The sequence below is a fragment of the Massilia sp. IC2-477 genome (assembly GCF_020707265.1).
Taxonomy (GTDB): Bacteria; Pseudomonadota; Gammaproteobacteria; order Burkholderiales; family Burkholderiaceae_D; genus Telluria.
This window is the reverse complement of the sequence record NZ_JAJFEQ010000003.1, coordinates 55241-170583: the sequence shown is the minus strand read 5'-3', so window position 1 is coordinate 170583 and position 115343 is coordinate 55241. Positions and strand designations below refer to the sequence as shown.

Sequence of the window (115343 nt, the reverse complement as noted above, 5' to 3'; positions counted from 1 at the left end):
GGGCGTGGTGTCGGTGCTGCTGCTCGGCGCCGGCCTGTTGGTGCAACTGGAACTCGGCCTGGGCGCGCGCGACAGCGCCTGGCTGCGCCATGTCGAAACCAGCTGCGTGCTGCTGGCGGTCGGGCTCCCGCTCGGCCTGCTGCTGCTTGGCGGCCTGGCCCGTGGCGCCCTGTCGCGCCCGGTCACCGAATGGCTGCTGGTCTTGCTTGCCATTGCCGCGCTGGGTGGCCTGCTGCTGCAGGTGGCCTTCGGCGACGAGACTGGCGTGTTCGAGATCCAGCCGGTGGAATTCGCCAAGCTGGCCCTGGCCGCCCTCAGCGCCCACTGCCTGGCGCTGGCGACCAGTGGCGTGGCCGGCAAGGACGCGCGCCGTCACTGGCGCGACTGGCTGCGTCCTCTCGTGCCGGTGCTGCTGTTCGTACTGCTGCTGGCGGTGGCGCTGGTGCAGGTGGACGATTATTCGCCGCTGATCCTGCTGCTGGTGTGGGGCGCCGTGACCCTGCTGGCCTGGTGCCTCGCTACCGGACGCCGGCTGGGGGCGGGCCTGGTCGGCGGTGCCTGCTGTGCGCTGCTGGCCGGCGCGCTCGCGCTGCAGTCGGCCGGCCCTGGCCTGGCGGGCAGCTTCTACGCGGAGCGCTTCCAGGTCTGGGCCGATCCGACCGTGCATCCGCACACCGGCCAGCAGATGCTGCTGGGCGCGCGCGCGGTGCAGGAGGGTGGTTGGCACGGGGCCGACGGGCTGCTCGGTATCGCCTCGCTCGGTGGCCCCGCCGGGGACGCGCTGCGCATTCCGGCGGTGCAGGACGATTTCGCGCCCTCCTTCCTGATCAACCGCCACGGCCTGGCCGGCGCCCTGCTGCTGTGGTTCCTGCAGGCGGCGCTGCTGGCTGCCCTGCTCCATGCGGCCGCCGCGGCCTGGCGGGTAGCCGGCGGCGCCGGCGACTTCCGGCGCGCCTGGCTGGGACGCTTCCAGTGCTTCCTGCTGGCTGGCGGCGCCGCCTTCCTGGGCGGGCACTTCCTGCTGTCTTGGGGCACTAACCTGGCGCTGTTCCCCATCATGGGCCAGCCGATGAGCTTCCTGTCCGCCGGCGGCTCGCATCTGCTGTTTTTCATCTGCCCCCTGCTAGCGTTCGGCATGGCGAGCGTTCAATCTTTCGAGGAGAATCAATCATGCCGGTCTACGTCCAACACGAAATCCTGGCCAAGGTAGGCGATGTGTTCAATGCCGAGGCCTTGTGGCAGGCCCCTGGCCTGTCGCTGTTCTCGCGCCGTCCGCTGCTGCGCGACCTGCTGGAACGCTCGCCGCGCGAACAGCGCGGGCGCGCCGCCACCCGCTGCTTTTCGCACGTGACCCTGATGCTGCCGCAGGACGAGGTCGACGACGATCGCCACCTGACGCGCGGCGCGCGCGTGCGCGACCTGGCGACTTCGCTGGCTGCCCTGCACCAGAAGGATTTCGGCGACCTGCTCAAGGGCGACGAGGTGCGCTACCACGTGGTTGGCACCGATGCGGTCGCGCCGGGCGAAGTCAAGGTCAAGTTCGGCCACGCCGTCTACCTGCCGGCGCCGGGCGAACAGGTGCTGTACGCGGTCACGGCATCAACCGACAGCGCCATCTGGCAACCGGTGTGCGCGGTGTATCCGAACCAGCGTCTTACTTTGGTCGGCGAAGACGAAGCCAGCGCCACCTTCGCCGTGCCCGGCTGGTCCTTCGGCAGCGAAGGTGGGATCCTGTTGATCAACGACGGCCCCGATGCGCCGATCGAAGTGCAGGTGCGCCCCAAGGACCTGCTCGACTGCCAGTACGACGCCGCCAACGGCTACTATGTCCTGCGCGCCAGGGAGGCCGGCGGCCAGCGCCTGCTCCTGAAGGTCAGCCGCATGGGTGCGCCCGCCCGGCCTGGACCTGCGCCTGCCAGGGCGCCGAGCGCGCCGCCATCCCGCACGCCGGCGGTATGGAAACCGCGTGCCGCGGTTGACGACAGCGAGATGACCGCCATGCCGCTGGCCGCCGTCCCCGCCGCTCCCCCGGTCACCGAGAACGACGCCACCTACGCCCCGGTCGCACGCCACCGCATCACCCTGGCCGCACTCGCGCTGCCGCGCCTGAGCCGCTACCGCGACACCGGCGCCCAGGCACTCGAAATCGGTCTGGGAGCAAGCCTGGCGCCGGCCGCGCCGAACAAAGAGAGCCTGATCCGCTTCGCCGTCGACGATGCCGACGAGGTCCACGCGATCACCGCGGCCGGCCGCCAGCGCGTGAGCGTACCCTCGCGTTTCGCCCCGGTCGACGGCGCCAGCATCCAGCTGCATGCGGTGCCGCCGCAGATGGCGGACCGTTACGCGGCCCTGCTGGCGGTGCCGCATGGGCCGGTGCAGCCGGCGGCGGCCGGCACCCGGCTCGTGTTCGGCCGCGGCATGCCGGCGCTCGCCGCGCTGCGCGTGCTCGACGCGCCGGCCTTCCTGCGCCACCTAGATGGCAGCCTGGCTGCCAGCGCCGACCGCCTCGGCCTGTCGCGCAATGCCTTCAGCTGGGAAGCGACGGGAGAAGGCCTGCGCATCGTGCGCCTGGCCGAGACCCAGGCCCTGTTCCACCTGGACGCCGAGCTGGGCCTGGTGGCCCAGGTCGAGACCGCGACCCAGGAGCAGCCTTACCTGATCCCGCCCGGCCACCACCTGGTGGCAGGCCACTACGTGCTGCGCTTCGACGCCTGAGGCCGGGGATGCCGTCCGCGATCACGCTCTTCGCCTATGCCGCCGGGCTGGTGCTGACCCTGTGCCTGGCGGCCTGGCTGACACCGCGCGCCTGGTGGCGCCGCGCCAATGCGCGCGCTGCCGCCGTACTGGCGTGCGGCACGGTGCTACTGGGGGGACTGCTGCATGCGCTGCTCGGCCCCGGGCCTGCGCCGCAGGCGGCCGCGCTCCCGCTCGCGCAGGCCGCGATGCCGGTGGCCGGCGCCAGCTACCGGGTGCGCGACCACTTGAACCTGCGGGACGACGTGGGGGTGAATGCGCGCCGCCTGGCAGTGGTGCCCGCCGGGACGCTGGTGACGGTCACGGGCGCGCACCAGGGCGACTGGTGGCAGGTCAGCGCCGTGGTGGACGGACGCAGGCGTGAAGGCTGGGCCAGCAGCCTGTGGCTGCGGCGGGCCGACGAGCGCGGCTCAAGCCTCTTCTGACACCGCCAGCCGCATCGGGTTGAAGTACAGGCCCTTGGCGCACTGGGTCGGGCCGACCCGCACGAAGCCGAAGTTCTCGTAGACCGGCACTGCAAAATTCGAGGAGTTCACCGTGAAGGCGCCGTCGCCGCCGGCGGCGATGGCAGCAATGCGCGCCGCTTCCCACAGCGCGCGCGCCACGCCGCGCCGGTGCCAGCGTTTGCCAACAAACAGGTGGAACAGATGGCTGCGGTCACGCACCGCCACAAAACCCGCCACCACGCCGTCGATCACCGCCACGTGGTAGACATGACCGCGCGCTAGAAAGCCGCGCACGCCCATCTCATCGTTCTCGGCGAGGAAGGTCGACGCGCCTTCCGGCGGCGACTCGTGCACGATGTATTCGCGCGCCAGCTCGCGCAGCAACGCTGCCACGGCTGGAATGTCCGTGGCCACCAGCGGTCGGATCAACATGTCTTTCACGCCAAACGTGTTTTGGGAACGCCACAATATCACAGAAAATATTTTCCATAGGGCAATTTTATTGACCCTGGGCAGCAAAGCCGCCTACACTGTCCAGACCATGTCCGAATCCAGCAACAGCGCGTCTTTCAGCACCAGCGCCAGCATCCCGCTCAAGCCCGCTCCTGCCCGCCGCAAGGTGCCGCTGACGCGGCCGCTGCGGCACGCGCGTTACCGCAACATCTGGCTCGCGAACATGGTGTCGAACATGGGCACCTGGATCCAGACCTTCGCCTCGGCCTGGCTGGTGGCCTCGCTGTCCAAATCGGCCTCGATCACCTCGCTGGTGCAGACCGCGACCTACGTCCCGATCTTCCTGTTCGCGCTGCTGGCCGGCGTGGTCGCCGATGCCGTGCACCGTCCCAAGTTCCTCTTTTACTGCAACCTGTACATGGCCTTGTGCGCGGCCACGATGGCCTTGCTGGTCACTACCGGCATGGTGGCGGCCACGCCTGTCTTGATACTGACCTTCTGCATCGGCATTGGCACCGCCTTCATCTGGCCGGCCTGGCAGGCGGCGATGTCGGGCCTGGTCGATCCGGAAGAAGTGGAAGCGGCGGCGACCCTGAACAACCTGTCCTTCAACCTGTCCGCCATCATCGGCCCGGCGCTGGGCGGCGTGCTGTTCGGCTGGCTCGGGCCGAGCGTGCTGTTCCTGGCCAATGCCTTGTCGTTTGCCGGCCTGCTCGGGGTGTACTGGGCCTGGTGGCAGGAGCGCACGCCGCAGCCGGTCGTGCGGGAAGGCTTCCGCGAACGCTTCGTGCTGGGCCTGAAGACCGCCTTCGGCTGCGCGCGCTACCGCCGCATCCTGCGCAACGTCTTCTCCGTCTTCTTTGCAACCATCGCCTTCGCCAGCCTCCTGCCGGTGTTCGTGCGCGACGTGCTGCATCTGCAGTCGAGTACCTACGGCACCCTGATGGGCTGCCTGGGCGGCGGCGCCGTCATCGCCGCCTTCTTCCTGCCGCAGGTGCGCGCCCGGATCGACAAGAGCGGCGTGCTGGCCGGCGCGCTGGTCGTCTACGGCCTCATGCTGGTGACGATGTCCTTCAGCCGCTCGCTGCTGGTCCTGGCCCCGCTCATCCTGTGCGGCGGCATGGCCTGGTCGGCCACCGTGTCGACCCTGAACGCGGCGGCCCAGCTGTCCTTCCCGGCCGCGGTGCGGGCGCGCACCCTGTCGATCTACCTGTTCGTGATGTCCGGCGGTTATGTGGGCGGCAGCGTGTTCTGGGGCCAGGTGGCCGACCGCTGGGGCGTGCGCGCTGCGCTGGCCGCAGCCGGCGCCTGCGTGCTGCTCAACGCCCTCATGCTGGTGGGTGGAAACCGGAAAACACCGCTCTAATCGCGCCTTCGAACGGGCTTGTTCAGGTGTAAAGTAGCAGGATTGCATTGACGATCCCCTACATGCCCGACCCGTCCGACATCCTGTCCGCCTTCCAGTTCGCACCGCGCTACGACGTCGCCGTCGCCAGCCGCCGTGGCAGCGGCCTCCTGCAGCGCCCCGAAAACCAGGACAACTTCGTCGTCATCGACTTCGCGGGCCATGCCTGCCATCTGGTCGACGGCGTGCCGCGCCATACCAGCCTGCCCGGCTGGCCGGCGGGCCACGGCAGGCTGGCGGTGCTGGATGGGATGGGCGGCCATGGCCATGGACGGGAAGCGGCCGAGGCGGTGGCCGCCGGGCTGCTCACGATCCCGCCCTGCCATTCCGCGGCCGAACTGGGGCGCCACCTGGACCGGCTGCACGCCGACCTGCAGCGCCACTTCGCGTTCGAGGCCGGCGCCCGTCCCGGCACCACGCTCACCATGCTCGAATTGCCGGAAGGTCGCGCGCCCCTGCTCTACCACGTGGGCGATTCGCGCCTGTACGAGATCGGACCGGCCGGCGCCGTCCCGCTCACGGTCGATCATGTGCCCGCCACCGCGGCGGCACTGGGCGGGCGGATCGGCGAAAGCGCCTGGTGGCGCCAGGTCCACGGCGCCCATTCGCCGCAGATCGCCCAGGCTTTCATACTCGGCAACGCCTTCAGCAATCCGGCCCAGCTGTCGGATCCGCTGTTCGAGCTGACGCCCCTGAACCTGCCGTCCTGGCTGTGCACACTGCCGGACCGGCGCGCCCTGGAGTTACGCGACGACGCCAGCTACCTGCTGGCCAGCGACGGCTTCTGGTCCTGCGCCCACCCGGACCGTTTTGTCGGCCGCTGGCCGGAACTGCTGGCCGGGGCGCCGGAAGCGGCGTCCAAGGTCGCACGCCTGTTCGAGGAGATCGAAACGGCGCCGCCAGACGGCCTGCATGCTGACAACCTGACCGCACTGCTGCTGCGCCCGCTCAACGGCCATGCGGACGAGACCGCGCTGCCCGATAGTTGAAAAATTCCTAACAGAAAATAATGTTGCTAATCAACGAATGGAGCGCGCCGCTGTTCAGCAATTCAGCGTAAGCTTGCAATGTTGCCGAAACCAATAGAACGCACCCTCGCGCCATGAACCGCTGCCGCAATCCCGAGCATCCGCACTGCACCGTCTGGGTCATGCCCGGCGAGCAGCTGTGCGCGCACGGGCATGCCCAGCCGGAGAGCGATCCAGCGCCGGTAGCTGCACCCGCCGGGCTACCGCCCAGCTTCGAAGCTATCAGCGCCCTGCGCGCGCAACGGACGGCGCAGCCAGCAAACCCGGCGCCGGCACTGCAGCGTCCCCAATTGCACATCAGCGGCTTCGACCCGCGTGCGGCCGGCGGACGGCAAGCCATCAAGCTCGAGCTGCGCGGCATGCCAATGGACTGTGCCGCCGAGGTGCGCATGCTGGCGCGTTCCGGCCTGCGGCTGCGCGACGGCGACAGCTATGCCTTCCAGCGCACCTCGCGCGGCGACTGGCGTCCGGTATTCCTGGAATTCTCCTCGCGCGGTCTGGAGCACGGCCAGTACCGCATCGACATCGAACTGCACAGCCGCCACCCGCAGCAGACGACCGCGTCGCGCACCTGGACCTGCTCGCCGGTGATCCTGGTCCCCAGGCTGGACGCCAGCCTGGGCGAGATCCACCAGACTTTTCTCGCCACCTACAAGAACGTGCGCGTGACGGCCGACGACGCCGGCATCGCACGGGTGCAGGCGCCGGGCGGCGGCCGCGTCGACATCGACGTCACGGCGCGCAACGCCTCGATCGCCCAGCTCGACCTGCGTGACCCGAACGAACGGGGTGGCAAGCTTGATCTCGGCTATTCCACCATCGCCTGGGACGAAGACCTGATCGAGATCGACGTGCCGGTGGCGCCCAGCATCCATCCCTGCCCGGCCACCACGGCCTGCCTGGTGCACGCGGAGCCGGATTCGGCGAGCCAGCGCCACCTGCGCCTGTTCGCACTGGACGAGTGCGTGCTGGGCCGGTTCGAAGACATCGAACCGGAAGCCGACCTGCTGCTGACGCATTACGGTGAGCACGGGGAAGAGCGCGGCGGCCTGACGCGGCGCCTGTCCGGCCGCCACGCCATCATTCGTCCCGGCCGCCATGGCTTCGAGATCGAAGACGTGTCGCGCTACGGCCTGCTGCTCGACGGCGTCTGGCCCGGCAAGCACACGCCGGTGCCGCTGCGCCTGGGCATGCGCATTGCGCTCACGGCCAGCATCCGCGGCGTGGTCGAACTGGAAGTCAGCGCGCTGTGGCCGCACGGGGTCGTGCTGCACCGGCTTGATGCCGGCGCGCGGGCCGAGGCCTTCTGCATCCTGGCGCCGGAAACCCACCCGGGCCATGCCGACTGCGCCACCCAGCCACGCGCGGCGGGGCTGCCGCTGCTGTTCCACCGCGACGGCGGCTTCTTGCACCTGGACCCGGTCACTGGCGTCGAGACGCCGCTGGCGCCGGGCGCGAGCCTGGAGCGCCTGCGCGGCATGGAACGCCAACTGCGCTTTGCCCTTGAACCGTATCCGGAAACGCGGGTGGAAACGCGCGCGCACACCCTCCGCGCCGGCGAGCGCCGGCGTGCTCAAGCCGCGGCCTGGCTCAACGCTTGAAGCGTCAATAGCCGGGCGGGCGCAGGACCAGGAAGATCAGGGCCGTGCCGGCCAGCAGCGCCGCCTGCAGCGCGAACACGATGACCGGAATCCTGAGGTGCTCTGGAATTTTCATGACGCCTCCTTTCGTTTGCGTGCCATAAAAATCCGTGCGTATGACGAGTCTACGCCTGCCGGCGCCGGATGCATACCGCTCCCTTCCGCAAGCTCGCGCCGCCGCTCGCCGCTTCGCTTTAGGCTAAGCATATCCAATGCACATGCGAGCGACTCAATGAAGATCCAACGAATTTCCCCTATTCATGCCACCGCCCTTGCCCTGCTGGTCGCCGCCGGCGGCGCCTCTGCCCAGCAGCCCGCGAAACCGGCTCCCCAGGAACGCGTAGGGCCGAGCACGGTCCAGGAACGCACCAACCCGACCAGCGCCAAGGCCGGTGTCGCCCAGGAAGGCAGCGACGCCGCCGACGCCACTACCCACCTGAACCGCGCCATCCAGGTGATCCACCAGATGGAGCGCGATCAGAAACTCGCCGCCCTGCTCTACAAATCGAAGGGCGTCTTCGTGGTGCCGGACTCGGTGCGGGTCGCGGTCGGTGTCGGCGCGCGCGGCGGCGCCGGGGTGCTGCTGGTGCGCCGCGCCGACGGCTGGGGCACGCCCTCGTTCTACAACATGGCTGGCGTGACCCTGGGCGCACAGCTGGGCGCCGAAGGCGGCGCGATCGCCTTCATCCTCAACGACCAGAAGGCGCTGAACGGCTTCATGCAGGCTAACAAATTCTCGCTGAACGCCGATGCCGGGCTCACCGTAGTCGACTGGTCGAAGAAAGGCGAAGGCTCGCTCGGCTGGGGCGACATCACGGCCTGGTCCGACACCGAAGGCCTGTTCGGCGGAGCGACAATCGCTGTCACCGACATCCGCTTCGACGGCGCCGAGACCGCCGCCTACTACCGCAAGCCGGTGAACGCGCGCGACGTCGTCGCAGGCCGGGTCAACAATCCGCGCGCCGTCGAGCTGCGCGCAGCCTTGGCCGATACCGGCACCGCCGCCGGGTCCGCCGGCTTCGGCGGCAGCAGCGACAGCAAGACCCGCAGCGGTGACAGCGACATGCGCCCGACCCGGCGCGCCGAAGGGAATAAATAAACAAACTCGTTTACTTATCTGCTGAGCTGACCTACACTCCTGGCATTGCTTCATTGCCAAGCCAGGAGTCGTATGCAACATCGTCTGCTTATCGGTAGCGCCTGCCTGCTCGCCCTGCTTTCGACCATCGGGGCCTCGCTCGCCTATCCCCTGCTGCCTCCGCTGTTCGCCGACGCTCAGCCAAGTGCCCTGAATGGCTTCCTCGGGCTGCCGCCCAAACTGCTGTTCGGGATGGCGCTGATGGCCAATCCGATCGGCATGCTGCTCGGCAGCGCGGTGCTCGGTTCGCTATCGGATGCCCTCGGACGGCGCCGCATCCTGCTGCTCACGACGATCGGCGCGGCTTGCGGCCACCTGCTGACGGCTTACGCGCTCTTGACCCAGTCCTATCCACTGCTGGTCGCCGCCCGCTTCGTCACCGGCGTATTGGAGGGGAATGGCGCGATCCTGCGCGCCCTGCTCGCCGAGCGCCTCGAGGGTCCGCTGCGCAACCACGCTCTCTCCTGGCTGAACGGCGCCTTCCACCTCGGCTGGCTGGCCGGGCCGCTGCTGTCGGGCCTGAGCGCGGCTTTTAGCATCACGCTGCCCTTCTATATCGCCGCCGGCGGCCTGTTGCTGGGCGCCGTGCTCTCGCTGCTGGTGCTGCAAGCGGAATCGGCGCCGGGCATCCAGGGCGGCTGGTGGTCGCTGGCGCGCGAGCGCCACGCCTTTACGCTGCTGCGCCACAGCCCCTTGAAGACACTGTTCCTGATTCACCTCGCCTACACCTGCGGCGTAGCCGGCTTCTACGAATTCTTCCCACTCTGGCTGGTTGAAGTGGGCGGCTACGACGCGGCCGGCATCGCCTTCGTCAACATGGCCATGTGTGGCGTCATGACCCTGACCGCCCTCATCGCCGGCCGTGCCCACGCCCGCGACCCGCGCGCCCGCGTCAGCAGCCAGGCAGCCGCGGTGGCGCTCGCGATCCTGTGCGTCGGCATCGGCAACCTGTGGGTGGGCATGGCCGCCATCATCCTGTTCGGCCTGCCGCATGCCTTCTATAATGCGACGCTGCAGGCCTGGGCGGCCGACCGCTTCGCGCAGCACGGCCAGGGCGCCGTCATGGGCCTGCTGTCGACCACCTTCTGCGTCGCGCACATCATCATGGCCTTTGGCGGCGGCCTGCTGGCGATGTTCGATACCCGGCTGGTGCTGATCGTCGGCGGCCTGCTGGCCGCATGGGCGGCCCTATCGATGCGGCGCTGGAGCCGCACGCCCACGCCAACCCAACAGGAATTCGCATGAACACCGCTGAACAGACTTTACTGCTGCTGAAAACCCGCGGACCGCAGACGGCCCAGACGCTGAGCGAGGTCCTGCACCTGACCTCGATGGCGGTGCGCCGCCAGCTCGAAGCGGCCGAAGAAAAAGGCCTGGTGACCCACGTCGACAAGCCGGGCAAGGTCGGCCGCCCGGTGCGCCTGTGGCAGCTGACGGAACTGGGTCACGCGCGCTACCCCGACCGCCATGCGGCGCTGACCGTCGATCTGCTGCAGCAGGTGCGCACCCTGTTCGGGGAGTCCGCCATCGACCGCCTGATCGATGCGCGCGAAACGGCCAGCGAGGCAACTTACCGCGCCGCGATCGATCCGGCAGCGCCGCTCCCCCAGCGCGCCGCCGCGCTGGCCGTGCTGCGCGACGCAGAAGGCTACATGGCCGAGGCCACGGTCGGTGACGATGGCAGCGTCATGCTGGTCGAGAATCACTGCCCGATCTGCGCGGCGGCGCGCAGCTGCCAGAATTTCTGCCGGTCGGAGCTGGATGTGTTCCAGCGCGTGCTGGGGCCGGATGTGAAGGTCGAGCGGGTCGAACATCAGTTGGCGGGCGCGCGCCGGTGCGCTTATCGACTCACGGCGATAGCTTGAACGCGGACTGCTCGTCTAGGAATGATCGCTGACCGGCGGGTTGCTCAACGTTACTGCAGGCAAGGCGCTGGCAGAGCAGCTAAGCATGTGACTCACTACATTGGGATGAAGGATGGTATATACGCTGAAGAGCGTAATCGCTACTAGCTAGAGTTCGTCCATATCCGCAAAATATTTGGGTGTTATACCGGTATAGTTTCCGAACGCGCCATACTTAGCAATATGCGTTAGTCTTATAGCTCCAACTGGTCCACGTTTGTTTTTCGCAACAATTAGTTCGACAGTGCCGATGTCGGGCGAATCTGGGTTGTACCGGGAGTCCATGTAGAGAAAACCTACATGGTCCGCTTCGTCCGCTAAATCAGATGGTGATTGCAGGTCGCCGAGTAGAGGGCGCTTGTTGGGCCGTAGTTCAATCGCTCGTGGGACATTCACCGTCACCAATATCGTAGTTCCAAGCTCACGCGCTAGAGACTTCAGCGAACGGCCTCGACTAAGTAAGCCGCCATCAAATTCCACATAGTCGAGAGAATCGATAACTACTAGCGCCAGTCTCCCGAACGCAGTCTTTTCATTGATACACCTCGACCGTAATTCTTCAAAAGTAAGCGTTGGACTATCGTCAATCAGCAATGGCCGGTCGATTAAATCCCCGATCGCGGCAGTCAGGCGTGGCCAATCTTCCGCGCCGAGACGACCTGAATCAATCTGCCAAAACTCAATCTTTGCCCGTGCGGCTAACATTCGGCTAGAGATATCCGAAGCTTTTGCTTTCAAGCTGAAGACTACCGCGGGCAAGCCTTGGCATACTACTTCCGCAGCTATTTGCAGGGACAAATTCGTTTTCCCCATCGACGGGCGCGACGCTATAACCATAAGGTCTTCGGCCCCAAGGCCGTTTATTAATCGATCTAGATCGGCCAAGCCAGTGGGTATACCACCTACCAAAGGTAAGTCATCCTTCTCGTAGAGCGAATCAATTCTCTCTACCTCTTCAACCATTGCAGCTCTAATTGTCTTCATTCGCTCCGGATTCCGAGCGCGCTGTTTTTGCTCGCTAATTTCCTCTAAGACCTTCACCAGCCCGATAGCGACGTCTTGCCAACCGAGATCAACGTTGCTCCATTCGGAAATTGAAACACCGTCACTGGGCAAACCCTGCAGCCCTGAAAATGGCGCTCCACTATACACAGTCGGCCTTATAAAAATCGGGACAACCCGAGTTTTTCCGGACTCATGGAGAGACATTGCAGTGCTAAGCTCTCGTTCAATACAATAGTCAGAAGCAATGAAGCTGCTGCTAACAAGCAGCAAAATTAGATCAGCTGCAAGCAAGTTTTCGTTAATATCATTTTTCCAGTCACGTCCAGGGACAATCTTTCGATCGCTCCAATCATGTATCAGACCGGTACGTCGAAGAATTGCCAAATGCTCTTCTAGTTGCTCACGATAGACTTCATCCTTGTGAGAATAACTATAGAAAACGCGGATCTTGGGGGATGAGCTCATGATTTCTCAACTTTGGCTACACATACAGAAGAAGCAATCAATACTTAGGCTTAACGAATAAGCTCTATCGTCTGCACCCGACGGATCGCCGGCTTCAAGCCGACTCCGCGCACCCTCTTCTAACCCTGGAGACATAAATAGGCGTTGCGGGCACCCTTATAAAACTATACATTTTTCTCTATATAAGTCCTAAAATCGTCCTCTGTCATCTGATTGTGTCGCGCGTCATACGTGTCGGGAATTTGGTTATAAATCGATCGTGTACTAAAAAAAACGAAAGCCCCAGTGAGGTATCGGCTTACTGGTCTTGCCGACTCAGGCAACTTTCTACCTTTGAACTCGTCGTACTGCCAACAAGCATAAGATTCGTAGTGACCAGGTGAAATTTCTGTAAGTTCTTCACTGATTCCATGATACCCCACCGAGCCGGATAATCCGGTCGGCTGTATTGGTGCAGCCTCCAATCGAAAATAGCTCCAACTAGTATCGCGCCCGAATGACTCGTACGCTAGCTTTGCCGGTTTGAGTATCTCTGCAGTCTTCTCACCGACGTGGAGAGCGATTAATCCCGACTCTTTAGCACGTGACACACTAGTAATGGTGTTGCCGCCGCCTGTCGGGTAGAACATATGGTTTAAGCCTTTTACTTTCGAGATCTCATCGAGCACCGCACAAATGGAGTCGATGTCAGTCCAACAGGCTCTTGCTGGAGCACCCATCGGAAAAAGTTTGTGGGTTAGTTCAGACCACTCGGTTAAATTTCGCGTATGAAAATCTTCGCAGATTTCAAGCCATTCACGCAACCTTAATTTCACGCTCGTAATACTAGGCCGAAGGTTTGGTTCGGTTTCAGTGCACTCCACGAGTAATCGATCGATCGTGGTGGTGTAAATCTCAGGAAGATAGTTTGTTAAGGCAAGTGTCGACCCTGGATTATACTGTCCATCGAATCCTAATTGCTCTCCAGTGAGAGCAATCCATAAGGACTTTGCAAAAGAATACACATCGGCAGGTAGGCCATCAGCTTCGGACGCGTTCCTCCGCATCTCAGGCGCCATTGTGAATTTCGCGCCCACATCGCGCTTCATCGGGGTAATGTTTGTGCGGCTTGGATACTTTACTAATCCGAAGTCAGAAAGACAGAGTTGTCCATCATAGAACAGGAAATTTGCAGGCTTAATGTCTCTGTGTGCAATTTTTCTTGCGTGAAGATCTTCAATGACGCCGGCTAGTTTAATAAAATCGTCGACAATTTCCTTCCACACTTTTCCTTGAACATATTCCGCAAACGGTTGTGCGATCGGCATCGCGAACCACGGCGCAGGCCCAGACTTATCAGCGGGAATGAATTTTTGTAGAAGCGGTATGATTCCCCGGGTAGTTCCAAGCGATTCTAATATACTGGTCTCGACCTTGAACCTCTCATATGTTTCATCAGTAATCGACTTTAGTATTTTTATCGCGACCGATGTCTCCCCTACTCTGGCGGCCTTCCAGACAACACCATTCCCTCCTGAGCCCAACGGTACTTCCAATACCCAGCCATGGAACTGTTGTCCGGCAAGAAAGGAACTTGCCCCTTTTGGTCTATTCATCACGCGTTAGTTTTTAAATATTTAAACAAATGACGCTGCTCTTGAGATACCAACCGCTATTTAATATTACTTTCATGCAGTCGGCACTGCCTACGTGAAAAATAAAACGAGAAACCGGCTGAGACCATAAAGAATTAGAATTTCTTTACACAAGAAGCGATCAAAAAATTCATTTTTGACGCTTTTGAAAAGTAATCTAAGACGTAGTTGCGCTCCCCTGCCTTTAAGCTCCGCGTTCCGACTGCTGACGCCCAAGAGAGCCAATCAGACTGTCCGGTTTTCAAATATTCGTTACGAATTTCCTTAAAGCCGAAGCCCTGCTCAGGAATTTCAAGAACTTTAGCGCGCGCAATTTTGTAGTCCCCGGACAACTCGTAGATGCGGAGCAGAACTTCCCCATAACCTCGCTGTCCCAATAAGAAATCTTCAACAATAACTGCAAGCCAAAACAACTGATACTCAAGAAAATGAGCGTCACCTTTTACATATTCAAGAATAATTTGTGTAAGCTTCTCCTTATCAACAACTGTAGCGCATATGGAATGAATATGTTTAACGAGGTTGGGAAATCTATTGAGGAATAGCGGGAAAAACTCCAGTATTGAATCACTGTGAGATCTCAAGAATCCGAGAATAAGGTCAGCGTCCGATTCTTCGAGTCGCTCTTGCTTGAGTAGCAAAATTAATGAATTGATCTGCTCAACGTTTAATTCCCTTTCCACCTCCATCTCAATCGCAGCAACTTCCACACCGGAGGCACCGTACACTTCTATCTCTTCATGCACAATCTCTTTTAATGATTTTTTGATATCTGATAAAGCCTTCTGCACATCTCCAAAGTCGTGATTATAAAAAGTCTTACTTGGGTTTACGTTTAATCCATAATTTCCAAGGAGCTGTTGAATGCGAAGGAAATCGTGCTTTATTTTTCGCTCATCATCGTCGAATAGCACAAAATCATCCATGAAACGGATGATTTCTTGAGATTTCAAGACTCCCGTCAAGTCAATGAATTTAAGGTATTCATTGCCAATCATCTTGCACGGATATATACCGTGAGGCAGAAAATCTACACTGCGCCCTGCATTAATTTCACGAAAAAATTTTCCCATGGCTTCGCCATCAGTGCGCGAAACTGCATCTTTTGAAGAAAACCAATGACAAATATCGTGGTGATATACACTATTAAAATATGACGCGATATCGAACCGAATATTATATCTGAATTTTTTCGAGGCATTTGATAGCGCATCCTTATACTCTTTGTAAGCAGTATGGACCGGAATTTGGATGCCATCTTTGAATCTGTAACCAAAACTTTGGCGAGTGTTACTGACCGGGCCGCGAAATATGGCTCGATTGCGATAGACTAAGTCATATATAAAATATTCTGCAACGGGATCCAATTTAACAGTTCTTCTTAGATGCCCTTCTGGCTTCGTTGCGTAAACTCGCTGTTGGGATAGAAAACTCTCACCCGCCTTAGTTTCATCGAGAATCTCTTGATAAATGTAGTCGGAGATTTCTTTTGCATGCATTTCAATCATTAACTGATTAGTACGCAAAGGATAAAGCGTAGAATTAAAGTCCGTCTTGTAGAATTCAACGGTTGAAGTCATTTTTTTTAATTAAAATTGGCGTTAAACTGTTTGCGCGCACAGAGATCGCACACCATAGCTCGGGTTGCGACGCTATATATTTCGTGGCAAGTGAAAATCTTATATAACACAATGCTCTCTACTTTTTCTGACCAGAGATTGCGTCTGTGTGTGGCGTTCCTCTAAGTGCATCTTATACCTGACATGCGTGTGCAAAACTTTAACCTTGGGTTGACGCTTTTGGCCATTAGACGCATTGACTCAAGGTCAGTGTGCGCGCACGGTTTTACGAGCACACAGCGTTTCAAAGCCTCATCTCTAACACTAGTCATGCCGCCACGCCGCTGGCCAGGCCGGCAGCGGGATGCGTTCGCTATCGCCGGGCACCGGCACAAAGGCATCCGCTTCCCAGTCCCGCGCCGCCTGCTCGATGCGCTCGCGGCTCGAGGACACGAAGTTCCAGAAGATGTAGCGCCGACCGTCCAGTGGCTCACCACCAATCAGCACGAAGCGCGCGCCAGCAACGGACGACACCCGCACAGGCATGCCCGGCTCGACCATCGCCATGGTATTCGCAGGAATGGCCTCGCCGTCGACCTCGATGGCGCCGATCGGCGCATACACGGCGCTTTCCTCGGGCAGCCCGCCCAGGTCGATCGAGGCGCCCGGCGCCAGCTGCACGTCGAGGTAGAGCGTGGTGCTGAAGGTCGGCACCGGCGAGCTGCGGCCAAACGCCGTGCCCACCAGCACGCGGACGGTAGCGCCTTCGAATTCGACTTCGGGGATGTCCTGTGCCGGCGTGTGCGAAAAGGCGGCCGGTGCTTCCTCGTGCTCGCGTGGCAGCGCGGCCCACAACTGCAGCCCGTGGGTGCGGCGCACGCGGTCGAGCAGGTCGTCGGGCGTGCGCTCGGAATGGACGATGCCGCTGCCGGCCGTCATCCAGTTGATGGCGCCCGGCTCGATGCGCTGCTCGGTGCCGAGGCTGTCGCGGTGCATGATCGCGCCCTCGAACAGGTAAGTGACGGTTGCCAGCCCGATGTGTGGATGCGGGCGGACGTCGTGGCGGGCGCCGGGCTGGGCTTCCACCGGTCCCATGTGATCGAAGAACAGAAAGGGCCCGATCGACTGGCGCGCGGCCGCCGGCAGGATGCGCCTGACCGTGAAGCCGCCGCCGAGGTCCTTGTCATGCGATTTGAACAGGTGGGCGATGGCCATGGCGATTCCTCCGTGCTTGAGTGATTCGCTTACTGTACACCATCCGCCACCGGCTATGGCAGCGGCCCTAGATCAGCTCGCGCACGACGCGGAAGCCGACGATGTCGTTCGACAGCACGCTGGAAAAGCCGTTGCGCAGCGCCGAGCGCAGGTAGCGCGGGTTGTAGAGCCAGGAGCCACCGCGCAGGATGCGGCGCGCGCCGTCGCCGCCGGTCTCCCAGGCGCTGCCGTCCAGCGGCGCGCCTTCGTAGTTGTCGTGCACGACATCCTGCACCCACTCCCACACGTTGCCGTGCATGTCGTACAGGCCCCAGGGGTTGGGCGGGAACATGCCGCTCGGCGTGGTGCCGCCGCGGTAGGCGCCGCGCGGGCCGCCGTTATACGTGAAGCTGCCGTCGTAGTTGGCCTGTTCGGGGCTGATAGTGTCGCCAAAGCTGAACGCCGTGCGGGTGCCGGCGCGGCAGGCGTATTCCCACTCCGCTTCGCTCGGCAGGCGGTAGCGCTTGCCGGTGGCTTTGGTCAGCCACTCGACGTAGCGCTGGGCGTCGTGCCAGGTCACGCCCACCACCGGGTGCGCATCGGTCTGCGGGAAGCCCGGCTCCTGCCAGTTCACTTCGCCCTGCGGCTCCCAGCTTGTCGCCTGCACGAACACACGCCACTCGCCGACGGTGACGGGATAGCGCCCCATCGCGAAGGGACGCTCGATGCCGACCCAGCGCTGGGGGGTCTCGCGCTCCAGCCATTTTTTCTGGGCGCCGGCCGCCATCGCGATCTTGCGCTCGTGCTCGTGGGAGCCCATCTGGAAGCGCCCGGTCGGGATCAGGACCAGCGAGGGCCCGCTGCCGGCACCAATCAGGAAGGGGTCGCTCAGCATGCCGTCGCCGTCGGCCACCGGGCTGCCCGGCGTCGGCATCAGCTGCTGCAGCTCGCTCGCCGTGCGCGCCGCCTGCAATTCGCGTGCACGCTTCTGCTCAAGCAGATAGGCCGCGGCGGCCTTGGCCTGGGCCGCCTTGCGCAGCGCTTCTTCCTCGGCCAGCCGCGCCTTGGCAAGCTCCTCGTCGCGCTTGGCCAGCAGTTGCTGGCGCAGCGCTTCCTTGCGCGCTGCCCGCGCTTCTTCCTGGGCCGCGCGCTCGCGCCGCTGCTGTTCCCGGCGCTGCTGTGCCAGCAGCGCACGCGCCGCCGCCTTTGCCTGTTCCTCGGCCTCGCGCTGGGCGGCCAGTTCGCGCGCGCGGCGCTCCTGTGCCGCGCGCTCGGCGGCCTCGCATGCCGCGATTTCTTCCGGCGACGGGCCGACGGCGTTTTTCAAATTTTCCAATAGTGCCCGCACGGTCGGCGGACGCGCCGCCGGATCCTGCGCGCAGCCGGCGCGCAGGGCATCCCACTGGTGCGGCTTCAGGCTGGCCGGAGATGCCCTTAGCGCCGGCGGCAGCGCGCCGTCGAGCATCTGGTAGATCATCATCGAGACCGCGTACACGTCCAGCGTCGGCGCCGGCTGTCCGTCCGGGCTGCCGGCTTCCGGCGCGCGGTAGCCGGCGGTGCCCGACGTACTCGGTGCATCCAGCGGTGACGTGCTGCCGCTGCCACGGGCGCGCGCTGCGATGCCGAAGTCGAGCAGTTTGACTTCGCCACGTTTGGTCACGAACACGTTGCCCGGCTTGATATCGCGGTGGACCAGGCCGTGCTTGTCCCATGCGTAGTCGAGGGCCGCGGCCACCGGTTCGATCAGGGCCAGCACCCGCTCGAACGGGAGTCTGCCTTCGCGTCCCAGCAGGCTGTCGAGGTCCTCGCCTTCCAGGCATTCCATGATGATGAAATAGCTGGCGGTGGCCGGGTCCTGGGCCCATTCGTAGACCCGCACGATGTTTTCGTGGGCCAGGCGGCGTGCGCGCGTGGCCTCCTGGATCAGGAGCTTGGCTTGCGGCGCGGATTGGGTCAGCTGCGGCGGCAGGATCTTCAGGGCCACCTGGGCGCTGTGGCCCAGCTCCGCGTGGGTGGCCAGGTCGGTCGCCTGCCACACCTGACCCATGCCGCCATGCGCGATCAGGCGCTCCAGGCGGTAGCGACGGTTCTGCGGCCCCAGTTCCTGGCCCGCCATCAGGCCGATCTCGGTACCGGGGCGCGTGCGCGGCGCCGGCGCGTCATCCATTTCTGCCGCTTCCGGCGCCGGCACATAGGCCGCGTCCAGGATCGCGTTCTTGCGCAGGTCGAATTCGGTCCGGCTCAAAAGCCCGTCCTCGTGCAGCGCGCGCAGTTCGCGGATCTTGTCGATGGCAGTCTGCATTGCTTCGCTTACTTGTCCTTCAATGCACGGGCCTGGGCCGCCAGCAACACGACCTGGTGCTGGCGGTCCTTGTCGACCTCCAGCTCGCGCCGAGCCTGCTCGTCGCGCACCAGCTGCAGCGCCTCGGCGGAGCTCAGCTTGCCCTCGCCTGCCAGGCCGGCCAGTGCGGCCAGCTGGTCGGCATCCATGCCCGCGTGCACGCGCGTCTTCATGTAGTCGTTGAGCAGCGCCGCATTTGGCGCCGCACTCAGTGCCAGCTTGGCGGTGTCGTCCATCGTGGCAAAGGCTTCCAGGCGGCGCAGCTCGAGCGCATGGCGCCGCTCCTCGCCCTCAAGCCCGACGTCCTGCATGGCGCGCGCCTGGCGCGCATCGAGCTCAATGGTGCGGGCAAGCTTGTCCAGCTGGGCCGTGGTACGGGTGGATTCGATGCGCTGGCGCGCCTGCTCGTCTTCCCACTCCTGCAGGCGCTCGGCGTCGCGGCGCCGTGCGGTATTCGCCAGCACCAGGCTCTGGTGCTGCCCGACGTGTTCTTCCTCGTCGATTTCACGCGCGCGGCGCGCCGCATCGGCTTCGCTCTCGCGCAGCCGCGCCAGCTCGGCGCGCTGGCGGTCGGCATCCTCGATCAGGGCGGCCTGCTCGATCTTGTAGCGGATCTGCTGCTGCAACAGTTGCTGCGAGAAGCGCTGGCGTGCGATCACCTGGGCCTGGCGCGCATCCTGCTGCGCCACTTCGAGTTCGCTGCGCATGCGCAGCTGGGCCAGCGCCCGCAGGTGTTTCCATTCCTGGGCTTCGTCGGCGCGGCGGGCGCCCTTCTTCGCCAGTTCGTGTTCGAGTTCCGCCAGCACGTCGCCCGCCCCGCGCTCCAGCGCCTGCTTGCGCGAACTGGCGTCGAGGATGCGCGCATACAGCTCGATCTGGCGCGCACGCACGGCGTGGGCACGGTCGGCGCCCTGCAGCGACAGTTCTGCGCGGGCGATCGCGTCATCCTGGCGCAGCTCGCGTTCGCGCTGGCGCACGCGCGCCGCCTGCTCGGCACGACGAAGCCGCTGCCATTCCTCGGCATCGTAGAGGTCGTCCAGGTGTTTCGCATGCTCGACGCGCACATGGCGCTCGTCGGCCGCCAGCCACAGGCTGCCCACTTTGGCGCGGTTGGCGTCGTATTTGTCGTGGCGCAGTTCGACGGTATCGACCTTCACCACCGCCAGCCCATACTCGGCCAGAAGCAGTTTCAGGCCGCCCTGCAGGCGCTCGTCCAGCTGCTCGCGCAGTTCGCGGTGACCTGCCATTTCGCGGATCGAGCGTGCACCGACGAATTCCTCGGCCAGCTGGCGCACTGGCGCAGTTAACAGTTCGCGCAGCTCGTTCACGCCGATGGTGCCAGGGGTGGTCATGAAATGGCGGGCAAAGGCCGGCACGTTCTCGATGCGCACGCTGACCGTGAGGCGCGCGCTCACTGCCAGCTGCTCGCTGGTCGCCACGTCGTCGAAGCGGAAGTCGACCGGTAGCGCGCCGGTGCGGGTGACCAGGATTTCGGCGTGCTGGTCGCGCAGCAGGTGGTTCAGGCGCGTGAAGAAGCCTTCGATCTCGTACTCGCCCTGCGGCACCTCGGTCGCCTTGTCGCCCTGCAGGATGTAGGCGCGCGCGGTGGCCGGCACGCGCAACGTCTTGACGAACACGCCGGACAGCTCGCGTACACCGAAGAACACGGCCAGTTCGTCGGGACCGGCGACCCAGCGGTTTTCCTTGAGCAGCGGCGGATTGCGCGGCGCGCCCAGGATCAGGCCGCAGCCGGCGCAATAGCGCGCATCGCCGCCATTCTTGCGCTCGCAGCGCGGGCAGCTGGCGCCTTTCACTCCGAACATCTGGAACATATCCGACTCCGTTTCGTTACAACACATTGCTGATCGATTCTAGCGCAGCTGAGCGAGATTCAAATGATCCCGATCCTGTCCACGCACGCCACACTGGCGCCACGCGAGCGGATGGACTCGCGCCAGCCCTCGGGCAACTGGCTTTCCCAGGCGCGTGGCACCAGGATCCGATCGCCCGGCGCGGCTTCACGCGCAAGCAGCGCACATTTCGGCGCCACGCCCTCCACCGTCTCGACCTGTCCCGCGTGCCAGCTCGATGACTGCCCCGTCGCCAGCACCCGGCCGCGCGCCAGGAATTCGCGTCCGCGCGCCATGCGGTCGGCCATGACCAGCGCCAGCTCGAAGGAGCCGCCCTGGAAGTGTTCGACGCCAAAGCGCACCGTGGTGCGCCACTGCCCCAGGCCGCGGCCGTCGAAATGGCGCGCCCCTGCCAGCACCGCCCGTACCCGCGCCTGCAGCGCAACGTCGACGCCAGGCGCGGCGATGCTCGCCTCTTCCTCGCCCTCATGCGGCGCCGGGCGCACGCTCACTTCCACCCAGCACAGGCTGTCGCCGGCGCCGCCACTGTACAGGGGGAACCAGGCGCGCGCCGCGGACACGCCAGCGGCCGGATCGGGATGGCCGCTCAAGGCGCCCAGGTGCGGCAAGCCGTCCGCGCCGCCGAGCAGCACGCCTACCGGCGCCTGGTGCAGGCCGTGGCCGTCGATGCGCCCGAGCTGCCAGGCGTCGGACCAGCCATTGGCCACCACCGGAGCGCTAGGCTGCCAGAGTCCGCGCACCATACGGTCGGCCAGCACGCAGGCCAGTTCCCAGTCACGGCCGCCGGGCATCGGCGCGCGATCCAGGCTCAGCACCACCTGCTCACGGCTGTCGAAGCGCGCTTCGGTATGGCGCGCCAGGCGCACCACTTCCTGCATGCGCTGCGCGATGTGCGGGGCGTCCGGCACGCTGCATTTCACGTCCGCCCGGCCGCCGCGCGGACGCACGGTGGCGGTCACGGTCAGCAGCGCACCGTCTGGCGCCAGGCTGCGCACGGTAATCGCAGGCGCGTTCATGCCGCCACCTCGCGCCGCGCCGCGCAGTCGCATTCGAGGTTGGCGACGATGCGGTCGGCCTCTTCCAGCAGCAGCGGCACCATGGCCGCATCGCTCAGCTTCATGCGCGCCAGCAGCGCCCAGGCTTCGTCCAGCGCGGCCGCGGCGCGGCGGCTGTGGCGTGCACGGCGCAGCTGCTCGGCGCCTGGCAGCATCTGACCCGGTGCGGCCAGTTCCAGCGCCGGCATCGTGCCCACCGACAGGCTCACCAGGTCGAGTCGGCGCAGCAGCTCCTGGTGGTGGCGAAACGCGGCGCAGTCGCCGGGCAGGATGGCCAGGCGCCAGCCGCACATCAGGCCGGGCAGTTCCAGGAACAGGCGTCGCAGCGCTTTCGCATCTTCCTGGGCCGCATCGAACGCTTCCTGTTTGGGCGACAGTGCCGCAGCGGGGACCGGCTGCAGCGCCAGCCGGGCCGACAACAGCGCCGCCATGTCGCGCGATGCGCCCAGGTCGACCGGCACGCAATCGTCCACCATCACGCCGAAGCGGGTGTACAGCAACTGGTTGAAACCGGTGCGGAAGGCATTCCACTCCTCGAACGTGGTGCAGGGCGGCAGCTCCAGGTTGCCCTGGGCCAGCTCGCGCTGCAGGGCCGCCTCCAGCGACGCCACAAAGCCGCCAAGGGCCACCTGCGCTTCGCCTTCGCTGGCCAGGTACAGGTCGAAGCGCTGCTGGGTTTCGCGCGGGTCGGGCGTGTCGATCGCAAAGGCGACGCGCAGGCCGATCTCCGGCGCGGCCGCAAAGGGCAGCAGCTCGCACTGGTACGGTCCCGGATGCACGCACCAGGCGCTCTCCCCTTCGAGGATCGCGGCGCGCGCCCCTTCGCTCAGGCGCCGCGTGTGGCCTTCGCGATTGGCCAGCACGGCAAAGCACCCGGCCGGCACCGTGCAGCCCTTCGTCAAGGGCAGCGCGATGAAGCCCGCACCGAGCCCGGCAAGGTCGGGCTGCGGCTGGCGGAAGGGCCGGGTGAACAGGTTCAGCATGCCTTGGTTCCGGTCGGCTCCACGGTGAAACGGGCGCCGTGGCGCTGGAAGTGGACGGCGGGTGCATCGGCAAAGGGCCAGGGGCCTTCGCACTCGCCGTCCGTGTCGAGGGTCCCTTCGAGCACCGTGCTGCCCGCCCCATCGCGCACGCGCAGGGGCTGCCCCTCGCGCAGCAAGGTAGCCGCGAGCGGCGACTGCGGGTCGAGCTGCAGGATCACGCGCGCGCCGACGAAGTGCAGGCGCCAGGCGCCGTCGTCGGTAACCAGGGTCTCGAGCGCGGTGCCGCTGTCGGCGGCGCGCAGCATGCCGCCACTGCCCTGCCAGCGGTGTGGCGCCGTTTGCGCGCGGCGCCCATCGGCCAGCGTGCGCAGGCGGCGAGTCGTCAGCGGCGAGGCCTGCAGCGCCGTCCGTTCGCCCGCCGTCAGCGGACGGCTGCCGTCGAGCGCCCCCAGGAGCACCGCGTCGTCCAGCATCAGGCGGTCGCCCTCCACCCGGCGCCCTGAGAGCAGCTGCGCCTGCAACTTGCGGTCCAGTTCCGTCATGCCCATCATCTTGTCTCCTCATTGCCGGCGCTACTGAGCCGGGCGATCGCCGCGTCGCGCCGTTTGCGCAAGGTCGGCAGCGACACCCCGTCCAGCATCGCGAGCTGCTGCATGGTCGGCAGTTCGCCGGTGGCCGGGTCCAGCCATTCGGACGGATAACTGTCATCGAAAGGTCCGAGCAGCTTCAGGTAGACCGCCAGCCGCACCGGCAGCGTATCGTCCGCCATCATGCGCAGTGCCCAGCTGCCGCGCTCCTGCGCCGCCGCTGCCATCTGAAGGTAGCGGGGGGATAGTGAAACCTGCTGCGCCACCTGCTCGGCCAGCAGGGGCAGCGGCTCGGCAGCCTGCTCGTCGTACACCGGCTCGGCAAGATCGAGTTCTTCCTGCCGCGCTTCGAGAATGCGGTCGGGTCCCGGCGTGCTGGCCTGTTCAGATTCGCCGATCACGCGCCAGTAGTCGTCAATCCAGGCTGTCGCGTCGTTCGCGTCCTGCAGCCAGTCGCGGTCGCCGTTTGCGGACAGCGCCTCGTATTCGCCGATCTCGCGCAGCATGGCGCCGATCTTGTCCGGGCTGTCCTTCAGGGCGGCAAAGCGCTTGGAGCGGGTATGCAGCGGCCCTGGTGCGCCGGTGAAGCGCTCCAGCGATTCGCTCCAGCGCAGGATCCATTCAGGACGGCAGCTGGCCACGCCGGTCAGCAGCCGCGCCTCGATCGGTTCCGCCTCCACTGAACGCGCGAGGATGGCGCCGACCTGCTCGCGGTGCTCGCGCCAGGCCTTGAACAGGCGCGCGACCTCGCCGTAGGCCGTGTCCAGCATCCGATAGGCGTACATGCGGTTGGGGCTGCAAGGGCGGCCGCAGGCGGCCTGGTAATTGTCGCTATCGACCTTGTCGCGCAGGACGGCGTACAGGTCGTTGAACTTCTTGCGCAGCAGGGCTTCGCCGCCGGGCAGGTTCCAGAAAGCCCCCATGCGCGCATGTTCGCCGGCCACCGCCGTGCACAGGGCCGCCCAGTCATTCGGGCGCGCTCCCAGTTCGTAGACCAGGCCCAGGGCCAGTTCGCGCACGCTGTCGCCATAGCTGTTGCCTGGCGCCTCGCCACGGCCACCGTCCGCGCGCAGCAGGCGCGCCACGGCGTCGACGTACTCCGGCAGCAGCGCTTCGCCCTCCGGCCCGGCCAGCCGGACAGGATCAATGCGGGCGAGCGCCTGCAGCGAGCATTGCCCGAGCAACTTGCGGACCTGCTCCCAACCGTGCTCCTGGTACCGGGTTCCCGGCAAACGCATACCTTCCTCATCCTATGGCCATCCGCACAAGAGCGGATTGTCAACAGATGATGCCATACAAACACAAAATCGAGGCGCGCAGATGAGGGTCATTCCCCCTTCTGTTCAGGAGACTGCTGTTGCATGTATTTTAACAGCGCAGCCACCACCGGCGCGGCATGGGCGCCGCCGGTCAGGCTGGACTCGCTGACGAAGGCGGCAAAGGCGAGCCGGCGCGTCTGCCCAGGCAGGCTGCCGGGCTCCAGCCAGCCCATGAACCACACGGTCGCCATGCCGTCGTCGCCGGTCGGCGCAGTGCCGGTCTTGCCGAACAGGCCAGGGCGCAGGCGCTGGAACTCCTTGCCGCGGAAGGCCGAAGCGGCGGTGCCGTGGTCGACCACGCCCTTCATGCCGGCGCGGATGCGGTCCAGGCGCACGCCCAGTTCCCGGCCCGGCTGCGGCGCCGCTTCGCGGCCGTCGAGTTCGAGCAGCAGGCGCGGCGTTACGGTCCTGCCCTGCCCGACCGCGGCGGCGACCAGCGCCATCTGCAGCGGTGTCGCCTGCATGCGCAGGCCGATGGCCATCTGCCGCACTTCGTGGCGGGTGGCGATCGGATCCAGCATGGACGGGCTGGCCTGTAGCGCGTCCCAGGCCGACCAGCGGAAGTCCTGCGGCAGCAGGCCGCCGTCGAGCCGCAGCGGCGAGCCGAAACCGAGCCGACGCGCCATGCCGGCAACCGGGCGCAGCGGGTCGATCGCCCCTGCTTCGAGCTCGCGCACGCCTGCAAGTCCGCCTTGGGCACTGCCACCCAGGCTGCGGTCGCCCAGTTCAGCCGCCCAGGCAAACCAGGTGTTCACGCTATAGCTCATCGCCTGCGCCAGGCCGAAGCGGCCTTCGACGGCGCGCGCTTCGGCCAGCTGTTCGCGGAAGTTCGTGATGCGTGCAGCGCCGTCCACCGGATAGGCAGGTGCGCCGATACGGAATCGGTAGCCGGCATCATTTGCCATGGCGTCGATCTCGGCCAGGGGCAAGCCCTGCAGCAGGCGCTCGAAGCGGGCATCCTCGCGCGCCGCCGCTTCCAGGCCCAGGGCGGTGACGACCTTGAAGGTGGAGCCGGGCGCGCGGGCGGCGGCGCCGTCGTGCTGGAAGGCCGGCAGCCGCAGCGGGCTACGCGCCGGGTCGGCGCGGTCGAAGTCGCGCAGTTCCGGCCAGCGCGCCGCATCCGCCGTGCCGACGCCGCCCCCGGCTGCGGCCAGAATGTCGCCATTGCCGGCGTCGAGCAGCACCAGGCCCGCCTGCCGGCCCGCCGGCACCGGCTGCGCGCCGTGGCAAGCCTTGCCGTCCCATTGCCCCTGGCGCAGGCCGATGCAGTCGAGCGCCGCCTGGCTTGCCGCCTGCAGGCGCAGGTCCAGGCTCAGGCGCGCCGTATGGCTGGCCCCTGGGAGGCGCGCCAGCATGCCCGCGATGCTCGACGCATGGTCGCGGTGCACGCCCAGCAGTGGGCCGAGTCCGGCCGCCTGGGCCGCCGCGCTGGCCCTGCCGTCGGTCCACAGGACTTCGCCGCGGCTGCCGGCAAGCTGCACCTCGGCCGTTGCCGGCCGCGCCAGGGATTGCGTCACGGGGAGCGCCTGCCAGGCCAGGCGGCCATCCTGGAGCCGCAGGTGGCGATAGGCCGCATCCGCGCTGCCGGCCAGTTGCGCCAGGTCGAGCGGCTCGACCTCGAGCACGATGCGGCGCGCGCCCGGCAGCGGCGCCAGCTGCACGCGCTGGACCGCGTCGCGATCGCGGCAGGCGCGCCCGTCGCAGGCGCCGCTCACATTGACGGTCGCGCCCTCGACCCGGCGCAGGCGTCCGGCCAACAGCAGCTCGGCCGCTTCTACGGCGTCCAGCGTGAGCACGGCGCTAGCTCCCTGGCCGCCATGGTCCCAGGCGCCGACCCGCCGCCACGGCGCCCAGCCTTCCGGCAGGCGCGCGAACAGGCGCATCGCCGCCACCGGCAAACCTTCGTCCTGCGTCACCGGCACGCCGCCGACGCTGGCCTGCCACTGGCCTTGGCTGCCGGAACGCACGCGCCAGGCCAGCAGGCGGCGCTCGCTATTAAAGACGTGAAGCTGCTCGCGCACGAAGGCCCCGTCAGCACGGTAATACAGGCGCTCGAGCAGCCGGCGCCCAGCATCGTCCAGCGGCACGGACTCCCAGCCGGGCAGCGGCGCGCGATCCTCAGGTGCAGTCGCCTGCCAGGCAGCCAGGTCGCGCGGCGCCAGCTCGGCCAGGCCGTTGCGACCCAGACGAATGAGGCCGCGTGCCTGCAGTTGTTCGAACAACAAGGCGTCTTCCAGCCCGCGCGCGGGCGTTGCCGGCACCCGGTATTCGCCCGGCGCGAGCGCCAGCGGCGGTAGCACGGTGCCCTGGCCGAAGGCCTGGACCAGGCCCGTTCCGTCCGTGCCCGCTACCGCGCGCTGCACCAGAAGCTCGCCGGCCTGCGGACAGGCGCTGCTGGCGCGGCGCATGAAACGCAGTGCCCCGTCCTGCCACACCAGCCAGCCCGAGCTGCCCAGCAGGCCTTCGGCCCGGGTGCCGCGCACGGCCACGCCATTGCCGGCGTCGCCGATCCAGCTTGCCCTGCCGGCGCCGGCATCCCACAGCACGCGCAGCGGACGCCGCGCATCGCCGCGCAGTTCGACGCGCGGCATGTTCGAACCGGGCAAGGCCAGCAGCGCGGTGCGGGCCGGTGCAGCCACTTCTGCAAACGGGTAGCCGATCCGCAGCGGCAGCGTCCCGGCACACAGGTCGACGCGTAGCGGCGCTTCCAGGCGCATGTTGGATGCCACCACCAGCGCCGCAGCGCCGTGCTGGTGCACGGAGATGCCGGACTCACGCGGCACGCGCACGGTCACGCCGCCCAGCAGCGGCTGCAGCGTGGCCAGGGCGGCGCCGCCTTGCTCGGGCTCGCCGGCGGTTGGCAGCGAACGGGCCGCCAGTGCCAGCACCAGGGCGCCGAGCGCAGCGGCGCCAATCGCCAGCAGCGTCCACAGGTTGATGGACACGCGCGGCGCCACTGCCGTCTTGCTGCCGATGCGCAGGTTGCGCGCGCGCCGCCGCGCCGTCCGGCTGGCGGCAAGGCTGTCCATCAAGGAGGCAAGCGTGGCTGTCATCGTGGTCCGCTGGTTGGCGCGGCCGGATGCGGCCGCCTCGCAATCGCTTAGCGGAGGGCCGGTGAAACCCATCCGTGCGCGCTGCGGTACGCACGCATCGGCGCGGGATTTTTGCAGCTTATCCCGCGTTTTCCGCGTCTCGTCGCAATCCGTTCGCGGTCAAGGAAGCCTTGTCCTACAGTGCACACATCGACCACCCACCTGAAGGAGCAATACCATGAACATCATGAAGCATATGGAAGCCGTCTTCGTCGTCGCGATGAGCCTCGCGGTCTCGGGCAGCTACCTGCTGGACGCCATCCCCGAAGCCCAGGCCCGCAACTACACTGCCGACGCCGCCATGGTGGCCAGTGGCGACAAGGTCGCCGTCGTGACCGTCAGCGCAAAGCGCCTGTCGGCCGAGGAAAAGCAGATCGCCGGGGCGCGCGGATGAGTGCCGCAGGCCTGCCCGCTGTAGCGTCAACGCGACAGCGGGTGGCCCCTGGCGCCGCGATTTGTATCACGCTACTGCAGCGTTTGCCTGCCCTTCTGTATCAAGTGTAAGTATCTGTTTTAAAGCTCCATTCCGCCCTCCTGCGGCGATATAGTGGGTCATCCGCTTCTGGATCTGGAGACCCGACATGAAACCTGCCTACACCCTCGCTGCACTGATCGCCCTTGGCGCCGCATTCGCGCCGCTGCCGTCGATGGCGCAGACCGACTTCCAACTGTATATCGGCTCGGCCCCGCCGGCGCCCATCTATGAGGCCGTCCCCCGCGCGCGCCACGGCTATGTCTGGGCGCCCGGCTACTGGGAATGGCGCGGCCGCCGCCACGACTGGGTGCCGGGCCACTGGGTCGCCGCCCGCCCGGGCTACGTGTATGCACCGCCGCGCTGGCACCAGCGCCAGGGTGGCTGGTACATGGAACCGGGCCGCTGGGACCGTGACCGCGACGGCATCCCCGACCGCTACGAGCGCCGCGGCTACGCCCCGGTGTACGCGGGCGGCTACCGCGATGGCCGCGACTACTACCGCGACGGCCGCCGCTACGACCGCGACCGCGACGGCATCCCCGACCGCTACGAGCGTGGCGGCCGCCGCGACACCGACCGTGACGGCGTACCGAACCGCTACGACCGTGACCTCGACAACGACGGCGTGAGCAACCGCCGCGACCGCGACATGGACGGCGACGGCGTGCCGAACCGCTACGACCATCGTCCGGAAAATCCGTATCGCCGCTGATACCGGCATTCCAGGAACGGACCAGAAAGGCAGCTTCGGCTGCCTTTTTTGCTATAGTCTGCGCCCATGATCGACCACGCCGTCCTGCTCGCCGCCGCCTTCAAGGGTGAACTCGCCGCCAGCCGCAAGCTCGCCGCCCGCACCGGGATGCCGGAAGCCGAGGCGCTGCACGCCACGCTCACGCTGCAGGCCGGCGCTGCCGGACTGGCCCAGCTGCTGGCCGAGCGTGCGGCGCTGCGCCTGCGCAGCGAACAGGGCGCCAGCGCGCGCCGCGCCCAGGCCGCCGCCAGCCTGGCGCGCCGCAGTGCACCGTCTGGCGCGCCGGCCTGGCGTGCCTGGTTCGACGGCTCGGCGCGTCCCAATCCGGGCCGTTGCGGCATCGGCGCCGTCCTGATAGGCCCGGACGGCTTGCGGGTGGAAGTCTCGCGCACGGCAGGCTATGGAAACAGCAGCGAAGCTGAGTACCAGGCCCTGATCGCCGCACTGGAGGCAGCCGTCGCCCACGGCGCCGAGGCACCAAGCTTCCACGGCGATAGCCAGGTGGTGGTCGATGATGTGAACGCCCCTGACAGCGCGAGCGCCGCGGCGCTGCGCCCCTACCGCGAGCGGGCGCGTGCCCTGCTCGCCCAACTGCCCGGCGCCACGCTGCGCTGGATCCCGCGCCACAAGAACACGGCCGCCGACGCCCTGTCGCAGCGCGCCGTCCCGCCAATCACCGAAGACACGCATGAACGACCCGAAGAATCCCCCGAACCTTGACCTGGCTACCTGGCGTCCACGCCTGGCCGCGATGGCCGCAGGCGCCAGCGGCGGCGACGGCGCCCACGACAGCGCCCACCTGGAGCGCGTCTGGCGCAATGCCCAGGCCCTGCTAGAACAGCACCCGGAAGCCGACGCACTGGTCGTGATGGCGGCCTGCTACCTGCACGACCTGGTCAACCTGCCGAAGAACGACCCGGAACGCGACCAGGCATCGCGCCGATCCGCCAAGCTGGCGCTCCACCAGCTCGCATGGATGAACTTCCCGCCCGAGAAGCTGGACGCGGTGGCGCACGCGATCGAGGCGCACAGCTTTTCGGCCAACATCCCGGCCGAGTCGCTGGAAGCGAAGATCGTGCAGGACGCCGACCGCCTGGATGGCCTCGGCGCAGTCGGCCTGGCGCGCATGTTCTACATCGCCGGCCGCATGGGAAGCGGGCTGGCGCACCCGGAGGATCCGCTGGGTGTGCAGCGCGAATTCGACGACCGCAGCTACGCGCTCGACCACATCATGGTCAAGCTGGCTAAGCTGCCGGGGATGATGCAAACGGCCGGCGGCCGCGCACTGGCCGAGGAACGGCTGGCGCGGCTGCTGGCGTTTCGCGAAGAATTCGCCGCCGAGAGCGGCGCGCAGGATGTCTGAAATGACTTTCCCAGTGTTAAGATAAAGCCAGTCTTCCCGTCCGAGGCATTCATGACCAGCTCGACCGTGTTACCGAAATCCACACCTGGCAAGCTGAATTTCGTCCTGGTCTGCATCTTCATCGACATGCTCGGCATCGGCCTGATCGTCCCGGTGCTGCCCCTGCTGGTCGGGCAGTTCGTCCCCAGCCGCGACGACCAGGCCCTGTGGTTCGGCGTTCTGGGCTCGACCTTCGGCGTGCTGCAGTTCCTGTTCATGCCGGCGCTGGGCGCCTTGAGCGACCGCGTTGGGCGGCGCCCGGTGCTGCTGTATTCGATGGCAGGCATGTGCCTCAATTTCCTCGTCACGGCCTGGGCGCCGACCCTGTTCTGGCTGTTCGTCGGCCGCATCATCGGCGGCATGTCCTCGGCCAGCATGTCAGTGGCCGCGGCCTATGCCTCGGACATCTCGACCAAGGAAAACCGGGCGAAAAGCTTCGGCAAGATCGGCGCCGCCTTCGGCCTCGGTTTCATCTGCGGCCCGGTGCTGGGCGGCCTGCTGGGCAATACCGACCTGCACCTGCCTTTCTACGTGGCGGCGGCCCTGGGCGCGGCCAACCTGGTCTACGGTTACTTCCTGGTGCCGGAGTCGCTTGCTCCCGGCAAGCGTCCGCCCTTCGCCTGGTCGCGCCTGAACCCGCTCGCCGCCCTGCTGCGCCTGGCCCGGCGCCAGGACATCCGCGGCCTGCTCGTTGCCATTACCCTGGTCACCTTCGGCCAGATGATGCTGCAGTCGACCTGGGTGCTGTACACCACCTTCCGCTTCGACTGGACCCCGCGCGACAACGGCATCGCCCTGTTCTGCGTGGGCCTGGTGTCCGCCGTGGTGCAGGCCGGGCTGCTGGCGGTGCTGATCCGGCGCTTCGGCGAAGTGCGGCTGTCGCTGCTGGGTATTACCTCGGGCGCGTTTGCCTTTCTTGGCTACGGTTTGGCCACGCAAGGCTGGATGATGTATGCCCTGATCCTGTGTAATGTGCTGTCCTTCGCCGCCGGGCCGGCGCTGCAGGCCATCGTCTCCAAGTCCACCCCGGCCGACCAGCAGGGTGAGCTCATGGGTTCGCTGCAGTCGATCAGCAGCCTGGGCGTGATCGTCACCCCGCTGATCGGCACCGCGATCCTGGCCCGGGTCAGCCATCTGCCGTCCGGCGACTGGCGCCTCGGCAGCCATTTCTTCCTGTGCGCCGCCATGCAGGCGTGCGCCGTGCTGGTGGCCTGGCTCTACTTCCGCACCCACCGCGTCCATGACAGCCACGACGAGCACCACAGCGTGAACGCCTGATGCCGGGGCTGGTCCTGGCGGCCGTGCTGTGCGCGGCCCTGCTGCACGCCGCCTGGAACGCGGCCATCAAGGCCGAGCCGGACAAGCTGCGCGCGGCCGGCGCGGTCACGCTCGGCGCCGCCCTGCTGGGGGCGGCGAGCCTGCCATACCTAGCAGCGCCGCTGGGCGCCAGCTGGCCCTACATCGCCGGCTCGACCGCGCTGCACCTCATCTACTACCGGCTGCTGGCCGCCACCTACCGCGACGCCGACTTCAGCCACGCCTATCCCCTGATGCGCGGCGCGGCGCCGGTGCTGGCTGCGCTGGCCAACAGCGGCAGCGAAGCGCTGCACCCGGCGCAGGCGCTGGCGCTCGGCCTCGTGTTCGCCGGCGGCGCCGTGGTCTGCGTGGGCGGTGGCGGACTGCGCGCCTCGCGCCGCACCCTGGGACTAGCCCTCTTGACTGCCGTGATAGTTGCCGCCTGCACCCTGGTCGATGGGTTGGGCGTGCGCCGCTCGGGGGCGCCAGCGGCGTACACGGCCTGGCTGTTCCTGCTCACGGGCTTGGGCGTGAGCTTGACCGGCCCACGCCGGCTGCGCGGCGAACTGGGCGCCTATGTGCGCGCCCGGCCCCTGCTGGTGCTGGGCGGCGGCATCGCCACCGTCGGTTCCTACGGCATCGCGCTGTGGGCGATGACGATGGCGCCGATCGCCGTGGTGGCGGCGCTGCGCGAGACCTCGATCGTGTTCGCGGCGGCGATCGCCGCCTGGGTGCTGCGCGAACGGGTCGGGCCGGCGCGCATCGCCGGCGCCGTCCTGATCGCGGGCGGCGCAGCGGTACTGCGCCTGGCGTGACGCTTTAGAACTTCATCTCCAGCGTGGTGCGCAGCTTGACGCTGTCCGGATAGTCCCAGCGCCGCTTCTCCAGGCCGCGCACCGGGTCGAAGTAACTCGGCTCGAAGGAATTGTCTTCTCCCAGCAGGTTCGACAGGGCCACGCGCAGGGTGAGCTTCGGATTGAAAGTCCAGGCGGCGTAGGCATCGAGGTCGGTGCGGCCGACGCGGTAGAAGCCGCGCTCCCGGTCGACCTGAACGTAGCCGCCGCGCCGGTAGGCCACGCTGGCGCCCGCCGCCAGCGCCCCGGACTTGTAGTCGGCACCCAGGTTGGCGGTGAGCGGCGTCTGCTGCTCCATGCGGTTGTTCGGGCCCGGCACCGATGCGACTCGCGACCAGTAGCGGCTGACGCTGGCGCGCAGGTCGATGGCCGGTGCGCCGGCAAACAGCGACTTGAGCGGGAACTTCGTTTCGATCTCGAGGCTGCGCATCACGGCGCGGTCGTCGTTCACCGGGGTGAAGATCCAGCGCAGGCCATCGAAATAGATCTCGTTGCTGATGTAGTCGTCGATCCGCCGCAGCGCGCCGCTGACCGACAGCATGGCTCCCTCGGCCCAGTAGTGCTCCCAGGCCGCATCGAGGCCCCAGGCCAGCTCCGGCTTCAGGTCCGGGTTGCCCTGGAAGTCTGCTTCGGTGGCGCTGTTGTTTTCCCAGGCCGAACGGCGCGGCACGATGTCGTTCAGTTCGGGCGACTTGTAGGTACGGCTCACCGCGAAACGCAGCTGGTCGGCCGGTTTGTCGTCCTTGCCGAGGAATTTGTACAGGGTCTGCAGGATCGGGCTCAGGACGCTCGAGCGCACCTTGGTCGATTCGACGGCATTGCCCGCCACCCGTGTGCGCACGCCTTCCCAGCGCGCGCCCAGGTAGACCGACCAGGCCGGGGTGATGGTCCATTCGTCCTGGCCGTAGAAAGCGGCGCGCTTGAGGTTCGCGCGAAAATTCTCGTCCAGCAGCCAGCCGGCAGGGAACACACGGACGGTATCGCGTTCGGCGCGGATGTCGCTGCTTTCGTTGTAGCGCAGGTCCCATCCCAGCGCCAGCAGATGGCCGCCGTCGATCGTGCGGGTCGCCTTGCCGGTGGAATTCAGGCCCCGGGCGTGGGTGTCGGACAGCACGCTGCCTTCGGTCTCGGGCAAGCCGCGCGCATCCAGCCCGCTGCGCCGGTAGAAGCGCTTGCTCGAGGACCACTCGGCGCCGAGCTTGGCCTCGAGCTTGAGGCTGGAATCCAGGCTGCGAGTCCAGGACAGGTCGGACTTGAGCATGCGGTCGTCGAACTCGCCGAAGGTCTGCAGGTCCGGCGTCTGCGGCGGCCGGCCGATCCAGGTGGTGACGATGGGATGAGCGCCGTTGCGGAAACTGGCGCTGTTGAAGATGCTTTCCCAAGCCAGGGTATCGCCGTTGTCGAGCGTCCAGTTCAGGCGCGGGCTCAGGTTCAGGCGGTTCATGTGCCCCTTCTCCGGCGCATGGGTCGTGCGGTACAGGTCGACCCTGCCGTCGGGCCGCGTGTTTTCTTCGAAGCCACCCCACTCGCGATCCAGGCTGTCGTGGTTGCCGCTGGCCGAGAACGACCAGGACGATTTTTCGCCGGTGTCGCCGACCTCGGTGCTGAAGGTCGGCCCCGTGAAGTCGCTCGAGAGCAGGTAGCCCAGCTTGGCCTCGCGCTGGCGCTTGCTGGCTTTCTTTCGCAGCACGATGTTGATGGTGCCGGCCACCGACTCGCTTGAGAACTCGGCGGTGGCCACGCGCAGCACCTCGATGCGCTCGATTATGTCGGGAGACAGCGTGTCGAGGGCGAAGCCGGCCGGGGTGCGCTCGCCGTTGACCAGGATCTGGGTATAGCCGCCGCCCAGGCCGCGCATCCGGATCTCCGTACTGCGGCCGGCGCCGGTCGTCACCGTCACGCCCGGGATGCGTTTGAGCACGTCGGCGACATTGCTGTCCCCATAGCGCACCACCTCCTCGCGCTTGACGACGATGCGGGCGGCCGTGTCGTCGCGCCGGGCGTCGTAACCGGCGCCCTTCACTTCCACCTGCTGGACAAGGCCACTGCTTGCGGACTCCTGAGCGGCTGCCTGGGCACAGAGCCCGGCCATGAGGATTGCCAGATTACGGGGGCGCAGCATTGTCATTCTCCACTCTCCAGAAATAGTTGTTCAAATAATGTGAAGAACTATATTCCACGGAGTGGCAATGTGTAAACGTAGCACGGAACATATTATTGCTATGACATAGCAATGTTTAATGCCACGCCACAGAAAAAGCCCGGCACAGTGGCCGGGCTCGACGGATCAGGCTTCCGCTCAGAACTTGAGTTCGTAAGTTGCCCGGTAACGGACGCCCTGCGGGAACACCATGTTCCGGGTCTGCGATCCGATACGCGCATCCTCGTAGGTGCTTTCGTTGACGAAGTCCTGGTGGAAGATGTTACTGATCGCAAAGCGCAGCTGGCGCTGGGCGTCGAACTTCCACAGCGCGTACCAGTCCAGTTCGCGGCGCGGCGCGACATAGGCGCGCTGGTTGATCGAGACCCGCACCGGGCCGCCCTTGCGGAAGGCGAAGCTGCCGCCGGTGCTCAGGGCGCCGCGCTTGTAGTCGGCGCCCAGGCTGACGGTGAGCGGGGTTTGCTGGTCGAGTCGGTTGTTTGGGCCGGGTACCGATTCGACGCGCGACCAGTTGCGGTTGACGCTGGCGCGCAGGTCGAGCGCCGGCGCGTCCTGCATCACGGCCTTGAGCGGGAACTTGGTCTCGATCTCCAGCGAACGCGTAGTGGCGCTGTCCTGGTTGCTCGGAGTCGTGATCCAGCGCTCGCCGTCGAAGAAGGTCAGGTTGCGGGTGAAGTCGGTGATCTTGCGCGACGAGACGCTGATCGACAGCAGCGCGCCTTCGGCCCAGTAGTGCTCGTACGCGGCGTCAATGCCGAAGGCCAGTTCGGGCTTGAGGTTCGGGTTGCCGCGGTAGTCCGGTTCGGTCGAGCTGTTGTTCTCGCTGATCTGGCGGCGCGGCGTCAGGCTGCCCACGCTTGGCGCCTTGTAGGTGCGGGTCAGCGCCAGGCGCAGCTGGTCGCCCTTCTTGCCCGGGATCTTGTACAGCGTCTGCATGATCGGGCTCCAGACATTGGAGCTGGCTTTCCCGTCCGGGAAGGTATTGCCGGTGACGTCGGTGCGGATGCCTTCCCAGCGCGCGCCCAGGTACATCGACCAGGCCGGGGTGATGTTCCATTCGTCCTGCGCGAACACGGCCAGGCGCTTGACGCGCGCTTCCGAGGTTTCGTACTGGGGCACATTGCCGCTCACGCGCACCAGGTTGGTGTCGCGGCGTTCGTCGTCGCGGGTGTCGATGCCGCCGTCCCAGCCGAAGGCGAAGGTATGGCCTTTCTCGATCGTGCGGCTGTATTTGCCGGTGCTGTTCACGCCACGGTCGCGGCCCGTCAGATCGCTGGTGGCGTCGAGCAGCGGCACGCCGGACGTCGAGCTGGCGGTGCGGTGCGACACGCTGTCGTTCTTGCCGGCCTGGATGCCGACCTTCAGGTCGAGCTTGGCGCCAGATTCGAACTTGCGCGACCACATCAGGTCCGAACGCAGGAAGTCGTTGTCCCCCTTGAAGGCGTTGAACAGGTCCGGATAGGGCAGCGCATCGCCAATGTAGGTGATGGTCGGCTGATGGAAGCGGTTGCGGAAGCGGTGCGAGTTCAGGAAGGTCTGCGAAGTCAGGGTATGGTCCTGGCCCAGGGTCCAGTTCAGGCGCGGGCTGATGTTCAGGCCGGTGACCTGTCCTTTCTGCGGCAGCCGGCTGGTGCGGTACAGGTTGGTTTGCCCGTTCGGCGCCACGCCGAACTCGGTGCCCCAGGATTCGAACTCGAAGCGGTCGTGGAAGGCGTTGGCCGACAGCGAGTACGAGAACTTGCCGTCGCGGTCGGACAGCTGCAGGTTGGCGTTCGGCCCCCAGCTGTTGCTCGAGGCCTGGGCCGCCAGCTTCAGTTCGCGCATGCGGTTCTTCACCGAGCGCTTCAGGATGATGTTGATGGTACCGGCCACCGACTGGGTCGAGAACTCGGCGCTGGCGGCGCGCAGCACCTCGATACGCTCGATCGAGTCCGGCGCCAGCGAGTCCATGGTGAAGCCACTAGGCGCCCGCTCGCCGTTGATCAGGACCTGGGTATAACCGGCGCCCAGGCCGCGCATGCGGATCTCGCCGCCGCGGCCATTCGAGCTGTTGACCGTGATGCCGGGCACGCGCTTGAGCACGTCCAGCACATTGGTGTCGCCGTACTTGGTGATTTCCTCGCTGGTGACGACCACCTTGGCGGCGGTATCGTCGCGCCGCGGATCATACGTATCCGCCGTGCCCTTCACTTCCACCTGCTGGATCTTCTTGCCCTGCTCCGCCTTCGGCGCCTCGGCTTTGACGGTGGCCGGGGCCTGGGCCTCCTGCGCGGAGGCGCCGAGGATCGGGAGGCAGAAGCTGACCGCGGCAGCAAGCGCAGTCATGCGGAAAGGGCTGGATTGGAAGGACATGGCTACGTCAAAAGTGATAGGAGTAGCAATTGTCCCAGAAGCAACTCAGCCTGTCTGCAAGAATCGAATATGCATGCGGCAACTTTTTAATGCAGACGCCCGCGCGTACAACACTGGAGTACACTGCGGGCTGGAGCGGCACTCATGCTTTTCTGCACATTTCCGTGCTACAAGGCCGCTATAATGCGCGATCGTTTCCACACCGAGAGGCCTATTAAAGTGTCCCGTCTAAAAGTCCTGCCCCAGTATGTGATGCCGAAAACGGCGCTGACCAACTTCGCCGGCCGCGTCGCCGGCGCCAAGGGCGGCGCCATGACCACGCGCCTGATCCGCTGGTTCGTCGGCAAGTACGGCGTCAATATGGACGAGGCGGCAAACCCGGACATCGCCAGCTACAGCAGCTTCAACGAATTCTTCACGCGCCCGCTGCGTGTTGACGCGCGTCCGCTGGCGGCGGCCGATTTCGTGTGCCCGGTGGACGGCGCCATCAGCCAGTTCGGCGACATCGACGACCACCACATCTTCCAGGCCAAGGGCCATAAATTCACCTCGGCGGAGCTGGTGGGCGGCGACGCGACGCTGGCGGCGCACTTCCAGCACGGCCACTTCGCCAACCTCTACCTGAGCCCCAAGGACTACCACCGCATCCACATGCCCTGCGACGGACGCCTGACGCGGATGATCTACGTGCCGGGCAAGCTGTTCTCGGTGAACCCGACCACGGCGCGCGGCGTGCCGGGCCTGTTCGCCCGCAACGAGCGCGTCGTCTGCGTGTTCGAGTCGGAAGAACACGGCCCCTTCGTGATGACCCTGGTGGGCGCCACCATCGTCGGCAGCATGGCGACCGCCTGGCATGGCGTGGTGAACCCGCCGCGCATGCCACGCATCTGCGAATGGAGTTACGAGTCCCACCCGGTGGTGCTGAAAAAAGGCGAAGAAATGGGCCGCTTCCTGCTCGGCTCCACCGTCGTCATGCTGTTCAAGAAGGGCGCGATCGCCTTCAACCAGGAGTGGGCGCCGGAACGCCCGGTGCGCCTGGGCGAGACGATGGGGAACCGTCCGCGCTGAGCACGGCCTGCGGCCGGTGGCCCGCTTCCGTGCACTTTTCTTCCATCAGGTCCAGGAAGGCCCGGGTCTTGGCCGGCATCAGCCGGCGTCCCGGGAACACCGCCCATCCCTGGGTGGTCGGCGGTTCCCATTCCGGCAGTACCCGTACCAGTTCTCCCGTTTGCAGATAAGGGCTGGCAAAGGTCAGCGCGCTCGCGGCGATGCCGGCGCCGCGCGCCGCCAGCCGAGCCAGCAGCTCGGGCGAATTCGCCGTCAGGCGCGCCGGCATTTGCCGCTCCCAGCGCAGCTTGCCGCGGGTGAGCACCCAGGGCGCGGCGCTGCCGTAGCGGCTCAGCATGCACAGCAAGTCGTGTTCGAGCAGATCGTCGGGATGCTCGGGAATCCCGTGGCGCGCCAGGTAGGCGGGCGACGCGTACAGTCCCCAGTACTCGAGGTTGATCGGCCGCGCGTTGAGCGACGCATCGTCCGGCAGCTCGCCCATGCGGATCGCGATGTCGAAATTCTCGGCGATCAGGTCGACCCGGCGCGGCGACAGGTCCAGTTCCAGCGACACGCCGGGATAACGGTCGATGAAGCGTGCAATCACCTCGTGCAGGCCGAGGTTGGCGAAGTCGCCCGGCAGCGAAATGCGCAGCTTGCCGCTCGGCTCCCCCTGCCGGTGCTGGGCCAAGGCGCCGGCCGCCTCCACTTCTTCTGCCACCTTGCGCGCGTGTTCCAGCAAGCTGGCGCCGAATTCCGTCACCACCAGCTTGCGCGTGGTCCGCTGCAACAGGCGTTCGCCCAGCTTCTGCTCCAGCAGGGCGATACGGCGCGAGACCGTCGATTTGGGCAGCTGCACGCGCTCGGCGGCGCGGCTGAAACTGCCTGCCTCGACGATGCGGGCGAACAGCAGCAGGTCATTCGGTTCGACTTCCATGATTGTTCCACCAGTAGGATAATGTTATCCATTCTACTGGCTTCCGGATTGATTTTGGAACCATTACAGTGTGTCCATCAACACTCCCAACACAAAGGACACGACATGAACATCCTGCAGATCACTTCCAGCGTACGTGGCAACGATTCGGAATCGAGCCGCGTTGCCAACCTCATCGTGGGCAAACTGGTCTCGAGCAATCCGGACGCGAAAGTCGTGCGCCGCGACTTCGGCGCCCAGCCGCACCCGCTGCTGGACGGCGCCGCCGTCGGCGCCCTGTTCACCCCGGCCGAGCAGCGCAGCGCCGAGCAGGCGGCCCGCGTGGCCCTGGACGACGCCCTGATCGCGGAAGCGCAGGCGGCCGACGTGATCGTGATCGGCGCTCCAATGTACAACTTCGGCATGCCGGTGCAGCTGAAGAACTGGTTCGACGCGATCGCCCGTTCCGGCGTGACCTTCCGTTATACCGAGACCGGCCCGGAAGGTCTGCTGAAGAACAAGAAGGTGTACGTGGCCACCGCCCGCGGCGGCATCTATCCGGCGGACGCCGACCCGCAAGTGCCGCACATCCGCATGCTGCTGAACTTCCTGGGCCTGACCGACCACACCTTCATCTATTCGTCGGGCCTGAACATGGGTCCGGATGCAGCGACCAAGGGCAAGCAGGAAGCCGACGCAGCGGTGGAAGCCGCGCTGGCGTAAGATCTCGCCGTTCAGGGAGCGGCGGGCAAGCGACCAACACACAAAGGAGAACAGCATGACCGAGCAAAACGTGACCAACACGATCGCAGCTATTGCGAAGAGCCGCGGCGTCGAACGCCTGATCCAGGGCCAGTTCGTGATGGATGGCGCCGGCGTGAAGATCAACCGCGTGCTGACCGGTTCGCTGCAGCGCCGCCTCGATCCCTTCCTGATGCTCGATGCCTTCGGCAGCGACCAGGCGGGCGATTACATCGCCGGCTTCCCGGAGCACCCTCACCGCGGCTTCGAGACCGTCACCTATATGCTCAACGGCCGCATGCGCCACCGCGACAGCGCCGGCAACGAAGGCCTGGTGACCAATGGCGGCGTGCAGTGGATGACGGCCGGCCGCGGCGTGATCCACTCCGAGATGCCGGAGCAGGACGAGGGACTGATGGAAGGCTTCCAGCTGTGGCTCAACCTGCCGGCCAGGGACAAGATGGGGGCGCCCTGGTACCGCGACATCCCGACCGAGGAAGTGCCGCGCTTTACCAATGACGAGGGCGTGACGGTGCAGGTGATCGCGGGCGAAACGCAGGGCGTGAAGGGCGCGGTACAGCGCGCGCACACCGAGCCGCTGTACCTCGATATCGCGATCCCGGCCGGCGTCACCTACGAGCAGCCGATCCCGCAGGGTCACAACGCCTTCCTCTATGTGTACCGCGGTGACGCGGTGGTCGAGGGCAAGGGCGTGGGCAAGACGCGCATGGCGGTGCTGGATAACGCTGCGGGCGCCGACGGCGTGCGCATCAAGGCGGTCGAGGCGACCAGATTGATCCTGCTCGCCGGCCGTCCGCTCAACGAGCCGATCGCCCAGCACGGCCCCTTCGTGATGAACACCACCGAAGAGCTGTACCAGGCCTTCGACGACTTCCGGGCCGGCCGCTTCGCTTGAAGCACTGATGCGCTACACTGACGGGATGACGCAAGTTCATCCCGTTTTTTTATGCCTCTGATCGACACCGTTGCCGACCTTCTTTCGCGCGCCAGCCGCGCGCTCGGTTTCGAGACCGCGGACTCCTTCCCGCCCGGCCACGCCTACGCGCGCACGCGCTGGAACAAGGCCTACTTCGACATTCCCTCGGACCTGAAACCCGACGCGATCGAGCAGCGCATGTGCGAGGCGATCGCCAACACCCCTGGGCTGTTCGGCGAGATCCAGAACCCGACCCCGCGCATGCAGCGCACCCTGCTGGGCATCATCGAGGCACGCCTGCGCCGCGGCCAGGGCGCGCCGAACGACCTGGCGCAACTGCTCGTAGCAGCCTACCGCAGCCCGCACACCGTGGAGACGGTGCCTGGCCTGCGCCAGGCGATCCGCGATACCTCCGGCTATGAGCCCCACGTGCAGGCCAATGCGATCCTTGCCTACCTCGCGGACGCGCCCGCGGCCTTCGGTGTCATCGAGGCGCGGCCGTAAGCTGCGCGGGATGTGCCGCGTTGCTCGGCACGTAGCGCTCGCGCAGCAGCATGAACGGGGTCTCCACTAGCTTATACAGCAGCCAGCCGGTCAGCACCGACAAGGCTAGTAGCGCAGCAATGGTCATTGGATGTTCGGCCCCGTAGCCATGGGACGCCATCCACTGCGCGGCCATGACGCACAGCGGCTTGTGCAGCAGGTATATCGCGTAGGACCACAGCGCCAATGCGCCCGCACCAGGCACCTTGAGCCGGCGCAGCACGGAATCCTCCGCCACCGCCGCCACGATCAGGAGGGAAAAGCCCAGCGCCATCAGCGGGAAGCCGAATACGGTGATGCCGTAGCCGTAGCGGTCGTCGAGGAAGAACCAGAACGCCACCCCGCAGGCGAGCAGTCCCAAGCCGCCCATCAGGTTACCGTGGCGGGTCAGGCGGGTCCACGCGCCGGGATGGTGGTTGCGCAGCAGCGCCAGGGCGACGCCCGCCACCAGTTCGTCCACTCTGCAGAAGCTAGAGTAATAAATGTACTTGAAATAGAAGTAAAGCTTATGGTTCTCCCCTGCCATCTCCTGCCATAGCTCGGCCCGGACTAGCATGCCGGCCACGAAGACCAAGGCAATCGCCGTCCAGCCCAGCCGCAGCGAGCCGCCGAACAGCGCGCCGAGCAGCGCGACGACGGGCAGCAGCAGATAGAACTGCTCCTCGATCGCCAGCGACCAGCTATGGGAAAACGCGCTGCCCGGCTCCAGCGCGAAGTTCTGGATGAAGCTCGCATACTCCCACAGCGGCAGCAGCGGATCGTCGCCGCGGAAGGCCGGCCACAGGAAGTAGAGGGCCAGCACCACCCAGTAGTTCGGCAGCGTGCGCAGCAGGCGCCGCGCGTAGAAATGCTTCAGGGAGAAGCCGCCGGGACTCTTCATCGCCGTGAAGATCTGATTACCGATCAGGTAGCCCGACAACGCGAAGAACAGGTCGACGCCGACCCAGCCGACCTCTCCCACCCAGCCGAAGGTCGGCGCGTCGCTCACGAACAGCACGTAGTGATGCAGCACCACCAGCGTGACGGCGAGCGCGCGCAGCGTATCGAGGCCGTGGATGCGGGTGGTGGTGGAAGGCATGCCGTACATCGTCGTTGGGGAATGGCGGATCATGCCACGCTGCCGCACCGCACGCCAAGGTTTGCCGATAAAATGTCGGCACCTCATCTCTATCCCGGATCACCACCGCAATGACTTCCCCGAACAAGTACCAGTTCAAATCCGTCAACTACACCGGCCTCGCGAAGGGCCCGCGCGTCATCATCATGGGTGCGACCCACGGCAACGAGGTCTGCGGCACCATCGCCATCCGCCGCGTGATGGAGGACATCGACAGTGGCAAGCTGCAGATCGCGGCCGGCAGCGTGACCTTCGTGCCGGTGGTGAACCCGAAGGCCTTTGAACAGAACACCCGCAACGGCGACCGCAACCTGAATCGCAACCTGTTCCCGAAGGACGCCCCGCAGGACTTCGAGGACCACATCGCCAACTGGCTGTGCCCCCTGCTGGCCCAGCATGACGTGCTGCTCGACCTGCACTCCTTCAATGCGGTCGGCGGCCAGCCTTTCGTGATGGTCGGGCCGCTGAACAACGACGGTCCGCTGCAGCCCTTCAAGCACGCGGAGAAAGAGCGTGCATGGGCACGCCGCCTGGGCGTGAAGCGCTTCGTGGATGGCTGGCTGGCGGCCTACGGCGACGGCGTCAAGCGCCGCAGCCGCAATGCCGATGAACTGGAAACCGTGCTGCGCTACGGCGTCGGCACCACCGAATACATGCGCACCACCGGCGGCTATGCGCTGACGCTCGAATGCGGCCAGCACGTGGACCCGGAGGCACCGGAAGTCGCCTACCGCGCCATCATGAACACCCTGGCGCACCTGGGCCTGATCAAGGCGCCGGACCCGCAGCCGGTGCCTTTCGAGGAGATGGAAGCGCTGTCGATGGTCGTGGTGCACGACAAGCTGCATGCAGACGACGCCTTCTCGCGCCAGTGGGCCAGTTTCGATCCTGTGAACGAAGGCGACGAGATCGGCGTGCGCGCCGACGGCAGCAGGGTCACCGCCGAATTCAGCGGCCGCATCCTGTTCCCTGACGCGAAGGCCGGCGCCAATTCGGAATGGTACTACCTGACCCGCCCGAACCCCTCCTTCGGCCGCGAGTAAGCCGGCGTCGTCTCGGCCTCCTGCCCCTGCAAAGCGCAAATTCCAGCGGCCTCAGCAGGGATTCCGGACATATCGTAAAATTGCGATATTCGGATCGAAAGAACCCGATACAAGGAAGATTCTATGGACATCGACGCGATCCACAAGGCCCTGGCCAACCCGGTGCGGCGCCAGATCCTGCACTGGCTGAAGGATCCGCACCAGCACTTCGCCGAGCAGGAACACCCGCTCGACCTGGGCGTCTGCTGCAAGCTGATCGACCAGCGCACCGGCCTGTCGCAATCGACGGTCTCGGCCCACCTGGCGACCCTGCACAAGGCGGGGCTGGTGAGCACACGGCGCGTCGGACAGTTCATCTTCTTCCAGCGTAACGAGGAGGTTATTCAAGCCTTCCTCGATCAACTGAACGACGGACTTTAGGAGTAGAACGCATGACGACGATGTTTGACCCGCTCAAGGTAGGAGCGCTGGAACTGCCGAACCGTATCATCATGGCGCCGCTCACCCGCGCACGCGCCGTCGGCGCGGGCCGCGTGCCCAACGCGCTGATGGTGGATTACTACGTGCAGCGCGCGTCGGCAGGCCTGATCCTGTCGGAAGCCACCGCCGTCACGCCGCGCGGCGTGGGCTATGCCGACACCCCGGGCATCTGGTCGGATGAACAGGTCGAAGGCTGGAAGAAGGTCACCGAAGCGGTGCACAAGGCCGGCGGCCGCATCTTCCTGCAGCTGTGGCACGTGGGCCGCATCTCGGACCCGGTCTTCCTCGACGGCGAGCTGCCGGAAGCACCGTCGGCAATCGCCGCCAAGGGCCATGTGAGCCTGGTGCGTCCGATGCGCGACTACACCACCCCGCGCGCGCTGGAGCTGTCCGAGATCCCGCGCATCGTGGCCGAATATCGCAAGGGCGCCGAGAACGCCAAGAAGGCCGGCTTCGACGGCGTCGAAGTCCACGGCGCCAACGGCTACCTGCTCGACCAGTTCCTGCAGGACTCCACCAACCAGCGCAATGACCAGTACGGCGGCTCGATCGAAAACCGCGCCCGCCTGATGCTGGAAGTGACCGACGCCTGCATCGAGGTGTGGGGAGCCGACCGCGTTGGCATGCACCTGGCGCCACGCCGCGATTCGCATGACATGGGCGACTCGACCCCGGCGGAGACCTTTGGCTACGTCGCACGCGAACTGGGCAAACGCGGCATCGCCTTCATCTGCGCCCGCGAAGCGATCGGCGACGACAGCCTGCGCGCCCACCTCAAGAAGGAATTCGGCGGCGTCTACATCGCCAACGAAAAGCTGACCAAGGAAAGCGCACAGCAGCTGATCGCCTCGGGCGAAGCGGATGCGGTGGCCTTCGGCGTGTGGTTCATCGCCAACCCCGACCTGCCGCAGCGCCTCAAGCAGGACGCACCGCTGAACACGCCGCGTCCGGAACTGTTCTATGCGCCGGGGGCGGAGGGGTATATTGACTACCCTGCTCTCGCTTGAGCAGTCGCTAGGCAGCAAACTTGGGTCCCGGCCTTCGCCGGGACCCAAGTTCTTCAGCAAATCACCAAAATCTCCTTGCACCACAAGACCGTACATACGCTCTGCAAACCGATATGCACGTGGTGTAAATGACAGCCCTCCCATGCTATTCTTGCGCGATTAATTTTTAACGCGCCTCGATAGCGCTGTCCAGGAGACCCCGTGAAACACTTCGCACCCCGCGTGATGGCGATCGCCATCGCTTCCGCCCTTGCCTTCAACGCCGCGCACGCCGCCCCAGCTCCGGCACGCGCCGAGAACGCCTATCTGTCGCAGGCGGACGCCATGGCCCGTTCGGCGCGCGTGTCGAACGTGGACTACGTGCTCGACTTCACGCTCACCGGCAAGGAAAACTTCGCGGGCACGACCACCGTCACCTTCGACCTCAAGGACACCGATTCGGCCCTGACGATCGACCTCGACAAGGCGACCGTGAAATCGGTCACCGTCAACGGCAAGCAGGTCACCCCGGCCTACAACAACTGGTTCATCACGCTGGCCCCGCAAGACCTCGCCAAGGGCCGCAACACCGTCACCATCAGCTACGAGCGCGCCCACAGCACCAACGGCGAAGGCCTGCACCGCATGGTCGATCCGGTCGATGGCCGCGTCTATACCTACTCGCACTTCGAGCCGGCCGCCGCGCACCAGATGTTCGCCGTGTTCGACCAGCCCGACCTGAAGGCCACCTACACCGTCACCGTCAATGCCCCGGCCGACTGGCACGTGGTCACCACCACCCGCGAATCGAATATCGCGGATGCGAGCGGCGGCAAGCGCTGGACCTTCCCGAAGACCAAGAAGCTCAGCCCCTACAACTTCTCGCTGCACGCGGGTCCGTATAGGGTCTGGGAAGACAACAGCGGCAAGTACCCGATGCGCCTGTTCGCGCGCCAGTCCGTCGCCGCGCAGGTGACCCCGGCGGACTGGTTCCGCTACACCAAGGGCGGCATCACCTTCTTCGAGAACTACTTCGGCATCCCTTACCAGTTCGAGAAGTATGACCAGCTCCTGGTGCCGGACTTCCTGTACGGCGCCATGGAAAACGCGGCGGCGATCACCTTTGCCGAAGGCGGCTTCCTGTACAAGGCCGAGATGACCGCCGCCCAGAAGGCGCGCCTGGCGGAAGTCATCCTGCACGAGATGGCGCACCAGTGGTTCGGCGACCTGGTCACCATGAAGTGGTGGAACGGCCTGTGGCTGAACGAGAGCTTCGCGTCCTTCATGGCGACCCTGGCCACGGCCGAATCGACCGAGTTCAAGGACGCCTGGCAGGCCTTCTACCAGGAAGACAAGCAGGGTGCGTACAACATGGACCAGAAGGTGTCGACGCACCCGATCGAAGTGCCGGTGCCCTCCTCGGCCAACGCCTTCGACAACATCGACGCCATTACCTACTCGAAGGGCGCCTCGACCCTGAAGCAGCTGCGCCACATGCTGGGCGAAGAAGTGTTCCGCAAGGGCGTGCACAACTACCTGGTCAAGTACTCGTGGCAGAACGCGAAGCTGGAAGACTTCATCGGCAGCCTCGGCGAAGCGGCCGGCCGCGACCTGAGCAAATGGACCCAGGACTGGCTGTACCAGGCCGGCGTGAACACCATCACCGCCAGCTACAGCTGCTCCAACGGCAAGATCAAGGACTTCTCGCTGGCGCAGACCGCGCCGAGCAAGGCCCTGCCGACCCTGCGCGAGCAGCGCGTGCAGGTCGGCGCCTTCAAGCTCGAGAACGGCAAGCTGGTACTAGCCAAGAACGTACCGGTGACCTACTCGGGCGCCAAAACCGCCGTTCCAGGCATGGTCGGCGCAGCCTGCCCGGACTTGGTCTATCCGAACTACCAGGACTGGGGCTTCGTGAAGGTCAACCTCGACAAGCGCAGTTTCGACACCGCCCGTACCACCCTCGGCGGCGTGGACGACCCGCTGCTGCGCGCCATGCTGTGGCAGGCGCTGTGGGACGGCGTGCGCGACGCCAAGCTGCCGCTCAACGAATTCATCCAGGTCGCCCTCGCCAATGCGCCGCAGGAGAAGGATTACACCCTGCTGGGCGACGTGCTGGGCAAGGTGACGTTCTCCAAGTACTACCTCGATGCGATGGGCCTAAACAATGCCTACAGCCGCCAGACCACCAAGGCGCTGGAAGACATGACCTGGCAAGGCGTGGTCGCCTACAAGGGCAACGACAACTTCCAGCGCCGCTGGTTCGGCGCCTACATGAGCGTGGCGAGCAGCCCGGAAGCACTGGCGCGCCTGGCAGGCATGCTGGAGGGTAAAGGCGCCGAAGGCCTGAACATCAGCCAGGACCAGCGCTGGGCCATCATCAACCGCCTGAACCGCTTCAATTACCAGGGCGCGGCTGCGCTGGTGGAAGCCGAGCAGGCGCGCGACAAGTCGGACACCGGCCAGGGCGCTGCCATCGCGGCCACCGTGGTGCGTCCGGATCCGAAGGTCAAGGGCGAGTGGCTGGCCACCGTGGAGGACCTGAAGACCAAGCTGCCGTTCTCGCGCGTGCGCACGGCGATGGGCGCCATGTACCCGGTCGAGCAGCACAAGCTGGCCGAGCAGACTGCCAATGACCGCCTGGCGAAGCTGCCGGCGATCGACAAGGTGGCCGGTCCGGTGTTCATGCGCAGCTATGCCAACACCATGATCCCGGCCAGCTGCACGCCGCAGAGCGTCCAGCGCCTGCAGCGCGCCGCCGACAGCATGAAGGAGCTGTCGGCCGGCACCCGCCGCTCGCTGCTCGACACGCTGCAGGAAGACCAGCGCTGCGTGGCGATCAAGAAGGCATTGACCGCACCGAAGTCGTGATTTGACCTACGCGGCTTACCCACGCCGCACGCCCGGCTGGCCTTTGCTGGCCACGCTGGGCGTTCACCTGCTGCTGGCCTGGAGCTGGCGGCTTGCGCATCCGCCGGCCCGGGACCTGCAGGGGGAGCGCGTGTTCGAACTGCTTCCCGTGCTGCCTCCCGCGCCGCGGCAAGCGGAAGTACGTCCCAAGCCTCCCCCACTCCGCACCGCCACGCCCGTTGCACCCGGTACGCGCAACGCCCCGAGGGCTGCAATCAGCGAGCCCGAGCCGATCACGCCGGCAGTCGATGCACCGGCACCAAGCGCCGATCCCTTCGCCATCAGCGAGCCGGCGCCAGCGGCGGAACCGGCGCTCGATGCCATGGTTGGCCGCGCCAAACGCGACGCCCGTGCGATCGACCGCGAGCTCAGGAAAGGTAAATCAGGCGTACCCGAAGTCGCCGACACGCCCTGGGCACGCTTTCGCAGCGCGCTGGAAGCCGCCCACATCGACCGGGGCATGGGAGTGAGCAGCGAGACCTATACTGCGCCCGACGGACAGGTCATCTACCGCTTCCGCCGCAATGGAAGAACCATGTGCCGCACCGGCGGCAGCGTCGGGCCGAAGATCGGCGGCGCCGTCGGCGGCGGCGAGGTGCTGTTCGACGTGCAGGGCGGCGGCGGGCGAGCCGGTGAAATCCAGTGCCCGAGCCACGCCCAATGGAAGCGCGACTGATACTGTCGGCCTGCGCGCCCATTCCTTGTTTTCTGCCGGCGACCCCTCGTTTTCGTCATTCCATCGGCGCCCCCTTTTTCGCCAGGGGCGCGGCACGCTAAGATGCCGCCATCAACGAACAAGGAGATGGATGTGAAAACGATGATCGCCGCCGTGCTCGCGGTCTGCTGCCTGTCCGCCGCCCCGGCCCACGCCCAGGAGGGCCGGGTCATCACGGCCGCCCACGGCGCGGCGCAGGAGTGGCTGAAACTGGTGGACGCCGAAAACTATGCGGCCGCCTACGAGGCAAGCGCGAACGAGGTGCGGGCCAAAACCCCGAAGTTCGCCTGGAACATGCTGCTCAGCGCCGTCCACCTGCCGCTCGGCCAGCTGCGCGCACGAAAACTCGTGACCACGGCGCCCGAAGCGGGCGGCAAGCGGGTCAAGTTCGAGTTCGACTCGCAATTCGAGAAGGACAAGCAGGTGCGCGAGAACGTCACCACCGTGCTCGACCAGGATGGCAAGTGGCGCGTGACCGGCTACACCGTCGCCTCGGACTGAGCGCCTAGCGCGGCCCCGGGCCCTTGGCCGTCGGCGCGCACAGCTCCACCACCCGGCGCCAGGCGCCGGTGCCTTCGCACACGACCGGCGGGCGCCCCTGCAGCAGCTTGCCCAGGTCGACCGGCTTGCCCTCGTTGACGATCACGCCGCGGTTGACCGGGATGCAGAGCGCGTCGTGCCAAGCCGCGGCATAGCCCTGCGGCGTCGGCAAGGGCCCGCGCGCCCGCACCGCGGCCGCCTCGCAGGCTTTCTTCGTCTTGTATGTTCCGCGCAAGCTCGTACTCTCGAGCATCACATCGCCGTGCTGCTGCAGGTAGAGCAGCAGGATCATCGTAAACATTCAGCTTCCTCACTGGCGCCGCTTCCCCGCACGCCTGACCTTGTTCAAACGTCCTCCCGGGCCCGCAGGCTAGCCTGTGGGTCCACTGAAAGGACCCTTCATGTTCAAGCTCGTCACCTGGAACATCCAGTCCGGCCGCAGCCCGGACGGCAAGACCGACCTCGACCGTATCATCGCATGCCTCGACCGCTTTTGCAGTTTTGACATGCTTTGTGTTCAAGAAGTTTCAAGCGGCTATACCCCCGCTGGCGAAGACCAGTTCGCCATGCTGCGCGAACGCCTGCCCGGCTACACCGGCTTTACTGCCCTCGCCTGCGACACCGCCGAGCCAGGCGACCGGCCAGGCGCGCGTCGCCGTTTCGGCATGATGGTGTTCGCGCGCCACCCTGTGTTGCAGGTGTTCCGCCATTCCCTGCCCTGGCCGTCCGCGCCCGAGGTGATGAGCATGCCGCGCAGCACGCTCGAACTGACGGTGGCGGCGCCCGGCGGCCCCCTGCGCGTGCATGCCGTGCACCTCGAGTATTTCTCGCAGCGCCAGCGCATGGCCCAGGTCGAGCGCCTGCGCGAACTGCACCGCGAGGCGAGCCTGCACGCCGCCAACCCGCCCGCGCCCGGCCGCGGCCCGTTCGCCGTGCCGCCGCGCGCCATGCCGGCCCTGCTGGCGGGCGACTTCAACATGCTGCCCGGCTCGCCCGAACACCAGCGCTTGCTGGCCCCCTTCGGCGACGGCGTGCAGCCCTGGCGCGACTGCTGGCAGCTGGTGCAGCCGGGCCGGCGCCACGCGCCCACGGTGGGCCTGCACGATGCCAGCCCCGGCGCCGGTGCGCCCTTCACCTTCGACTACGTGTTCGCCAGCGCCGACCTGGCCGGGCGCGTGCGGCGCGTGCGGGTGGACGCGAGCGAACAGGGTTCCGACCACCAGGCCCTGCTGGTGGAACTCGACTGGGGCTGAAGGGGCGGCGCGCCCGGGCAGGCCGTACAATGGCGCTTTGGCGGCCGCGTGCCGCGCACTGTTTCAAGAGGCCACATTGGACTGGGATTACCCGCAACCCTTCATCCTGCCCGTCACGCCGGAAGCCGGCGACATCGACGGCCTGAACCATACGAACAATGCCGTCTACGTGCGCTGGTGCGAACAGGCCGGCTGGGCCCATTCGGAGCAGCTCGGCCTCACGCTGGACGATTACCGGCGCCTGGACCGCGCAATGGCGATCCGGCGCGGCGAATACGATTACCTGCTGCCGACCCTGCTGGGCGAGCGCCTGCGCCTGGCCACCTGGCTGGTGGCAGGCGACGGCAAGCTGGCGATGGAGCGGCGCTTCCAGCTGGTGCGCGACAGCGACGGCGCGACGGTGCTGCGCGGACGCTGGGACCTGGTCTGCATCGAGATCAGCAGCGGCCGGCCGCGCCGCATGCCGGCCGAGTTCATCGATACCTACATGCCGGCGGTGGCGCCGACGGTGTAGGCAGCTTGACGCGCACCACGCATTGAGTGTGCTCAAGGAAGACATTGAGGCAACCGGCCCCCTTTCCGCTTGTGACGGGCGACACTGGCCAGGTCACGTCCGCTGCCACGAGGGAAAGATGCGCCATTACCTGTCCACCGCCCAGTTCGCCAAGCCGTCCTCCCTCACCGCCCTGATCGCAGCGCTGGCCGCGCTCATCGCGCTCACCCTGCTGTCCGGCTGCCGCCTGCGCGAAACGGGTCAGGAAGACCTCGTGATTCCCGAACTGGTGCGCACCCACCTGTACGTGTCGCCGTCCGGCTCGGACAGCAATCCCGGCACCCGCGACGAGCCCTTCCGCACGCTCACGCGCGCCGCCCAGGCGGTCACGCCCGGCACCACGGTGCATGTCGCGCCCGGCACCTATTTCGGCGGTGTGCGCACCAACACCCACGGCACCGCGGAAGCGCGCATCGTGTTCGAGTCCACCGAACGCGGCGGCGCGCGGCTGGTGCCGCCACTCGATTCGCGCCAGCCGGCGGCCTGGGACAACCGCGCCAACTACCTCGACATCATCGGCTTCGAGATCGACGGCGGCCAGTACCAGAGCGGCATGAAGTGGCTGAGCGGCATCTACAACGGCGGCTCGCACAACGGCATCCACCACAACCACATCCACCACATCGGCAACGACGTGCCCTGCGAAGCCAAGGGCGGGGCCGGCATCGGCATCGACAGCTACTACAAGGGCAACGACGCCGAAGTGGTCGGCAACCACGTGCACGACATCGGCCCGCCCGAGTGCCGCTACATGCACGGCATCTACGTCAGCACCACGGCCACCGTGCGCGACAACATCATCTACCGCGCGTCCGGCGCCGGCATCCACTTGTGGCACGACGCCAGCAACGTCACGATCCGCGGCAACACGGTGGTCGGCTGCGGCACCGGCATCGTGGTCGGGGGCGGCGACTTCTATCACAGCAAGGGGCCGAACGACCACACCCACACCGCGAACAACATTGTCTACGACAACGGCCACGGCATCCTCGAACAGGGAGCGACCGGCGCCAACATCAGCTACCGCAACAACCTGGTGTTCCAGAATTCGGGCGGCGACTGGAGACTGTCGGCCGGCCGCCAGCACTCCGGCACCGTCACCGCGGCCCCGCTGTTCGCCGACTACAGCCGCTCGCTGCCCACGCCGGACTTCCGGCTCCAGCCGGGCTCGCCCGCCATCGGCAAGGGCCTGGCGCCGGACGCCGGCGACGCCGTGGCCCTGCGGCCGCGCCGCCAGATCGACATCGGCGCCGTGCCCTATACCGAGGCGGAACCGGCGGGCGTGCCCTCGCCGGCGGCCCAATAGAATTGGCCGCCCCAGTAGGCCGCTACTACTCAATGCGTCTGGCACCTCCCACGGCAAGAAGCAAGAACCGTGGGGAACTACCATGCGTTCTTAGAGGATCTCGCGCACCAGCTCGAACGGTCGGCACAGGCGTACGCCCTTCGGCGTGACCACAAACGGCCGGTTGATCAGGACCGGATGCGCGAGCATCGCGTCGAGCAGAGCCTCGTCGCCGACGCCGGGGCCATCCAGCCCGAGTTCCCCAAACAGGGCTTCTTTACTGCGCACGGCATCGCGCACCGTCAGGCCGGCGGCAGCGATCATCTCGCGCAGGCGTTCACGCGTCGGCGGCGTCGTCAGGTAGTCGATCACCTGCGGTTCATGGCCGGCCTCGCGGATGGCGACCAGGGTATTGCGCGAGGTCCCGCAGCGCGGGTTATGGTAAATCGTGATATCCATCTGTTAAATTCTCATCAATATTGCCGAAAAACTAGCGGCATCATAACCACAGCACATCACTGACACCAGCTTTTTTGCTTGTTCCTCGCTCGGGCTCGCTATAGAATTCGTCGCTTATTTTTCCGTTGGCAACAAATGCTGGCGGGAAAACACTTTGAAAGAGAACCGATGAGCGAGTACCTGCTGCGGCCCGCAGCACTTCCCACCCGGGGCCAGCGCACCGCGCTCCGCCTGCTCAACCTGGCCGGCTGGAACGTGCATTACAAACCCCTGCCGGGGCCGCACGGGATTGCCGTGGTTTACCCGCACACCTCGAACTGGGATTTCCTGGTCGGCCTGTTCGCCAAGTGGGCGGTCGGCCTGAAGTTCCGCTGGCTGGCCAAGGATTCGCTGTTCCGCGGCGTGATGGGCACGATCATGCGCTACTGGGGCGGTATCGCCGTCGACCGCCGGGCCTCGATGGGCGCGACGCGCAAGCTGGCCGAAGACATGCTGGCCGCCCCGTGGTGCTGGATCGCGATCACGCCGGAAGGTACGCGCAGCTACCGTCCGCACTGGAAAAGCGGTTTCTACCACCTTGCCACCACCGCGAACGTGCCGCTGCTGCTGGTCTACATCGACTACGGCACCAAGGTGCTCAGCGTGACCGACACCCTGACCCTGACGGGCGACACCGAGAAGGACATGGCGGCCATCGCCGCCGTCTACGCAGGCCGCCAGGGCCGCTACCCGGACCAGGCCGCGCCCATCAAACTGGCGCCGCCGCGCGACCCGTCGGAACCCCAGCGCCGCCGCGCCTGAGCGCCGATGCACCGGGTGGTCAAGCGCGGCCACCCGGCTCGGAACTCGCCTCACCGCCCTCCTTCCGGCCGCCGCACGATCCGGAAGCGCAGGTGATCAGGGTTAACGCCCTGGCGCCTGAACAGCGTCGCGCCTTTTGAACAGGCGCTTCCAGGCCAGGAGTTCCGCCACACCACCCGCCAGGAGCATCAGCCCCGCGTCCTCGCGCAGACCGAAGTAATACAGGATGGCGGCAGCGGCGAAGAACGCCAGGGTCGGCAGGTGGTAGCGCATCGTGTCTCCAGAGATCGTTGTTTTGGATCTTGCCAGTCTGGCAGCGGTTTATTAGGGCAAGGTTAAGCCTTGTCGGCGGCCAGTTCATCCCAGGCCATCGCCGCACTCAGGAACAGACGGCCATTCAGCGCTTGCAGCAGCGTGCTGTGGCGCAGCCGGTCCATCACCGGCCCCTTGACTTCGGCAAGGTGCAGCAAGACGCCGCGCTGGCGCAGCGAGGTGTTCAGTTCCTCCAGCCCGAACAGGGCCGAGGTGTCGATCGCATTCACCGCCGACAGCACCAGCACCAGGTGGCGCGTGTCCGGCTGCGCGGCCAGCTCGTCCTCGATGCGTTCGTTGACCGCCTCGACGTTCCCGAAGAACAGGCCGGCGTCCACGCGCAGCAGGAGCAGGCCCGGTGCGGTCTCTGTGGAATAGCGATCCACGTTGCGGAAGTGCTCGGTGCCGGCGATGCGTCCCAGCACCGCAATGTGCGGACGGCTGGCGCGCCAGATCAGCGCTCCCATCGACAGCGCCACGCCCACCACCACGCCCGCTTCCACACCCAGCACCAGCACCCCGCACGCGGTCGCCAGCAAGGCCGCGGCGTCGGCGCGGTCGTAATGCCAGGCGGTGCGCAGGGTCGACAGGTCGAGCATGCCCAGCACCGCGACGATGATGGTGGCCGCCAGCACCGGCAGCGGCAGCAGCGCCAGCCAGCCGGTGGGCGCGACCAGGGCCGCCGCAAGCAGCGCCGCCGTGATCAGGCTCGCCAGCTGCGAATTGGCGCCGGTCGCGAAATTCACGGCCGAACGCGAGATGCTGCCGGTCACCGGGAAGCCGCCGCTCAGGGCGCTGCCGATATTGGCCACGCCCAGTCCCACCAGTTCGCGGTTGCTGCCCAGCTTTTCGCCGCGCTTGAGGGCGAGGGTCTGGGCGCCGGACATGCTGATCAGGAAGACCATGAAGCCGACCAGGAGTGCCGGCTGCAGCAGCGCCTGCCAGTGCGTGGCGGAGGTGGCCAGGTTCAGTCCCGGCAAGCCGGCCGGGACCGCCCCGGTGGTGGCCACGCCCAGCCGGTCGAGCCCGAGCCCCGCCACCAGGGCGGTGGCGCCGACCACGACCAGCATGGGCGCCAGCTTCGCTCCGATGTCGGCCGCGACCGGCGCCATGCCGAGCCGCTGCAGGGCGCCCGCTAGAAACCTGCGCGCCCACACCAGCAGCGCCAGCGCGCCCAGGCCCAGGGCCGCGCTGGCAGCATGCAGCTGCGGCGGCGCCGCGCCCAGCAGGGCCGGCAGCTGGCCCCAGGCGATCAGGAGCGCCGAACCGATGGTGAAGCCGCTCATCACGGGACGCGAGAAAAAGTTGGCGAGAAAGCCGATGCGTAGCAGGCCGCAGGCAAGCAGCACCGCGCCCGAGAGCAGGGCCAGCTGCGCGGCCAGCACGCCATACAGGGCGCTGCCAGGGGCGGCCAGCGGCGTCAGGATGGATGCCGTCATGAGGGAGATGATCGCCATCGGCCCCACCGACTGGGTGCTGCTGGTGCCGAACAAGGCGTACAGGACCGGCGGCACGATGCTGGCGTAGATCCCGACCACCGGCGGCAGCCCGGCCACCAGGGCGTAGGCCATGCCCTGCGGGATCATCATCATCGCCACCACGATGCCGGCGCTGATGTCGCCCGGCAGCATGCTACGCCGGTAGTGCCGCATCCACTGGAGCATAAGAGTATTGCTTACAGAAAAGCCGCTAGCCTACCACAGCGATACGAGCTTATTGCATCGCGAGTTCGACGCAATTGCGCCCTGCCCGCTTGGCGCGCGCCAGGGCCGCGTTGACCCGCACTGCCAGCGAATCGCCGTTTTCCAGCTCGCCCAGCTGAGCCACGCCCAGGCTCACGGTCAGGTGGTCGCAACCCGGGATCTCGGCCTGCTCGATGGCGGCGCGCAGCTTCTCGGCCAGCTTGAGGCCATCGATCGCGCTGGTGTGCGGGGCGATCACCTGGAATTCCTCGCCGCCCGAGCGCACCAGCGCGTCGCTCGAACGCAGCAGCGCACGGACCGTGTCGGCCACGGTGCGCAGCGCCACGTCGCCGACCGGGTGGCCGTAGGCGTCGTTGATGTTGCGGAAGCGGTCGATGTCGAAGGCGATCAGTGCCAGCGGCAGGCGGTAGCGGCGCGCGCGCTTGATTTCCTGCTCCAGCAGGTATTCGCCGTGGCGCCGGTTGGCCACGCCGGTGAGCGCATCCAGCGTTGCCAGCTGGGTCACGCGGCCCAGCAGCTCTTCGCTTTCGCGCATCATCTCGGCCATGCGCAAACCAAACGCGGCCAGCTGGGCCAGGTCGGCAAAGGCGCCCAGCTCGGCGCGCGAGAACGGGCGCGCATGCCCGAACAGCAGGCACAGGGAGCCGCGCGGCGCGCCGGGGCCGGAAGCTGGAATCGGGACACCCAGCACCATTTGCACGCCGCGCGCGTGCAGGGCTTGCGCCAGCTCCGGCTCGCCCGCCTTGTCGAGGGCATCCAGCAGCGCCGGTTCGCCGCTGGCCGCGGCCAGCAGGCCGGGGAAGGCATGGCGCAGCGGCGACTGCAGCAGGCGCTCGGCCCGCCCCAGGATCGCAGCCAGGTCGAGGCCCGCCGCGCCGTGCTGCGCTTCCAGGCGCAGGTCGCCACCCTCGTGAAGCTGGAACATCGCCGCGTGCAGCACGCCGGGCCAGCCCTGCAAGGCCACGCACAGGCGTTCGCCGAAGCGGATGCTGTCGTCGGCTTCGGCCAGCGCCTGCTGGGCCTCGCTGCGCACCGCCAGCAGCGAAGCCAGCTCCACCTCGACCGGGCCTGGCGCCGGCGCTCCCGTAAAGCCCTGCGCCAGGCGCGCGGCGACCTGGGGCTGGGGCTCGCCCGGGCCGAAGGGACCGATCGCATAGTCCAGCGGGCCGTGGGCCATCAGCGCCGGCAGCCAGCGCGCATTGGTGAAGGGGCACAGCACCAGCACCGGCGCGCCGGCGCGCTGCGCAACCAGCTGGCCGAGGGCTGCCAGGTCGATGCCGATTTCGAAGCGTTCGAGGTCGAGCACCAAAAGGTCCGCCGGCTGCTGCGCCAGCAGCTCGCTCGCGCTTTCGGCGCCATCGGCCACGCGCAGCTGCGCGAACAGGGCGCCGCAGTCGCGCTGGAAGCCGGCGCGGCGCGGCGCGGCCGGATTGACGAACAGGCAGCTGGCCGGCGCAGGTGCGCCGTGGTGCGGGGACATCCCTTCTTCCATTTTCATTCCTGACAAGCGGTTCCAGACCAAAACGATGGAAAGTTTGCCATAAAGCACCTTGAACCGATAGCGAAGATTTGTCTCCGAGTGTGTGGAAGCGCACTGTCGCACATGGGCGCGCCATTGAATACTCTCCCGGTCGATCGAACGCAGCACCTATCAGGAGTATTGCAATGGCAAACCAGGATGACGTGGCAAACAAGCAGAAGGCGATCCAGAGCCGCCAGGACCAGCGCGACGGCAGCATGCAGAAGGCCGAGAACGAGGAGCCGGTGCAGACCGGGATCCAGCAGCCGGCCCCGCCGATGCCCGAGCAGCACCTCGCCAAGCCGGGCATCGAGGCCCAGATGGAGCAGAAACCGAAGTTCATGGCCGAGCAGTACAAGGGCAGCGGCAAGCTGGCCGGCATGACGGCGATCGTGACCGGGGCCGATTCCGGCATCGGCCGCGCGGTCGCGGTGCTGTACGCGCGCGAAGGCGCCGACGTCGCCGTGATGTACCTGAACGAACACGAGGACGCCGCCGAAACCAAGCGCTGCATCGAGGCCGAAGGCCAGCGCTGCGTGACCATCGCGGGCGACGTCAAGGACGCCGAGTTCTGCAAGGACGCGGTCGAGAAGGTGGTGGCCGAATTCGGGCGCCTCGATATCCTGGTGAACAACGCCGCCTTCCAGGAGCACGCCAGCTCGCTGCTGGACATCACCGAGGACCGCCTGGACGAGACCTTCCGCACCAACATCTACGGCTACTTCCACATGGCGCGCGCCGCCCTGCCCTACCTGAAGGAAGGCTCGTCGATCATCAACACCGGTTCGGTGACCGGCCTGAAAGGCTCGAAGAAACTGCTCGACTACTCGGCCACCAAGGGCGCGATCCACGCCTTCACCATGTCGCTCGCGGCCAGCGTGATCGACCAGGGCATCCGCGTCAACTGCGTGGCCCCGGGCCCGGTCTGGACCCCGCTGAACCCGGCCGACCAGTCGCCCGAGCAGATCAAGGAATTCGGCGCCAGCACCACCTTCAAGCGTCCGGCCCAGCCGGAAGAACTGTCGCCGGCCTACGTGTTCCTCGCGTCGCCGGTGTGCTCGGGCTACATCACCGGCGTGATCCTGCCGATCACCGGCACCGTCGGCGAGTGAGGCCGACACCAGGTCAACAATAAGGAGAACGCGTATGCCGCGCAGCATGTGGAAGGGTGCGATCAGCTTTGGACTGGTGCACATCCCCGTCGATATGTATCCGGCGGTCGACAACAAGGGGCTCGACCTGACCATGCTCGACCGGCGCGACTTCTCGCCGGTCGGCTTCAAGCGCTACAACAAGGGCAACGGCAAGGAAGTCTCCTGGGACGACATCGTCAAGGGCTACGAGTACACCAGCGGCGAATACGTCGTGCTGTCCGACGAAGACCTGCGGCGCGCCAATCCCGAAGCCACCCAGACCATCGACATCCTTGCCTTCGTCGATGCCGAGGACGTCTCGCTGCTGTACTTCGAGCAGCCCTACTACCTCGCACCCGGCAAGGGCGGCGACAAGGTCTACGCGCTGCTGCGCGAGACACTGCGCAAGGCCGGCAAGATCGGCATCGCGCGCGTGGTCATCCGCGTCAAGCAGCACCTGGCGGCGCTGGTCTGCGTGGGCGACACCATCGTCATGAACACGCTGCGCTATGCCGACGAGATCCGCGACGCGGGCGACCTCAAGATCCCCGAGGCCGACGACAAGAAAGCCCAGATCACGGACAAGGAACTCAAGATGGCGATGGCCCTGGTGCAGGGCATGGCCGAGGACTGGGATCCCGAGCAGTACCACGACACCTACCGCGAGGACGTGCTGGCCCTGATCGAGAAGAAGGTCAAGGCGCACCAGACCAAGACCATTACTATGCCCGAACCAGGCGAAGCCAAGCGCGAAACCGGCAAGGTCATCGACCTGGTCTCGCTGCTGCAGGCCAGCCTGGGCAAGAAGCCGTCGAAAGCCGCGGACGATGACGACGATGACGACGACCCGCCGCCGAAGAAGCGCCGCCCGTCCCGCGATGACGAGGACGAGGAAGAAGCGCCGCCGCCACGCGCCCGCAAGACGGCTGCACACGGCACCGACCGCGTGGCCGCCAGCGGCGCCGCGCCCAAGCGCAAGACGGCGACCAAGGCTGGGGCGAAACCGGCTGCGAAGAAGACTGCCGCCAAGTCCACCGGCGCTCCATCGACGGCTCCCGCGCGCCGCAGGAAGGCGGCGTGACGGATGGATGAATTCATCGATTTCCTCCAGTGGCCGGCGATGCTGGTCACCCTCGTCGCGGCCTACCTGATCGGTTCCAAGCGCGCCGAAAGGCGCGTGTTCGGCTTCTGCACCTTCATCCTCAGCAACGTGCTGTGGATCATCTGGGGCATCCACGACGAGGCCTGGGCCCTGATTGCGCTGCAGACGGCGCTGATGGTGACCAACATCCGCGGGATCTTCAAGAACGAGTCGGCGTAGGACTGCCTGAGCGGCAACCGCATTTCGTAGGGTGGTCGGCTCTGCCGACCGCGCGTTCGACTCACTGCTGCTTCGTGGTTTCGCATGCACTTGCTGCACGCATGGCCGCGTATCACCGCGTGGGCGTTCGTGTTACAGGCCACTGGCCTGTAACACCCCGCCCACCCTACAGTACCGGGATCGTCTGGGCTTTTAGCGCATGCTGGTCACGTGCGCATCACGCTGCGCGTGCCATCCCAGGCGTTGCGCGATGATGCGGCGGTAGCGGGTGTCGATATGCGCCGGCGTGTGGCGCAGGTAGCGTTCCGCCTCGGCTCTCTCCTTCTCGGGCAGGCTGTCGAGCGTGCGCACCACCTCGTCCGGCGTCGGCACCCGTCCCGACTCTCCCTCGAACTTGGCCGGCAGCGCGGTCCACACCGCGGCGTCGATGCGCATGCGGCGCAGCCAGGCGGCGATGCGGGCATCCTCGTGCGCTCCCTCGCGTGACGGAATGCTGCCGATCCAGTCCGGCCGCGCGGGCGTGATCTTTTCGCGCGCGCCCAGCATGGCGCGCGCTTCCGTCAGGTCTGCGGTGGCCAGGTAGGCCCAGTAGGTCGGCATGGGCCGCGCGCCCTCGCACAGCACCAGGGCCACCTCGGCGCTGTCGTCGCTCTTGCGCACGAATTCGATCGGCAGGCGCGGACCGCCGGGGTGCCAGCCGGAGGCCAGCTTCAGGGGTGCGGGCTTCCACAGCAGGGAACCCCAGGCGATACAGACGATATTCATGGCAGGCAGGCGGGTAGCAAAGAAGTCAGTCTAGCTTGCCAGAGGAATGCGGCATGCACGGCTGCGCGCACCGCGATTGTCACGCTGCCCTGCCCCCCGCGCTTCCTACGCTCCCGCCAAGCCGAAACCGTGCGTTCGATTCCGCCCGGGTGAGGGATACTTGGGCTGTCTCCATTGCCGACCAGATCACCATGCCAGACAGCGCCATGCCCTTCCTCGTGTTGACACGTGCCGGTTTCGATGACGTCGCCGCCCGGGTCGACCTGGCCAGGGCCGCGCTCTACCTCAACCCCGGCCTGCTCACCGAAAGCGAGATCGCGCGCCTGCGCGAAACGGGCACGGCGGTCCACGTGATGGCCACAGCGGTCGATCCGCTCAAGCCCCAGGAGGTGCAGCAGGCCCTGCTGCTGACGCGTAGCGCCGGCGGCAGCGTGTGGGTGGAGCGCGGCGCGCCGCGCGCGACGCCGGTGGCCAAGGCGGCCGAACGGCTGCAGCCGGCCAGCCCGGCGCAGAACCCCGCCACGCCACTGGGACGGCGCCTGGCCCGCAGCGCCGGCGTACTGGCCCTGGACGCGCTGCGCCGGCTGCGCGCGCCCGAGCACGGACGGCGCCTGCTGGCAGTGCCCTACCTCGGTTTCGGCAACACGCACCGGATCTGGCTGAAAGGCCGCCTGCTGGACGAAGCGGCCTTCCGCGAACAGAGCGGCACCGACAGCGGCTGGCAGAACCTGGTCGCGCTGTACCGCCGCCTCGAGTCCGACGAAGTCGCCGATGCGCGCGTGCTGGCCCGCCTCCAGGCGCAGACCTTCGAGACCCGCACCGACGCCGGCGGCTATTTTTCCTTCGATTTCGCTCCCGACGCACCCTTGTCCCCCGGCTGGCACACCGTCGAGCTCGAGTTTCCGGACAACGTCCAGCCCGACGGCGCGGCGCTGCGCGCCCAGGCCGACATCAAGGTCCCTGCCGCCGGCGCCCGCTTCGGCATCATCAGCGACATCGACGACACCGTCCTGTGGACCAATGTCACCAACAAGCTGAACATGGCGCTGATGCTGGCCCGCACCAACCACCACACGCGCAAGCCTTTCAAGGGGGTCGCCGGCTTTTACCGCGCACTGCGCGATGGCGTGAGCGGCAACGAGGACAATCCGCTGTTCTATGTGTCGAGCAGCCCCTGGCACCTGTACGGTCCGCTGGTCGACTTCCTGAAACTGCAGGACATCCCGCTCGGCCCCCTGCTGCTGCGCGAACTGAGCGTGCGCCAGGTGCTCAAGCTGACCGAGCACGGCAACCACAAGCTCGAGCAGATCGAACGCATCATCGATTTCTATCCTGGCATGCAGTTCATCCTGATCGGCGACAGCGGCGAACAGGATCCCGAAATCTACACCGAAGTCGTGCGCCGTCATCCGGGTGCGGTAAAGATGATCTATATCCGCAACGTCAATCCCGACCCGTCGCGCATCGACGCCCTCGACCGCCTGATCGACGAGGTCAGCGCCGTCGGCACCCAGCTGGTGCTGTCGCCGGACAGCGTGTTCGCCGCTTCGCATGCGGCGGCCGAAGGCCTGATCGCGGTGGACCGGTTGGCATCGATCCGAACCGACAAGCGCGACGATGAGCTGGCGTCCCCACCAGGCACCACATTATGAAAACCTATCAGTGCGATCATATTAATCAAATTTATTAATATACTGCTGGGCCATAGAATCCTCCTATCGATTGACAACACCAGGAGATTCACGCATGACCCAGCCCCGCCTGACCACCGCATCCGGCATCCCGGTCGCCGACAACCAGAATTCGCTCAGCGCCGGCCCACGCGGCCCGCTGCTGCTGCAGGATTTCCACCTGATCGAAAAACTGCAGCACTTCAACCGCGAGCGCATTCCGGAACGCGTCGTGCATGCCAAGGGCTCGGGCGCCTACGGCACCTTCACCGTCACCCACGACCTACGTCCCTTCACCAAGGCGAAACTGTTCGCCGAGGTCGGCAAGCAGACCCCGGTGTTCCTGCGCTTTTCCACCGTCGGCGGTGAAAAAGGCAGCGCCGACACCGAACGCGATCCGCGCGGCTTCGCCCTGCGCTTCTATACCGAGGAAGGCAACTGGGACCTGGTGGGCAACAACACCCCGGTGTTCTTCCTGAAGGATCCGATCAAGTTCCCAGACTTCATCCACACCCAGAAGCGCGATCCGCAGACCAACCTGAAGTCGGCCAACATGATGTTCGATTTCTGGAGCCGCGCGCCGGAAAGCCTGCACCAGGTGACGATCCTGTTCTCCGATCGCGGCACCCCGGACGGCTACCGCCACATGGACGGTTTCGGCAGCCATACCTATAGCCTGATCAACGAAGCCGGCGAACGGGTCTACGTGAAGTGGCACTTCAAGACGCGCCAGGGCATCCGGAACCTCAGCGCCAGCGACGCGGTGCGCATCGCCGGCAGCGACCCGGACTACGCCCAGCGCGACCTGTTCGCGTCGATCGGCCGGGGCGACTATCCGCAGTGGGACGTGAAGGTGCAGGTGGCCAGCGCGCAGCAACTGGCGGACTGGGAGCAGCGCACCGGCTGGAACCCGTTCGACCTGACCAAGGTGTGGCCGCACGGCGACTTCCCGATGCTGCCGGTAGGGGTACTGGAGCTGAACCGCAACCCGGACAACTACCATGCCGAAGTCGAGCAGGCCGCCTTCTCCCCGGCCAACGTGGTGCCGGGCATGGGCTACTCGCCGGACAAGATGCTGCAGGGCCGCCTGTTCGCCTACCACGACGCCCAGCTGTACCGGGTCGGCACCAACCACCAGCACCTGCCGGTGAACGCCCCGCGCTGCCCTTTCCACAACCAGCAGCGCGACGGCGCGATGGCGATCGCCAACGGCGGCGCGGCGCGCAACTACGCCACCATCGACAGCGTCGGCCGCGGCGCCCTGGGCATGGGCCACGGCGAACCGGAGCTACCGATCACGGGCGACGCCGGGCGCTATGACTTCCGTGGGATGGAAGACGACTACACCCAGGCCGGCAATCTGTTCCGCCTGATGACGGCCTCAGCGCGCCAGAACCTGTGCGACAACCTGGCGGGACCGCTCAGCCAGGTGGATGAGGAGATCCTGGTGCGGCAGTTGAGGCAGTTCGACAAGGCGGATGCGGCGTATGGACGTGGCGTCAGGGCTTCGCTGAAGGCGCTGGGCCGCAACGTCGATTGATGCGCAGGTAGCTTCGGAACGAACTTGGGTCCCGGCCTGCGCCGGGACGACGGTTTTTCAGTCAGCTCAGAGAAGCACGTGTCGAAGCTGCCAACCTAAAGACCGTCGTTCCGGCGAAGGCCGGAACCCAATTTTCCATGAGTAGCCCGAAGCTTACTCATCAAACCCCAATATCCTCATGGCCTTGGTTACCCCCTTGGCCGCCTTGGCATACCCCGTCCACGGGTCGTTCCCCCGGTCCAGCCGCGTGTGCACGTTGGTCACCGTCCACTGCGTGCTCGACTTGAGCTTCATCAGCTCATCCCACTCGAGCGGCACCGAAATGCCCATGCCCGGCCGGGCGCGCGCCGACCAGGCGCTGACGGTGGTGGCGCCGCGGCCGTTGCGCAGGTAGTCGATGAAGATCTTGCCGACCCGGTTCTTGGCGCCGCTCTTGAAGGCGAAGCGGTCCGGCAGCGTGGCCGCCAGGTGGCGCACGATGGCCTGGGAGAAGGCCTTGACCGTGTCCCAGCCGTACTCCGGCTTGATCGGCACCACCACGTGCAGGCCCTTGCCACCGCTGGTCTTCAGGAAGGCGGGCAGTCCCAGTTCGTCGAGGAAGGCGTGCATGATCTGCGCGGCCTCCTGCATCTGGTGCCACTCGACGCCTTCGCCCGGGTCGAGGTCGAACACGATGCGGTCGGGCGTCTCGTAGCTCTTCGCCACCGCATTCTGCGTGTGCAGTTCGATCGCGTTCCACTGCGCTACCGACAGGATGCCCTCGACCCCGGCGATTTCCAGCATCGGCGGGTTGTCTGGATCGAGAGCCGGGTCCATCTGCTTCACGCCGGGCAGCTTCTTGACGTCGGCGTGCTTCTGGAACACCAGCTCGGCGCCGATCCCGCTGGGCGCCCGCACCAGCGTCAGGGGGCGCCGCTTGAGGTGTTCCATCATCAGTTCGCCCACCAGGGCGTAGTAGCGGATCACATCGAGCTTGGTGATGCCGGTGGACGGGTCGACCACCCGGTCCGGATTGGTCACGCGCAGGGTCTCGGGCAGCTTGCGGTGCAGGCCTGGAGGCGGCGGGCTCACCGGTTCGTCGGTCGGCACCGAGTGCGGCTTCAATGCGTCGATGTCCTCGATATGGCGCGGCTCTTCGCGCGTGATGCCCTTGGCTGGCTTGTCGTTGCGCAGGCCCTGGAACACTGGATGGCGTACCGAGCCGGTATTGGTCCACTCCGAGAAGCTGACCTCGGCCACCAGCACCGGCTTGACCCAGTGATGCTGGCGTCCCGGCACGGCGCGCGGCGGGAACGGGCTCTCGTCGGTGCGCAGCGCTTCCAGGCGCTCGCTGATGTCCATGAGTGAGGCGTGGTTGAAGCCGGAACCGACGTTGCCGGCGTAGCGCAGCACGCCTTCGCGGTCGTAGGTGCCGAGCAGCAGCGAGCCGACGCCCTTGCGCGAACCCTTCGGGTCGGTGAAGCCGCCGATCACGAATTCCTGGCGCAGGCCGCACTTGAGCTTGATCCATTCGGGGGAGCGGCGCTCCACATAGCGCGAATCGCGGCGCTTGCCGATCACGCCTTCGAGGCCGATCTTGCAGGCGGCCAGCACCAGCTCATCCGGGTTGGTCCCGAACTCGGCGGAGAAGCGCACCTTGTCCGACTTCGCCTTCTTGAGGACCTGTTCCAGCGCCGCGCGGCGCTCGACCAGCGGGACGTCGCGCAGGTCGTAGCCGTTGCAGTACGGGGCATCGAACAGGAAGTACACGATGTCGGCCGTGCGCACGCCGTCGAAGGCCAGCTGGAGCAGGCCGAAGTTCGGCTTGCCGTTCTCGTCGTGCACCACGATCTCGCCGTCGTACCAGCCGTCCGGCAGCCCGATGCGCTCGAGTTCCTTCTGCAGCGGCTGCAGCTTGTCGGTCCAGTCGTTGTCGTTGCGGGTGATCAGGCGCACTTGGCCGTTCTCGACCCGCGCCAGCATGCGGTAGCCGTCGAACTTGACCTCGAACACCCAGTTCTCGGGGTCGGGCGGCGGGGCGTCCACCAGCGTGGCCAGCTCCGGCGTGAATTTCTCCGGCAGGGCCGCCTTCTTCACGCCTTCCGGCAGGCCAGGCACGCTGGCCTTCCTGGCACGGCTTGCTTTTGCAGCCGGCTTGGCGGCGGCTTTGCTGGCCGTGGTTTTGCTAACGGCTTTTGTGGCGCTCTTCGCAGCAGATTTGCGCGCGGGTTTGCGCACGTCTTCCGACTGCGCCTCCGAGTGGGCCTCCGCCTTCAGGGCGGCCACCTTTCCACGGGCTCGTTTCGGCATCGGCAGCTCCTTGACACTGTCGGGCATTTCGTCCACCACCGAGAACTCCTCGGCCGGGCGGGCGTACTCGTCGTTCTCCTTGATCAGGAGCCAGGGTTCCTGCCTGTCGTCGCCGCGGCCCTTCATGCGCACCAGCACCCAGCGCCCGTGCATCTTGTGGCCGTGGATCTCGAACTTCAGGTTGCCCTTGCGGTAGCCTTCGTGCGGGTCGCCGATCGGTTCCCAGGTGCCCTTGTCCCAGATGATGACTTTGCCCGCCCCATATTGTTTTGGCGGGATCGTGCCTTCGAAGTCGGAATAGGAAATCGGGTGGTCCTCGACGTGCACGGCCATGCGCTTGTCATGGGTGTCGTAGCTGGGCCCCTTGGGCACGGCCCAACTCTTCATGGTGCCGTCGAGTTCCAGGCGAAAATCGTAGTGCAGGCGGGTTGCCCAGTGCTTCTGGATCACGAAGGTCAGCGCGTCCGTGCCGGCCACGCCCCCTTCGGCGGGCTCGGACGTGATGTCGAAATTGCGCTTGGCCTTGTACAGTTTGAGCGCGTCTGGCATGTGGCACCTCCTGGCTATCGGCGTGCCTCCAGTATTGCGCCGCACTGCCCGGCCCGACTGTACGCCAGCTAACCATGACCGTGGCGGCCTGCAAATGTAAGCGGATGTAAATACAGTCAACGGGCCATCGCGGCCTGCCGTTCATCGCTCAGAAACACGCGATCTTTCCTGACAACCTGAATGAGGAAAAGCCATGATGCGCAAGATTGTTGCTGTCCTGATCGCCGGCCTGTTCGCGAGCTCCGCGTTCGCCCAGACCGCCACCGTTGATGCCAAGGTGGATGCCGAGGCGAAGGCGGAAAAAGCCCAGGCGGACGCCAAGGTGAAGAAGGCCACGGCCGAAGCCAAGGAGGATGTCGCCAAGGCCAAGGCAAGTGCCCAGAAAGACAAGGCCAAGGCCGACCGCAAGGCCGCCGAGAAGAAAGCCGAGGCGAAGGCCGACAAGGCGGAAGCCAAGGCCGAAAAGGCTGCGGACCAGGCCGAAGCCAAGGCGGACAAGATGAGCACCAGCAGCACCAAATAAAACGCCGCCAAGCCCCCATATATCAAAGGACAGGGTACCCCTGTCCTTTGTCATTCCTGGCGCTACAATGCGGTTTTACCTCGCCGCGAGCGCGCCATGCACCGAATCGTCTTCCTCGACCGCGACAGCCTGCAGGCCAGGGTCCGCGCTCCCGCCTTTGCCCACGCGTGGCAGGACTATCCCGGCACGGATGAAGCCGATGTGGTCGCGCGCCTGGGGGACGCCACGGTCGCCGTCACCAACAAGGTGCCGCTGCGCGCCGGCGCGATTGCGCAGCTTCCCGACCTGAAGATGGTCGCGATCGCCGCCACCGGCAGCGACAACGTCGACCTCGCCGCCTGCCGCGAGCGCGGCATCGTGGTCGTCAATATCCGCAACTATTCACAGGTCTCGGTGCCGGAGCACTGCTTCGCCCTGATCCTGGCGCTGCGCCGCAACCTGCGCGCCTATGCCGCCGACGTGGAAGCCGGCCTGTGGGAGCGTTCGAGCCGCTTCTGCCTGCTGGACCACCCGATCGGCGACCTGGCCGGCAGCCGGCTCGGCATCGTCGGCTACGGCGCCCTGGGGCGCAAGGTGGCCCAGCTCGGGCGCGCCTTCGGCATGGAGATCGCCGCCACCGCGCGCGCGCCGCTGGAAGAACCCGGCGTGCTGCAGCTGCCGCTGGACGAGCTGCTGGCCACGTCGGACGTCGTCAGCCTGCACCTGCCGCTCACCGAACAGACCCGGCACCTGATCGGCGCGCGCGAGCTGGCGCGCATGAAACCGTCGGCCCTGCTCATCAACACCGCACGCGGCGGGCTGGTGGACGAGGCGGCGCTGGCCGCGGCCCTGCAGGCAAACAGCATCGGCGGCGCCGGCTTCGACGTCCTGAGCAAGGAGCCGCCCGATCCCGCCAATCCCCTGCTGCGCCTGCGCCTGCCGAACTTCATCCTGACGCCGCACGTGGCCTGGGCCAGCGCGGGCGCGATGCAGACCCTGGCCGACATGCTGGTCGATAACATCGACGCCTGGGCCGCCGGCCGGCCGCAGAACGTGCTGGCCTGATGTTTACTGGCTGAGCGCCGCCCCTTCCGGCAGGCTCGGCTGGCTCGGCTCGCTCGGCTGGCCCTGCGGGTCCGGCGCACGCAGCGGCAGCTCCAGGATAAAGGCGGCGCCCTGCCCCGGGCTGCTCTCCACCCGCACCGTGCCGCCCAGCAGCGTGGTCACGATGTTCCAGCTGATGTTCAGGCCCAGGCCGGTGCCACCCTGCCCCATGCGGGTGGTGAAGAAGGGATCGAAGATACGCGACTGGTCGGCCGGCGGGATGCCGCGCCCGTCGTCGCGGAACTCGATGCGCACGCTAGCCCCGTCCGGCTGGCTGGCGCTCAGCAGCATGGCGCCGCCCGGTCCGCTGAAGGCGTGCAGCAGCGCGTTGTTGACGAAGTTGATGACGACCTGCCCCAACGGGCCGGGGAAGCTGTCCATCACGATCCCCGGCGGCACGTCCAGCTCCAGGCGGTGCCCGGCCAGGCGCACCGTGTTCATCAGGGTGGCGGCGATTTCCTGGCAGGCCTGGGCCAGGTCGAAGCGGCGCCGCTGGGCGCTCGCCTGGTCCACCGAGACCTGGCGGAAGCTGTTGACCAGTTCCGCCGCATTGTGCAGGCTGCGCATGATCAGGCCGGCCGCCTCGCGCGATTCGGCGACGTAGTCGGCCAGATCGGAGCGGCGCAGGGTCGCGCCGTCGAAGCGCGCCGCGATGTCGCTGGTGCGTTCCTGCAGCGTGCTGGCCATCAAGAGGCTGTTGCCGATCGGCGTATTCAGTTCGTGCGCTACCCCCGCCACCAGCGAGCCGAGCGAGGCCAGCTTTTCCTGGGCCGCGAGCTGGGCCTGGGTTTCCTTCAGCTGGTGGTAGGCGCTGGCATTGTCGATCGCGACGCCGACGTAGGCCGCCAGGGTTTCCAGCATGTCGAGGTGGACTTGGCCATAGGCGCGCGTGGCCGGGCTCTGCACCGTCAGGGCGCCCAGCACCCGCTCGCCCACCATCACCGGCACCATCAGGAGGGAACCCGGCTGCAGGCCGGCGCGCCAGGCGCCAGGCAGGGCCAGTTCCAGCGCACGGGCCGGCGGCAGCTGCGGCAGGTAGTCGTGCAGCTCATGTGAAACGTCGGCCAGCAGGAGCTCGCGCCCGCGCACCATGGCCCAGGCGGCCAGCTGGCACTCCGGGTCTTCCGGCAGCTCGAAAGCGTCACGGCGTTCGCCGTCCATCACCGTATAGACGTACTCCAGAGTGTCGCGTTCGGGGTGCCGCAACAGTACCGCGAACAGGCTCGCGTCCATCAGCGCATGCACGTGCTCATAGAGCGTGCGCATGATCGCTTCCAGGTCGAGGTTGGCGGTCAGGGTGCGCCCGATGTCCGACAGCAGCGCGATGTTGCGGTGCGCCTGCTCCACCACTTCCTTCTGCTGCTCGACCTCCTGCTTGCGGCGCTCGGCCGACTCCTTCTGATTGCGCAGCTCGACCGTGCGGGCGCCGACCTCGCGCTCGAGCAGCTCCTTCTGCGCCACCAGCGCGCGGATGCGCAGCCGGTAGCCGGCCGTGAACAGGGCCAGCGTCCCCAGGACGGCCAGGGTGCGGAACCACCAGGTCTTCCAGAACGGCGGCGTGATGGTGATCGCCAGGGTGGCGGGCAGCGTGCTCCACACACCGTCCTTGTTGCTGGCGCGTACACGGAACACATAGGTGCCCGGATCGAGGTTGGTATAGCTGGCGTAGCGGCGCCGCGCATCGGTGTCGACCCAGCCCTGGTCGAAGCCTTCCAGCCGGTAGGCGTAGCGGTTGCCGTCCGGGTCGGCGTAATGCAGCGCGGCGAATTCGAGCGCGAATACCGTATCGCGGTGCGACAGCGTGATCGCCGACTGCTCGTGGAAGTTGGGCGTGGCGCGCGAACGGTTCAGCACCAGGAAGTCGGTGATCACGACTTCCGGCGCGTATGGATTGTCGCGCACCGCGTCCGGCATGAAGGAGGTCAGTCCGGTCATCCCGCCGAAGTAGAACTGGCCGTCGCTGGCGCGCAAGGCGGCGCCGACGAAATAGGAGCCGTCCACCAGGCCATCCTTGGCGGTATAGCTCTTGGTGGCGCCGCTGCCGGGGTCGACGCGGGTGATACCGTTGGTGGTGCTGGCCCAGATATAGCCATGTTCGTCCTCCAGGGATGCACCGATCGGCAGCGCCTTGGGGCCGCTGCTGAATGGATAGAAGCGAAAGCGCGTGCCTTCCCTGGTCTGCTGCATGCGGTGCAGGCCGCCCGCCGTTCCCACCCACAGCTCGCCGCGCGCCGATTCCATCAGATGGTGGACGCGGCTGTGGCGCAAACCGTTCTGGTTGTCCGGGTCATGGCGGAAGTGGGTGAAACGCCCGGATGCCGGGTCGTAGCGTTCCAGTCCGGCTTCGGTGCCGATCCAGACGATGCCCTTCCGGTCTTCGAGCGCCGTGAAACCGTAGTTCTCCCCGAGGCTGTGCGGGTCGCCGGCATCGTGGCGCCAGGTCCGTACCCTGTCTTCGCCCGGCGCGAGCGCCGCCAGGCCGCCGCGCGTGACGATCCACAGCGTGCCGCTACGGCCCGCGTGCAGCCCCTGCACGTAGTTGGCGCCGGGGCTGCCGCCCAAGGCCAGCTGGCCGTAGCGTCCGTCGGCATCGCGCCAGACCAGGCCGGTCGGAGTGCCGATCCACAGCCGCCCGCGCGCAAAGGCAAGCGCAGTGACCAGGTCCCCAGGCTCGCCCTCGCGGCCGATCCGTTCGACCCGCCCGCCCGGACGGCCAAGCCGCATCAGGCCGTCGCCAGTGGTGCCGATCCATATCCGGCCATCCGGATCCTCGAGCACGGCGCGCACCTTGGCGCGACCCATTCCTTCATTGCCGCCATGGCGCGTGAAGCCGCCGCTGGCCAGGTCGGTACGACTCACCCCGCCATACTGGGTGCCGGCCCACAGGGTGCCGGTGCGGTCCACCAGCATCGAGCTGACCTGGTTGTCGGACAGCGTGTGCGGATCGGCCGGGTCGTTGCGGTAGCTGAGGAAGCGTCCGGTGGCGGGATCGAGCCATTTCATGCCGTCCATGTCGGTGCCGACCCATAGGGTGCCGCCACCGTCGTGGTACAAGGCGTTGATGCGCTGCTCGCCGATGCCCTCCTGGCTGCCCAGGCGCCGGCGCTGGGGCTGGGCGAAGGGCGTGCCGTCGCCCAGGCGCCAGGCTTCCAGGCCGGAGGCGGTGCCGACCCACAGGGTGTCGCGCGGGCCCATCGACAGCGCCAGCACGGTATTGCGCTGCAAATCGCTCTTGTCGACGTCGAAGTGCTCGAAGCGATCGGCGCCGGGCGCCAGGCGGTCGATGCCGCCCGCGGTGCCGATCCACAGGTTGCCGCCGCCATCCAGCGCGAGCGCATTCACCCGGTTGTCGCGCAGCGATGCAGGGTCAGCGGGATCGTGGCGGTAGCTGCGCAGCGCGCCGCTCGCCGTATCGAGGAATTGCAGGCCGTCGCCGGTGGCCAGCCACAGCCCGCCGCGCGCGGGCTGGATCGCCAGCACGGCGCGGTTGCCGGTATAGGGAGCGGGCGTGCGCCGCCTGGATGCGGGCGCGCCAAGCGCCTCGGGCTCGAGGTAGCGCACGAACTTGCCGCTGGCGTGGTCGAAGCGGGTCAGCCCGCCCTTGGTGCCGAACCACAGGCGGCCCTGCTGGTCTTCGTGCGAGGCGACGACATAATTGTCGGGAATGCTGTCGGGATTGTCCGGGTCGTTGCGGTAGACGGTCACCCGGTAGCCGTCGTAGCGGTTCAGGCCGGCTTGGGTGCCGAACCACATGAAGCCGCGCCGGTCCTGCAGGATGGTGAGGACCGACTGCTGCGACAGCCCCTGCTCGATCGACAGTCGCTCGAAGCGCAGGCTGCGCGGTGCGGCCACGGCGACACCGCTCCAGATCCAGATGAGCAAGAGGGCGACCAGGGCGAGGCGCGGTGCCGGTTTCAAGGCAAGCATACGAGTCCCAAAACGATCCAACCCGGCTAATCTACCAGAGCTTGTTTGCCTGTGGAAAAAAATGACTCTTCCAGAAATGACAAGCCCCTGCTATAATGCGTGCATCGGGCGGCTGTAGCTCAGCTGGATAGAGTACTTGGCTACGAACCAAGGGGTCGTGGGTTCGATTCCTGCCAGCCGCGCCAGAATATGAGGGACCAGATGGAAACATCTGGTCCCTTTTTTCGTTGGCGGGCCGGTCAAGCGCCGGTCTCGGGGCGGGCGGCCAGACTCTTCCTGTGTTCGCGGTACTCCTTGAGCACTTGGGAAACGACGAGCGCTGCCCCCGCCACCAGCAACAGATAATGCAGCCGCCAAGGTATCGCAGCCGGCGGAACCTTATCGAAGGCCAGGAAGGCGGCAACGCATGGGCACCAGCTCGCGTCGGTCCAGTGCCGCCTCCACAGCGAGATAAGCGTCGACACTGCAAAGCATGCGATGGGCAAGTCGTGCCAGTTCATGGTTCCCCGTTTCGTGGTGGTACTTATTCCTTACGGACGCAGAATAGCCGCAAGGATGCGGGCGCCGCCATCCTGGCAGTCTGGCTGGCGCAATAATGCGTGAATTGTCGCAGGCTTACGATGAGGCTTTGCCAATATCCATTCGCCTGCTATAATGCGTGCATCGGGCGGCTGTAGCTCAGCTGGATAGAGTACTTGGCTACGAACCAAGGGGTCGTGGGTTCGATTCCTGCCAGCCGCGCCAGAATATGAGGGACCAGATGGAAACATCTGGTCCCTTTTTTCGTTGGCGACCCATGCAAGCGGCCGGTGTGCCAAAGGGGGTTTGCCAATTCGGGAGGTGCTGCTATAATGCGTGCCTCGGGCGGCTGTAGCTCAGCTGGATAGAGTACTTGGCTACGAACCAAGGGGTCGTGGGTTCGATTCCTGCCAGCCGCGCCAACTTTTCTTAAATGGCTCAGAAGCGATTCTGGGCCATTTTTCTTTTTCAGTTCTCTTCTCTCAGTTTTCCTGTCCGGGTAGGTATATTCTCCAGCCCGGCATGCGCGCGCGCGCACTCCTCAGAGTTCCAGCGCTGGGCTAACTCAGCAAAAACACCTAAAACACACCAACTTCTACGCTTCATTATTTAAACGGAGCTGAAATCGCACGGGCTCAGCGCCGGAAACATCCTCCTCTTTTTGTAGGACTGCGCTGACGCATTTTCAGCAAGCCGATCAAAATTTTCTACGCTACAACGCGATTAAACCGGCTTCTCCTATGAGAACCCGGCCTATAGCATAGCCCATCAGAAATATGTTGATTCGTGGAATACAGTGCACATATTGACCGTTCAATCACACTTCCACGTGCTTTTTTTTGTCGCTTTGATAGCATGAAGTTCCCCGATACTTGAAACCCAGGCTGCAGGACGCGGCTGATTCTATGCGAGGAAAGAAATGAAAAAATCTCTGATTGCTGCAATTGTGTTGGCTTCCGCTTCGTTTGGTTCGTCGGCCGTGATGGCCCAGGAAGTCGTCGGCAACTCCCCCCAGGAGCTCGAGCTGATCGACAACAGCGCCTTCTTCGGCGACACCTTCGAAGCTGATAACGAAGGTAACACCTTCGCGGACCGCTTCACCTTCACTGTCGATGGTGACGTGGGCATGAACCTCGATGCGATCATCTCGTCGATCAGCCGTAGCGCCGACGTGGGCCTGGACATCACTGGTCTGGCCCTGTATGGCGAGGACGACACCCTGATCACCAACGGCACCATGCTGCAAAGCGGCGAAATGGATGTCTGGAGCATCTCGAGCGACAACCTGGCCGCCGGCGACTATTACCTGCGCGTCAGCGGTAACCTGGTGTCGGATGCCGGCGCCTCGTTCGGTGGCGCCGTGATGCTGGCTCCGGTTCCGGAACCGGAAACCTACGGCATGATGCTGGGCGGCCTCGGCGTCCTGGGCTTCCTGGCACGCCGCCGCAAGCAAAAGCAGGCTTAATACCAGCCTGACATAGCAAAAGGACGGGAGCGCGCAAGCGCTCCCGTCTTTTTTTTCGCCTGCATCCGTAGGGTGGTCGTCCTTCAGTCCACTGGACTGAAGGACTGCCGACCGCGCGTCCAACTGTCAAGCGCACCGCCACATCGCTTGCACTGGCTGAACGCGCGGTCGGACGAGCCGACCACCCTACGACTAGCGGACTCCATTCGCTCCGATTCAGGTACGCAGCTTCTTGATGATGCTGCGGTTACCCAGGATTTCCTCGATCTGCTCGAAGCGCACCGGCTTGACCATGTGGTGGTCGAAGCCGGCTTCGAGGGCCAGCTGGCGGTCCTTTTCCTGGCCCCAGCCGGTAACGGCGATCAGCACCGTCATCGACCCGCAGGCCAGCTTGCGGATCCCGCGCGCCAGGTCGTAGCCCGACATGTGCGGCAGGCCGATGTCGAGGAAGGCATAGTCCGGGCAGAAACGCGCCGCTGCCGCCAGCGCGTCCGGGCCGTTGTGCGTGATCACCACGCTGTGGCCCATGGCCGTGAGCAGCGCGCCGATGCTGTTGACGAAGTCGACGTTGTCGTCCGCCAGCAGGATGCGGTAGGTCTCGGAGCTGATGAAGGCGGCCGGCGTGGGCTTGGCGATCGGTTCCGGATCGACCACGATCGGCAGGCGCACTACGAAGCGGCTGCCGTGGCCGAGGCCCTCGGATTTCGCTTCGATCGTGCCGCCGTGCAGTTCGACCAGCTTGCGCGCCAGCGACAGGCCGACACCCAGGCCCGCGTTGCTGCGCTCCAGCGTCGAATCGACCTGCACGAACATTTCGAACACGGTGTCGAGCATGTCGGGCGCGAGGCCGATACCGGTGTCGGCCACTTCCAGCACCAGGGTGCGGTCCTCGACGCCGGCCGTGAGCGACACGCGTCCGCCGCGGTTGGTGTACTTGGCGGCGTTGTTCAGCAGGTTCGACAGCACCTGGGCCAGGCGGGTCGCGTCGCCATGCAGGAACACCGGGCGGTCCGGCAGGTCGATCACCAGTTCGTGGCCGTGCAGTTCTATATAGGAGCGCACCACTTCGAGCGCGTCGTTGACCACCGCTTTCAGTTCCACCCGACCCATCTTGATGGTGAACTTGCCGGTGTTGATGCGTGAAACGTCCAGCAGGTCGTCGACCAGGCGCACCATCTGGCGCAGCTGGCGTTCCATGATGTCGGTGGCGCGCTGGGTCGCCTGGGCGTCGCCGCTGCGGATGCGCAGGATGTCCAGGCCAGTACGGATCGGCGCCAGCGGGTTGCGCAGTTCGTGCGCCAGGGTGGCCAGGAATTCGTCCTTCCGGCGATCGGCCACGATCAGGGCCTGCTCGGCGCGCTCGCGCACCGTCATCTCGTGTTCGAGGGTGCGGTTGGCGGCCTGCAGCGCGTCCGAGCGGCGTCCGATCTCGGCCAGCATGTCGTTGAAGGCTTCCACCAGCACCCCGATCTCGCCCTTCTCGTTGCCGGGCACGCGCAGCGTGAAGTCGCGCCGCAGCATCACCTGGCGCGCGACGTTGGTCACCGCTTCCAGCGGACGCGTGATCGAGGCCTGCAGGCGCGAGGCCACCAGGGCGGCGATCACCAGCGCGGCCAGCATCACGCCGCCCAGGATCGCGCCGTAACTCAGGACGCGGTCGAACAGGCCGTAGCGCGAGCGCAGGTAGACGGTGCCGAGCGGCTCGCCGTTCTCGACGATCGGGCGGAACACCACCAGCGCGCCCTGCTCGATGCGGTAGCCCGCCGCTTCCGGGCGCGCCGGGAGCGAGGCCTCGACGCCGGCCCTGGCGTAGGTGGCGAAGCGCTGGCCGCTGTTGGTATAGATGGCGCCGGCCTCGATCTGCGGGCGCACCCGCAGCACCGACAGGCTGCGCGTGGCGGCGGCGGTGTCGTTGAAGGACACCGCCGGGGCGGCGACGTCGGCGACGAAGTCGGCCTGGGTGGTCAGGTCGTCGACCCAGACGCGCTGGAAGGTGCGCACGTCGACCACCAGCATGGCGACGGCGGCCGACAGCAGGGCCACGATGGTGGTGGCCACCGCCATCAGAATCAGTTTGCTGCGGACCGAGCCGGAATCGTGCATGCCCATCATGCACCTCCCTTCTGCACCCGGTTCGCGACCGTCAGCAGGCGCGAACTGAGCTTCAGGTTTTTCCTGTCGGCGGCGTCGAGCGACACGTCGAAGCGCACCCGCTCGTCGATGATGCGGAAGTTGATCACGCTGCCGAAGCGCAGCCCGCCTTCGCACTCGGTCACGGTCAGGTAGGCGGCAGGCGCGGCGCGCAGCACGCGGGCGGCCCGTTCGTTGTCGCTGCCGGCCACGAACAGCAGGTGCACCGGGGGAATCGGCTCGTGCTCGCCCAGCCGGCGCACGGCGATCGGGCGCCCGGCGATCACGCGGCCGGCGGCGATGCGCGCCAGTTCGGCGGCCATGTCGTCCGAGCCCACCACCGCCAGCATCAAGGGACCGGCCGGGTCGCCAAAGGCCTGGGGCGGGAATTCGGCATAGCCGAGGAATTTGTACAGGAATGCAGCCTTGACCCGGCGCTCGAGTGCGGGCGCGCCCGCTTCGGCATACCGATCGGCGAACGCGCGCGGCGAGGTTCCCGCGGCCGCCAGCAGCAGCGGCAGTGCGAGCGCCCGGCAGGCCAGGCGGCGTCGCATTCGGTCGGGAGGAAGTGTCTTCATACTAGTCATGGGCCTTCAGAAACGCAGCGAAGCGCTGGCGAACACACTGCGTTCGGCCAGTTGACGCATGCCCGCCGCTCCGAACTCGGGGTGGCGCGCATGCAGCAGGTTACGGCCCGCGAGGGCCAGTTCGACGCCGGGGCGTGCCTGCCACGCGATCCTTGCATCGAGTTCATGATAGCCCGGCAGCGCCGGCTGCGGCAGGCGCGCGACGCGCCGCAGCAGCAGGTCGGCTGTCACGCCGCGGGCCAGGTCGTGCGAGCTGCGCAGCTGCCAGTAGCCGCGCGGGTCATTGCTCGCCAGGCCGAGCATGGCAGAGACGTCGGCGCTCTGCGGCAGCACGGCGGTGTCGACGTCCTGCAGTACCGCACCGGCCGCCAGGCGCCAGCCGCGCATCGCCTGCCAGTTGCCCCACAGTTCCAGCCCGCGCGCCCGGCCATGGCCGAGGTTGGCGAACACCGCGCCCCCTGGCCTTGGTTCCAGGGTGCGCAGGCGCTCGTAGTGGCTGTAGAACAGGGTTGCCGCAAACGACAGCGCCGCGGTGGGCTGGGCGCGGTAACCCAGTTCCAGCACCCTGGCCGTCTCCGACCCCATATCGGGGCCGCCCGCCACCAGGTAGCGCGCGCCGCCGGAGGCCGGGTCGACCAGGCGCAGGTCGCGGTCGATGCGCGCCGGGGCACGCACCGTGCGCGAGGCTGCCGTCCACAGCATGGCGCCGGGCGCATGGTCCCAGGCCAGGCGCAGATTCGGCAACAGCTCCATGCCGGTGTAGTCATTGTGCTCCAGGCGCAGCCCCGCGGTCGCGCGCAGCGCCGGCGTGAGGGCGAACTCGTCCTGGACGAACAGGTTGCCCCAGCGCAGGCGGCGCCGGGTCGGCGCGAACTGCAGCACCGGGCCGTTCTCGAAGCGGTCGCGCGCATGGCGGTAGCCGCCGCCCCAGGTCAGCGCGTGGCGCTCGTCCAGCCGGGTGGCGTACTGGGCTTCGATGTCGAAGGTATCGAGCGCGTGCTTCCCGACGCCGGGCTGTTCGCGCCGGCCCTGGTCGACCCAGGCCTGCAGGCGCAGTTCGGTGATGCCCGCCAGGCGGGTATCGAGACGGGCGACCAGGTTGGCGCCCGAGAACTCGGTACGCGGCTCGAAGCGGTAGGCACGCAGGGCGCCGGCGTGCAGGTCGCCGCTCACGCTCAGGGACTGGCTGCCGCCTTCCCAGTCGAGCCGGAAACCGGCCTGGCGCCGGCCCACGCCGCCGCCCTCGCCCGCTTCGCCGGGGGCGGCATCGGTCTCGTCGCGCTTGGCGTAGGCGCGCACGAAGGCGCCGTTGGCCAGGCGCTTGCCCTGGCGCAGGGTCGCGCCGGCATAGCGCGACCCCGCATGCACCTCGGCCAGCACGCCCTGGGTATCGGCGGCGCTGCGCGTGATGATGTTGATGACGCCGTTGACGGCATTGGTGCCCCAGATGGTGCCGCCGGGGCCGCTGATGACCTCGATCCGCTCGACGTCGGCCAGCACCACGTCCAGCGCTTCCCAGAACACGCCCGAAAACAGCGGCGAGTACACGCTGCGGCCATCGACCAGCACCAGCAGCTTGTTGGCCAGGGGCGAGGAAAAACCGCGCGCGCTGATCGCATACTCCTGGGCGCCCGTCAGCGCCACCTGCAGATTCGGCGCCAGGCGCAGCGCTTCGGGAATGCTGGTGGCGCCGGAACGGGCGATGTCGGCGCCGCTGATGACGTACACGGAGGCCGGGGCCTGGCTCAGACGGCCCTGCTGGCGCGAGACCGAGGTGACCACGATATCGGCCAGTTGCTCGAGGGAATAGTCCGCCAGCTGCTCGGCCGAGCCGCCCTCGCTGGCCGCCTGCGCAGCCGCATGCCCGCTGCCCGCGTGCAGTAACAATAGTGCCGCACAGGCGCAGGCAAGCTGGGAAGGTTTTAACATAGTTGCCATCGTAGAACATTTTCTGTCACGCACCAAGGGTGCACGATTCCCGTCAGCGCGGCGTCGCACGCACGCCACGCTCGGGTTGACAAATCTAACTCATCAATATTCTTGATGGCAGTCATTAGAAATATAAATTGGACTAATTTGCGGCAATGCAGCATCATCCTTCCTGTCTCCTCTATTCTCCTCCAAGGAAATAGATTCAGCCCGCTTCCCTGAAGCGGGCTTTTTTTTTGCCCGTTTCGCGGCAAGGTATCGCGCACGGATCGAGACGGCGGTAAGGCGGCTTTTGGTGTAGCATGGCCGCCATGTTTTCGTTCCTACAACACTTTGCCCATGCCTGAACACGATCCGCGCACCGCTGCTTCCTACGACTGGACGGGAAGCAGCCTGGGCGACCCGGCGCGCTGGCCCCTGCCCCTGCGGGTGGCCGCCGACCTGCTGCTCAATTCTCCCCTGCCGACGCTGCTCGTGTGGGGACGTGAAACGATCCTGGTCTTCAACGAAGCGTATGCCGGTCTGGCCGGCCTGGGCTGCGGCCGGGTTCCGGGCGGCTCGGTGCCTTCTGTGCTGCCGCCGCCGCTGTCGAACGCGGGTGCGGCGCTGCAGGCGGCATGGGCGGGCCAGCCGGGCGTGGTGGCAGGCGCCGTGCTGTCCTTCCGCCATGCGGACGGCCCGCAGGAACACCGCTGCGACCTGATTCTTACGCCGCTGGCGGACGGCGGCGGCGGCGTGGCTGGCGTGCATGTCCTGCTGGCGCCGCCGGCGGGCGTCGCGGCTGCCGCGGAACCGGACACGCCCGACGCCGCCATGCGCATCCTGGTGGTCGAGGACAACCTCGATTCCCAGTACCTGGTGTGCGAGATGCTCAAGGCCTTCGGCCACGAAGCGGACGGCGTGGCGCATCCGGACGACGCCCTCGAACTGCTGGCCAAGGGGCGCTACCACGTGCTGTTCTCGGACGTCAGCCTGCCCGGCATGTCGGGCGTCGACCTGGCGCGCCAGGCGCTTGCCGGCAACCCGGGCCTGAAGGTGATCTTTGCCTCCGGCTACGGCGACTCGCTGCTGCGCCACCTCGAGTTCCCCTATCTGTCGCTCCAGAAACCCTACGAGCTGGACCAGCTCCAGGATGCCCTGGCCAAGGTGGCGCGCCAGCCGGCGCCCGCCAGGTGAGGCTGGTGCCCCTGTGCCGTTGCGCTCCGGCTGGGCTACAATGGGCCGTACCAGGTCCGGGGCCGTCGTGCGCCTGCGGTCCCCATCCATGCCAGCATTGATGATACCGACTGAACCGATCGGCAGCATTCCCCGTCCGCCCGAGCTGGTCGCCGCGATCCGCGGCGGCGCCGGGCCGGACGCGCTCGCGCCCCTGCTCGACGCGGCGGTGCGCGCCACCATCGCCGCCTTCGAAGCCAGTGGATCGCCCGTCATCAGCGACGGCGAACAGGGCAAGCTCGATAACTTCTGGTGCTACCCGGTGCACGGCTGCGCCAACACGGCGCCGGACGGTTTCCACATTCCGCTGCCGGTCGGCGCCGGCGGCCGCCAGCACCGCATGCCGCGCCTGACCCATGGGCCCTTCGGCTACGCCCGCCATGCCGACGGCTTCCTGCGCGCGGCGCAACGGCACGCCACCCGGCCGCTCAAGCAGGCCGTCATCTCGCCCTCCGCCCTGTCGCTCATGTATCCGCCCGAGGGCTTGCCCGGCTACCCGCGCGAGCAGTTCCTGGAAGACCTGGTGCGCGAACACGAGACCGAGATCCGGCGCTGCCTGGAGGCGGGCGCGCACAAGGTGCAGGTCGATTTTGCCGAAGGGCCGCTGGCGATGCGGCTCGACCCCAGCGGCGCCCTGCTGGCCAGCTTCGTCCACCTCAACAACATGGCCCTGGGCCGCTTCTCCGATGCCGAGCGCGCGCTGATCGGCCTGCACGTGTCGCCTGCCGGCGTGGGCGGCGGCGACGTCGACTACGCGGACCTGCTGCCGACCCTGTTCGAGATCCGCGCCGGCAGCTTCTATATCGCCATGGCCGGGCAGCCCGATCCCGAGCGCGTGCTGCGCATCGCGCGCGACTATGCGCGCCCCGGCCAGCGCGTGTTCGTCGGCGTCACCGACCCGCGCGATGCGCGCGTGGAGAGCGCCCAGCAGGTGCGCGACCGGGTGCTGCTGGCCTCGCGCTACCTCGAGCCGGGACGCCTCGGCACCACCGACGACGCCGGTTTCGCGCCCTTCTTCGATGACGACAGCCTCAGTCGCGCCACCGCGTTTGCCAAGGTGCGCGCGCGGGTGGAAGGCACGCGCCTGGCCGCCGCACTGCTGCAGGGGGCCGCATGAGCGAGGAACACGAGCTCGAGATGATGCGTACCGCCGCCCTGCGCAACGCCCAGAGCGTGCTGGCCGCGCGCCAGCGCGCCGAGGAAGAGCTGATGGCCGCCCAGGACGCCCTGCGGCGCGCCAGCGAGCGCATGGAAAACATGCTCGAAAGCCTGTCCGACGGCTTCTGCGCGGTCGACCGCGACTGGCGCATCACCTATATCAACGGGCGCGCGCTCGACATGATCGCCGCGCTCGACAAGAGCCGCGCCGGCCTGCTCGGCAGGAATCTGTGGGAAGAGTTCGAGGACCTGCACGGCACCTCGGTGGCGGCCGACTGCCGGCGCGCCATGGAGCTGCGCGAGACCGTGGTGCGCGACTTCTATTATGTGCGCCTGCAGTGCTGGCTCGAGATGCGCCTGCACCCTTCGCCCGACGGCCTCACGCTCTACTTCCAGGACATCACCCAGCGCAAGCTCGACCAGCAGGCCCTGGTCGAGAACAACAACCGCCTGCAGGTGGCGCTGGCCGCCGGACGCCTGGGCGACTGGCGCTGGGATGCCGCGCTCGACCGCGTGATCCTGGGCCCGCGCGCGGCCGGGATCTTCGGACTGCCGGCCGAGACCCCGCTGCCCTGGCCGCAGCTGCGCGTGCGCCTGCATCCCGAACACCGCATCCAGGTGCGGCGCGCGGTGCTCAAGGCCTTCAAGGCGCGCGCCGACCTGAACATCGAATGCCGGGTCTGCCCGCCCGACAGCGGCCCCCATGCGGGCGCACGCTGGGTGGCGCTGGTCGGGCGCCCCGACTACGCCGAGCGCAAGGGCAGCGACACCCTGGTCGGGATGACCGGCGTGGTGCAGGACATCAGCGACCGCAAGGGCGCGGAAGCGACCTTGCGCCAAAGCGAGGAGCTGCTGCGCGCGCTGGCCAACACGATTCCCCAGCTGGCCTGGATGGCCGGCACCGACGGCGGCATCGTCTGGTTCAACGACCGCTGGTACGCGTACACCGGACGCACGCCCGAGCAGAGCGTCGGCTGGGGGTGGCAGCAGGTCATCGATCCTGGCGTGCTGTCCACTGTGATGGCGCGCTGGAAGGCCACCATCCACGACGGCGCGGCCTTCGAGATGGAATTCCCGCTGCGCGGCGCCGACGGCAGCTACCGCTGGTTCCTGACCCGGGTGAGCGCGGTGCGCGATCCCGAGGGTCGCGTGGTGCGCTGGTTCGGCACCAATACCGACGTCGACCAGGTCAAGCGCGTCGAGCAGGCGCTGCGCGACGAGTCGCACGTGCTGGAGCTGCTGAACAATACCGGCAGCGAGCTGGCCTCGACCCGCGACCTGCCGACCCTGCTGCGCGCCGCGACCGAAGCGGCGGCCGGCGTCAGCGGCGCCCGTCATGGCGCCTTCATCCACTACGGCCAGGACGGCGCCGCGACCCTGTTCTCGATGGCCGCCGGCAGCGAAAGCCTGGACCCGGCGACTGCCTCCGCCCTGTTCCCGCCGGCGCTGCGGCGCCAGGACTTGGTGCGGGTGGACGATCTCGCCGCCGACGCCGAGCTGTCAGGCGAAGCCTGGCATTTCGGCGCCGCCCCCGCCGGCATCCGCAGCTATATGGCGGTGCCGGTGGCGCCACGCTCCGGCGAACTGCTCGGCACCCTGTTCTTCGGCCATCCCGAGCCGGGCATGTTCACCGAGCGCAGCGAGCGCATCGTGCGCGGCATCGCCGCCCAGGCCGCGATCGCGGTCGACAACGTGCGCCTGTACGACGCTACCCGCCGCGCCGCCGAGGAACGCAAGCTGCTGCTCGAGAACGAGCGCGAGGCGCGCGCCGAGGCCGAGCGCAGCAGCCAGATGAAGGACGAGTTCCTGGCCACCCTGTCGCACGAGCTGCGCACCCCGCTGTCGGCCATCCTCGGCTGGTCGCAGGTGCTGCGCCGCGGCAGCCGCGACGGCGCCGACCTGCAGCGCGGCCTGCAGACCATCGAGCGCAATGCGCGCGCCCAGGCCCAGCTGATCGAAGACCTGCTCGACATGAGCCGCATCACCTCCGGCAAGGTGCTGCTCGACATGCAGACGATCGCACCAGCCAGCTTCATCGACGCCGCCATCGAGACCGTGCGCCCGGCGGCCGACGCCAAGCACATCGCCATCGAGAAGCGCTATGGCGCACCCGGCGCGCTGGTGGCGGGCGACAGCGGCCGCCTGCAGCAGGTGATCTGGAACCTGCTGTCGAACGCCATCAAGTTCACGCCGCGCGACGGCAGCGTGACCGTCGAAGTGGGCGAGCGCGAGGCCGAGGGCGGCAAGGTGGTGGCGGTCACGGTGCGCGACACCGGCGCCGGCATCCGCCCCGAATTCATCACCCACGTGTTCGAACGCTTCCGCCAGGAAGACGCCTCGATGACGCGCCGCCACGGCGGCCTGGGCCTGGGGCTGTCGATCGTCAAGCACCTGGTCGAGCAGCACGGCGGCACGGTGCGCGCCGAGAGTCCCGGCGAAGGCCTGGGCTCCAGTTTCACGATCGAGCTGCCGGCGGTCGAGGCGCCGGCAAGCGCCAACCGCCCGGGCAGCGGCGCGCCCGCGCCCGCGCCGACGCACGATGCAGCCGGGGCGCCGGATGCCGCGGCGGGCGACCTGACCGGGATGACGGTGCTGGTGGTGGACGACGCGCGCGACGGCCGCGAGCTGATCGCGCGTATCCTGACCGACTGCCATGCGCGCGTGCGCATCGCGGCGAGCGCGCGCGAAGCCTTCGACGCCCTGCGCGCCGACCGTCCGCACGTCCTGATCAGCGACCTGGGCATGCCCGAGGTCGACGGCTTCGAACTGATCGGCTGGGTGCGCGCCCTGCCGCGCGAACAGGGCGGCCAGCTGCCGGCCATCGCCCTGACCGCGTTCGCGCGCCCGGAAGACCGGTTGAAGGCGCTGGAGGCCGGATTTTCGACCCATATTTCGAAGCCGGTGGAGCCGGGCGAACTGATTGCGGCGGTGGCGTCGGTGGCCGCCCCGCCTGCACAATTGGTCAATGGCGGCAATCGCGTCCATGGTCGATAATGATCCTACCCGGACACGCGGCGCTGTCCTACAAGAAATTTTATGAGGTTTGTTAGACTATGAAGTGATGGGATGAGTCCATTCCAAAAGGAAATGGAACACATAACCCGACAGCATAGAAGAGAACGAGCATGCCGAGCAGACAAGACATTTTGAACGCAAAGATCCTGGTGGTCGACGACTCGCCCGACAATATCGAGCTGATGGAAGAGATATTGCGCGAGGAAGGCTACACCTGCGTCAGTTCGACGATGCTGCCGGAACAGGTATGCCCGCTGCATCGCGAGCACAACTATGACCTGATCCTGCTCGACCTGCAGATGCCCGGCCTGAACGGCTTCCAGGTCATGAAGGGCCTGAAGGAAATCGAACAGGGCGGCTACCTGCCAGTGCTGGCCCTGACGGCCCAGCCCAGCTTCAAGATCGCCGCGCTGGAAGCCGGCGCCCGCGACTTCATCAGCAAGCCCTTCGACCTGCTCGAAGTGCACAAGCGCATCCACAACATGCTGGAAGTGCGCCTGCTCTACAAGGAACTGGCACAGTACAGCCGCGCGCAGCAGGAACTGGCCCTGCACGACGCCCTCACCGGCCTGCCCAACCGGCGCCTGCTGGAGGACCGCATCGAGACCGCCCTGCAGCACGCCAACCGCAGCCACGCAAAGGCCGCGATCATGTATCTCGACCTGGATGGCTTCAAGGCGATCAACGACACCTATGGCCACGCCTACGGCGACGACATCCTCAAGATGGTGTCGCAGCGCCTGCTGGCCAGTTCGCGCAAGGAAGACACGGTAGCGCGCCTCGGCGGCGACGAATTCATGGTGGTGCTGGGCGACATTCACAGCCTGGCCGACGCCCAGGGCCCGGCCGCCAAGCTGGTCGAAGCGCTGTCCGAGCCCTACTTCATCAATGACCTGACCCTGCGCCTGTCGACCTCGATCGGCATCAGCATCTACCCGGACGACGCCGAATCGGTGGACGCCCTGATCAGCATCGCCGACTACGCCCTGTACGAAGCCAAGCGCGCCGGCAAGAACCGCTTCTGCTCGCCGGCAGCCAACCGCCAGTCGGGCGCCAAGATGCCGGCCGCGCCGACTCCGGCGCCCGCGGTGGAGATGGCGCCGCATCGGTGAACGGCGTCTGTTTGGCTGCTCACACGAACTTGGACGAAATGATGCCAGTGGCATCATTTCGGCCTTCGCCGGGAGTCATGGGCGCCAGTGGCGCGCATGACGGTTTTTCAGCAAACTAATCAATCGCGGGGCTCTAGCTCACTGCCTCAGCACGTCGTTCCGGCGAAGGCCGGAACCTAATTTTCGTCGCATCCCGCTAGATTCCAATTACTCCGCCAAAACAAACAGGCCACCGGCAGCTCCCGCCACCGATGGCCCGTCTTCAGGCTAAAAAGCGCCGGAGATCAGCGATTCCCGCCCTCGTCCTTCTGCATGTAGCGCGTCGACGGCTCGGCCGAGCGCAGCAGCTCTTCGTTGTGCGCTTCCATGGCCTGCGCATGCTGGTGGTCGCGGCTGGCGTCGACCTTGTCCGGCGCCACTTCGATGCGCGTGATGCTGGACTGGACCGCGACCGGGTCGCTGGCCGGGAAAGTCATTTCCACGGCGTCGTCCATCAGCGCTTCTTCGGCCTGCTCCTTGCTGGAAGCGCTTTCGCAGCTGGACAGGGCCTTGATGGCGATGGCGTAGTTGACGATCTGCATATTGGCAAGGTCGCCAATGGTGCGCACGCCGGCAGCGGCGAAGGCGTTCGCCTGTTGTTCGCTCACACCATTCAGGGCGCTCAGCGGCGAATTGACGAGCTCAGTAAGCGATTTACCGCGATAATCTTGATTTACGATAGAGTCGATATTCATTGTGTGTCCTTTCATGTAGGCAGCCCCGTCCTCGATCCGAGTCGGTTGAAAACTGGACGGGTTGACTATCGCACAAGCGGCGCTCCCCGTATGTGCGGCAACGTACACCGTCATAGCGCACGATTGAGATTTGCCGGTTTGCACTTTAGTTGCTCGTGATATCATTGTTTGTTATTACAGCTGTTCCTTTTACGTAACACTTTGCTTTGGTATGATTCTTTCCTGAAGGTAAAACCTTTTAGCGAAAGCACTACACACGATCGTGGAACACACAGACAAACCCAAAATCCTGGTCGTCAACGATGACGCCGCCAGCCTGCTTGCGCTGACGAGCCTTCTCGACCAGTGGGCAGATGAGAGCAACTACACGGTGCATTCGGCCCGCTCCGGCCAGGAAGCGCTGCGCCAGGTCCTGCTCCACGATTTCGCCGTGATCCTGCTCGACGTGAACATGCCGGGCATGGACGGCTTCGAGACTGCCGAGGCGATCCACCAGCGCGCCCGCTCGGCCGACATCCCGATCATCTTCGTGACCGCCTTCCTGGCGGACGAAATCGATCGCCTCAAGGCTTACCAGCGCGGCGCGGCGGATTTCCTGTTCACCCCGGTGATCCCGCAGATCCTGCACGCCAAGGTGTCGGTGTTCGTGGCCCTGGCCATGAAGAACGAACAGCTCAAGCGCCAGGCCGAAAAGCTGTCGCAGCGCACCACCGAACTGACCGCGACCAACCGCCGTCTCGTACGCGAGATGGAAGAACGGCGCGACGCCGAACGCAAGAGCCACGCCAAGGACGAATTCCTGGCCATGCTCGGCCACGAGCTGCGCAATCCGCTGTCGGCCATCAGCAGCGCCTCCTCGCTGATCGGCATGACCGGCGCAAACGCCGAGACCGTCACGCGCGCCAAGCAGATCATCCAGCGCCAGAGCCAGCACCTGTCGCGCATTGTCGACGACCTCCTCGACCTGTCGCGCGCCATGTCCGGCAAAATCCTGCTGGCGCGCAAACCGACCGACCTGTCCAACCTGGTGTCCGGCTGCCTGGAAACCTTCCGCGCCACCGGCCGCACCGCCGGCTACCGCTTCAGCGTCGACCTCGCCCCGGGCTGGGTCGACGGCGACCCGACCCGGCTGGAACAGATCACTTCCAACCTGCTCGACAACGCGATCAAGTACACGCCGGCCGGCGGCAGCATCGACATCAACCTGGCGCAAGCCGGCGAGGACGTGGTGCTGACGGTGCGCGACAGCGGGGTCGGCATCCCGGCCGAGCTGCTGCCCCACGTGTTCGATGTGTTCGTGCAGGGCGCGATTTCGATCGACCGCTCGCAGGGTGGCCTCGGCATCGGCCTGTCGCTGGTGCGGCGCCTGGTCGAGCTGCATGGCGGCAGCGTCAGCGCAGCCAGCGAAGGCAGCGGCAACGGCAGCACCTTCACGATCCGCCTGCCGCGTACCGAAGCGGTCAGCGCCAGCACGGCGCCGCAGCAGAGCCTGGGCGACAACAGCGGCAAGCCGTCGGTGCTCCTGATCGAAGACAATGAAGATGGACGCGAAATGATGGCGACCATGCTGGCCGCCCACGGCTTCCCGGTATCGACCGCGGCCGACGGCCTGCAGGGCGTGGCGGCGGCGCTGGCCGGCCGTCCGGCGGCGGCGCTGGTGGACATCGGCCTGCCCGGCATCGATGGCTACGAAGTGGCGCGCCGCCTGCGGCGCGATCCGGCCACCAACGGCATCCGGCTGATCGCCCTGACCGGCTATGGCCTCGCCGAAGACCAGCGCCGCGTGCTGGAAGCCGGTTTCGACCAGCACCTGGTCAAGCCGGTCGGCATGGACCAGTTGCTGGAGGCGCTGGCGCCGGCCGCGCTGCAACCGGCTGCGGACGCGGCCTGACCGGCCGCCAACAGGATTACTGCAGTTCGGCGGCGCGCGCCGCCATTTCCTGACCCAGCGCCTGCAGGTCCAGCTTCAGTTCCTTCATCTTCGGGAACATTTCCTCTTCTTCTTCCTCGACGTGGTGGTCGACCAGCTCGCCGAGGACCTTGACCTTGGCGTCGTACAGGTCGTCGCCCGGGTCCATTTCCTGGATCTGGGCGATCAGGTCCTTGGCCGAAGCGTGCTCGACCACAGCCTCGTCGACCATGTCTTCGGTTTCCTCGGTTGCTTCGCGGACCGCCGGATACAGGATTTCTTCCTCGATCGTGGTGTGCATGATCAGGGCCTGGCAGATTTCGTCGGCAAGCTTCTTCTTGCTGACCTTGGCGCGGTCGGTCATGTTCTCGAACTTCTCGAACATCGCGTGCACTTCGCGGTGCTGCGCGGTCAGCAGCGTGATGGCATCCTGCGGTTTGGTAGCGTTCGTCATTGTAATACCCCCGTTGTTGAGCCCAACTATTAATAAAGTGGCATCTGCCACGCCCCAAGCTTCGCCCGAAACAGCCGGGCCGACTGTACGGCACCGCACGCTGTTTCCGTCCCCTCCCCCGGTACAATGCAGCACTGCGCTCGCGCCGCCCGCGAGCCAACTGTTGTATGATTTGGGAAACATTTAACCGAGCCTACGATGACCGAACCGGCACATCCGCAGTCCGGCCCGGCCGCTGCCGCCTCTGCAGCGCCGGGCGCGGACCGCACCGCTGAACTCACCGAGATGCTGGGCTACCTCGCCGCCTGCTGGGACGAGGAGCGCCGCCTGCTGGCGCGCCAGCTCCATGACAGCCTGGGCTCGTCGATGACGGCCCTGACCATGCACCTGGCGCTGCTGACCCAGCACATCCCGGCCGAGAACCAGGCCATGCGCGACCGCAGCGCGCAGATGAAGGGGCTGCTCGCCAACATCATCGAGACCAACCGCAAGATGCAGCTCGAGCTGTGGAACGACAAGCTCGAGTTCCTCGGCCTGAAGGCCGCGCTGGCCGAGCTGGTGCCGGGCTTTGCCGCCGCCAACAACATCAAGGCGCGCACCAGCCTGCCGGACGAAGACGGCAGCTATACCCGCACCCAGGGCGTGGTGCTGCTGCGCTGCGTCGAAGAGGGCCTGCGCAACGTCGCCGCCCATGCGCAGGCGACCGAGGTCGACGTGATCCTGGACGATGACGGCGACCAGGTGATGCTGACCATCCGCGACAACGGCACCGGCTTCCCGAACGACGACAAGGTGCTGGAGTCGACCAGCTGCCACGGCCTGCGCCTGTTGCGCGAACGCGCCCGTTTCCTGGGCGGTAGTTTGCAGCTCGGCGCCGGCGAGAGCGGCGGCGCCGTGCTGCGCATGACGCTGCCGAGGCAGGTGCCGGTCGCCTGATTCCCGCGATTAGTATCGTAGGGTGGGCGGGGTAGTGCAGGCCAGTGGCCTGCACTACGAACGCCCACGCGGTGATAGTTAGCGCAAGAACAGAAGTTCCAGCAGATCGGATGCCGCTCTACTGCGTGGGCGGCATAGCCGCCCACCCTACTCAATGCAGCTTGACCAGCGGCGTCGCCCGCCGCACCAGGAAGCGCGCCAGCGCCAGCACGCCGGTGCGCATGGTGCCGAGCACCGCCCGGTGGTGCATCAGATGCAGACTCGTATACATCAGCCGCGCCATCGTCCCCTGCACGAACCAGCTGGCCCCGCGTAGCGAGCCCATCAGGCTGCCGACGCTGGTCGAGCGCCCCACCGACACCAGCGAGCCATAGTCGCGGTATTCGTAGGGCCGCTCTTGCGGCGCATGGCCCTTGGAACGGCGCAGGAAGGTGGTCACCAGGTAGTCGGCCTGCTGGTGCGCGGCCTGCGCGCGCGGCGGCACGGCGTTGCCATTGCCGTCGACGCAGGCGGCGCAGTCGCCCAAGGCATAGATGTCGTCCATGCCCTTCACGCGCAGGTGCGGGTCGACCTCGACCTGGCCGCCCTTCGCGGTCGGCAGGCCCAGTGAAGCCAGCAGGTCGGGCGCCTTGATGCCCGCCGCCCACACGCACAGATTGGCCGGGTACACGTTGCCGTCCTTGTCGACCACCCGGTCGCGCTCGATCTGCGTCACGCGGCAGTCGGTCACGACCCGGATGCCGCGCTTGCCCAGCAGCTCGTTGGCGGCGGCGGATACCTTTTCCGGCAGCGGGGCCAGCACGCGCGGCGCCCCTTCCAGGATGGTGATGCGCACGTCGCGCTTGACGTCGAGCTGGTCGAACCCGTAGGTGACATAGGCGCCGGAGGCCTCGCGCAGTTCGGCCGCCAGCTCCACGCCGGTGGCGCCGCCGCCAATGATCACCACGTCCAGGCCACCGCCCTTGCCTTCTTCATGGTCCTGCTCGGCCGCCAGCATCAGGCGCAGCATGCGCAGGCGGAAGCGCTCGGCGTCCTCGGTGGCGTTCAGGGAGATGGTGTTTTCCTGCGCGCCCGGCACGCCGAAGTAATTCGAGGTGCTGCCGATCGCCAGCATCAGCGCGTCGTAGCGGATGCGGCGCTCGGGGAGCACCTCGTCGTTGTCGGTGGCGGCGACGATCGCGCCGACCGTGACGGTCTTCGAAGCCGCATCCAGGGCGGTCATCGGTCCGAATACGAAGTTGAAGCCGTTGTCGTGCGCCAGCATCTGGTAGGACAGGCCTTCCTGGTGGATGTCCAGGGTGCCGGCCGCGACCTCGTGCAAGGAGGGCTTCCAGATGTGGTACAGCCGGCTGTCCACCAGCGTAACCTTCGACGGGCCCAGCTTGCGGCCCAGTTTGCAGGCCAGTTCCAGGCCGCCCGCACCGCCACCCACGATCACGAATTCGCTACGCAAAGTAAGCTCCTCTCATGGCGCCCGTCCGGCAATGCCAGCACATGGGCGATGTGGCAATCTTACTACGCATTCGTTGCGGGCGCGGCGCGCCACCCTGGTACCCACGCCGGGTTAAGATCATGCCATTCCATCCTCGAGAACGATGCCATGCCCAACCACGTCCCCGCCGAGATTGCCGATGCCGAAGCCCGCCTGCACGAGGCCATGCTCGCCTCCGACCTGACCGTGCTGGACGAGCTGATCGACCATGGGTTGATCTTCACCAACCACCTCGGCCAGGTCTTCGGCAAACACGACGATCTCGACACGCACCGCTCGGGCCTGTTGCGACTGGCCCGCATGGATCCCTCCGAGATGCGTGTGGTCGTCGACGGCGACTGCGCCATCGTCTCGGTGCGCGTGGCGGTGGCGGGCCAGTTTGGCCGCTCACCCTTCAGCGCCGACCTGCGCTACAGCCGCGTGTGGCGGCGCGCGCCGGACGGCGCCTGGCGCTTGGTGGCGGCGCATGCCAGCGAAATCCGCGCACCGGCGCCTTGATGGGCCTTCAGCGATCCGTGCGTGGCGCGATGGGCCGGTCCTGTAGCATGGCCGCTCGACACGCTTGAAAGGATGCGACATGAACCAGCGCTACCGACCGATCACGCGCCTGGGCCTGGGCGGCACCGGGCTCGGCGACATGTACCACACCACGTCCGACGAGGCGGCCCGCGCCACCGTCGACGCGGCCTGGGACGCCGGCATCCGCTATTTCGACACCGCGCCGCACTATGGCGCCGGCCTGTCCGAGCACCGCTTCGGCCAGGCCCTGCGCACCCGGCCGCGTGGGGAATACACGCTGTCGACCAAGGTCGGCCGCCTGCTGGCGCCCGATGTAGCCGGCGAGGTGGCGCCACCCTTCGTCTCTGCCCTGCCCTTCCGGCGGGTAATCGACTTCACGGCCGCAGGCGCGCGCCGCTCGGTCGAGGACAGCCTGCAGCGCCTGGCGCTGGGCAGCATCGATGTCGTCTACGTGCACGACCTCTCGGTCGATGCCTTCGGCGACAGTTTCGAGCATTATTTCCGGATCGCGGCCGGCCCCGGCGGTGCTTTTGAGGAGCTGGTGCGCATGCGCGAGGAAGGCCTGATCAAGGCCTGGGGACTGGGCGTGAACACGGTCGAGTCCTGCATGCGCGCGCTGCAGCAGTCCGACCCCGACATCTTCCTGCTGGCCGGACGCTACACGCTGATGGAGACCACGCCGCTGGAAGCCCTGTTCCCGCTGTGCATGGAGCGCGGCGCCTCGGTCGTGCTGGGCGGCCCGTACAACTCGGGTTTCCTGGCCGGCGGCGACCGCTACGACTACCTGCCCGCCAAGCCGGAACACTACGAACGGCGCGAGCGCCTGCGGCAGGTGGCGGGACGCCACGGCGTCGACCTGGCCGCCGCGGCGCTGCAGTTCGGCGCGGCCCATCCGGTGGTCTCGGCGACCATCCCCGGCGCCAGCAGCACGCAGCACCTCGGGCGCAATGCGGTCCAGATGGCGCTGCAGATTCCTGCCGCCTTCTGGCAGGAACTGGTGCACGAAGGGCTGCTGCCGCCGGACGCGCCGCTGCCGCAGTAAAGGATCGGATCAGTCGCGGCCGTGGCCGTGACCGTGGCCCTTGCCGTGTCCGTTGCCATGGCCCCTGCCATGGCCGCGGTCTTCGTGGCGATCACGGCCATGGCCGCGGTCATCCCAGCGCTCATGGTGGCCGCCGCCGTGACGCTCGCGGTAGCGCGGCGCATACACGTCGGCATACCAGCGATCCTGCACGAACAGCACCGGCTGGCTGCAGGCGCCGTATTTGCGGCAGTGCTTGTTCCAGTTCTTGCGGTGGCCCGGCGGCACGCGCAGGTAGACCGGCTCGGCGCGCACGCGATGATGGCGTTCGACGATGACCGGTTGCGCCATGTAGACCGGCGGCGGGCCGTAGTAGCCGCCATCGCCGATATCGATGCGGCCGTAGAAGCCGGGCTGGCCGACGCTGATGCTGACATTGGTCTGGGCCAGGGCTGGGAAGGTAGCGCTCGCCAGGGCTGCGCAGAGGATCAGGGCTTTCATAGTTGCCTCTCAGTGTTTGACGGGCGAACTTTACCACCGGAAATGTCGAACCGAAGGTGCGGCACTTCACACTTTTACACTCTGTGCACCCTTTCACATCTCGTTACAGGTTCACGCTTACATGTTCCGGAACAGCGCCATGAAGGGCTGGCTCACCGCCAGAGTTTCCGGGCGATTCTTCAGCCGCAGCGTGCCGCGTCCGCTCTCGTCGCGCGAGACCCCGGCCACCGCGCGCAGGTTGACGATGGTCGAACGATGGACCTGCTTGAACATGGTCGGGTCCAGCACCTCGAGCAGGTCGCGGATGGGTTTGCGCAGCAGCGCTTCGCCATCCTGGGTCATCACGACCGTGTACTTGCTGTCGGCCTGGAAGTAGGCCACGTCGTCGACCAGGATCAGGCGCGTCTCCTGGCCGCGGCTGGCGGTCAGCCACACCAGCGGCGGCGCCTTGGGCTGCGGCGGCGCCGCCGCCGACAGCTGCAGCAGCAGGGCCTGCAGCTGCGCCAGGTCCTGGCCGCCGCGCTGCAGGCGCGCGTGCACCCTTGCCACGGTGCCGGCCAGGCGTTCGCGCGCCACGGGTTTAAGCAGGTAGTCGACCGCGCCGCGCTCGAAGGCGTCGATCGCGTACTGGTCGTAGGCGGTGACGAACACGAGCTCGGTCTTGATCCCGGTGTCCACCAGGCTGGAGGCGACTTCCAGGCCGGACAGGCCCGGCATGCGGATGTCGAGGAAAGCCACGTCGGGGCGATGGGCGGCAATCGCTTCCAGCGCGCTGCCGCCGTCTTCGCAGCTGGCCACGATGTCCAGTTCCGGCCACACCTGCCCCAGCAACTGGACCAGCGATTCGCGCAGCAGGGTTTCGTCTTCGGCGATCACGCCGGTGATCCGCTTCTCAAGCATGATGCAGCCCTCCTGCTCCCACGGTGCTGTTGACGGCGTTCGGCACCGTGATGGTGGCCGCCACGCCGCTCGGGAAGTTGGCCACGATCGAGAACGAGGCCGCATTGCCGTAGGCCAGGCGAAGGCGCTCGCGCACGTTGCGCAGGCCGACGCCGGTGCCGCCGCCCTCGGCCGTGAAGCCGCGGCCGTCGTCGGCCACCGTCACCGCCACGCTGTTGTCGACCTGGCGCGCCAGGATCCACACCGTGCCGCCGCCCGGCTTGGGTTCGAGGCCGTGCTTGATCGCGTTTTCGACCAGGGTCTGCAGCATCATGGTCGGGAACAGCACGCCGCGCAGGGCATCGGGCACGTCGACCTGCAGCTGCAGGCGCGGGCCCATGCGGATCTTGAGGATGTCGAGGTAGGCACGGGCGCGCTCCAGTTCCTCGCCGATGGTCGAAGGCGCGTCCTCGGTGCGCGGCAGCGAGTGGCGCAGGTACTGGATCAGGTTGCCGAGCATCTCATCGGCACGCGCCGGGTCGGTACGGGTCAGCACCTGGGCACTGGCCAGCGTGTTGTACAGGAAGTGTGGCTCGACCTGGGCGTGCAGCAGGTTCAGCTTGGCCACCGTGAGTTCCTTCTCGGTAGCGGTCTGGCGGACCTGGGCCTGCTCGCCGCGGCGGCGCTCGGCGACGCGGCGGGTGATGGCGCGCACGATCGCTTCGGCGTTCTCCAGGTTGGTGCCATGGTCGACCAGGAAGGTGTCGGTCCAGGCCGGGTCTTCCGGTTCGCAGATCAGCGTCACGCTGCCGGCGGCGTCGCCGTTCGGGGTAACCGTGGCCAGGATCTGGTTGCGGCGTTCGCCGAACGGAATGAATGCCCAGCTGGCCGCCGGCGGCTGGCCATCGTGGTGCATGGCATAGGGGTTGATGCGCTTGACCTTGGCGCGCACCTGCAGGCTGTCGCGCGCGCTTTCCACCAGGATCGCGCCTGGCAGCTCGCGGATCGCGGCATCGATCAGGTCGAAGGCCTCGCCGGCTTCGAACGGGATTTCGATCTGGCGCCGCTGCCGGTTCGACAGGGTGCTGCTGTTCAGGGTGCCGGCGATCAGGCGCACCCGGCGCATGTGCGAGAACACGCCGGACAGCACCCACAGGCCGAGGAACAGGGCCAGCAGCGCGAAATAGCCGCCGATGTCGCGTTCGAAGTAATCGTGGATCGACTCGACGACGATGATGCACAGGATGAGGTAGCAGCCGAGCCAGGCCGCCAGCAGTCGTCCGAGGTGAAAAGCGCTTGAGATCATGGTGTTCTTTCAGTAGTGGGACAGCGCCAGATTAGTCCTGGTCTTCATTGCCCGGTGACATTATGCGACGGAGACGGGGTAGCGGCGACGAAACCGGCCCTGCCCGCCCTAAAAAATCCGTTGCGCATTGCCCTCACCCGCAGCCGGCTTTTCTCGCTGCCTGGCGAACACTGCTTTACAATGCTGCGCAGTTCGTCAAAGAAAGGTTTTTTTCAGCATGGCATTCAAGCATACCGTCTTCGCATTCGCCGCCCTCCTGCTGGGCACTTCCGCGCACGCCCAGCTGGGCGCCGCCGTCACCGCCGACCTCGGCACCACCGGCGCCGGCCTGCACCTCGTGGTCCCGATGGAGCGCACCCTGAACGGCCGTTTCGGCGCCAACTACTTCAAGCACGACCTCGACAAGCGCTCCGGCCTGGTCGACTACAAGCTGGACGGCAAGCTGGCCACCTTCGACGTGCTGTTCGACTGGTACGTGATCGAGGGCAGCAGCTTCCGCCTGACCAGCGGCCTGGTCTACAACGGCACCCGTTTCAAGGCGACCGGCGTCCCTGCCGCCAACGGCAGCTTCACCTTCAACGGCAATACCTACAAGACCACCGACATCGGCACCCTGAAAGGCGACGTCAGCTTCCGCCGCGCCGCGCCCTACATCGGCATCGGCTGGGGCAATGCCCTCACCCCGAACAAGCGCTGGAACTTCGGCGCCGACATCGGCGCCTTTTACCAGGGCAAGGCCAAGGTCAACCTGATTCCTTACGGCTGCACCACCTCGAACGCCGTGTGCGGCAAGCTGGCGACCGACGTGGCGGTGGAAGAACTGCGCCTGCAGGACGAAGCCTCGGACTACAAGGTCTACCCGGTGCTGCGCGCCAGCATCTCGTACAACTTCTAAAAGAAGATATGTACATCGGCGCGGACAGGCGTATGATGGAAACTCTTATCAAGGAGCCATCATGCCACCGCGCCGCTTCCTTCCCTTTGCGCTGATCGTCGCCACGCTCGTCATGGGCGGATGCAAGGACCAGCGCGAACCGGCCAAGCCCATCGTCGACCTGTCGGACGTCGTCGTCTCCATCTGAACAGGCTTTTGCCCGTACTGCCCCGGGCACGGTAAACTACGGCCTGTCTATTTATTCGCCGTAAGGTTCCCATGCCGTTTGCCGCCCTTGGACTGATCGAGCCGATCGTCCAGACCCTCGCTTCGCTCGACTACACCACCCCGACCCCTGTCCAGCAGCAGGCCATTCCTGCCGTCCTGTCCGGCAAGGACGTGATGGCTGCCGCCCAGACCGGCACCGGCAAGACCGCCGGCTTTGCCCTGCCGATCCTGCAGCGCCTGTTCAAGCGCGACAAGCCGGTCGGCAGCAATGCCGTGCGCGCCCTGGTCCTCGTGCCGACCCGCGAGCTGGCCGAGCAGGTGCATGAAAGCTTCCGCAGCTACGGCGCCGGGCTGAACCTGCGCACCATGGTGGCCTACGGCGGGGTCAGCATCAATCCGCAGATGATGAATTTGCGTAAGGGAGCGGACGTGCTGGTGGCGACCCCCGGCCGCCTGCTCGATTTGTACCGCCAGAACGCGGTGAAGTTCAACGAAGTCATCACCCTGGTGCTGGACGAAGCGGACCGCATGCTCGACCTCGGCTTCTCGAAAGAGCTCGACCAGGTGTTCGCGGCCCTGCCGAAAAAGCGCCAGACCCTGCTGGTCTCGGCCACCTTCTCCGACCAGATCCGCGCCATGGCCAACCGCCTGCTGCGCGAACCGGTGCGCATCGAGGCGTCGCCGCGCAATACCACCGCGACCAAGGTCACCCAATGGCTGGTCCCGGTCGACAAGAAGCGCAAGTCCGAGCTGTTCCTGCACCTGCTGAAGAAGCACGGCTGGACCCAGGTGCTGGCCTTTGCCAAAACCCGCAAGGGCGTGGACGAGCTGGTCGGCCTGCTGGACGCCAAGCGCATCCCGGCCGATGCCATCCACGGCGACAAGCCGCAGCCGGCGCGCCTGCGCGCGCTGGAGCGTTTCAAGGCGGGCGACGTGAAGGTGCTGGTGGCAACCGACGTCGCCGCGCGCGGCCTGGACATCGACGACCTGCCGGTGGTGGTCAATGTCGACCTGCCGATCGTGGCCGAGGACTACGTGCACCGCACCGGGCGTACCGGACGCGCGGGCGCCTCGGGCGAAGCGGTGTCGCTGGTGGCGGCCGACGAGGTGGAATACCTGGCGGCGATCGAGGCCCTGACGCGCCAGACCATCCGGCGCGAGGAAGAAAGCGGGTTCGAGCCGGATCACCGGGTGCCCGAGACCACGGCCGGCGGACAGATCGTGAAGAAGCCGAAAAAGCCCAAGAAGCCGAAGGGCGAGGTCAAGGTGGTGCAGGAGGACGTGCGCTTCCGGCGCTGACTGGCGGCCAATTACCGCGTGGGCGGGAAAACCCGCCCACCCTACAACACCGGCGGTAGTTACAGTACCAGGCGCATTTCGCGCATTCCTTCGAGCCCGGTCGATTTCACCGTAAAGCCCATCCGCTTGGCCAGGCCCGTGATGCGCGAATTCTGCGGCAGCGCCTCGCCCACGATCTCGCGTGTACCGCGCGAGCGGCAGTAGTCGATCAGCTTCTGCATCATGATCTTCCCCAGACCCATGCCCTTCAGGTCGGAGCGCACCGTCACCGCGAACTCGGCGCTGATGTTGTCCGGATCGGCCACCACCCTGCCCACCGCCAGCGTCTCGGCCACGCCCTGCGCATTGGGGCGGGTAGCGATGAAGGCCATTTCGCGGTCGTAGTCGATCTGGGTGAAGCGCGCCAGCTGCGAGGGCTGCAGTTCGCGGATGCGCACGAACATCCGGTAGCGCACGTCGTCGGGGGTGAGCGCATCAAAGAAGGCCAGGTGCGCCGGGCCGTCTTCCGGACGGATCGGGCGCAGCAGCAGCGTCCCGCCATTCCACTCGATGGTCTCTTCCAGTTCGCGCGGATAGGGACGGATCGCCAGCCGGTCGAGCGTGCTGCCGGAGCGGTCGGCCAGCGCCAGGCGCATGCGCGCGTCCAGCACCGTCGTGCCGCGGCTGTCGGCCAGCAGCGGGTTCAGGTCCAGTTCCACGATCTCGGGGATATCCGCCACCATGCGCGAGACCTGCACCAGCGAGGCCAGTACCGCGTCCATGTTCACCGCCGGGCGGTTGCGGTAGCCGGCCAGCAGCCTGGCCACGCGGGTGCGGTCGACCAGGTCGCGCGCCAGCACCAGGTTCAGGGGCGGCAGGCCGACCGCATGGTCGTCGGTCACTTCCACCGTCACCCCGCCCTGCCCGAACACGATCACCGGCCCGAACACCGGGTCGAGGGCGGCGCCCACGATCAGTTCATGCGCATTGCTCGAACGGGCCATGGCCTGCACCGAATAGCCTTCGAAGCGCGCCTGCGGGAACAGCTCGCCCAAGCGCTTCGTCATGCGCTTCGCCGCCGCGCGCACCCCTTCCGGGCTGTCGATGTCGAGGGTCACGCCGCCGAAGTCCGACTTGTGCATCACGTCGGGCGTGAGGATCTTGACCGCCACCGGGTAACCGATGTTCTGGGCCGCCTGCACCGCCTCGTCGACCGTGGCGGCCTGGCGCGTCTCGACCACTGCCATGCCGTAGGTGCGCAGGATGGCCTTGGTCTCGGGATCGGACAGCAGGTAGCGCCCTGCTGCAATCGCTTCGCGCACCAGCGCGCGCGCGGCCGCCCGGTCCGGCGCCACGGTGCCGGCCATCGAGGGCGGCACTTCCATCAGGAGGTTCTGGTTGCGCCGGTAGTGCACCAGCTGCAGGAAGCCCGCCACCGCGTCTTCCGGCGTACGGAAGGCCGGCAGGCGCGCGCCGGAGGCAATCGCGCGTGCCTCCGCGACCGCGGCCCCGCCCAGCCAGCACGAGAGCAGGGTCTTGGAGGCGCTGCGCACCAGCGGCGCGATGGCGTCGGCGACGTCGCGGCTGGATACGGTGGCGGTGGGCGACTGGATCGCCAGCACCGCATCGACCTGCGGGTCCTGCAGCAGGATCTCGAGCGTCTCGCGATACAGTGCCGGCGGCGCGCCGCCCTGCAGGTTGACCACGTTCCCGCGCCGCCAGCGCGGCGCCAGCAGCGCGTCCAGCCGGTCGATGGTGCTGCTTGCGAACTGCGCTTCCACCCCGCCGCCATAGGCCAGCGCGTCGCGCGCCAGCACGCCGGGACCGGCGCCGTTGCTGACGATCGCGAGCCGCTCGCCGTGCAGCGGGCGCGCGTAGGCCAGGGTCTCGGCGGCCGAGAACAGCTGGTCGGTGGTGTACACGCGCAGCATGCCGGCGCGCCGGATCGCGGCGTCGAACACGTCGTCGTGGTGCGCCAGCGCCCCGCTCTCGCTGGCCGCGGCCGGCGCGTCGTCCTCTTCGCGCCCGGCCTTCAGCACCAGCACCGGCTTGCTGCGCGCCGCCGCGCGCGCCGCCGACATGAACTTGCGCGCATAGCGCAGGTCCTGCAGGTAGAGCAGGATCGCGCCCGTCGCGCCGTCGCTGGCCAGGTAGTCGAGCACGTCGCCGAGGTCGACGTCGGCCGCATCGCCCAGCGCGATGAAGTGCGAAAAACCGATGCCGCGCGTGCGCGCCCAGTCCAGCACCCCGACCATCAGGGCGCCCGACTGCGACACGAACGCGATCCGTCCCGGCAGCGCGCCGCTGGTGGCGACGCTGGCGTTCAGGCCGAGCCCAGGGGTCAGCAGCCCGGCGCTGTTCGGTCCCAGCAGGCGCAGGAGATAGGGGTGGGCGGCGTCGAGCATGGCCTGGCGCAGGCTGCGTCCGCCCCTGCGCGCATCGACCAGGCCCTGGCTCAAGACCACCGCCGCGCGGGTGCCGCGCTCGCCCAGCTGGCGCACGATCGCGGGCACCGTGGCAGGCGGCGTGCAGATCACCGCCAGCGAGGGCGCCTGCGGCAGCTCCGCCACGCTGGCATAGCAGCGCCGGCCGGACAGTTCGGTGTACTTCGGATTGACGGGCCAGACCTCGCCCTTAAAACCGCCGGCGAGCAGGTTGTGCAGCAAGGTCGCTCCAAGGCTGCCCGGCCTTTCGGAGGCGCCGACCAGCGCGACCGAGCCTGGGGCGAACAGGTGCTCGAGGTTGCGAACGCTCATGCCTGGACCTTTCCGTGCGAATGGGGCGGGCGCCGCTGCGCCCATCAGGGAAAGGATAGCAACGCTGCGCAAGGCAGCGCGCACCGGATACCCGACAGCCCTAGGAGCGGCGGCTGAAGGGACGGGCGCCGAGGCGGCGTTCGCGCCGGGTGGCCGGCAGCGCGCACAGGGCGGGCGAACGGGCGCGCAGTTCGCGCATGATGCCGTCGGCCATGATGCGGGTATGGCAGGCCAGCGTGGGTGCGTCGATCCCGGCGCCCAGCACGTGGGAGCGGAACACGCGCGCCTCGTCCAGCTCGTGCATGGCGATGGCGGCCAGCACGCTGCGGCTTGACACCGGCGGGGCGGCGTAGAAGTGCAGGCGGAACTGGCGGTCGAGCAGCACCGTGCCGGCCAGGAAGCGGTCGAGGCCGACGTCGAACAGCACCTGTGCGATCACCTCGGCTGCACGGCTGGCAATCTCTTCCTGATTTTTCCTGCGGCGCGGGCCGAACAGGCGAAACAGCATGTGCATGCCCCCTCCAAGTCGATGCCCTAGGCATACTAACAGTCGCTTGCCGGCTCTGCAATATTAGGGTGGACGCTGTTGTAAAAAGCGACAAGCGCTTCCCTACAAGTTCGAGAGCAGCGCAATCAGCTGCTGCGGCGCCACCGGCTTGGTCAGGTGTTCGTCGAACCCGGCCGCCAGCGAGGCCGCCCGGTCTTCCTGCCGCCCGCGTCCCGTGACGGCGACGAGGAAGGGCCGCGGCCTGCGCGTGGACAGGACCGCCGCCACTTCCAGCCCGTCCATCTCCGGCATGCCCAGGTCCAGCACCACGATCTCCGCCGGCCGCTCGTTGAACAGGCGCAGCGCCGCCGCACCGTCGTGCGCCACCGACACCAATGCCCCTTCCGAGCGCAGCAGCCAGGCCAGCGATTCGGCCGCGTCCACGTTGTCGTCGGCCACCAGCACCTGCCTGCGGATGCGCGCGCCGCCGGCGACCTCCAGCACCGCCGCTTCGCAGTCCGGTCCGGGATGGATCGCCGGCAGCAGCACGGTGAACGACGATCCGTGTCCCGGCCCGGCGCTCCAGGCTTCCAGCCGGCCGCCGTGCAGCTCGACCAGGCCCTTGGCCAGCGACAGGCCGATCCCCAGCCCACCCTGGGCCAGGTGGCTGGCGCTCGACACCTGGACAAAGGCGTCGAACACCCGCCCCAGCATGTCCGGCTCGATGCCGATGCCGTTGTCGCTCACCTCCACCCTGGCCTCCCCTCCCTCCTCTTTCAGCAGGATGCCGATGCGTCCGCCGGGCGGGGTGTACTTGGCGGCGTTGTTGATCAGGTTGGCCAGCACCTGGGTCAGGCGCAGCGCGTCGGCCTCGACCCAGACCGGCTCGTCGCACAGATCGAGCGCCACCTGGTGGCGCCCGGCCTCGATCAGCGGCATGCTGGTCTGCAGGGTGTCGCGCAGCAGGCGTCCCAGTTCCACCGGCGCGCGATGCAGTTCGATCTTGCCGCGGCTGATGCGGGTCACGTCGAGCAGGTCGTCGAGCAGGCGCGCCATCTGCGCGGTCTGGCGCCCGACCATGGCCGCGATCCATTCGATCCGGTCCTGCGGCAGGTGCTTGCCGCGCAGGAGCGAGGCGGCGTTCGCGATCGGGGCCAGCGGATTGCGCAGCTCGTGCGCCAGGGTCGCGATGTAGACGTCCTTGCGGCGGTCGGCTTCCTTCAGGCCCTCCATCGCTTCCTCGCGCTCGCTGACATCGAGCACCAGCGAGAACACCCGGTCGATGTTCCCCTCCTCGTCGTGCAGCACCGAGTTGTACCACTCGCAGGACAGGGTGCGGCCGTCGCGCGTGCGGTTGCGGTTGCTGGACTTGACGTAGCGCGTGGCCGAGTCCAGGAGACGCCCCATCGCGAGGGCTACCCTGTGTGCGTCTTCCTCGTGGATCACGGGCAGCGCATCGATGCGTCGGCCTACCGCTTCCCGGGCGCTCCAGCCGAACAGTTCTTCGGCGCGCCTGTTCCACAGCCGGATCACGAAGTCGCGGTCCCACTCGATCACGGCCAGCGGCGTATTTTCGATGAGATAGCGCGTCTGGTCGAGGGCGCGCGCCAGCGCGGCGCTGGCCTCGGTGCGTTCGGTCACGTCGTCGAGGACGATCACGGCGGCCGCCAGGTCGGCCGCGCCGTCGCGTAGCGGCGCCCCGCTGACCGTGTAGACACGGCGGCCATCGGGGCTCTGGCTCTCGAGCACGGCGTCGCGGAAGGCTTCGCCGCGGATCGCGCGCCGCACCGGCTCGCCGATCAGGGACAGCATCGCGGCCGGCCCCGACACCGGCTCCGCACCCTGCCCGGCATGCTCGAAGCGCGCCGCCATCTGCCCGGCCTGGTCGTTGGCCATCACGCAGCGGCCCTCGCGGTCGACGATCAGGACGCCGTCCGGCAGCTGTTGCAGCACCGATCCCAGCAGGCTTTGCCACTGGGCCCGGGCGCGTGTCTCGATCATCTCTTCGAAGGTAATGCGCAGCCGTTCATGCAGGGCGATGTTGTCGATCGCGACCGCCCCGAGCACGAACAGCGACGCCGCCAGCCCGTACAGGCGCCCGGCATAGAAGCCAAGGTCGAAGCGCCCGCCGTTGAGCAGGCACGACAGCAGCACTTCGAACACCCAGGCCGCCATCGCGATCGTCAGCCAGACGTCGAGCACGGCACGCGGACGCTTGCTGGCAGTGCGCCACAATGCATACATGGACAGCGCCAGTAGGCTTGCACCGAGCCAGCGGTAGGCCGGCAGGAAGCGGTGCCCGTCCATCAGCTGCGGCAGGAAGGGCGCGCCGCTGGTGCAGATCAGCACCAGCACCGCCGCGAACAGCGCCGTCAGCAGGGTACCCGCGCGCAGGAAATGCGGGGGCAGCGGGCGCCGGTAGCTGCGCGCATAGCCGATCACGCACAGCGGGAACAGCGCGTGCCAGATCATGAACAGCCAGGGCGTGGTCTGGCTGTTCCCGCCCAGCACGCCGTGGGCCGAGAACAGGCCGGGAAAGGTCAGCATGTGGGCCAGCGCGATCAACGCCGTGAACAGGTAGCCCAGGGTGAGAATCCCGAGCGACCAGGAACGGCCCGTGTGCAGGTGGCCGAGCAGGAGGATGCCGGTGAGCAGGTTGGCGCCGATCAGGATCGACTGCACCATCGGCACGAATTCCGGCGCCACCGGCATGGGCGTGGCGGCGAACGGCGCCAGCAGCGCGAACAGCACGCCCAGCACCCCGAGGACGACCAGGACGCTGCGCAGCTGCGCCCCGGATGGGGGGTGTTTCGCCAGATCTGCCGGTTCTGCTAAAACACCGTTTCGCATGGTCATCCCAGTGGAATGCTGTTCCGATTCGTGTTGCGCCGTGCTTCCTGCCTTTATTCAAGTTACATAAAAATATAGCTTAAAAGTCTATGTCGAGCTGCGCGATAGCTGTCGTGCTCAAGAGCGTGCGCTGACCGGATAGCCGGCGGTGTCGATCGCGGCGGCAATCTCGTCCAGTCCGGCATCGCTATCGATGCGCACGCGCTTGGTCGGCAGGTCGATGCTGACCTTGGCATCGGCATCGATACCCTGTACCGCTTTGGTCACGCGTCCGACGCAATGTCCGCAGCTCATGTCTTCTACAGTCAGTTCATACATGTGGGGTGCTCCTTGTTGAATGGGCGCGTCGGCCCGATTGGTGGATGAGGTTTCTTGTATTGGAGGCTGGGGCCGCCAGCCGCGCAGCAGCAGCGCGTTGGCCACCACGCTCACGGAACTGAGCGCCATGGCCGCTCCCGCCAGCACGGGGTTGAGCAGGCCGAAGGCCGCCAGCGGGATGCCGACCACGTTGTAGACGAAGGCCCAGCCGAGGTTCTGGCGGATCTTGGCATAGGTGCGCTGCGAGATCGTCACCGCATCCGCCACCAGGCCGGGGTCGCCGCGCATCAGGGTGATGCCGGCGGTCTGCATGGCGACGTCGGTGCCGCTGGCCAGCGCGATGCCGACGTCGGCCGCCGCCAGCGCGGGGGCGTCGTTGATGCCGTCGCCGACCATCGCGACGCGGCGCCCGCCTTGCTTCAGTTCGCCGACCACGCGCGCCTTGTCGCCCGGCAGCACGCCGGCATGGTAGCGCGCGATCCCGGCCTGCGCAGCCACGGTGCGCGCCGCGCCTTCGCTGTCGCCGGTCAGCATGAGCGCCTCGATGCCCATGCGCTGCAGGCGCGCCACCGCGGCGGCCGCACCTGGCTTCAGGGTGTCGCCAAAGGCCAGCAGGCCGGCCACCTCGACTCCCCCCGCAGTCTGCAGCGCCAGCCAGGACACGGTGCGCCCCTGCGCTTCGTGAACGGTGCCCTGGGCGGCGAGCGCTCCCAGGCTGGCGCCCTGCTCCTGCATCAGCCGGGCATTGCCGAGCAGGACGGTAGCGCCGCCGACTTCGGCCTGCACGCCGCGTCCGGGCAGGACCCGGGCATGTGCCGCCGGCAGCGGCGCTGCGCCGCGCGTACCCGCCGCGTCGAGCACCGCCTGCGCCAGCGGATGGGTGCTGGCCTGCTGCACGCTGGCGGCCAGCTGCAGCACCCGCGCCGGGTCCGCGCCCTCGACCGCGACCAGTTGCGGCCGGCCCGCGGTCAAGGTGCCGGTCTTGTCGAACACCACCACGTCCAGCGCATGGGCGGTTTCCAGCGCCTCGGCGTCCTTGATCAGGATGCCGTGGCGCGCGGCCGCGCCGGTGCCGACCATGATCGAGACCGGCGTGGCCAGTCCCAGGGCGCAGGGACAGGCGATCACCTGCACCGCCACCGCATTGAGCAGCGCCGCCTGCCAGTCCCCGGTGGCCAGGCCCCAGCCCAGCAGGGTCGCCAGCGAGATCAGCAAGACTACCGGCACGAACACGGCGCTGACCCGGTCCACCAGGCGCTGGATCGGCGCCTTGACCGCCTGCGCGTCCTCCACCATGCGGATGATCCGCGACAGCATGGTTTCCGCGCCCACCGCGGTGGCGCGCACCAGCAGCAGGCCGTCGGCATTCACGGCGCCGCCGGCCACCCGCTCGCCCGGGCCTTTCGCCACCGGCAGGCTTTCCCCGGTCAGCAGCGATTCGTCGAGATGGCTGCGGCCCTCTTCCACCTGGCCGTCAGCCGGCACCCGCTCGCCGGGGCGCACCACCATCAGCTCGCCCACGCGCAGCTCGCCAAGCGGGATGCGCACATCCGCGCCGTCGCGCCGCACCAGGGCCTCGTTGCTGCGCAGCGCTTCCAGCGCCCCGATCGCCGCCAGCGCCTGGCGCTTGGCGCGGCTTTCCAGCCACTTGCCGAGCAGGACCAGGGTGATCACCACCGCCGCCGATTCGAAATACAGGTGCGGCGCGCCATGGCTGCCCCCAGGGTGCGCCAGCAGCAGCCAGAGCGAGAGCCCGTAGGCGGCGCTGGTGCCGAGCGCGACCAGCAGGTCCATGTTGCCGCTGCCGGCGCGCGCCGCCTTCCAGCCGGCCCGGTAGAAGCGCGCGCCGAGCCAGAACTGCACCGGGGTCGCCAGCGCCAGTTGCAGCCAGCCCGGCAGCATCCAGTCGATGCCGAAGGGCTGGGCTAGCATCGGCGCGACCAGCGGCAGGCTGAGCAGTGCGGCGGCGGCCACCGGCCACCAGGCCGGCAGGCTGCCGGCCGCGGGCGCCGCCTTCCCTGCCGGCGCGTCCGGCGCCGCGGCGCTCGCTTCGTAGCCGGCCTCGTGCACGGCAACGACCAGCTCGTCGAGCGTGGCAGCGCCGTGCACCGTGGCCTTCTCGGTCGCCAGGTTGACGGTCGCACCCGTCACGCCCGGTACTTTTTGCAGCGCCTTTTCGACCCGCGCCACGCAGGACGCGCAGGTCATCCCCGTGATGCGCAGCACGGCGGCGCTGCCGGAATCCGTCCTCGTATCCATGTTCTTTCCTTTATCCATACCCGAAGGATATTCCTTCCCACGATGGGAAGGTCAAGCATGTTGTGCGGATCGTCCGCGCTTCGATTGAGCTCTTCGGTGGCACAGGCCTGGCGGCAGAACTAATGGACGAGTTGCCCGTCGAACCCGGACACGACCAGGAGGAGACCGTGATGCCTGTTTTTTGGAGAACCATGCTGGCCTGGCTGTCGACTGCGCTGCTGGCCACGCTGCTGGCCGCATGCAGAGGCAGCGACGACGAGGACAAGCCCGACAGGCGTTCACAGGCCGAGCGGGCGGGAATCGGCGAGCTGCGCTCCGCGCCCGGCGCCACGGTGTTCGTTGCGAACCTCAGCTTCAGCCTGCGCAACTACGGCGACCTGACCGCCATCGCCTACAGCATCGAGCCGCGCGCCGGCACCTGGTCGAAGCCGCTGGCGGTCAGCGTCGACAAGTCCTGGCTCGACCGGCGCGGCGCCTACCAGTCCGGCAGCGCGCGCCTGGAACTGCCCGTGTTCGGCCTCTACGCCGCCCACGCGAACGGGGTGAAGCTGCGCGCCAGCTTCCGCGACGGCTCGCAGCACGACTTCCGCGCCACCGTCAGCACCGCGCCCTACGCCGGCCGGCCGAGCTGTATGCCAGGCCCGACATCCGTACCGCGCGCAGTGCCGAACGGGCGCCCGGCCTGGACTTCGTGCTGGTCAAGAACGGCCTGAGCTCGCCGGTGGTGATCGATACCGACGGCCACATGCGCTGGACCGGCGCGCCGCTGGCCGACTCGTTCTCGTCGATGTTCGGCGACGGCAACTTCACGATCGGCAGCCAGAGCGAGCCGGTGCTGTACCGGATGGACGTCGGCGGCGCGTTCACCAGCGTGCGGCTGGATGTGCCCAAGTACACCAACTTCCACCACGAACTGGCGCCCGGCAAGACCGGCATGCTGGCCGAACTCGATGCGGTCGAGGGCGGCGTGAACCGCGTCGAATCCATCCTGGCCGAGATCGACGCCAGCGGCAAGGTCCTCAAGGAGTGGGACCTGGGCCGGATCTTCGCCGCCCATATGCGCGCCAGGGGCGACGACCCGTCCCGCTTCGTGGTCGACGGCGCCGACTGGTTCCACATGAACTCGGCCATCTACCATGCTCCCGACAATTCGCTCCTGATTTCCAGCCGCGAAAATTTCGTCGTGAAGCTCGACTACGACACCGGCGCCATCCGCTGGCTGTTCGGCGACACCAGCAAGCACTGGTACGTCAATTTTCTGTCGCTTCGCGCGCTGGCCTTGAGGCTGGTGGAAGGCAAGGCGCCGATCGGCCAGCACTCGCTGTCGGTCACGCCGGACGGCCAGCTGCTGCTCTTCAATAACGGCCTGGGCAGCCTGACGCAGCCACCGGGCGCGCCGCGTGGCGCCACCCGCAGTTTCAGCACGCCTTCGCGCTACGCCATCGACGAAAAGGCCGGCACCGCGCGTGAAGTCTGGACCTGGGAAGCCGACGGCGACCGCAGCCGCGCGCGCCTGTATTCGGACATCTGCTCGAGCGTCTACGAAGGCACGCCAGGCAACTACCTGGTGGCCTATTCGGTTGCCAATGCGCGCACCAGCGCCCGCCTGATCGGCGTCGACACGCATGGCAAGATTGCCTTCGATTTCGCCTACCCGACCAATGTCTGCGACACCGTATTCATCGCCCAGCCCTTGGCCTGGAACGACCTGAAGCTGCGCTAGCCGGACGCGCCGGCCGCTAGTACGGGCGGCGCGCCGAGCACACCCGCCCGCGTCCCGCCTTCTTGGCCTGGTACATGTAGTGGTCGGCCTCCTTCAGCAACTCGTCCGAGGAGCGCTCGATGCCGCCGCTGTCGAGGGCGATGCCGATGCTGGCGCGTACGCGCACCGCGCGGCCGGGCAGCTCCACCGGTTCCGAGATGCTGTTGATCAGCTTCTCGGCCACCATGTGGGCATCGTCGAAGGTATCGGCCATGTCTTCCAGCAGCACGGTGAATTCGTCGCCAGCGAGGCGGTACACGCTGTCGGTCTTGCGCACCCCGGCGCGCAGGCGCTCGGCGATCACGCCCAGCAGCAGGTCGCCGGCCTCGTGGCCCTGCGAATCGTTGACCGCCTTGAAGCCGTCCAGGTCGATGAACAGCATGCCGACCGCCTTCCCGCTGCGACGCGCCCGCGCCTGGGCCATCGGGATCGATTCGAGCAGCGCGCGCCGGTTCAGCAGGCCGGTCAGCAGGTCGTGCCGGTTCTCGTATTCGCGCTGGGCCTCGTCGTGTTTGCGCGCGCTGATGTCGTGCAGGAAGGCGCTGTACATGGTGCGCCCGTCGAAGGCGAGCGCACGGATGCGCACCTCCACGGTCAGGCTGGCGCCGTCGCGCCGCAAGGCCGGCAGTTCCAGGCGCTGGTCGATGGCGCCGGCGAGCCGGGTCGACAGGAAGCCCTGCTCGCCCTGGCTGCGGCCACGCCGTTCTTCCGGCATGATCAACGCTTCGAGCTTGCGGCCCAGCGCGTCCTCGCGCGGCCAGCCGAAGGTTTCCTCGGCCTGGCGGTTCCAGTCCGTGATCGCGCCCGTCTCGTCCAGGCTGATGTAGGCGTCGTTGGCGTTTTCCACCACGCTGCGGATCTCCGCTTCGCGCGCCCGCAGCGCCGCTTCGGTCGCCCGTTGGCGCTCGACCGCCTCGGTGAGCCGGACATTGGCATCCTGCAGCTCGGCGGTGCGTTCCTGGACGCGGCGCTCGAGGTCTGCATTGAGCTGCGCCACCTGCTGCTGCGCGTGCTTTTCGGCGTCGATGTCCTTGATCACCGATACGTAGTATTCCACTGCGCCGGCCTCGTTGCGCTTCGGCGAGACGTTCAGGTTCACCCACACCGGGCTGCCGTCCTTGCGCAGGTAGCGCTTCTCGAGCTGGTACTGGTCGAGTTCGCCCCGCTCCATCGCCTTGAGCAGATCGACGTCGGCCGTGATGTCGTCCGGATGGGTGATCTGCTGGAAGGTCAGGCGCCACAGCTCTTCTTCGCTGTAGCCGACGATGTCGCACAAGGCCTGGTTGACGCTGATCCAGCCGCCGTCCGGCGCCACCAGCGCGATGCCCACGCTGGCAATGTCGAAGATGGTGCGGAACCGCGCTTCGCTCGCGCCCAGCACTTCGCTCGACCGGGCCAGCTGCTCGCGCGCCACCGCCATCCGCTCGCGGTACTGCACCTCCTTGGTCAGGATCGCCGCCAGGTCGCCCAGCACCTGCGCCTCTTCCTCGCTCAGGGTGCGCGGTTTGGTGTCGAGCGCGCACAGGGTGCCGATCGCCAGGCCGGCCGTGGTGCGGATCGGAACCCCGGCATAGAAACGGATCTCGGGCGGACCGTTGACCAGCGGGTTGTCGCTGAAGCGCGCGTCCTCGCGGGCGTCGTTCACCACCAGCGGCGCGCTCATGCCGATGGCATGGGCGCAGAAGGCGTGTTCGCGCGGCGTCTGCTCGGGTTCCAGCCCGACCCGCGACTTGAACCACTGGCGGTCGGCATCGACCAGCGAAAACAGGGCCATCGGCACATCGAGCAGGCGGCTGGCGAGGCGGGTCACGCGGTCGAAGACCGGTTCCGGCGGAGTATCGAGCAAATCGAGGGCGTCGAGCATCGACAGCCGGTCAAGTTCGTCGGGTGGCAAAGGGGCAGCTGGCATACACGTCCGTATGAGTGGGGTGACGGCCTGGCTGCCGTCCAGCCGGAACTCTACCAGAGATTGACTTTCCGACACAAAATTACCATGTCAGACGTACCAACAATGTGTCGCGTTCGCGAGACTTCGTGACATTTAAGCCATGCAAGATGCTTATAATCAAGTAAGTCCGATTCCGAACCCGACCATGCGCCTTCTTTCCATCGTGACCTTTTGTCTTGCAGCCCTGTCCTGGCAGGCTGCTCCCGCCGCCGCTTCGGACGCCCCGGTCGGCCTCGCCGCCGGCAGCGTGCGCGAGGCCGAGCGCCAGCGCACCGTCGCCCTCAATGGACGCGACATCGAGCTCCTGCGCCGCCTCATCAGCGGCAACTACCGGCATGTCGAAACCAATGGCAGGCTGCGCACCAAGACCGAATTCCTGCAGGCGCTGGCGCGCGACGAATACCGCATCCGCAACTACGAAGTCGAGGACATGGATATCGAGCTGCTCGAGGATGGCGGGGTGGCGGTCGTCACCGGCACCTACCGCGCCACCCGTGCCGACCTCGGCGGCCAGCCGCTGCGCGGGCGTTACGTGCGGGTCTGGATCCGCCAGCCGGAGGGCTGGCGCATGAGCCTGCACCAGGGCACCGAGATCAGGCCCGCCGCCAGCTATTCGGCCGGCGGGGATCCGCGCGCACTGCAATGACGGGACAACCCAGGGCGGCGCGGATGCGAGGCCTCTAGTCCGCGGCGCGCATCGCTTCGCCGATGGCGTAGAACTGGCCGCCGGCGATGTGGTGGATGCTGCGGAATACCGGGTCGGCGCTCTCGAAATGCCAGTGGCCGTTGCGGAACACGCGATCGTCGGCCCAGGCGGCGGTCACCTCGCCGATGAACAGGTCGTAGGCCTGCTGGTTGTGCGGTTCCGGCACCAGCCGGCAGGCCAGCCAGGCCGAGCAACCTTGCACCAGCGGCGCTTCCACGCCATCCATGCGCATCAGGTTCACGCCCGCGCGCGCCAGCTTGTCCGGCTCGGCGTTCAGGCTGCGGTTGCCGACTTCGTGCGTCAGGCGCAGCTGGCCGACGGTCGGCAGCTGGATCACGAAGCTGCCGCTGCCCTCGACCAGGGCGCGCGTGCGGGTCGACTTGTCGAGGACCACGGTCAGTTTCGGCGGCGCGAAATCGAGGGCGCAGGCCCAGGCCGCGGCCATGACGTTCTCGATGCCCTCATGGCGCGCCGAGACCAGCACGGTCGGGCCGTGGTTGAGCAGGCGGTAGGCCTTCTCCAGCGGTACGGGTTGGATGTGCTCGTTCATGCGGTGTCCGGGGTGCGCAAAAACGCAGTCTGCCACGGATGCGCCATGCGGCGCGCCGCCCTCCCCTTACCTGCCGTACTGCGCGTCCGTGACCTTCTCCATCCACACCACGTTCCTGCCCTCGACCGCGTTCTGGATCGCGATGTGGGTCAGCGCGGTGCCCGGCTGGGCGCCGTGCCAGTGCTTGACGCCCGGCGGCGTCCAGACCACGTCGCCGGCGCGGATGGTTTCCACCTGGCCGCCCCATTGCTGGATGCGCCCCACGCCCGCGGTGACGACCAGCACCTGGCCGGCCGGGTGCGTGTGCCAGGCCGAGCGCGCTTCCGGCTCGAAGCTCACGTAAGCGCCCGAGGTCGGCGATGGCCCTGCCGGCGCGAACAGCGGATCCACGCGCACGCTGCCGCTGAAGTTCTCGGCCGGTCCCTTGCTGGAAGCCTGGCTGCCGGCGCGCGTGATCACCATGTCCTGCGCCAGGGCCGATGCGCCCAGGCCCAGGCCCAGAATCGCAATGCATAAGTGCTTCATGTCGTCTCCTCGTGAATCGATGAATGGGCCAGTCGCGCCGCCTGCACGGCGAGCAGGCTGGCCACCACCAGCAGCGCGGCGCTGGCCGCGAAGGTCGCACGGTATCCGCTCAGGTCGAACAGCAGGCCGCCCACCGTGGCGCCGAGCATGATCGCCAGCTGGATCACGGCCACCATCAAGCCGCCGCCGGCTTCGGCATCCTTCGGCAGCGTGGTCGAGAGCCACATCCACCAGCCGACCGGCGCGGCGGTGGCGACCAGGCCCCAGGCGGCCAGCAGGACCGCGGTGGCGGGTTGCGAGCTGCCAAAGGCGATCAGGCCCGCCGCGAGCGCGGCCATCAGCAGCGGGATCCCGACCAGCACGCGGTACAGGCCGCGCTTGAGAAAGCCGCCGATCACGCTGGTGCCGACGAAGCCGGCCACGCCGACCAGCAGCAGCATGAAGGACAGCGTCGACACGTCGACCTGGGTCACGCGCTCGAGGAAAGGCCGCAGATATGTAAACAGTGCAAACTGCCCCATGAAGAACACCCCCACCGCCGCCATTCCGACGGCGACCGCGGGCTGCCGGCCCAGCTGCAGCAGCTGCGCAGGCTTGCCCCCGTTCTGCGCCGCCAGCCGCGGCAGGCTGGCGAGCTTCCATACCAGGGCCAGCGCCGCCACCGGCACCACGCAAAAGAAGGCGCCGCGCCAACCGACCAGCGCGCCAAGGTAGCTGCCCGCAGGCGCCGCCACCACCGTGGCGAGCGCATTGCCGCCGTTGAGGATGGCGAGCGCGCGCGGCACATCGGGCGCGGGCACGAGGCGCATCGCGATCGCGGCCGACATCGACCAGAAGCCGCCGATGGCCACGCCGATCAGAGCCCGGCCCGCCATGAACACGCCATAGTTCGGCGCCAGCGCCACCAGGGTGCCTGACGCGATCATCAGGAGCGTCAGCCCGAGCAGCAGGCGCTTGCGGTCAATGCTGCCGGCCAGCCTCGGGAACAGCAGGCTGGTGACCAGCGCAAAGGCGCCGGAAATCGCGATGGCCTGCCCCGCCTGCCCTTCGCTGATGCCGAGATCGGCCGCGATCGGCGTCAGCAGGCTGACCGGCATGAATTCGGAGGCGATCAGCGCAAAGGCGCCCAGGGCCAGCGCGCACACGGCGCCCCAGGCCGCCGGGTGCTCTTGCCGCGCCAGCTCCGCGGCGGCGAGCTCGGGATGCATGCTGCCCATGCTTACGCCCCCAGCGTCGCGCTGTCGATCACGAAGCGGTACTTGACCTCGCCCGCCAGCATGCGCTCGTAAGCGGCGTTGATCTCATCAGCGCGAATCAGCTCGATGTCGGCGACGATGCCGTGTTCGGCGCAGAAGTCCAGCATTTCCTGGGTTTCCGGGATCCCGCCGATCATCGAACCAGCGAGCGCACGGCGCTTCATGATCAGGTTGAACACCTGCGGCGACGGATGCGGCGTCGAGGGTGCGCCGACCAGCACCATGGTGCCGTCGCGCTTCAAGAGCGTGAGATAGGCATCGAGGTCGTGCGGCGCCGCCACCGTGTTGACGATCAGGTCCAGGCTTTGCGCCTGGGCCGCCATGGCGCTTGGATCGCGCGAGACCACCACCTCGTGCGCGCCGAGGGCCTCGGCGTAGGCACGTTTCGACTTGGAGGTGGTGAACGCGACCACGTGGGCGCCGAGCGCGCGCGCCAGCTTGATGCCCATGTGTCCCAACCCGCCGATGCCGACGATGCCGACCCGCTTGCCGGGGCCGGCGTTCCAGTGGCGCAGCGGCGACCAGGTCGTGATCCCGGCGCACAGCAGCGGCGCCACCGCCGCCAGCTGCGAGGCGTCGTGGCCGACGCGCAGGACGAAGCGTTCGTGGACCACGATGCTCTGCGCGTAGCCGCCCAGCGTTTGGCCGGGCGCGTCCGGCGTTGGCCCGTTGTAGGTGCCGACCATGCCGTCGCAGTAGTTTTCCAGGCCCGCCTCGCAATCGGCGCATTGCCGGCAGCTGTCGACCATGCAGCCGACGCCGACCTGGTCGCCCACCTGGTGACGCGTCACGTGCGCGCCGACGGCGGACACGCGGCCGACGATCTCGTGGCCCGGCACGCAGGGATACAGGGTGCCGGCCCATTCGCCGCGTACCTGGTGCAGGTCCGAATGGCAGACGCCGCAAAAGGCGATGTCGATCTGGACGTCGTGCGCGCCGGGATCGCGGCGCGTGATGCTGAGTAGTTCGAGTGGCTGGTCGCCCGCGTGGGCGCCATAGGCGTGGACAGTCATGCTGCTTCCTTCCATGTTCTGCAAAGGCTGCATGGTAGCGGCTGGATGCTTGCCAAAACGGCGCCGGATTTGCATGGGCTTATGAATGCTCGTCATGAATAAAGCGGCCAATTCGTGCGAGAATTTGCATAATCTCCTGAGAGCTCCCATGGCCCGCGACAACATCAACGACATCCTGGTCTTCCTCGCCGTCGCGCGCGAGCGCAGCTTTACCCGCGCCGCCGCCCGGCTCGGCATGACCCAATCCGCGCTCAGCCACATCGTCCGTTCGCTCGAACAGCGCCTGGGGGTGCGCCTGCTCACCCGCACCACGCGCAGCGTCTCGCCCACCGAGGCGGGCGAACGCCTGATCCAGAACGTGGCGCCAAAGCTGGAAGAGATCGAGGCCGAGATCGCCGACATCAGCGACCTGGGCGACAAGCCGGTGGGCACGGTGCGCATCACCGCGATCGACCACGTGATCGAACGCATCCTGTGGCCGCGCATCGCGCCGCTGCTGCCGCAATACCCGGACCTGCACGTGGAATTCAGCGCCGACTACCGCATCGTCGACATCGCCGCCGAGCGCTTCGACATCGGCGTGCGCCATGGCGACCAGGTCGACAAGGACATGGTCGCGGTGCGCCTCACCCCGGACGTGCGCATGCACATCGTCGGCGCACCCGCCTATTTCGAACGGCGCCCGAAGCCGGCATCGCTGCCCGAACTCATGAAGCACAACTGCATCGCCCTGCGCCTGTCCAGCAGCGGCGGCATCTACGCCTGGGAACTGCAGCACGAGGGCGAAGCGATCGACGCGCGCGTACGCGGGCAGCTGGTCTTCAACGAGGCCGCGCACCAGCTGGCGGCGGCCCTGGCCGGCGCCGGCCTGGCCTTCCTGCCCGACGAGCTGGTCGCCGAGCACCTGCGCAGCGGACGCCTGGTCAGCGTGATGGACGACTGGTGTCCGCGCTTTCCCGGCCTGCACGCCTTTTATCCCAGCCGGCGCCATTCCTCGCGCCCCTTGGCCCTGGTGATCGAGGCGATCCGCCATCGCACGCCCTGAGCTTAAAAATTTGCACGGTGTTTGATCTGCATCATCCGCACATGTGACGCACACCTTTACTGGGCGTAGAGTCTTCGCTGCCGGGCGCCTTCTTTCCGTACGGCCCGGCGCATCGTCCAGAAGGAGCTGCCATGTACAAGACCATCATTGTCCATGTCGACGAGAGCCCGCTCACCGAGGCCCGGGTGCGCGCCGCTGCCGGACTCGCCGCCACCCACGAAGCCCACCTGGTGGGCTGCGCCGCCACCGGCATGTCCTGGCCCGCCTATGCGATGCTGACCGGCTCGATGGCGGTCACTCCTGTCAACGAATTCGAGGTTCTGCGCAGCACAGCGCGCGCTTGCCTGGAACGCTTCATGGAGCGCGCCCGCCAGCTGGGCGTGGAATCGCTGGAACAGCGTATGGTCGAGGACGAGAACCGCGACGCCCTGCTGCTGCAGGCGCGCTATGCCGACCTAGTGGTCACCGGCCAGGACGCGGGCGACGCCGCCACCGTGCGCGGCCTGCCGCAATACCTGGCCATGCACGGCGTACGCCCGGTGCTGGTGGTGCCGCCCAGCTACGAGGGCGCACCGATCGCCGACAGCGTGGTGGTCGGCTGGGACGGCAGTGCCCAGGCGATCCGCGCCATCGCCGGCGCCATGCCGGTGCTGGCGCGCGCCCGCAGCGTACGCCTGGCGCTGGTCAACGCGGACCTCGAATCCGGCCTGCACGGCGACGAGCCGGGCGCCGACATGGCGCTCTACCTGGCCCGCCACGGCGTGCGGGTGGAGGTCCTGCGCGAGC

The 115343-nt window shown here is 66.9% G+C and carries 95 protein-coding genes, 3 tRNA genes and 1 pseudogene (2 of these 99 running past the window's edge); 56 read left to right on the top strand and 43 right to left on the bottom strand.

Annotated elements, in window-relative coordinates:
* The 3 genes in view from LK542_RS06950 to LK542_RS06940 are tightly spaced (at most 8 nt apart) and all read left to right on the top strand, a layout consistent with a single transcriptional unit that may run on beyond the window.
* Positions 1 to 1210, top strand: partial view of an FtsW/RodA/SpoVE family cell cycle protein gene (locus tag LK542_RS06950; RefSeq protein WP_227811330.1) — the 3' portion only. 1115 nt of this gene lie to the left of the window's left edge; the window shows 1210 of its 2325 coding nt (coding positions 1116-2325); its start codon lies beyond the left edge, outside the window; the stop codon is at positions 1208 to 1210.
* A complete protein-coding gene (locus LK542_RS06945) occupies positions 1171 to 2715 on the top strand; it encodes a hypothetical protein (protein WP_227811329.1) in 1545 nt (514 codons plus the stop codon). Before LK542_RS06950 ends, LK542_RS06945 begins: the two co-directional genes overlap by 40 nt.
* Before the next feature lie 8 nt (positions 2716 to 2723).
* Complete coding sequence (locus LK542_RS06940; protein WP_227811328.1) at positions 2724 to 3179, top strand: SH3 domain-containing protein; 456 nt, start codon at positions 2724 to 2726, stop codon at positions 3177 to 3179.
* On the opposite strand, the gene LK542_RS06935 is transcribed toward LK542_RS06940, so the two are convergent.
* A complete protein-coding gene (locus LK542_RS06935; protein ID WP_227811327.1) occupies positions 3165 to 3632 on the bottom strand; it encodes a GNAT family N-acetyltransferase in 468 nt (155 codons plus the stop codon). The genes LK542_RS06940 and LK542_RS06935 overlap by 15 nt on opposite strands.
* A 109-nt stretch (positions 3633 to 3741) precedes the next feature.
* On the opposite strand from LK542_RS06935, the gene LK542_RS06930 reads away from it, so the two are divergent.
* From LK542_RS06930 to LK542_RS06905, 6 genes are all read left to right on the top strand, one after another.
* The gene (locus LK542_RS06930) at positions 3742 to 5019 is read left to right on the top strand and encodes an MFS transporter (protein WP_227811326.1); all 1278 of its coding nucleotides are present in this window, start codon (positions 3742 to 3744) and stop codon (positions 5017 to 5019) included.
* Positions 5020 to 5066: 47 nt separating this feature from the next.
* Positions 5067 to 6047 (top strand): PP2C family serine/threonine-protein phosphatase, encoded by a 981-nt coding sequence (locus tag LK542_RS06925; protein ID WP_227811325.1) that lies wholly within the window; start codon positions 5067 to 5069, stop codon positions 6045 to 6047.
* 113 nt (positions 6048 to 6160) lie between these two features.
* A complete protein-coding gene (locus tag LK542_RS06920) occupies positions 6161 to 7687 on the top strand; it encodes an FHA domain-containing protein (RefSeq protein ID WP_227811324.1) in 1527 nt (508 codons plus the stop codon).
* Positions 7688 to 7958: 271 nt separating this feature from the next.
* On the top strand, positions 7959 to 8825 hold the full coding sequence (locus tag LK542_RS06915) for a lipid-binding SYLF domain-containing protein (protein ID WP_227801074.1): 867 nt from the start codon (positions 7959 to 7961) through the stop codon (positions 8823 to 8825).
* Between the two features lie 72 nt (positions 8826 to 8897).
* Positions 8898 to 10109 (top strand): MFS transporter, encoded by a 1212-nt coding sequence (locus LK542_RS06910; protein ID WP_227811323.1) that lies wholly within the window; start codon positions 8898 to 8900, stop codon positions 10107 to 10109.
* Positions 10106 to 10729: a metalloregulator ArsR/SmtB family transcription factor gene (locus LK542_RS06905; RefSeq protein ID WP_227811322.1), complete on the top strand. Its 624-nt coding sequence runs from the start codon at positions 10106 to 10108 to the stop codon at positions 10727 to 10729. The genes LK542_RS06910 and LK542_RS06905 overlap by 4 nt, the downstream gene beginning before the upstream one ends.
* A 147-nt stretch (positions 10730 to 10876) precedes the next feature.
* Here the strand turns inward: LK542_RS06905 and LK542_RS06900 are convergent, their stop codons facing one another.
* From LK542_RS06900 to LK542_RS06850, 11 genes are all read right to left on the bottom strand, one after another.
* Positions 10877 to 12238: a DnaB-like helicase C-terminal domain-containing protein gene (locus LK542_RS06900; protein WP_227811321.1), complete on the bottom strand. Its 1362-nt coding sequence runs from the start codon at positions 12236 to 12238 to the stop codon at positions 10877 to 10879.
* 164 nt (positions 12239 to 12402) lie between these two features.
* A complete protein-coding gene (locus LK542_RS06895; protein WP_227811320.1) occupies positions 12403 to 13833 on the bottom strand; it encodes a protein kinase in 1431 nt (476 codons plus the stop codon).
* Positions 13834 to 13967: 134 nt separating this feature from the next.
* Complete coding sequence (drt5, locus tag LK542_RS06890) at positions 13968 to 15452, bottom strand: antiviral reverse transcriptase Drt5 (RefSeq protein ID WP_227811319.1); 1485 nt, start codon at positions 15450 to 15452, stop codon at positions 13968 to 13970.
* Positions 15453 to 15755: 303 nt separating this feature from the next.
* Positions 15756 to 16646: a pirin family protein gene (locus LK542_RS06885; protein WP_227811318.1), complete on the bottom strand. Its 891-nt coding sequence runs from the start codon at positions 16644 to 16646 to the stop codon at positions 15756 to 15758.
* A gap of 67 nt (positions 16647 to 16713) precedes the next feature.
* Entirely contained in the window at positions 16714 to 18927 is a 2214-nt protein-coding gene (locus LK542_RS06880; RefSeq protein ID WP_227811317.1) for a bifunctional serine/threonine-protein kinase/formylglycine-generating enzyme family protein, read from the bottom strand.
* Between the two features lie 8 nt (positions 18928 to 18935).
* Complete coding sequence (locus tag LK542_RS06875; RefSeq protein WP_227811316.1) at positions 18936 to 20798, bottom strand: hypothetical protein; 1863 nt, start codon at positions 20796 to 20798, stop codon at positions 18936 to 18938.
* A 59-nt stretch (positions 20799 to 20857) separates the two neighbouring features.
* A complete protein-coding gene (locus LK542_RS06870) occupies positions 20858 to 21853 on the bottom strand; it encodes a hypothetical protein (protein ID WP_227811315.1) in 996 nt (331 codons plus the stop codon).
* Positions 21850 to 22875: a hypothetical protein gene (locus LK542_RS06865; RefSeq protein ID WP_227811314.1), complete on the bottom strand. Its 1026-nt coding sequence runs from the start codon at positions 22873 to 22875 to the stop codon at positions 21850 to 21852. Before LK542_RS06865 ends, LK542_RS06870 begins: the two co-directional genes overlap by 4 nt.
* Positions 22869 to 23426 carry a hypothetical protein gene (locus LK542_RS06860; RefSeq protein WP_227801062.1) on the bottom strand — a complete coding sequence of 186 codons (558 nt, stop codon included), beginning with the start codon at positions 23424 to 23426 and terminating at the stop codon, positions 22869 to 22871. Before LK542_RS06860 ends, LK542_RS06865 begins: the two co-directional genes overlap by 7 nt.
* Entirely contained in the window at positions 23423 to 24700 is a 1278-nt protein-coding gene (locus LK542_RS06855) for a hypothetical protein (protein ID WP_227811313.1), read from the bottom strand. Before LK542_RS06855 ends, LK542_RS06860 begins: the two co-directional genes overlap by 4 nt.
* 89 nt (positions 24701 to 24789) lie before the next feature.
* Positions 24790 to 27834 (bottom strand): penicillin-binding transpeptidase domain-containing protein, encoded by a 3045-nt coding sequence (locus LK542_RS06850; RefSeq protein ID WP_227811312.1) that lies wholly within the window; start codon positions 27832 to 27834, stop codon positions 24790 to 24792.
* 217 nt (positions 27835 to 28051) lie between these two features.
* Here LK542_RS06850 and LK542_RS06845 point away from each other — a divergent pair, with 217 nt between their 5' ends.
* The 6 genes from LK542_RS06845 to LK542_RS06820 all read left to right on the top strand — a co-directional run bounded on the left by LK542_RS06845 (position 28052) and on the right by LK542_RS06820 (position 32612).
* Complete coding sequence (locus tag LK542_RS06845) at positions 28052 to 28267, top strand: hypothetical protein (protein ID WP_227801059.1); 216 nt, start codon at positions 28052 to 28054, stop codon at positions 28265 to 28267.
* A gap of 187 nt (positions 28268 to 28454) precedes the next feature.
* Positions 28455 to 29060: a binary toxin-like calcium binding domain-containing protein gene (locus tag LK542_RS06840; RefSeq protein WP_227811311.1), complete on the top strand. Its 606-nt coding sequence runs from the start codon at positions 28455 to 28457 to the stop codon at positions 29058 to 29060.
* 66 nt (positions 29061 to 29126) lie between these two features.
* Positions 29127 to 29819, top strand: coding sequence for a ribonuclease HI family protein (locus tag LK542_RS06835; protein ID WP_227811310.1), 693 nt, complete (start codon positions 29127 to 29129; stop codon positions 29817 to 29819).
* A complete protein-coding gene (locus tag LK542_RS06830; RefSeq protein WP_227811309.1) occupies positions 29788 to 30462 on the top strand; it encodes an HD domain-containing protein in 675 nt (224 codons plus the stop codon). Before LK542_RS06835 ends, LK542_RS06830 begins: the two co-directional genes overlap by 32 nt.
* Positions 30463 to 30513: 51 nt before the next feature.
* Positions 30514 to 31779 (top strand): TCR/Tet family MFS transporter, encoded by a 1266-nt coding sequence (locus LK542_RS06825; protein ID WP_227811308.1) that lies wholly within the window; start codon positions 30514 to 30516, stop codon positions 31777 to 31779.
* The gene (locus LK542_RS06820; RefSeq protein WP_227811307.1) at positions 31779 to 32612 is read left to right on the top strand and encodes a DMT family transporter; all 834 of its coding nucleotides are present in this window, start codon (positions 31779 to 31781) and stop codon (positions 32610 to 32612) included. The genes LK542_RS06825 and LK542_RS06820 overlap by 1 nt, the downstream gene beginning before the upstream one ends.
* A gap of 4 nt (positions 32613 to 32616) precedes the next feature.
* Here LK542_RS06820 and LK542_RS06815 read toward each other — a convergent pair whose 3' ends face one another.
* A complete protein-coding gene (locus tag LK542_RS06815) occupies positions 32617 to 34773 on the bottom strand; it encodes a TonB-dependent siderophore receptor (RefSeq protein ID WP_227811306.1) in 2157 nt (718 codons plus the stop codon).
* A gap of 177 nt (positions 34774 to 34950) precedes the next feature.
* Positions 34951 to 37164 (bottom strand): TonB-dependent siderophore receptor, encoded by a 2214-nt coding sequence (locus LK542_RS06810; protein ID WP_227811305.1) that lies wholly within the window; start codon positions 37162 to 37164, stop codon positions 34951 to 34953.
* Positions 37165 to 37416: 252 nt separating this feature from the next.
* Between LK542_RS06810 and asd the strand changes: the two genes are divergently transcribed.
* Complete coding sequence (gene asd, locus LK542_RS06805) at positions 37417 to 38232, top strand: archaetidylserine decarboxylase (protein WP_227811304.1); 816 nt, start codon at positions 37417 to 37419, stop codon at positions 38230 to 38232.
* Here the strand turns inward: asd and LK542_RS06800 are convergent.
* Positions 38165 to 39148 carry a LysR family transcriptional regulator gene (locus tag LK542_RS06800; RefSeq protein ID WP_227811303.1) on the bottom strand — a complete coding sequence of 328 codons (984 nt, stop codon included), beginning with the start codon at positions 39146 to 39148 and terminating at the stop codon, positions 38165 to 38167. The two genes, asd and LK542_RS06800, sit on opposite strands and share 68 nt — an antisense overlap.
* A gap of 105 nt (positions 39149 to 39253) precedes the next feature.
* Here LK542_RS06800 and LK542_RS06795 point away from each other — a divergent pair, with 105 nt between their 5' ends.
* The 3 genes from LK542_RS06795 to LK542_RS06785 are packed head-to-tail and all read left to right on the top strand — an operon-like array spanning position 39254 to position 41309.
* Positions 39254 to 39850 carry an FMN-dependent NADH-azoreductase gene (locus LK542_RS06795; RefSeq protein WP_227811302.1) on the top strand — a complete coding sequence of 199 codons (597 nt, stop codon included), beginning with the start codon at positions 39254 to 39256 and terminating at the stop codon, positions 39848 to 39850.
* Between the two features lie 55 nt (positions 39851 to 39905).
* A complete protein-coding gene (locus LK542_RS06790) occupies positions 39906 to 40784 on the top strand; it encodes a pirin family protein (protein ID WP_227811301.1) in 879 nt (292 codons plus the stop codon).
* A 51-nt stretch (positions 40785 to 40835) separates the two neighbouring features.
* Positions 40836 to 41309 (top strand): hypothetical protein, encoded by a 474-nt coding sequence (locus LK542_RS06785; RefSeq protein WP_227811300.1) that lies wholly within the window; start codon positions 40836 to 40838, stop codon positions 41307 to 41309.
* On the opposite strand, the gene LK542_RS06780 is transcribed toward LK542_RS06785, so the two are convergent.
* Positions 41290 to 42459, bottom strand: a complete 1170-nt coding sequence (locus LK542_RS06780; protein ID WP_227811299.1) for an acyltransferase — start codon at positions 42457 to 42459, stop codon at positions 41290 to 41292. The genes LK542_RS06785 and LK542_RS06780 overlap by 20 nt on opposite strands.
* A 77-nt stretch (positions 42460 to 42536) precedes the next feature.
* Here LK542_RS06780 and LK542_RS06775 point away from each other — a divergent pair, with 77 nt between their 5' ends.
* The 6 genes from LK542_RS06775 to LK542_RS06750 all read left to right on the top strand — a co-directional run bounded on the left by LK542_RS06775 (position 42537) and on the right by LK542_RS06750 (position 49097).
* A complete protein-coding gene (locus LK542_RS06775) occupies positions 42537 to 43508 on the top strand; it encodes a succinylglutamate desuccinylase/aspartoacylase family protein (RefSeq protein WP_227811298.1) in 972 nt (323 codons plus the stop codon).
* 123 nt (positions 43509 to 43631) lie between these two features.
* Positions 43632 to 43928 carry a helix-turn-helix transcriptional regulator gene (locus tag LK542_RS06770; protein ID WP_227801043.1) on the top strand — a complete coding sequence of 99 codons (297 nt, stop codon included), beginning with the start codon at positions 43632 to 43634 and terminating at the stop codon, positions 43926 to 43928.
* 11 nt (positions 43929 to 43939) lie between these two features.
* Positions 43940 to 44995: an alkene reductase gene (locus tag LK542_RS06765; RefSeq protein ID WP_227811297.1), complete on the top strand. Its 1056-nt coding sequence runs from the start codon at positions 43940 to 43942 to the stop codon at positions 44993 to 44995.
* Between the two features lie 201 nt (positions 44996 to 45196).
* Positions 45197 to 47842 (top strand): aminopeptidase N, encoded by a 2646-nt coding sequence (pepN, locus tag LK542_RS06760; protein ID WP_227811296.1) that lies wholly within the window; start codon positions 45197 to 45199, stop codon positions 47840 to 47842.
* 1 nt (position 47843) lies between these two features.
* Entirely contained in the window at positions 47844 to 48557 is a 714-nt protein-coding gene (locus tag LK542_RS06755) for a hypothetical protein (protein ID WP_227811295.1), read from the top strand.
* A gap of 141 nt (positions 48558 to 48698) precedes the next feature.
* Positions 48699 to 49097, top strand: a complete 399-nt coding sequence (locus LK542_RS06750; protein ID WP_227801147.1) for a DUF4019 domain-containing protein — start codon at positions 48699 to 48701, stop codon at positions 49095 to 49097.
* Positions 49098 to 49101: 4 nt separating this feature from the next.
* On the opposite strand, the gene LK542_RS06745 is transcribed toward LK542_RS06750, so the two are convergent.
* Positions 49102 to 49437, bottom strand: a complete 336-nt coding sequence (locus tag LK542_RS06745) for a hypothetical protein (RefSeq protein WP_227811294.1) — start codon at positions 49435 to 49437, stop codon at positions 49102 to 49104.
* A gap of 100 nt (positions 49438 to 49537) precedes the next feature.
* Here LK542_RS06745 and LK542_RS06740 point away from each other — a divergent pair, with 100 nt between their 5' ends.
* The 3 genes from LK542_RS06740 (at position 49538) to LK542_RS06730 (ending at position 52248) form a co-directional block, all read left to right on the top strand.
* Positions 49538 to 50389, top strand: a complete 852-nt coding sequence (locus LK542_RS06740) for an endonuclease/exonuclease/phosphatase family protein (RefSeq protein WP_227811293.1) — start codon at positions 49538 to 49540, stop codon at positions 50387 to 50389.
* Between the two features lie 76 nt (positions 50390 to 50465).
* Positions 50466 to 50903: a thioesterase family protein gene (locus LK542_RS06735; protein ID WP_227811292.1), complete on the top strand. Its 438-nt coding sequence runs from the start codon at positions 50466 to 50468 to the stop codon at positions 50901 to 50903.
* Between the two features lie 118 nt (positions 50904 to 51021).
* Positions 51022 to 52248 carry a right-handed parallel beta-helix repeat-containing protein gene (locus LK542_RS06730; RefSeq protein WP_227811291.1) on the top strand — a complete coding sequence of 409 codons (1227 nt, stop codon included), beginning with the start codon at positions 51022 to 51024 and terminating at the stop codon, positions 52246 to 52248.
* A gap of 93 nt (positions 52249 to 52341) precedes the next feature.
* Here the strand turns inward: LK542_RS06730 and arsC are convergent.
* Positions 52342 to 52686: pseudogene (arsC, locus tag LK542_RS06725) on the bottom strand (arsenate reductase (glutaredoxin)); the annotation flags it as partial.
* 168 nt (positions 52687 to 52854) lie between these two features.
* On the opposite strand from arsC, the gene LK542_RS06720 reads away from it, so the two are divergent.
* Positions 52855 to 53487: a 1-acyl-sn-glycerol-3-phosphate acyltransferase gene (locus LK542_RS06720; protein WP_227811290.1), complete on the top strand. Its 633-nt coding sequence runs from the start codon at positions 52855 to 52857 to the stop codon at positions 53485 to 53487.
* Positions 53488 to 53589: 102 nt separating this feature from the next.
* Here LK542_RS06720 and LK542_RS06715 read toward each other — a convergent pair whose 3' ends face one another.
* From LK542_RS06715 to LK542_RS06705, 3 genes are all read right to left on the bottom strand, one after another.
* Entirely contained in the window at positions 53590 to 53760 is a 171-nt protein-coding gene (locus tag LK542_RS06715; RefSeq protein ID WP_227811289.1) for a hypothetical protein, read from the bottom strand.
* 62 nt (positions 53761 to 53822) lie between these two features.
* Positions 53823 to 55463, bottom strand: a complete 1641-nt coding sequence (locus LK542_RS06710; RefSeq protein ID WP_227811288.1) for a SulP family inorganic anion transporter — start codon at positions 55461 to 55463, stop codon at positions 53823 to 53825.
* Between the two features lie 49 nt (positions 55464 to 55512).
* Positions 55513 to 56982: a diguanylate cyclase gene (locus tag LK542_RS06705; protein ID WP_227811287.1), complete on the bottom strand. Its 1470-nt coding sequence runs from the start codon at positions 56980 to 56982 to the stop codon at positions 55513 to 55515.
* 185 nt (positions 56983 to 57167) lie between these two features.
* Here LK542_RS06705 and LK542_RS06700 point away from each other — a divergent pair, with 185 nt between their 5' ends.
* The 3 genes from LK542_RS06700 to LK542_RS06690 are packed head-to-tail and all read left to right on the top strand — an operon-like array spanning position 57168 to position 59475.
* Complete coding sequence (locus LK542_RS06700; protein WP_227801031.1) at positions 57168 to 58133, top strand: SDR family oxidoreductase; 966 nt, start codon at positions 57168 to 57170, stop codon at positions 58131 to 58133.
* Positions 58134 to 58167: 34 nt separating this feature from the next.
* The gene (locus LK542_RS06695) at positions 58168 to 59235 is read left to right on the top strand and encodes a Ku protein (protein ID WP_227811286.1); all 1068 of its coding nucleotides are present in this window, start codon (positions 58168 to 58170) and stop codon (positions 59233 to 59235) included.
* 3 nt (positions 59236 to 59238) lie between these two features.
* The gene (locus LK542_RS06690) at positions 59239 to 59475 is read left to right on the top strand and encodes a hypothetical protein (protein ID WP_227801029.1); all 237 of its coding nucleotides are present in this window, start codon (positions 59239 to 59241) and stop codon (positions 59473 to 59475) included.
* 192 nt (positions 59476 to 59667) lie between these two features.
* Here LK542_RS06690 and LK542_RS06685 read toward each other — a convergent pair whose 3' ends face one another.
* The gene (locus LK542_RS06685; RefSeq protein WP_227811285.1) at positions 59668 to 60240 is read right to left on the bottom strand and encodes a hypothetical protein; all 573 of its coding nucleotides are present in this window, start codon (positions 60238 to 60240) and stop codon (positions 59668 to 59670) included.
* Positions 60241 to 60431: 191 nt separating this feature from the next.
* On the opposite strand from LK542_RS06685, the gene LK542_RS06680 reads away from it, so the two are divergent.
* Positions 60432 to 61892 (top strand): App1 family protein, encoded by a 1461-nt coding sequence (locus LK542_RS06680; RefSeq protein WP_227811284.1) that lies wholly within the window; start codon positions 60432 to 60434, stop codon positions 61890 to 61892.
* A 94-nt stretch (positions 61893 to 61986) separates the two neighbouring features.
* Positions 61987 to 63450: a catalase gene (locus LK542_RS06675; RefSeq protein WP_227811283.1), complete on the top strand. Its 1464-nt coding sequence runs from the start codon at positions 61987 to 61989 to the stop codon at positions 63448 to 63450.
* Between the two features lie 153 nt (positions 63451 to 63603).
* Here the strand turns inward: LK542_RS06675 and ligD are convergent, their stop codons facing one another.
* Positions 63604 to 66288 carry a DNA ligase D gene (gene ligD, locus LK542_RS06670; protein ID WP_227811282.1) on the bottom strand — a complete coding sequence of 895 codons (2685 nt, stop codon included), beginning with the start codon at positions 66286 to 66288 and terminating at the stop codon, positions 63604 to 63606.
* Positions 66289 to 66481: 193 nt separating this feature from the next.
* On the opposite strand from ligD, the gene LK542_RS06665 reads away from it, so the two are divergent.
* Both LK542_RS06665 and LK542_RS06660 read left to right on the top strand, forming a co-directional pair.
* Positions 66482 to 66811, top strand: coding sequence for a hypothetical protein (locus LK542_RS06665; RefSeq protein WP_227811281.1), 330 nt, complete (start codon positions 66482 to 66484; stop codon positions 66809 to 66811).
* Positions 66812 to 66907: 96 nt separating this feature from the next.
* Complete coding sequence (locus LK542_RS06660; protein ID WP_227811280.1) at positions 66908 to 67855, top strand: D-2-hydroxyacid dehydrogenase; 948 nt, start codon at positions 66908 to 66910, stop codon at positions 67853 to 67855.
* A 3-nt stretch (positions 67856 to 67858) separates the two neighbouring features.
* Here the strand turns inward: LK542_RS06660 and LK542_RS06655 are convergent, their stop codons facing one another.
* Entirely contained in the window at positions 67859 to 71821 is a 3963-nt protein-coding gene (locus LK542_RS06655) for a sensor histidine kinase (RefSeq protein ID WP_227811279.1), read from the bottom strand.
* Between the two features lie 108 nt (positions 71822 to 71929).
* Between LK542_RS06655 and LK542_RS06650 the strand changes: the two genes are divergently transcribed.
* Positions 71930 to 72006 (top strand) — tRNA-Arg (locus LK542_RS06650).
* Positions 72007 to 72060: 54 nt separating this feature from the next.
* On the opposite strand, the gene LK542_RS06645 is transcribed toward LK542_RS06650, so the two are convergent.
* A complete protein-coding gene (locus LK542_RS06645) occupies positions 72061 to 72321 on the bottom strand; it encodes a hypothetical protein (protein ID WP_227811278.1) in 261 nt (86 codons plus the stop codon).
* Between the two features lie 167 nt (positions 72322 to 72488).
* Between LK542_RS06645 and LK542_RS06640 the strand changes: the two genes are divergently transcribed.
* From LK542_RS06640 to LK542_RS06630, 3 genes are all read left to right on the top strand, one after another.
* Positions 72489 to 72565: transfer RNA gene (locus LK542_RS06640), tRNA-Arg, on the top strand.
* Positions 72566 to 72685: 120 nt separating this feature from the next.
* Positions 72686 to 72762, top strand: a tRNA-Arg gene (locus LK542_RS06635).
* A 497-nt stretch (positions 72763 to 73259) separates the two neighbouring features.
* The gene (locus tag LK542_RS06630; RefSeq protein WP_227801021.1) at positions 73260 to 73805 is read left to right on the top strand and encodes an FxDxF family PEP-CTERM protein; all 546 of its coding nucleotides are present in this window, start codon (positions 73260 to 73262) and stop codon (positions 73803 to 73805) included.
* A gap of 216 nt (positions 73806 to 74021) precedes the next feature.
* Here LK542_RS06630 and LK542_RS06625 read toward each other — a convergent pair whose 3' ends face one another.
* Genes LK542_RS06625 through LK542_RS06615 form a run of 3 tightly spaced genes read right to left on the bottom strand, consistent with a single transcriptional unit; the run spans position 74022 to position 78451 of the window.
* Entirely contained in the window at positions 74022 to 75917 is a 1896-nt protein-coding gene (locus tag LK542_RS06625; RefSeq protein WP_227811277.1) for an ATP-binding protein, read from the bottom strand.
* Complete coding sequence (locus tag LK542_RS06620; RefSeq protein ID WP_227811276.1) at positions 75914 to 76489, bottom strand: YfiR family protein; 576 nt, start codon at positions 76487 to 76489, stop codon at positions 75914 to 75916. The genes LK542_RS06625 and LK542_RS06620 overlap by 4 nt, the downstream gene beginning before the upstream one ends.
* Before the next feature lie 39 nt (positions 76490 to 76528).
* Positions 76529 to 78451 carry a TonB-dependent siderophore receptor gene (locus LK542_RS06615; protein ID WP_227811275.1) on the bottom strand — a complete coding sequence of 641 codons (1923 nt, stop codon included), beginning with the start codon at positions 78449 to 78451 and terminating at the stop codon, positions 76529 to 76531.
* Between the two features lie 339 nt (positions 78452 to 78790).
* On the opposite strand from LK542_RS06615, the gene LK542_RS06610 reads away from it, so the two are divergent.
* The 4 genes from LK542_RS06610 (at position 78791) to LK542_RS06595 (ending at position 84951) form a co-directional block, all read left to right on the top strand.
* Positions 78791 to 79627, top strand: coding sequence for a response regulator (locus LK542_RS06610; RefSeq protein WP_227811274.1), 837 nt, complete (start codon positions 78791 to 78793; stop codon positions 79625 to 79627).
* 100 nt (positions 79628 to 79727) lie between these two features.
* Positions 79728 to 80783 carry a 5-methyltetrahydropteroyltriglutamate--homocysteine methyltransferase gene (locus tag LK542_RS06605; RefSeq protein WP_227811273.1) on the top strand — a complete coding sequence of 352 codons (1056 nt, stop codon included), beginning with the start codon at positions 79728 to 79730 and terminating at the stop codon, positions 80781 to 80783.
* Positions 80780 to 83818, top strand: coding sequence for an ATP-binding protein (locus LK542_RS06600; RefSeq protein ID WP_227811272.1), 3039 nt, complete (start codon positions 80780 to 80782; stop codon positions 83816 to 83818). Before LK542_RS06605 ends, LK542_RS06600 begins: the two co-directional genes overlap by 4 nt.
* Positions 83819 to 83949: 131 nt before the next feature.
* Complete coding sequence (locus tag LK542_RS06595; RefSeq protein ID WP_227801014.1) at positions 83950 to 84951, top strand: diguanylate cyclase domain-containing protein; 1002 nt, start codon at positions 83950 to 83952, stop codon at positions 84949 to 84951.
* A gap of 284 nt (positions 84952 to 85235) precedes the next feature.
* Here LK542_RS06595 and LK542_RS06590 read toward each other — a convergent pair whose 3' ends face one another.
* Positions 85236 to 85598, bottom strand: a complete 363-nt coding sequence (locus tag LK542_RS06590; protein ID WP_373889535.1) for a hypothetical protein — start codon at positions 85596 to 85598, stop codon at positions 85236 to 85238.
* A gap of 349 nt (positions 85599 to 85947) precedes the next feature.
* Here LK542_RS06590 and LK542_RS06585 point away from each other — a divergent pair, with 349 nt between their 5' ends.
* Positions 85948 to 87576: a response regulator gene (locus LK542_RS06585; protein WP_227801012.1), complete on the top strand. Its 1629-nt coding sequence runs from the start codon at positions 85948 to 85950 to the stop codon at positions 87574 to 87576.
* 16 nt (positions 87577 to 87592) lie between these two features.
* Here LK542_RS06585 and LK542_RS06580 read toward each other — a convergent pair whose 3' ends face one another.
* Positions 87593 to 88048: a hemerythrin domain-containing protein gene (locus LK542_RS06580; protein ID WP_227801011.1), complete on the bottom strand. Its 456-nt coding sequence runs from the start codon at positions 88046 to 88048 to the stop codon at positions 87593 to 87595.
* Between the two features lie 198 nt (positions 88049 to 88246).
* On the opposite strand from LK542_RS06580, the gene LK542_RS06575 reads away from it, so the two are divergent.
* A complete protein-coding gene (locus LK542_RS06575; RefSeq protein WP_227811271.1) occupies positions 88247 to 88984 on the top strand; it encodes a sensor histidine kinase in 738 nt (245 codons plus the stop codon).
* Between the two features lie 151 nt (positions 88985 to 89135).
* Here the strand turns inward: LK542_RS06575 and LK542_RS06570 are convergent, their stop codons facing one another.
* Positions 89136 to 90437 (bottom strand): NAD(P)/FAD-dependent oxidoreductase, encoded by a 1302-nt coding sequence (locus LK542_RS06570; protein WP_227811270.1) that lies wholly within the window; start codon positions 90435 to 90437, stop codon positions 89136 to 89138.
* Positions 90438 to 90584: 147 nt separating this feature from the next.
* Between LK542_RS06570 and LK542_RS06565 the strand changes: the two genes are divergently transcribed.
* On the top strand, positions 90585 to 90974 hold the full coding sequence (locus LK542_RS06565; protein ID WP_227811269.1) for a nuclear transport factor 2 family protein: 390 nt from the start codon (positions 90585 to 90587) through the stop codon (positions 90972 to 90974).
* Positions 90975 to 91053: 79 nt separating this feature from the next.
* Positions 91054 to 92037, top strand: a complete 984-nt coding sequence (locus LK542_RS06560; RefSeq protein WP_227811268.1) for an aldo/keto reductase — start codon at positions 91054 to 91056, stop codon at positions 92035 to 92037.
* Positions 92038 to 92046: 9 nt separating this feature from the next.
* On the opposite strand, the gene LK542_RS06555 is transcribed toward LK542_RS06560, so the two are convergent.
* From LK542_RS06555 to LK542_RS06545, 3 genes are all read right to left on the bottom strand, one after another.
* On the bottom strand, positions 92047 to 92517 hold the full coding sequence (locus LK542_RS06555) for a hypothetical protein (RefSeq protein WP_227811267.1): 471 nt from the start codon (positions 92515 to 92517) through the stop codon (positions 92047 to 92049).
* Between the two features lie 117 nt (positions 92518 to 92634).
* The gene (locus LK542_RS06550; protein WP_227811266.1) at positions 92635 to 93417 is read right to left on the bottom strand and encodes a LytTR family DNA-binding domain-containing protein; all 783 of its coding nucleotides are present in this window, start codon (positions 93415 to 93417) and stop codon (positions 92635 to 92637) included.
* Entirely contained in the window at positions 93410 to 94702 is a 1293-nt protein-coding gene (locus LK542_RS06545) for a sensor histidine kinase (RefSeq protein ID WP_227811265.1), read from the bottom strand. Before LK542_RS06545 ends, LK542_RS06550 begins: the two co-directional genes overlap by 8 nt.
* A gap of 217 nt (positions 94703 to 94919) precedes the next feature.
* On the opposite strand from LK542_RS06545, the gene LK542_RS06540 reads away from it, so the two are divergent.
* The 3 genes from LK542_RS06540 (at position 94920) to LK542_RS06535 (ending at position 97103) form a co-directional block, all read left to right on the top strand.
* A complete protein-coding gene (locus LK542_RS06540) occupies positions 94920 to 95597 on the top strand; it encodes a hypothetical protein (protein ID WP_227801003.1) in 678 nt (225 codons plus the stop codon).
* A 61-nt stretch (positions 95598 to 95658) separates the two neighbouring features.
* Positions 95659 to 95784 (top strand): hypothetical protein, encoded by a 126-nt coding sequence (locus LK542_RS24815; RefSeq protein WP_267877537.1) that lies wholly within the window; start codon positions 95659 to 95661, stop codon positions 95782 to 95784.
* A gap of 71 nt (positions 95785 to 95855) precedes the next feature.
* Positions 95856 to 97103 (top strand): DEAD/DEAH box helicase, encoded by a 1248-nt coding sequence (locus tag LK542_RS06535; protein ID WP_227811264.1) that lies wholly within the window; start codon positions 95856 to 95858, stop codon positions 97101 to 97103.
* Between the two features lie 59 nt (positions 97104 to 97162).
* Here LK542_RS06535 and LK542_RS06530 read toward each other — a convergent pair whose 3' ends face one another.
* The 4 genes from LK542_RS06530 to LK542_RS06515 form a co-directional block, all read right to left on the bottom strand.
* Positions 97163 to 99838: a bifunctional acetate--CoA ligase family protein/GNAT family N-acetyltransferase gene (locus LK542_RS06530; RefSeq protein WP_227811263.1), complete on the bottom strand. Its 2676-nt coding sequence runs from the start codon at positions 99836 to 99838 to the stop codon at positions 97163 to 97165.
* 100 nt (positions 99839 to 99938) lie between these two features.
* A complete protein-coding gene (locus tag LK542_RS06525; protein ID WP_227801000.1) occupies positions 99939 to 100352 on the bottom strand; it encodes a hypothetical protein in 414 nt (137 codons plus the stop codon).
* A gap of 96 nt (positions 100353 to 100448) precedes the next feature.
* A complete protein-coding gene (locus tag LK542_RS06520; protein ID WP_227811262.1) occupies positions 100449 to 103181 on the bottom strand; it encodes an ATP-binding protein in 2733 nt (910 codons plus the stop codon).
* Between the two features lie 111 nt (positions 103182 to 103292).
* A complete protein-coding gene (locus LK542_RS06515; RefSeq protein WP_227811261.1) occupies positions 103293 to 105752 on the bottom strand; it encodes a heavy metal translocating P-type ATPase in 2460 nt (819 codons plus the stop codon).
* A 191-nt stretch (positions 105753 to 105943) separates the two neighbouring features.
* Between LK542_RS06515 and LK542_RS06510 the strand changes: the two genes are divergently transcribed.
* Together LK542_RS06510 and LK542_RS06505 are read left to right on the top strand one after the other, a co-directional pair.
* Positions 105944 to 106465, top strand: a complete 522-nt coding sequence (locus tag LK542_RS06510; RefSeq protein ID WP_227811260.1) for an aryl-sulfate sulfotransferase N-terminal domain-containing protein — start codon at positions 105944 to 105946, stop codon at positions 106463 to 106465.
* Positions 106444 to 107475, top strand: coding sequence for an aryl-sulfate sulfotransferase (locus tag LK542_RS06505; protein WP_227811259.1), 1032 nt, complete (start codon positions 106444 to 106446; stop codon positions 107473 to 107475). Before LK542_RS06510 ends, LK542_RS06505 begins: the two co-directional genes overlap by 22 nt.
* 16 nt (positions 107476 to 107491) lie before the next feature.
* On the opposite strand, the gene LK542_RS06500 is transcribed toward LK542_RS06505, so the two are convergent.
* Positions 107492 to 109423, bottom strand: a complete 1932-nt coding sequence (locus LK542_RS06500; RefSeq protein WP_227811258.1) for a PAS domain S-box protein — start codon at positions 109421 to 109423, stop codon at positions 107492 to 107494.
* A 184-nt stretch (positions 109424 to 109607) separates the two neighbouring features.
* On the opposite strand from LK542_RS06500, the gene LK542_RS06495 reads away from it, so the two are divergent.
* Positions 109608 to 110108, top strand: a complete 501-nt coding sequence (locus LK542_RS06495) for a nuclear transport factor 2 family protein (RefSeq protein ID WP_227811257.1) — start codon at positions 109608 to 109610, stop codon at positions 110106 to 110108.
* A 34-nt stretch (positions 110109 to 110142) separates the two neighbouring features.
* On the opposite strand, the gene LK542_RS06490 is transcribed toward LK542_RS06495, so the two are convergent.
* From LK542_RS06490 to LK542_RS06475, 4 genes are all read right to left on the bottom strand, one after another.
* Positions 110143 to 110718, bottom strand: a complete 576-nt coding sequence (locus LK542_RS06490; protein WP_227811256.1) for a flavin reductase family protein — start codon at positions 110716 to 110718, stop codon at positions 110143 to 110145.
* A gap of 66 nt (positions 110719 to 110784) precedes the next feature.
* The gene (locus LK542_RS06485; protein WP_227811255.1) at positions 110785 to 111243 is read right to left on the bottom strand and encodes a cupin domain-containing protein; all 459 of its coding nucleotides are present in this window, start codon (positions 111241 to 111243) and stop codon (positions 110785 to 110787) included.
* A complete protein-coding gene (locus LK542_RS06480) occupies positions 111240 to 112451 on the bottom strand; it encodes an MFS transporter (RefSeq protein ID WP_374040124.1) in 1212 nt (403 codons plus the stop codon). Before LK542_RS06480 ends, LK542_RS06485 begins: the two co-directional genes overlap by 4 nt.
* 11 nt (positions 112452 to 112462) lie before the next feature.
* Positions 112463 to 113512, bottom strand: a complete 1050-nt coding sequence (locus LK542_RS06475; RefSeq protein ID WP_227811253.1) for an NAD(P)-dependent alcohol dehydrogenase — start codon at positions 113510 to 113512, stop codon at positions 112463 to 112465.
* Positions 113513 to 113660: 148 nt separating this feature from the next.
* Here LK542_RS06475 and LK542_RS06470 point away from each other — a divergent pair, with 148 nt between their 5' ends.
* Both LK542_RS06470 and LK542_RS06465 read left to right on the top strand, forming a co-directional pair.
* Entirely contained in the window at positions 113661 to 114557 is an 897-nt protein-coding gene (locus LK542_RS06470) for a LysR family transcriptional regulator (protein ID WP_227811252.1), read from the top strand.
* 131 nt (positions 114558 to 114688) lie between these two features.
* A protein-coding gene (locus tag LK542_RS06465) for a universal stress protein (protein ID WP_227811251.1) crosses the window boundary here: on the top strand, positions 114689 to 115343 show its 5' portion. It continues 170 nt past the right edge of the window; only the first 655 of its 825 coding nucleotides appear in the window; it begins with the start codon at positions 114689 to 114691; its stop codon lies off the right edge, out of view.

Bases quoted from the DNA above. Each gene is read 5' to 3' on its own strand.
- LK542_RS06945 (WP_227811329.1), top strand. From the start codon at position 1,171: ATGCCGGTCTACGTCCAACACGAAATCCTGGCCAAGGTAGGCGATGTG.
- LK542_RS06940 (WP_227811328.1), top strand. From the start codon at position 2,724: ATGCCGTCCGCGATCACGCTCTTCGCCTATGCCGCCGGGCTGGTGCTG.
- LK542_RS06935 (WP_227811327.1), bottom strand. From the start codon at position 3,632: ATGTTGATCCGACCGCTGGTGGCCACGGACATTCCAGCCGTGGCAGCG.
- LK542_RS06930 (WP_227811326.1), top strand. From the start codon at position 3,742: ATGTCCGAATCCAGCAACAGCGCGTCTTTCAGCACCAGCGCCAGCATC.
- LK542_RS06920 (WP_227811324.1), top strand. From the start codon at position 6,161: ATGAACCGCTGCCGCAATCCCGAGCATCCGCACTGCACCGTCTGGGTC.
- LK542_RS06915 (WP_227801074.1), top strand. From the start codon at position 7,959: ATGAAGATCCAACGAATTTCCCCTATTCATGCCACCGCCCTTGCCCTG.
- LK542_RS06910 (WP_227811323.1), top strand. From the start codon at position 8,898: ATGCAACATCGTCTGCTTATCGGTAGCGCCTGCCTGCTCGCCCTGCTT.
- LK542_RS06905 (WP_227811322.1), top strand. From the start codon at position 10,106: ATGAACACCGCTGAACAGACTTTACTGCTGCTGAAAACCCGCGGACCG.
- LK542_RS06900 (WP_227811321.1), bottom strand. From the start codon at position 12,238: ATGAGCTCATCCCCCAAGATCCGCGTTTTCTATAGTTATTCTCACAAG.
- LK542_RS06895 (WP_227811320.1), bottom strand. From the start codon at position 13,833: ATGAATAGACCAAAAGGGGCAAGTTCCTTTCTTGCCGGACAACAGTTC.
- drt5 (WP_227811319.1), bottom strand. From the start codon at position 15,452: ATGACTTCAACCGTTGAATTCTACAAGACGGACTTTAATTCTACGCTT.
- LK542_RS06885 (WP_227811318.1), bottom strand. From the start codon at position 16,646: ATGGCCATCGCCCACCTGTTCAAATCGCATGACAAGGACCTCGGCGGC.
- LK542_RS06880 (WP_227811317.1), bottom strand. From the start codon at position 18,927: ATGCAGACTGCCATCGACAAGATCCGCGAACTGCGCGCGCTGCACGAG.
- LK542_RS06875 (WP_227811316.1), bottom strand. From the start codon at position 20,798: ATGTTCCAGATGTTCGGAGTGAAAGGCGCCAGCTGCCCGCGCTGCGAG.
- LK542_RS06870 (WP_227811315.1), bottom strand. From the start codon at position 21,853: ATGAACGCGCCTGCGATTACCGTGCGCAGCCTGGCGCCAGACGGTGCG.
- LK542_RS06865 (WP_227811314.1), bottom strand. From the start codon at position 22,875: ATGCTGAACCTGTTCACCCGGCCCTTCCGCCAGCCGCAGCCCGACCTT.
- LK542_RS06860 (WP_227801062.1), bottom strand. From the start codon at position 23,426: ATGATGGGCATGACGGAACTGGACCGCAAGTTGCAGGCGCAGCTGCTC.
- LK542_RS06855 (WP_227811313.1), bottom strand. From the start codon at position 24,700: ATGCGTTTGCCGGGAACCCGGTACCAGGAGCACGGTTGGGAGCAGGTC.
- LK542_RS06850 (WP_227811312.1), bottom strand. From the start codon at position 27,834: ATGACAGCCACGCTTGCCTCCTTGATGGACAGCCTTGCCGCCAGCCGG.
- LK542_RS06845 (WP_227801059.1), top strand. From the start codon at position 28,052: ATGAACATCATGAAGCATATGGAAGCCGTCTTCGTCGTCGCGATGAGC.
- LK542_RS06840 (WP_227811311.1), top strand. From the start codon at position 28,455: ATGAAACCTGCCTACACCCTCGCTGCACTGATCGCCCTTGGCGCCGCA.
- LK542_RS06835 (WP_227811310.1), top strand. From the start codon at position 29,127: ATGATCGACCACGCCGTCCTGCTCGCCGCCGCCTTCAAGGGTGAACTC.
- LK542_RS06830 (WP_227811309.1), top strand. From the start codon at position 29,788: ATGAACGACCCGAAGAATCCCCCGAACCTTGACCTGGCTACCTGGCGT.
- LK542_RS06825 (WP_227811308.1), top strand. From the start codon at position 30,514: ATGACCAGCTCGACCGTGTTACCGAAATCCACACCTGGCAAGCTGAAT.
- LK542_RS06820 (WP_227811307.1), top strand. From the start codon at position 31,779: ATGCCGGGGCTGGTCCTGGCGGCCGTGCTGTGCGCGGCCCTGCTGCAC.
- LK542_RS06815 (WP_227811306.1), bottom strand. From the start codon at position 34,773: ATGCTGCGCCCCCGTAATCTGGCAATCCTCATGGCCGGGCTCTGTGCC.
- LK542_RS06810 (WP_227811305.1), bottom strand. From the start codon at position 37,164: ATGTCCTTCCAATCCAGCCCTTTCCGCATGACTGCGCTTGCTGCCGCG.
- asd (WP_227811304.1), top strand. From the start codon at position 37,417: ATGCCGAAAACGGCGCTGACCAACTTCGCCGGCCGCGTCGCCGGCGCC.
- LK542_RS06800 (WP_227811303.1), bottom strand. From the start codon at position 39,148: ATGGAAGTCGAACCGAATGACCTGCTGCTGTTCGCCCGCATCGTCGAG.
- LK542_RS06795 (WP_227811302.1), top strand. From the start codon at position 39,254: ATGAACATCCTGCAGATCACTTCCAGCGTACGTGGCAACGATTCGGAA.
- LK542_RS06790 (WP_227811301.1), top strand. From the start codon at position 39,906: ATGACCGAGCAAAACGTGACCAACACGATCGCAGCTATTGCGAAGAGC.
- LK542_RS06785 (WP_227811300.1), top strand. From the start codon at position 40,836: ATGCCTCTGATCGACACCGTTGCCGACCTTCTTTCGCGCGCCAGCCGC.
- LK542_RS06780 (WP_227811299.1), bottom strand. From the start codon at position 42,459: ATGATCCGCCATTCCCCAACGACGATGTACGGCATGCCTTCCACCACC.
- LK542_RS06775 (WP_227811298.1), top strand. From the start codon at position 42,537: ATGACTTCCCCGAACAAGTACCAGTTCAAATCCGTCAACTACACCGGC.
- LK542_RS06770 (WP_227801043.1), top strand. From the start codon at position 43,632: ATGGACATCGACGCGATCCACAAGGCCCTGGCCAACCCGGTGCGGCGC.
- LK542_RS06765 (WP_227811297.1), top strand. From the start codon at position 43,940: ATGACGACGATGTTTGACCCGCTCAAGGTAGGAGCGCTGGAACTGCCG.
- LK542_RS06750 (WP_227801147.1), top strand. From the start codon at position 48,699: ATGATCGCCGCCGTGCTCGCGGTCTGCTGCCTGTCCGCCGCCCCGGCC.
- LK542_RS06745 (WP_227811294.1), bottom strand. From the start codon at position 49,437: ATGTTTACGATGATCCTGCTGCTCTACCTGCAGCAGCACGGCGATGTG.
- LK542_RS06740 (WP_227811293.1), top strand. From the start codon at position 49,538: ATGTTCAAGCTCGTCACCTGGAACATCCAGTCCGGCCGCAGCCCGGAC.
- LK542_RS06730 (WP_227811291.1), top strand. From the start codon at position 51,022: ATGCGCCATTACCTGTCCACCGCCCAGTTCGCCAAGCCGTCCTCCCTC.
- LK542_RS06720 (WP_227811290.1), top strand. From the start codon at position 52,855: ATGAGCGAGTACCTGCTGCGGCCCGCAGCACTTCCCACCCGGGGCCAG.
- LK542_RS06715 (WP_227811289.1), bottom strand. From the start codon at position 53,760: ATGCGCTACCACCTGCCGACCCTGGCGTTCTTCGCCGCTGCCGCCATC.
- LK542_RS06710 (WP_227811288.1), bottom strand. From the start codon at position 55,463: ATGCTCCAGTGGATGCGGCACTACCGGCGTAGCATGCTGCCGGGCGAC.
- LK542_RS06705 (WP_227811287.1), bottom strand. From the start codon at position 56,982: ATGTCCCCGCACCACGGCGCACCTGCGCCGGCCAGCTGCCTGTTCGTC.
- LK542_RS06700 (WP_227801031.1), top strand. From the start codon at position 57,168: ATGGCAAACCAGGATGACGTGGCAAACAAGCAGAAGGCGATCCAGAGC.
- LK542_RS06695 (WP_227811286.1), top strand. From the start codon at position 58,168: ATGCCGCGCAGCATGTGGAAGGGTGCGATCAGCTTTGGACTGGTGCAC.
- LK542_RS06690 (WP_227801029.1), top strand. From the start codon at position 59,239: ATGGATGAATTCATCGATTTCCTCCAGTGGCCGGCGATGCTGGTCACC.
- LK542_RS06685 (WP_227811285.1), bottom strand. From the start codon at position 60,240: ATGAATATCGTCTGTATCGCCTGGGGTTCCCTGCTGTGGAAGCCCGCA.
- LK542_RS06680 (WP_227811284.1), top strand. From the start codon at position 60,432: ATGCCAGACAGCGCCATGCCCTTCCTCGTGTTGACACGTGCCGGTTTC.
- LK542_RS06675 (WP_227811283.1), top strand. From the start codon at position 61,987: ATGACCCAGCCCCGCCTGACCACCGCATCCGGCATCCCGGTCGCCGAC.
- ligD (WP_227811282.1), bottom strand. From the start codon at position 66,288: ATGCCAGACGCGCTCAAACTGTACAAGGCCAAGCGCAATTTCGACATC.
- LK542_RS06665 (WP_227811281.1), top strand. From the start codon at position 66,482: ATGATGCGCAAGATTGTTGCTGTCCTGATCGCCGGCCTGTTCGCGAGC.
- LK542_RS06660 (WP_227811280.1), top strand. From the start codon at position 66,908: ATGCACCGAATCGTCTTCCTCGACCGCGACAGCCTGCAGGCCAGGGTC.
- LK542_RS06655 (WP_227811279.1), bottom strand. From the start codon at position 71,821: ATGCTTGCCTTGAAACCGGCACCGCGCCTCGCCCTGGTCGCCCTCTTG.
- LK542_RS06645 (WP_227811278.1), bottom strand. From the start codon at position 72,321: ATGAACTGGCACGACTTGCCCATCGCATGCTTTGCAGTGTCGACGCTT.
- LK542_RS06630 (WP_227801021.1), top strand. From the start codon at position 73,260: ATGAAAAAATCTCTGATTGCTGCAATTGTGTTGGCTTCCGCTTCGTTT.
- LK542_RS06625 (WP_227811277.1), bottom strand. From the start codon at position 75,917: ATGATGGGCATGCACGATTCCGGCTCGGTCCGCAGCAAACTGATTCTG.
- LK542_RS06620 (WP_227811276.1), bottom strand. From the start codon at position 76,489: ATGCGACGCCGCCTGGCCTGCCGGGCGCTCGCACTGCCGCTGCTGCTG.
- LK542_RS06615 (WP_227811275.1), bottom strand. From the start codon at position 78,451: ATGTTAAAACCTTCCCAGCTTGCCTGCGCCTGTGCGGCACTATTGTTA.
- LK542_RS06610 (WP_227811274.1), top strand. From the start codon at position 78,791: ATGCCTGAACACGATCCGCGCACCGCTGCTTCCTACGACTGGACGGGA.
- LK542_RS06605 (WP_227811273.1), top strand. From the start codon at position 79,728: ATGATACCGACTGAACCGATCGGCAGCATTCCCCGTCCGCCCGAGCTG.
- LK542_RS06600 (WP_227811272.1), top strand. From the start codon at position 80,780: ATGAGCGAGGAACACGAGCTCGAGATGATGCGTACCGCCGCCCTGCGC.
- LK542_RS06595 (WP_227801014.1), top strand. From the start codon at position 83,950: ATGCCGAGCAGACAAGACATTTTGAACGCAAAGATCCTGGTGGTCGAC.
- LK542_RS06580 (WP_227801011.1), bottom strand. From the start codon at position 88,048: ATGACGAACGCTACCAAACCGCAGGATGCCATCACGCTGCTGACCGCG.
- LK542_RS06575 (WP_227811271.1), top strand. From the start codon at position 88,247: ATGACCGAACCGGCACATCCGCAGTCCGGCCCGGCCGCTGCCGCCTCT.
- LK542_RS06565 (WP_227811269.1), top strand. From the start codon at position 90,585: ATGCCCAACCACGTCCCCGCCGAGATTGCCGATGCCGAAGCCCGCCTG.
- LK542_RS06560 (WP_227811268.1), top strand. From the start codon at position 91,054: ATGAACCAGCGCTACCGACCGATCACGCGCCTGGGCCTGGGCGGCACC.
- LK542_RS06555 (WP_227811267.1), bottom strand. From the start codon at position 92,517: ATGAAAGCCCTGATCCTCTGCGCAGCCCTGGCGAGCGCTACCTTCCCA.
- LK542_RS06550 (WP_227811266.1), bottom strand. From the start codon at position 93,417: ATGCTTGAGAAGCGGATCACCGGCGTGATCGCCGAAGACGAAACCCTG.
- LK542_RS06545 (WP_227811265.1), bottom strand. From the start codon at position 94,702: ATGATCTCAAGCGCTTTTCACCTCGGACGACTGCTGGCGGCCTGGCTC.
- LK542_RS06540 (WP_227801003.1), top strand. From the start codon at position 94,920: ATGGCATTCAAGCATACCGTCTTCGCATTCGCCGCCCTCCTGCTGGGC.
- LK542_RS24815 (WP_267877537.1), top strand. From the start codon at position 95,659: ATGCCACCGCGCCGCTTCCTTCCCTTTGCGCTGATCGTCGCCACGCTC.
- LK542_RS06535 (WP_227811264.1), top strand. From the start codon at position 95,856: ATGCCGTTTGCCGCCCTTGGACTGATCGAGCCGATCGTCCAGACCCTC.
- LK542_RS06530 (WP_227811263.1), bottom strand. From the start codon at position 99,838: ATGAGCGTTCGCAACCTCGAGCACCTGTTCGCCCCAGGCTCGGTCGCG.
- LK542_RS06525 (WP_227801000.1), bottom strand. From the start codon at position 100,352: ATGCACATGCTGTTTCGCCTGTTCGGCCCGCGCCGCAGGAAAAATCAG.
- LK542_RS06520 (WP_227811262.1), bottom strand. From the start codon at position 103,181: ATGACCATGCGAAACGGTGTTTTAGCAGAACCGGCAGATCTGGCGAAA.
- LK542_RS06515 (WP_227811261.1), bottom strand. From the start codon at position 105,752: ATGGATACGAGGACGGATTCCGGCAGCGCCGCCGTGCTGCGCATCACG.
- LK542_RS06510 (WP_227811260.1), top strand. From the start codon at position 105,944: ATGCTGGCCTGGCTGTCGACTGCGCTGCTGGCCACGCTGCTGGCCGCA.
- LK542_RS06500 (WP_227811258.1), bottom strand. From the start codon at position 109,423: ATGCCAGCTGCCCCTTTGCCACCCGACGAACTTGACCGGCTGTCGATG.
- LK542_RS06495 (WP_227811257.1), top strand. From the start codon at position 109,608: ATGCGCCTTCTTTCCATCGTGACCTTTTGTCTTGCAGCCCTGTCCTGG.
- LK542_RS06490 (WP_227811256.1), bottom strand. From the start codon at position 110,718: ATGAACGAGCACATCCAACCCGTACCGCTGGAGAAGGCCTACCGCCTG.
- LK542_RS06485 (WP_227811255.1), bottom strand. From the start codon at position 111,243: ATGAAGCACTTATGCATTGCGATTCTGGGCCTGGGCCTGGGCGCATCG.
- LK542_RS06480 (WP_374040124.1), bottom strand. From the start codon at position 112,451: ATGCATCCCGAGCTCGCCGCCGCGGAGCTGGCGCGGCAAGAGCACCCG.
- LK542_RS06475 (WP_227811253.1), bottom strand. From the start codon at position 113,512: ATGACTGTCCACGCCTATGGCGCCCACGCGGGCGACCAGCCACTCGAA.
- LK542_RS06470 (WP_227811252.1), top strand. From the start codon at position 113,661: ATGGCCCGCGACAACATCAACGACATCCTGGTCTTCCTCGCCGTCGCG.